Here is a 111,986-nt window from a genome sequence, read left to right on the forward strand (position 1 = left end):
GGCGCGCATGCGGGCGATCCGTTCGCGGTCGCCATCGTCAGCGGCCGGTCCCGGCAGCAGGCAGGTATTTTCGGGTTTCAGTTCTTCGCCGCTGGCTGCATCCACCAGCACGGGCCGGCGTTCCTCGCCGGAGGCGGCATTGCCGAGCAGGAAGGCGAGATCCTCTTGCGGAGCGTGCCGGCGTCCCCAGGAAAACAGGGCCATCAGAACCGGAAAGAAATCGCGTCCCTTCTCGGTCAGCACATATTCGTAGCGGGCAGGGCGCTCACTATAGAGGCGCTTCTCGAACAGCCCTTCATCGATCAGATGCGCGAGCCGTCGCGTCAGGATATTCGGCGCAACGCCGAGGCTCTTCTGGAATTCGTCGAAGCGCGTCAGCCCGTGAAAGGCATCGCGGAGGATCATCATGCTCCACCAGTCGCCGACGCTATCGAGCGCGCGCGCCGCCGGGCATTTGAAATTGGCGAAACTTGTTCGTTGCATAATGCAAGTCACTACAGAAGTCACTTGCATCATGCAAGTCGCAAGTTCGAGCGTTGCCCCGCTCGAAGATCCGCGCCAGAAGAACGCCCGTCACGAGAATACCTGCCGCAACAAAAATCGTGTCGCCTGGCGTGCCGATATAGAGCGGCCCATTGGCGAAGAGCAGAAAGGCGATGAGGAAATTGTACCAGCCCAGATGACATTGGTCAGAGGTGAACTAAGCTTCGCTCCCTGCAGGCAGACGAAAGGTGTGCGAAACGGTCGGCCGCTGCGCCGCTGACGAAATGCGGCACGCCGTTGGTGAGGAATGCGCCCGCGATGAAGTGAACGGTATAGACGATCGAGGGCAATAGTCTCTCACCTTAGTTGGTTGAAGCGCACCGACAATCTGGCGCAGATCACCCCTGCGGCAAGCAGAAAAGGGTTCCGGAAAGGAGCCCCAGGCAGGTCCGTCGCTCGAAGACTTTCACTCGTCAGATGAATTGGAAGTCGTCGTGATGAAGCGTCGCCAGATTGGTAAGCGTTGCTATCTGCACGGCCGCGCCGCGTCCATTCCCATCGGCATCATAGAGAAGCGCGCCGCTGGACTGGTTGTAGATAAGTCTGTCATTCGCATCCATTGCCTTGATCCCGACAACGAAATTAGCTGACGAGAAACTGGATGGGTCTATTTCCGTGAAGATGTCATGGTCGAGCACGATTTTGTCCCCGGAAGCCGAGGAGAAGTCTTGTATCTTGTCGACATTGCTTGTCTTGCTCGGTTTCACGTTGAATACAAAATAATCGCCCCCGGCCCCGCCGTTCAGGGTGTCGATACCACCGCCACCAATCAGGCGGTCATTTCCAAGGCCACCGGAAATGATGTTGCCGGCAGTATTGCCGGTCAGGACATTGTCTGCATCATTGCCAGTTGCGTTGAGCGCCGCCGAGGTCGTCAGCGTGAGATTCTCGACGGTTCCGAGTGTATTTGCGAGATTGTAGGATATGGACGTGGAGACCGTATCGGTGCCGTTGCCGCCGGTTTCGTCGACGACGTCGCTTGTCGAACCCACTTTGTATGTGTCATTGCCAAGGCCGCCCATCATCCGGTCGTTACCCTTGCCACCATCGATAGTGTTGTCCCCGGAATTGCCGATCAGGACATTATCCGACGCGTTGCCCGTCGCATTAATATCCGAGGTGCCGAGCAGTGTGAGGTTCTCCACAGTCCCGGTGACATGATACGTATCGGCCAGACTGATTGAAACATAGGATTTGATGGCGTCTTTGCCTGAGCCGCCAGCCTCGACCACGACGTCATCAGCATTGTCGACGATATAGGTATCGTCTCCGGCGCCGCCCTGCATACGATCCGCGCCTGCACTGCCATCGAGCACGTTCGCCCCGGAATTGCCGATGAGGATATTGGCGAGACTATTGCCAGTGGCGTTGATGTTGGCGTTGCCGGTCAGAGTCAGATTCTCGATGGCGCCGATCGCATGCGCCGTATCCGCCAGGCTGAAGCTGATCGACGACATGACGGTATCGGTTCCGCCGCCGCCGCTTTCGTCGACGATTTCGGTCGGGGAGGTGACGGTGAAGACATCGTCTCCGGTGCCGCCGTAGATGTGGCCGGGTTCCGGCAACGCACCAGCTCCCGCTGCTATGTTGATGATGATTGGATGGTCGACCACATCCACATTGAGTGAGGATATGTTGCTGAAGCTCTTGATCGGTGTGTTGCCCGTCAGCGGATCGTAGACCTGCACCGTCCCGAAAGCCCCGCCCAGATTGACGCTGACACTGGTCTTCGCCGCCTGGATCGCCGTGTCCGATGTCTGGTTCCAGATATCGGGCTCGTTCCAGATGATGATCTGGTAGCTGCCATCAGATTTTTCCGTCAGGTAGCTGCGCGCCGTCGATGGCAGCCCGCTGATCGAATAATTGAGTGACCCCGGATTGAAGGTTGCCTGTGTTGCGCCGTCATCATCGAGAATTTCTGTCAGATTATGGATCGCCGTTGCGGCTGGTTTGGGGGAATAATCCAGGCGGAAGAGCCCGAAGTGTTTTTCCTGATCGGAACCCTGCGAATCCGCATAGGCATCGAGAAGCTGGTAGATGAAGGTCCCCTTCGATCCGAGAAAGGCGCCGTCCATCAGCGTGTTGAGAAGCAGTTTGGCCTGCGTCGTCTCGTCTACGCCTTCCCATCCGCCGTTGGTATCAGCCGTCAGCGATGTGTGGTACCCGATCTCGGTGATGGTAAGCGGTTTGCCGGGATCGGCGTTCATCTGGTCGCCCGATTCACGCTGGAGCCAGGAGAAAGGCTGGTCGCCCTCCTTCGCATAGGTGTGGATCGTCGTGTAATCGTTGGACGAGGCGACCGTGTAGCCGGTAAAGCCGAGAACGGGAATGTCCTTCAACAGCGGATCGGCATTCACCGCGTTGAACAGATCCTTTTGATAGGCAAGGGCCGCGGCCTCTCCTGACAGTCCCTTATAGGCAACCGGCCAATTATTGACCTCGTTCGGACCTTCGATGCCGACGATCGAACCGGGATGCGCCTCCACGAAGGCATGCAGCCGCTGGACGACGGTAGCAGGGGTGTCATCGCGCCCCGAGACGAAAACGAATTTCACGCCGGCGTCAGCCGCGTCCCCAAGATGGCCTTGACCGTAAGGGTCGGAGACGGGGGTGGGGGCATGATCGCGAACCGTGTCGAGGCCGAGGTATCCCAAGGCTTTAACAACTTCTGCGATATTTGAGTATTTTCCGTCCGTATAATCGATGTGTGTATCAATTCCGAAGGAGTCGATAACATCATTAATTCTAATAGCTTGGGCCATTATTGTGCTCCTCGCCTGGAAGTAGAATTTATTGCTTTGATGGTATAGTGATTCCCTCCAAAAGCAATTTGTCTTTATACAGTTGAATCCGCCAAAGTTATGATGCATTTACCATATTGTATTGCTGGCAACATGTTTGCGAAGCCTTGACTGATTTGCCTGTACAATCAGTCCACACGTTCCACGGAGATTCGATATTGAACGGACTTGCCATCTCGCCATTTCAGAAGGGCGGGAAAGACCTCGCGGCAGAAGCGATGCGACGCAGCAGCGGAGGCTTGATCGCCGTTGGCGTCGCAAGCGCGCTGGTCAATGTGCTCTATCTTACCAGCTCCTTCTTCATGCTGCAGGTCTATGACCGCATCATCCCGAGCCGAAGCATCCCGTCGCTGATTGCGCTCGCCCTTCTGGCACTGTTGCTCTATGCCTTTCATGGGGGCTTCGATCTCGTGCGCGGGCGCATTCTCGTCCGGATATCGGGTGTTTTCGACGAGGTGATGAGCCGTCGTGTGTTCAAGGCGACGCTAAAAGCGCCGCTCAAGGGCAGGGTGGCCGGTGACGGCCTTTCCCTGCTACGGGACTTCGATCAGGTTCGCAGCTTCCTTTCTAGCCCCGGCCCGTCAGCCTTTTTCGATTTGCCCTGGGTACCGCTCTATGTTGGCATCTGTTTTCTGTTCCATCCGATCATCGGCATCATTGCTATCTGCGGCGCGCTGATCCTGATGGCGCTGACCTATCTGACGAATAGAAGCTCGCAGGCTTCGGCCAAAAAAGCCTATGAACTTGCGACCGAGAGAAATGCACTTGCAAGTGCGGCGCAGCGCAATGCAGAAGTGGTCCAGGCCATGGGCATGGCCGACGAACTAGCCGACAGCTGGTCCGCACGCAACGATGCCTACCGCGATGTTCAATCCGGCAACGCCGATACGGTCAATGGCTACTCGATTGTATCCAAGATCTTCCGCATGGCGCTGCAGTCGGGCGTACTTGCCGCCGGTGCCGTGTTGGTCATCGAAAACCTGGCCTCGGGTGGCGTCATCATTGCTGCTTCGATCCTGACATCTCGGGCACTCGCACCTGTCGAGCAGGTGATCGCCAGCTGGAAGGGCTTTGTCTCAGCCCAGCAATCCTGGAAGCGGCTGCGCCAGACACTGGCCCTGCTGCCCGAGACAGTTTCCCCGCTCGAGCTGCCTGCGCCATCCCGCGAGCTTGCCATCGAGGAGATGTCGAGTGGCGCCCCTGGCAAGCAAGAGCTCATCGTGCAGGGCGTCAGTTTCACGCTGCGGGCAGGGAACGCACTCGGCGTCATCGGCCCGAGCGCCTCGGGCAAATCCTCGCTGGTGCGTGCTATCGTCGGCCTTTGGCCAGCATATCGCGGGTCGGTGCGCCTCGATGGCGCAGCACTCGATCAATGGGATGATATCTCGATCGGACGTCATATCGGCTATCTGCCGCAGGATGTGGAACTCTTTGCCGGCACCGTCGCCCAGAATATTGCCCGCTTTCGGAGCGATGCGCAGGCAGCAGAGATCATCGCGGCAGCCCGCAAGGCCGGGGTCCATGAGCTGATCCTGCGGCTACCGAAGGGTTACGAGACGGAAATAGGGGCGGGCGGCTCCATGCTTTCGGCCGGCCAGCGTCAACGCATCGCCCTTGCTCGGGCGCTCTATCGCGATCCCTTCCTCGTCGTGCTCGACGAGCCGAATTCCAATCTAGACATTGACGGAGAGTCGGCGCTCGCCGGCGCGATCTTGAGCGTTCGCCAGCGCGGCGGCATCGTCATTGTCGTTGCTCACCGGCCAAGCACACTCTCCAGCGTCGATCTCGTGCTGGCAATGCGCGAGGGGCAGGCGCTCGCGTTCGGGCCGAAGGATCAGGTGCTCGCCAAGGTGCTCCGCGCCGAAAATCTGACGGAGCAACCGAGACATGGATCGCTGAAGGTCGTCGGCGATAGTCAGGAGCAGGGCCGATGATGAAGAAATCGCAGCACTCGCTGAACCGTCACATCTTGTCCGTCTGGGTCCTGTCTGTCGCCCTTGTCGGCGGCATGGGAGGCTGGGCCGCCTCGACGTCGCTTTCCAACGCCGTGGTCGGGCACGGCACCGTAATTATCGACCAGAACGTGAAGAAGATTCAGCACCTTACGGGCGGTATCGTGTCGGAACTAATGGCAATGGAAGGGGGGCACGTCCAGGCCGGCGACGTCCTTCTGCGGCTCGACAGCACCTCTGTGAAAGCCAATCTCGCCATCATCGACAGCAATCTTGCCCAGCTCTATGTCCGTCGCGCTCGCCTGCAGGCTGAACGCATCGGCGCAACGGAATTCTCCGCCGACGATATTCCCGCAAATGAGCTGGATATCGACGTCAGCAAGAACCTGATCGACGGTGAGGTCCAGCTTTTCAATGCCCGCCGGTCGTCACTGGTCGGGATGCGCAAGCAGCTGGAAGAGCGCAAGGCGCAGCTCGCCGAGGAGATACAGGGCGATACGCTGCAACTCGCATCGATCGATGAGGCGACCAAGCTCGTCGATCAGGAATATGATGCCGCCGCCAAGCTTTACAACCAGAAGATCGTTACGATGCAGAAGGTCAACGGCCTCAAGCGCCAGCGCGTCGAACTCGACGGCAATCGCGGCGAGCGGCTGTCTTCACGGGCGCAGGCGGAGGGCAAGATCGCCGAGATCAACCTGCAGATATTGCAGCTCGACGAAGATCGCAGGACCGAGAATTCGAAGGATCTGACGGATGTCGAGGCCAAGACTGCCGAAATGCAGGAGCGTCGCATCGCGGCCGTCGACCAGATGAATCGGCTGGAGCTGCGCGCACCGATGAGCGGTCGCATCTATCAACTGACAGTCCATACCGTTGGCGGCGTCGTCAATCCCGGCGAGGTGTTGATGCTGCTGGCGCCGGATCAGCGTGACTTGACCCTCGAAGCGAAGATTGCCACACGCGATATTGACCAACTCACGCTCGGTCAGAAAGTCGATATCCGTTTCAGCGCCTTCGATCAAAAAACGACACCGGAGGTGCAGGGCGACGTCGTATCGATTTCGCCCGATGTCGTGACCGAGCAGCGCAGCGGCACCGACTACTACCCCGTGCGCATCAAGCCGGAACCGGCGAGCTTGCAAAAACTCAGCAACATGAAGCTCTACCCCGGCATGCCGGCAGAGGTCTTCATCAAGGTCGCCGATCGTTCCGTCCTTTCATACATGACCAAGCCGCTGATGGATCAGATCAGCCACACGTTCCGCGAGGAGTGAATTTCCCTGCGAGAGCAGGGCGCGGATCATCTTTGCAATGGCTGCACCGGGGCGTTACCGCCCCGGCACATGATGCCGATCAGGCCGCCTTGGCGACCTCGCCATGCGGGTCGAGAACGAATTTCGTTGCGGCACCCTGGTCGAAGCTCTCATAGCCCTGGGCAGCATCTTCAAGCGAAATCACCTTCGCATTGACGATGTCGGCGATCGGCAGCCGGTCATGCAGGATCGCCTGCATCAACTGGCGGTTATATTTGATAACAGGCGTCTGACCGGTATGGAACGACTGCGCCTTCGCCCAGCCAAGGCCGAAACGCAGAGAGAGGCTGCCATGTTTTGCCGCATTGTCCACCGCGCCCGGATCTTCTGTAACGTAGAGGCCGGGAATGCCAATGGAGCCGGCGGCACGGGTGATCTCCATCATCTGGTTCAGCACGATCGCCGGCTGTTCGCCGCCCGAATGTCCACGCGCTTCGAAGCCGACGGCATCGATCGCGCTGTCCACTTCATTGGTGCCGACCACCTGCGCGATCATGTCTCCGAGCCGGTCGCTCTTCGAGAGGTCGATGGCTTCGAAGCCGACACGGCTGGCATGGGCGAGACGGTCCTTGTTGAAATCGCCGATCATCACCACGGCCGCGCCGAGGATACGGGCGGACGCTGCCGCCGCAAGGCCGACCGGGCCGGCGCCTGCAACGTAAACGGTCGATCCGACGCCGACCCCGGCTCTGACGGCACCGTGAAAGCCCGTTGGAAGGATATCGGAGAGCATGGTGAGATCGCGGATCTTAGCCATCGCCTTGTCGCGGTCGGGTAATTTCAAGAGGTTGAAATCGGCATAGGGGATCGTGACATAGCGGGCCTGACCGCCGATCCAGCCACCCATGTCGACATAGCCGTAGGCGCCGCCGGCACGCGACGGATTGACCGTCAGACAGACGCCGGTGTCCTGCGATTTGCAGCAGCGGCAGCGCCCACATGCCACATTGAAGGGCACGGACACGATGTCGCCGACATCGAGCATTTCCACATCGATGCCCTTTTCGATGATCTCGCCGGTGATTTCGTGCCCAAGCACGAGGCCGGGCATTGCTGTGGTACGGCCACGGACCATGTGCTGGTCCGAACCGCAGATATTGGTGGAGATGACTTTCAGGATGACGCCATGTTCGATACGGCGGCCATCCGGCGCCTCGAGTTTCGGATCGTCGATGTCGCGGACTTCCACCTTGCCGGGCCGCAAATAGACGACGCCACGGTTCTTGCTCATTTCCGTCTCCTCCGTTGAAATCAAGGCAATGCGCCAGCAGCTCCTCCCGCGGCGTTTGCCTGCTACAGAGTAGACCAGAAAGATTGGAACGCCGTCCCGAAAGCGACGCCTTGCAGGCGGAAACCAGCAAAACAGGACCAAAGTGCATTCGCGCCGATGCGGTCCGGCCCTCACCTTGGCGGACCCGGGGCAGGTGGCCTTTCCCCGCCAGGTGGGGTGTCTCCTGCCCACGCGGCCGCCTTCGGGATCCCGCCTGAAGCGCGCTGGGCCTATCGTACCGCTGCGGGCAGCACCTCGAATTTCCAGAACTTGTCCGGCTGGAAGTAGGTCGTAGCAAACTGGCGGATATCATCGGCGGTGACCTTGTCGTAGCCACTGAGATTGTCGCGTATCCGCTCTAGGCGGCGAGGGTCCGTTTGAGCGCCGTTCAGATATTGCACCCAATATTCGTTACTTTGCTGCTGGTGCTTCAATGTTTCGATAATCGGCGCTCGGGCACGAACAAGTTCGTCCGGCCAGACATCGTTCGATCTGAGATCGGCAGCGATTCTGTCCACGAGCGCATAAAAATTCTCGACCTTGGCTGGCGTCGTTTCGACATAGAAATAAGCGTAGCCATACCCGGGAATGTCCCATGACAGGTCCATGGCGCCCCGCGGACTGTAGGTTGCGCCTTCGGCAATGCGGAACTGATCTATCAGCCTGTTTTCGTAGATCTGGGCAGCGACGTTTGCGACAAAGCCCCGCTGCATATCTGAAAGCATGTCGCCGATCGGAGCGGCCACGATGGCCGCCGCATTATCGGCTCTGCCGCTATGTGTCCGCATGACCGGTTTTTCAGTACGCGCGGGGAAATGCACTTCGTCTGCCACATTGGCCGGTGTCGTATCCGCGCGGGCCGGCAACGTGCCGAAGGTTTCCGCCGTCCGGCGGACTGCCTCGTCCGCCGTTATATCGCCGACAATGGTGATATCGATCGGCGCCGTGGAGATATGGGGCCGGAACAGTGCTTCGAAATCTTCCAGCGTCGTGGCGGACAATTGCGCTCGGTCCGGGAAGGTCCAGCGCGGATCGCCGGAATGCACGAGGCCGGCAAAATCGCGACTGATGACGGCGCCCGGCGTCGCCTCATACTGATCGAGGTTGTTCAAATAGGCTTGCTGGACGCGCTTGAAAACTTCAGGCCGGTAAGCCGGATCGGATGTGTAGGCTGTCATGATCTGCAATTGCGTTGCAAGATCCGCCGTTTGCGTCTGACCGGTGAACTGGAAGGAGCTGTCGCCCACGGAGAAATCGATACCCGCGATATTGGCCGCCAGCGCTTTCTGCAAATCCGGATAATCCATCGCCTTGGTGCCAGAAAGGACGACGGCTGGCGATGTCCAGATCGGCAGAGGGCGGTCGTTCGGCAGATCCAGCCGGCCGCGACCGAGATCCTCGCGCACCAGCACTTCGTTGGCGCGCAGCTTGGTCGGTTTGACGGTGAGCCGCACGCCGTTGGCAAAGCGCACCATGGTCAGGCCGAGATCTTCGACAACGCGTCGTTCGACGACCGTGCCGGGCTCGCCAAAATGCGTGTAGGGCCAGACAACGGCCGCCGCGCTTGCCGGGGCCGTAACCGGAACGGCGAGGGAGGCGTCATAGGCCTGCCTGATATTCCCGGCACCGCCCTGCGGCGCTTGCTCTGTCTGCAGCACGAGCTGCGGACCGTTGCCGGAGAAGACATGCGCGAGGGTCTGGTTGACCTCGGCTGCTGTGAGGCCCTTCGTCATGGCCTCGAACATTGACAGATCTTCCTCAGGTGAGGTGAAGACCTGATTGTCATCGACGCTGCTCGCCAGCATGGAAGCGATATCGGGGCTCGTGCGTGTCGCAGCCCCGGCCGCAGCGGCCTGCAGAAGCGAGCGATATTCGATGATTTCGCGATCGATCTCAGCCTGCTCGGCGCCGAATTGCTGGAAGCGGCGTTGCTCCTGGTCAATGGCCGCCAGGGCCGCCTGCCATTTACCCGGCTCGGAATTCGCCATGACGGCAACGAGACGGGCGGAGTCGAAAAGATCCTGAGAGCCAGCGGTGGCGCTGATGAAGGGTGCATCAGCTCTGTTTGCCATGGCGCTCAGCCGGCGCTTGAGCGCGAGGAGACCGAGATCCTCGATCAGTTCGGCCCGGCGTTTGGCAAAAGTGTCAGGTGAAGCGTCGTAGGGGCGCGTCCAGGCGATCTGTACGCTCGTTGTGCCGCCCGGAACCGCGATGACCTCGGCGCTTTCGCCTTTCGCCTTCAGTGTGCCGAGATCGGGTTTTTGCGGCTCAGGACGGGCGGCCTTCCAATCGCTGAAGCGTTGCCTGATCTCGGTCTCGATTGCGGCCGGATCGATGTCGCCCACTACGATCAGCGTGGCGCGATCGGGCCGGTAGTTGGTGTGGTAATAGTCACGAAGCAGATCGACTGGCGCATGGCTGATGATATCGACCTTGCCGATCGGCGGGCGCAGGGTCGCACGCCGGCCGGCGAGCAGGGAGTTCGTGACGCCGATTGCGGCGCGATATTGCGGCGTGTCACGCAGCCGCTCTTCCGACAGGATGACGCCGCGCTCACGATCGAAGGCGCCGGCATCGAGTGTCAACTCGCTTGCCGTCTCGCGCATCAGCATCAGGCCGGTAGAAAGCGTATCGGCATCGACCTCGGGAAGATCGAGCGAATAAACGGTCTCGTCATATGAAGTGTTGGCGTTGGTGTCCGGCCCGAAAGCCAGGCCCTTGCGCTGCAAGATGCGGATCATCTCTCCTTCAGCGACATGGGTCGAGCCCTTGAAGGCCATATGTTCGAGGAAATGCGCCAGCCCTTGCTGATTGTCGTTCTCGTCCAGCGAGCCTGCGCCGATGCGGAAGCGGATTGCAGCCTGTCCCGGCGGCGTAGCGTTGCGCATGATCGCAAACCGCATGCCGTTTTCGAGCGTACCGAAGTGGATGCCGGGCTCCGCCGGCAGATCGCTCCGCGTCTGTGGCCAGGGCGCGGACGGGCTTTCAGCATGGGCCGGCAGCCCCGACGTAAAGATCGCGGCAAGCGCCACCGCTGCCAGGAATCGCGGAAAAATAAGGAATATCATATGTTTAAAGCATTCTGTTCAGATGGTGGGCATGAAGAGGGTGTGTGACGTTGATCGAACTATCAGGCAGGTTGCATCTCACATCAACGTCTATTTTCCGGGACGGATGCATCGCCATAAACATCGTCGTGGACGTGCCGTCCATCTTCGACAATATCGATCCACTGCAGGTCGCGCTCGCTCATCACTATCAATCCCATCCGCAATCTCCCAGGTCATCAAAACCCGGGGAGAGTGACATTCCAACTTTGCAGAAACAGGACACTTCAACTTTGCGGCTACAAACAAAGATCGCATAAGATAGATTATGGAACTAAAATCTGTGCCAACCTGCTATTCGGCCGCCTGCATCTCCGGCTGCGGCCATCGCAGCAGCGCTTCCCGTCCGGCGTCCGTCAAGCCATAGATGCCTCTGTCGAGCCGCTCGAACCAGCCGTAGACATTGGACTGCAGGATCTTGCCTGCCTCCGGCACGCCGGCCCTTATATCGCGCATGCGCAGCGGTCCCGACATCAGCGCTGCCGCGCAGCCGAGCGCCTGCTGGCGATACGCGGTCATGACCGGCGCACGCGTGCTGCCGCCCAGCGCCGGATCGCCGCGCCGTTTCTGGTGCTCGCGCATAAGCCTCGAACGTCGCTTCGGATTGGTCCGCGGCATTGGCGATACGCAGCCGACGATGATGCTGACGTCGCCGGCGTCGGAAATGCCGAGCATGCCGATGCCGAGCCTGCGGCAGAGATCGCGATAGCGCTTGTCGGCTTCGCGGCCTTTGCCCTTGGCCGAGATCCGTGCCGCGATCCAGACCTCATCTGAAACGGCCGCACGGTCAACGGCCTGCAGGATCAATTCGAGATTGAAGCTCATCTTCAGTTCGCAGACCACGACCACAGGCGGATCATCATCGCTCAAGCCGACCAGATCGCAGCCGCCGACTTCGCCCTTGACGACGTAACCTGCCTTTTCGAGGAAGCCTTTGACGGGCAGATAAAGCGAAGTTTCCATGGGCCTGCGGATCGAAGAACGAATCGTTCCATAATCTACATCGATCCGTCGATGCGTGACACTGCATCGAGTGCAACTGGCCGGATTACGCGGCCGAGATTACACATGCCATGGCCGTGGATGCGGCCGCCAGCGCACCTTCGCCGGTTGACGGAAAAGCCTCAAGACGCTAGCACGCTCGAAGCATTTTTTGGGGGTAATTGAATATGGATATTTTCACAGCGGCCGGTCTGACGGCTCTGCTGCAGGTCATTGCTATTGACCTGGTTCTCGCCGGTGACAATGCCGTCGTCATCGGTCTTGCGGCCGCAGGCCTTGAAGCGACGCAGCGTCGCAAGGCGATCATTGTCGGCATTCTGGCGGCAACCATCCTCCGCATCCTGTTTGCCAGTGTCGCCGTCTATCTTCTGGCGATCGTCGGCCTGCTGCTGGCCGGCGGCCTGTTGCTTCTCTGGGTCTGCTGGAAAATGTGGCGCGAGCTGCGCGCCGGCCATGGCGGGGAACATGCCGCCGAAGCCAACGTATCGGCGCCGAGGAAGACCTTCTTCCAGGCTGCGACGCAGATCGTCATCGCCGATGTTTCCATGTCGCTCGACAACGTGCTGGCTGTTGCGGGGGCGGCGCGCGAACATCCGAGCGTGCTGGTCCTCGGCCTTGGCCTCTCCATCGCGCTGATGGGCATCGCTGCGAACCTCATCGCCCGGCTGCTCAATAAACATCGCTGGATCGCCTATGTCGGTCTGCTGATCATCCTCTATGTCTCGCTGGACATGATCCATCGTGGATACGTCGAGATTGCGCCTTATATCGGCAGCTAAACCTCGACTTCGAAGCTCATCTGATCGAACGCCGGCACCACGTGATCCGGCGTTTCCGCCATGACGACATCATAATCGAGCGGCGTATGCATATGTGTCAGGACCGCCCGCCTGGGCTTCAGCCGCTCGATCCAGTCCAGCGACTGTTCCAGCGAAAGATGGCTCGGATGGTAGACATATTGCAGAGCATCGATGATCAGCATGTCGAGGTTCTGCAGCTTCTCCACCGTCTGTGGCGGGAAATCGCTGACGTCGCTGCAATAGGCCACATCCCCGATACGGAAGCCGAGCGAATGGATGTCGCCGTGCTGTTGCAGAAGCGGCATGCAAGCGATCGTTCCGCCCCGCCCATGGATTTCGACGGGTTTTTCCAGATCCTCGATCACGATTGGCAGTGCAATTGGCGGATAGTTGCTGCCCGGCGGCGTCTCCAGGCAATAGCCGAAGGCCTCTCGCAGCCTGCCCATGGTGAACGGTTCGGCAAAGATCGGCACGCGCCGGCGGGTGTTGTGGAAATAGCCGCGCAGATCGTCGATGCCGTGAATATGGTCGGCATGCGGATGGGTATAGAGGACCGCATCGACATGGCCGACGCCTGCCCTGATCATCTGTTCGCGGAAATCCGGGCCGGTATCGACCACGACGGTCGTTGCAGCACCATCAGCGGCGAACTGCTGGATCATGAACGATGCGCGCGTCCGGCGGTTCTTCGGATTGGCTGGATTGCAGGCGCCCCAGTCACCGGTGATGCGCGGCACGCCTGGCGACGACGAACAGCCGAGAATGGTGAACCGCTGCCGTCGTGACACGCCGCTAGATCCTCGGCATCTTCGAAAACAGCCGGAAAGCGTTATCTGTGGTGATCCGAGCCATATCTTCGTAAGGAAGGCCGATCGTATCGGCCAGTACCTCGGCCGTATTCACCACATAGGACGGCTCGTTGCGCTTGCCGCGCCAGCGCTTCGGCGCCAGATATGGCGCATCGGTTTCGACGAGCAGCCGCTCATGCGGAATGGTCTTGGCGATTTCGCGCAACTCTTCCGATTTCGGGAAGGTCAGGATGCCCGAAAAGGAAATATAACCACCGAGTTCCACACCGGTCTTTGCAAGCTCGGGACCGGCCGAGAAGCAATGCAGAATGAAGGGAAAGGCCCCCTTCCCCGTCTCCTCGGTCAGGATCGCAGCCATGTCGGCATCGGCGCTGCGGCTGTGGATGACGAGCGGAAGCTGCGTCTCCCGAGCGGCTGCAATATGGCGCCGAAAACCGGTCTGCTGGTCCTCAGGCTTCTGCGTGTCGTAGAAATAGTCGAGACCAACCTCACCGATCGCCACGACCTTCTGATGGGTATTGGCAAGGCGAACCAAATCTTCCGTCTGGATATCCAGTTCGTCACCCGCATTGTTGGGATGCGTGCCGACCGAGCAGAAGACGGAAGGGTATGTTTCGGTGATAGCAAGCAGCCCGTCGAGCTTGCGCACGCGGGTGCAGATCGTCACCATCTGCGCAACGCCGGCTGCATGGGCGCGTGCCACGATCTCGTCGCGCTCCGCTTCGAAATCGGCAAAGTCCAGATGGCAATGCGTATCGACCAGCACAGCTTTAAGCCTCCGGAGCCACGTAACGCGGGAAGACCGGCTTGGGTGCTTCCAGCGGCGTTCCCGGCACCAGACGGCCGGCTTCGCCGAGCGCTGCGAAGTCTCTGCCGCCAGCAGGCGCGGCGACGAGATCGAGCAGCTTGCCAGCCGATTCCGGCACGAAAGGCTGCAGCAGAATGGCGATCTGGCGCACGACTTCGGCCGTTACATAGAGCACGGTGCCCATGCGCGCCGGATCGGTCTTCTTCAGCGCCCAGGGCTCCTGGCCGGCGAAATAGCGGTCGGTTTCGGAGACGACGGCAATGATCGATGCCAGCGCGCGGTGGATGAGCTGCTTGCCCATGTCCTCGCGCGTCGAGGCATGCAACGCGTCGGCCTGCGCCAACATCGCCTTGTCCTCATCCGTCAGCGGTCCGCATTCCGGGATCTTGCCGTCGCAGTTCTTGACGATCATCGACAGCGAGCGGCTGGCAAGGTTGCCGATGCCGTTGGCGAGGTCGGAATTGATACGCGTGCCGATCGCCTCTTCGCTGTAGCTGCCATCCTGGCCGAAGGAGACTTCGCGCAAGAAGAAGTAGCGTACCTGATCCAGGCCGAAATGGTTCACCAGATTGACGGGATCGACGACATTGCCGAGCGACTTCGACATCTTCTCGCCCTTGTTGAGCAGGAAGCCATGGGCAAAGACGCGCTTCGGCAGCGGCAGCTTCGCCGACATCAGGAAGGCCGGCCAGTAGACGGCGTGGAAGCGGATGATGTCCTTGCCGATGATATGCACATCGGCCGGCCAGTATTTCGCCCGCGGTCCGTTGCGGTCCTCGATATAGCCGGTCGCGGTGATATAATTGGTCAGCGCGTCGACCCATACATACATAACATGCGAGGGATCGTTCGGCACCTTGATGCCCCAGTCGAAGGTGGTGCGCGAAATCGACAGGTCCTTGAGGCCGGACTTGACGAAGGAGATCACCTCGTTGCGGCGCTCGGCCGGGCCGATGAAATCGGGGTTTTCCTCGTAGTGCTTCAGCAGCCGGTCCTGGTATTCGGAGAGCTTGAAGAAGTAGCTTGCCTCTTCCACCCATTCGACCGGCGTACCCTGCGGCCCGTAGCGCACGCCATCGGAGCGCAGCTCGGTTTCGTTTTCCTGGTAATAGGCCTCGTCGCGCACGGAGTACCAGCCGGCATAGGAATCCTTGTAGACATCGCCGTTCTCGGCCATCAGGTTCCAGATGTTCCGCGAGGTCTCGTGGTGACGCTCCTGCGTGGTGCGGATGAAGTCGTCGTTCGAAGCGTTGAGCAGCTTCGCCATCGCCTGGAATTCGCCGGAATTGCGGTCGGCAAGCGCCTGAGCCGTGATACCTTCTGCGCGTGCCGTTTGCTGCATCTTTTGGCCGTGTTCGTCCGTCCCCGTCAGGAAAAAGACATCCTTGCCATCGAGGCGCTGGTAGCGCGCCATGGCGTCGGTCGCGATCAACTCATAGGCATGGCCGATATGCGGCTTGCCGTTGGGATAGGAAATCGCGGTCGTGATGTAGAAGGGGGTCTTGTCTGTCATGGCGGCCAATTCCGGCTTACTCTATAAAAATCGTCAGCCGCTATTAGCGCATGTCTCGCACAAGCGAAACATCAAGTTTCGCAGCCGCCGACGATTTCAAAGACGCGTGGCGGTGAACTTGACTCGCGTTCTGGCGCAATCTACCCCTTCTCCCACAAGAGGGCGGGACGGAAGCAAAGTGCGATTTTTCATCGATCGAAATAGTCATGGCCGTGCGCCCTCGGAGGCGCGCATTTGACGTTCGAGCCTCTCTATTCCCTGTCCGGTCTCGTGGTGGGAGCGCTGGTCGGCATCACCGGCGTCGGCGGCGGATCGCTGATGACGCCCCTGCTCGTGCTCCTCTTCGGCGTCCATCCGGCGACGGCCGTCGGAACCGATCTTCTCTATGCTGCCATTACCAAGACCGCCGGCACGGCCGTCCACGGCATGCATGGGCGCGTCAACTGGAAGATCGTCGGCAGTCTTGCAGCCGGCAGCGTTCCTGCTGCACTTCTGATGCTCTGGCTGATGGCCGGCGTCGACCGCAAGAGCATCGGCGTGACCAGCACCATCACAACGGCGCTCGGCTGGCTTCTGGTCATGACCGCGATCATGCTTGTTTTCCGCAGCCAGATTCTCGGATTCGCCCGCCGCGCCATCGGCGATCGCATGCCGCCCAAGCCGGCAACAATCGCAGTCTTTACCATTGTTCTGGGCTTTGTGCTCGGCGTGCTCGTCACCCTGACCTCCGTCGGCGCCGGCGCCCTCGGCGTCACGATCCTGCTCATCCTCTATCCGCGGCTCGATGTGCGTGAGATCGTCGGTTCCGACATCGTCCATGCGGTGCCACTGACGCTGATCGGCGGCACGGGTTACTGGATCATCGGAGAGATCGACTGGGCGATGCTGCTTGCCCTGCTTGCGGGCTCCATTCCCGGCATCATCGCCGGCAGCCTTCTTGCGCCGAAACTGCACGAGCGCACCATCCGTATCGTGCTGGCCGTCACGCTTGCGATCGTCGCCTGGAAGTTGCTGGCCGGCTGACCAGAGCAATTCCAACAAGAGTGTGCAGCGGCTTTGGGTTCAGAATTGCATAAAAATAAAGAGGCAGAACGTCCTTGGTGCGTCCGAATGGACACACGACGCTCTACGCGCGGGGCTGCTTGATGTCGGAAAGAACTTCCATGATCGTCTGCTTGCGATCGAGATTATAGGCGTCGGAGACGGTCAGCTTCTCGGTGATTTCGGAATAGAGCCGCGCCAGGCGTTCGGCCGCCGCGATCCGTCCCTCGCCCGCTGCAATGCGCGCGCGGTTCATCACATCATCACCCACATGGCTCACGAAGAAATCGAAGATCGTGTCGCTTTCCTTGCCCGAAAGCGCATCCGCAAGTCGGTGCATGGCCTTGCGCGCCGCAGGCCCTTCGGAGGACAGAACCGCGTTATAGGCTTCGATAATATCCCCGCCGCCATAGTTCAGCAATTTCAGCGCCTCGCCGACGCTGCCCTTGGCGGCGGAAAGCAGGGCCTGTCCCTCCCCCTGCCCCACACTCTGAATCCCGAGATGGGCAAGTGCTGATACCAGCGCTTGGTCGTCCAGCGGCGCAAGCTTCAGCGGCAGGCAGCGCGAGCGGATCGTCGGCAGCAGCTTTCCCGGCGCATGCGACAGAACGAGAAACATCGCCCGCTTCGGCGGCTCTTCGAGGATCTTCAGGATGGCGTTTGCAGCGTTCCGGTTCATGTCGTCGGCGGGGTCGATGATGACGATACGCCAGTTGCCGGTGCCCGAGGTCTGCGAGAAGAACTTGCCGGCCCGGCGCACCTCGTCGACGGTAATCGCCGACTTCACTTTCCCGCTCTTCTCGTCGACCGGCCGCGACAGATGCAGGAGATTGTGCGACGCGCCCGCGGTAATCTGCCGGCTGACAGGTGAGTTGAGATCCGGATCGCCAATCCGCAGCGGGGCGCTCGCCGGATCGGGATGCGACAGCACGTGGTTGGCGAAGCGGAAGGCGAGCGTCGCCTTGCCGATGCCCTCGGGTCCTTCGATCAGGATCGCATGATGTCCCTTGCCGGAGCGATAGAACTGCGCCAGGAAATCCTCGGCCTCTTCATGGCCGAAGAGCTTCGTGTTTTCGGCCGGCCATATGGCGCCGTCGAGCAGTCCGGGCCTGTCTTCACTCATGATGCGCAGCTTCCGGCATCCGTTGCCCTTCGGCGGCAGGTCTCAGCAGCTGTCTGACGATTGTGAGGATCTCTGCAGCGATTGCTTCCTCGGGTTGCGTCGCGTTGACGACATGGCAGCGCTCCGGTTCGCGCGCGGCGATATCGAGATAGGCTTCGCGTCGCTTCTCGTGTGTTTCGAGTGTTTCCTTCTCGAAACGGTCAGGACCGCCAGCGTTTCGCTTGCTAACGCGCTCGAGCCCCAGCTTGGCGGGAATATCGAGGATCAGTGTACAGTCGGGCGTGACACCGTTGATGGCGATGCGCTGCAGCGTCTCGATGAATTCAGGCTCCAGATTGCCGGTGACGCCCTGATAGACGCGTGAGGAATCCATGAAGCGGTCGCAAAGCACGATCTTGCCCTTGTAAAGCGCCGGCCGGATGACTTCTTCCACGTGATCATTGCGGGCGGCGGCAAAGAGGATCGCCTCCATGCGGGTGCCGAAGGCTTCCGCAGCGCCCGAAAGCAGCACATGGCGCACCGCTTCGGCTCCCGGTGAGCCGCCGGGTTCACGGGTCAGCAACACGTCATGGCCTTCTGCCTTCAGGGCTTCGGCAAGGCGGCGGATCTGCGTGGACTTCCCAGCGCCCTCTCCGCCTTCAAACGTAACGAACAATCCCGTACCGGACGACAATGATAATTTCCCGCATTCTGAGCGCCGCGCTCTTGCTCTATCTATCCGAAGATAGTGCGGAACGAAACCTTTTGCCGCGGCGACATATTCACCTTCCCCGGCAAATTGCGGGAGAATTCGCCCGCAACACGGGTTTCAGCTCTGCTCGGAGGTGTCCCAGAGCCAGGAGAAGAACAGCGATTCGCCAAGCTCGAGGAGCGCGTCTATCGCCCGACTGCTGAGTGATCCCACCTCGACGGACTGCACCGTATAGAGCGGCACTTCGCGCAGCATCCTGTTGCCGGAAACGATGCGAAGCGTACCGACCTCCGTGTCGGCCTTCACAGGCGCCATCAACGGCCAGCGATAGACGATGCGGGCCGCAAGTCGATCCGGATTGTTGATAGGAACATAGACGCTGACCGGGGCCTTGGCGACGAGATCGACCGTGCGTGCCGTGCCGCCATAGACGCTTGCAGCGCCAATCACTTCCTTGTCGGCAAAGACCTGGTGGCTCTCGAAGGCCGTCAGCCCCCACTCCAGGACCCGCTTGGCTTCTTCCGTGCGCTCCTTATCGGAGGCGATGCCGGCAAGCGCCACGAAGAGCCGCCGTCCGTCGCGCTGCACCGAGGCGACGATCGAATAGCCCTCGCCTTCCGTAAAGCCCGTCGCCAGCCCGTCAGCGCCGAGATCCATGCCGAGCAGCGGATTGCGGTTACGCTGGAAGATCTTGTTCCACTCGAAATCCGGCTGGGCAAAATAGGGATAGAGATTGGGATAGGAAGCCTGCAGGTCGACGGCGAGCGTCACCAATTCCCTAGCCGTCACCTTGCTCTTGCCGTCGGGAATCCCGGTGGAATTGCCGAAGATGGCCTTTTCCATGCCGAGTTCGCGGGCGCGCCGGGTCATCGATGCCGCAAACTGGTCCTCGCTGCCGGCCATGCCTTCGGCAAGGATGATGCAGCCGTCATTGGCGCCTTGGATCGCAACGCCCTTGATCAGATCTTCGACTCGGACCTTCGATTTCAGCGCCGCAAACATCGTGGCCGCCCGCGAAGGCGCGCCGCCCGTGCGCCAGGCATATTCGGAGACGGGGTATTCGGTATCGAGTGAAATCTGACCCTTGCTGACGGCACTGAAAACGAGGTCCATCGTCATCAGCTTGGCAAGCGAAGCGGGCGCGAAGACCTGGTTCTCGTTCTTGGCCAGAAGCACCGTTCCGGTCGAAGCTTCGATCATATAGGCCTGAGCGGCCTTGGTGATGAAACCGGCCTCGGTGCCTTCTGCGGCAACGGCTGCGGACGCAGGCAAAAGCAGGCATGCAAGGAGGCGAAGCAGCGGCTTCAACATCGCTAATCCCATTGATCGTGCGGGTTGATTCAGGAAGGTAAAGCGAGCTGGAAGCCGATGCAATTACACTTTATTGTGCGTTTTATCGCGCCTTTGCAGCGCCGCCATTCTGTCTCTTGAAGGACGCGAGGATCGATTCCTGCGTCAGCCCGTCGTTGCGCACCATCACGGCGTCGAAGGCAAGCGGAACGTTCACGACGACGGCCTCCTGATAGTTCATGGCAAGCGACGTGCCCTTCGACCAGCCATTCGGGCGCTCATAGGGAATGGGGCCGATATCCGGCAAAACCACCATCTGGTCCATCGCCTGTCCGCCATTGGAGAAGGCTGGCGGCGTCAGGAAATGACCGCCTGCCGGGGCCTGCATCGGCACGGGGGCCATTTGCGGAGCCGGAGCTGCATTATACTTCGCGCTCTGCGTAGAGCCCGGATATTTGGCGCTCGGCGTGGAGCCTGCATAGGCTGTCGAGGAGAATGGAACCGGTACGCTGGCAGGCGAAGGACTGGAATAGTCGCCAAGGCTCTGCAACTGGTCGCCGGTGATCTTCTTGCTGTTGGAGGCAACCATCACGCCCGTCGCGATCTGGCCCCCGCCCGGATAGACGCCCGGAATACGGCTGCCCTTAGGAATATAGGATGCCATAAGATATGGCATATCGTGGCCGTCGAGCGGCGCTCTCCCGACATATTGCACGCGAACATTGCCTGTGCCGCTGTGCTGCAGGTCGAGCATGGACGCCGTCTTGTTGGAAAGGTCGATGATGCGACCTTCATGGTACGGGCCGCGGTCGTTGACGCGCACGATCACCGACGAACCGTTTTCTATATTGGTCACACGTGCGTAGCTCGGCAGCGGAAAGGTCGGATGCGCGGCGGAAAGATGCATCTGGTCGTAGACTTCGCCATTCGCCGTCAGGCGTCCGTGGAAAGCTGACCCATACCAGGAAGCGATACCCACCTTGTTATAGGAGTAATCCTCCTTGGGGTAGTACATCTTGCCCTTCACCACATAGGGATTGCCCACCATGTAGCGGCCGCCGCCCTTCGGGATATTGTTGCCGTTTGCAACGCGCGGGCTGGCCTTGACGCCATATTCGCTTTCGGAGAAATATTCCTTGCCGTGGGATTTTTTCTTGGGAACCGCCTGTGTCGTGCCGCAGGCCGTCACTGTTGCGCACATGGCCGATATTGCCAGCCACCGTGCCGTCGTTGCGAAAGACGCCGCCCCGTAATTCAGTTTCATATGCCCCACGCCACTCAAGACCGTTTTATGGTTAAGGAACTCACTCGTGAATGAGTTGGAGCTGCCTTATTCCCCGCCTGCCTAACGAGACTTTAATCTTGTGGATATCGTGGCGAATTTGCGAACGATTTCGCGGCGATAGGCCAAATTCTAATGGTTATGGTTAATGTTTGGTTGATTTTAACCTGTGCGGGAATGGAATAGTGGTATTTATCCCCCGCACCGGATGGTTTCGCTTCATGACAGGACCGTTCCGGGTGGAGCTGTCACCCGCCCCGCAAGGGGGCATTTCTTCCTGATTGCTGCTCGATATGCCAGAGTAAGTTGACGCTGAAGTTCGAACCGCTATAAAGCCTGCCAAACCGCGATTTGGTTGTCGACGGAAGCAGTCTTCATCAAGAACGATTTCTTTCCGGCAAAGACCAGCCAGATCAATTGGATGGAAGAGTGTCCGAGTGGTTTAAGGAACCGGTCTTGAAAACCGGCGTGCGGGAAACCGTACCGTGGGTTCGAATCCCACCTCTTCCGCCACCCCGCCGATTCCCCTCCACAGCGCGATATTCCCGCATGTTGCCGCATGAAGCCATGTGGACTGGCGAACCGGCGATTCTACTCTATAGCCCGATGTATCTCGGTCGGGGCCGCAACTGATTTAGCGTGATAAAGGAAGTTTGCGGCCTCGTTCTATCATTATACCGCAATGAAGTGCCGGCTAAGTCGTGATTCAGTGTAGTAAGGCGTATTCGTCACAGGCTGAGGAATGACCTCACCAGTCATCGACTGGATTGATGCTCAACAATGAACTTTATCAGCCAGATTTCACAAGGAGAGCGACAATGGAAATTCATCAATTGCATCGAGGTCGGCTTATCGACCACATCCAGCTCGTGGTGCAGGATCTCAAGGCCAGCCGGGATTTTTACACTGCCATTCTGGCTGTGCTGGAGATTCCTGTTGTCGACACCGCCGATGGATATTTCTGGGCTGACGAACTTGTCGTATCTTCGGCAGAAAGTCCGGCGGCGCTGGGTGTTCTGACAGGACGACACCACCTTGCCTTCCAGGCGAGGGACCGCGCGACAGTGGATGCCTTCCACAACGCGGCGCTGACCCACGGCGGGCGCGACAACGGTGCGCCCGGCGAGAGAGCTTATCATCCCGGATATTATGCGGCTTTCGTGCTCGACCCTGATGGTAACAACATCGAGGCCGTTTTCCACGGCGAGGCGAAGCGCAGTGCGCCGTCGGTGGTGGTGGATTTTTAGGTTCAGCCCGACGGTCGATCGCGCATTTGCGATTCTGGCCCTCTATCAAGGAAAGAAGCGGCATGAATCAGTCGCCCCAGATCGGAGATCGTCTCACGAACAAGTCCGCTCCGCCGAGTGACGAGACCGTTCGCGATTGGACCGGGCTGGACGCTTTTGCGCACTGGAAGGCTCTTCAAGACTGGATCGAGAACTCATACCCCGGGACCTTCATTCCTGAGTGGATTTATGGCGGAAAGAAGCATGGGTGGTCTCTGCGATACAAGAAATCGCGGGCCTTCTGCACTTTCCTGCCCGAATATAGGCTGTTCTCTGTCGTGGTCGTTCTGGGGCGCGCTGAAAGAGATAAACTCGAGGCGCGGCGCGAAAGCCTGAGCTCGCAGCTAGCCGATCTTTATGATTCGACCCCGACATACCGCGATGGGAAATGGTTGAAGATCGGCGTATCGACCGCTGATGATCTGCGGGATCTGACGGAGTTGCTGACTATCAAGCGGCCGCCCCGGTCACGCCATTGAAGGGCATATTCCTGCGCGGGGATCGTCATCTGTGTACGGCCGATGAGGACCTCGATGGCAGCGTACCCCGCGCGTCGGTCTTTTGACCGAGGTCAACCGCTTGTCGCGCCATCTCGCGCAGAGTAGCAATGAAGGGAGTGGGCGTGAGAAGGCGAGACATACTCATCGGCGCAGGCGGTGCACTCGTGCTGGCTGGCGGCGCCGCCGCCGGTTGGCGGTCGGCCGTGGGGTCGATGGGCGACTTCGATTCCTACACAGGCGGCCTTCGCGCCCCGATGCCCGCCGACCCGAACATCGCCGACATCATCCGATACGCGACGCTTGCCGCCAACGGCCATAACACCCAGCCTTGGCGGTTTCGCGTGGGAGAAAGCGCGATCGACATTCTGCCCGACCTCTCCCGCGCAACGCCGGTCGTCGATCCCGACAATCATCACCTCTTCGTCAGTCTCGGATGCGCAGCCGAGAATCTGCTGATCGCCGCCACCGCGACTGGACGGCCCGGGCAGTTGGAGACGGACGCTGGAGGCGAGCGCATCCGCTATTCCTTCTCCAGGGCTGAAGCCCGTTCGCATCCGCTGCTTGCCGCCATCCCCAGACGGCAATCCACCCGAGCCGAATATGACGAGCGCCCGGTACCTGCAGCTGATATCGAAGCGCTTCGGCAGTACACGGAAGCGCCGGGTGTGCGTCTCGTCCTGCTTGCCGACCGCGCGCGGATCGACCAGGTGCGGGACCTGATCGTTGCCGGCAACGATGCGCAGATGGCTGACGTGGCCTTCATGGCCGAGTTGAAGCGTTGGCTGCGGTTCAATCCGCGCAGCGCCATGGCGTCGGGTGACGGACTGTTCTCGGCCGCAAGCGGCAATCCCGTGCTTCCCGAATTTCTTGGTGGTCTCGCCTTTGACACGTTCTTCACAAAAGGCGCCGAAAACGACAAATATGCGCGCGAGATGGACGCCTCGGCGGGTGTCGCGATCTTTCTGGCGGAGCGCGAGGACAAGGCGCACTGGATCGCGGTCGGTCGCACCTGCCAGCGTTTCGCGCTTGCCGCGACCGCTTCCGGCCTCAAACACGCCTTCGTCAACCAGCCTGTCGAGGTCGCACGGCTGCGGCCTGAATTGGCGGCGCTGATCGGGGAACGCGGAATGCGGCCTGATATCATCATGCGCTTCGGCTACGGCCCCACGTTGCCTTTCTCGCCCCGCCGCCCCGTGAACGCTGTTCTGGTCTAGCGACGGCAAGCGACGCTCCCCCAGATGAGCATAAGCAAGCGGTCTGCGACCCTTGTCGGGCAAGCAACTTAGAGGGCTATGGCGTAGACGTAGTTCTCCGCTTAATCGTTCTAGGCCCGCCATAAGGCGCCGATTGCCCTCCATGGCGCGATATTGCCGCCGATTGCCGCTTCGGGGAGAATACTTACATCACCATCATAGACTTATCACCATCTCCTAGTTCTCATCTTCATCGGGCGCTGCTCGCCATTGCCATTACAAGCTGCTGTTTTCACTTGAAGTTATGTTGGCATCGGGCCTTCGTACGAGGTGATGCACAAGGACGAAATGGCTGCCACCCAGGCGAGCTTCCCATTGCCTTTTATGTCTGCAAATTGCTTTGATCCCAAATCTGATCTCGGTAGTCCAATCGCTTTGCCTCTGTGTAGGGTCCACTTCGCGCCTAGCCCTTTTGGATGAATTGCGAATCGGCGGCTGCGCTACGAAAGTGGATATGCGGCGGTAGTAGGATTACTATGACCGAACCCGATGCGGGGGGCTCGCCGAGTATTGAGTGGGAGCCCCTCATTTGATTCAGTAGCATGGACTGCTCTTCCGCTTGGTGTCGAACCGCCTCTTCGCTTCCGGCACGAGCACTACATCAACCAACCATCGCCAATCGGATAGCCTTACATCCAAAGAGCATTGGCCCTCATGACAACGCATGAAGTGCTGGTCCTTGAATCCTTATTTCATCATACTTCCGTTTTTGGGATAGCAAAATTCGATCGGAGAGGCGCCTCACCGCAGTCGGACGATGAGAGGGAATTTCATGGTAGAGATACTGGACCTCGACTGCGTCGTCGTGGGTGGAGGCGTCGTGGGGCTCGCGGTGGCGCGTCAACTTGCCATGTCTGGCCGCGAGGTGGTTCTTCTCGAAGCGGAGCCAATGACCGGCAGCATCACGTCGGCCCGTAACAGCGAGGTCATCCATGCCGGGCTCTACTACGCCACCGGCAGTTTGAAAGCAGAGCTGTGCGTCGCCGGAAAGCACAAGCTCTACGACTATTGCCGGGAGCGAAGCGTCCCGCACAAGGCTTGTGGCAAACTCGTCGTCGCCTCGAGCGAGGAGGAACTCGGCTACCTCGAAAAGCTATCCAGGCAGGCTCATGCAAATGGAGTGGAGGACTGCTATCTGATCGATGCAGCGGAACTCTTCCGCAGGGAACCCCGGATCAGAGGTTTTGCGGCGCTTGTCTCGCCATCGACCGGCATCATCGATAGTCACAGCCTGATGCAGGCATACATCACGGACATAGAGTCCAATGGCGGAGCCATCGTCTGCAATTCGCCCGTCATCGAAGGCGAATTGGCTGTGAATAAAATTTGCTTGTCGGTCGGCGGTCGCGATCCGGTCAGAATTGAAGCGCGCCTCGTGGTGAATGCGGCAGGTCTGAATGCCTGGACGCTTTCTGAAAGGTTGCTGGGCCTGGACGCAAGCACCATCCCGCCACGTCATTACGCCAAGGGATGCTATTTCGCGCTGACAGGCCGCGCGCCTGCAAAGCAGCTGATTTATCCGGTTCCCGAACCCGGCGGTCTCGGTGTGCACCTGACGCTCGACCTTGCGGGCCAGGCCCGCTTCGGTCCCGACGTCGAGTGGGTCGAGGTAATCGACTATGATGTCGATCCGCGCCGCGCGGATAAATTCTATTCCGCAATCCGCCGCTATTGGCCCGATCTGGTGGACGGTGCGTTGCAGCCCGCCTATTCGGGCATCCGCCCGAAAATCGCCGGCCCGGCTGCGGGTGGCGGTGGTGACTTCGTAATCCAGGGTCCGGAAAAAACCGGTCACCCCGCTTATATAGCGCTCTATGGAATTGAAAGCCCCGGCCTGACCGCCTCGCTGGCCATCGGGCAGAAGGTGGCGCGATTTGCCGGGTGAGACAAAGCGCTTTGCAGAACCCGCCGGATCGGCAGCCACTCAGCCATCCGGTATAGTTGTCTAAGCAGGCCGCACGCTTCTTTCGGTCGAACTCTCCATGGCGCTCCCAGGCGAGCGAGCGCTATGCCTGCCAGCGGCCTTGCTTCTACTGTTTCGGAATTCATGCAAACCTTATCGCACCCGACTTTGCGATAGGAGTCTCCATCGCGAGGCCCACGGTGGAATGTCTCTTATCCGCTGGCCGGCAGCAAACTACGGTCACCGATGCGAGGTCGTGACGCATCCCCGACGAGCCATTCCGGCAGCTTCCGGAGATTCACCCGGCCGCGGCAATGTTGGTGCTGAACGTCGCGCTACTGGAAGAGCTCGAGCACGTTCTGCGGCGCGCTGTTGGCGATCCAGAGAGATTGAAGGGCGAGCTGCTGTTGGCTCTGCAGGGCCGTCAGTCGTGAGGATTCCTCTTCCATATCGGCATCGATGAGCCGCCCGATGCCACTTGCGACTGCGTCCTGCAGCGAATTGACGAAATTGTCCTGCATGTTGAGGCGCTTGCCGATGTCACCCATATAGGCCGCGGCCTTGGTGACCTTCTGCTCCATCATGTTGATGCCGCCGATATAGTTCTGCAGGTCGTTGGCGGGGTTCGTGATGTCGATGTTGGTAATATCGAAATTCGGGGCGAAGCCGATATTGTCGCTGACGCCGAAAAGACGGACACTCGATCGCGTTGCGCCCTTTTCGGGATACATGGCGGCATCTGCCTGAAGAATGACACTGGCGCCTGCGGAGGAAACCTGCATCCCGGTTCCTGCGAGCGCAGCGTTCAACATGCGCGCATAGTCGCCGGCGGTATTGATTTTTCCATCGCTCGTGCCGAGGACGCTGTCGACCAGATTGCGGTCGATGGTGACGGCTTTCGCCGCGCTATTATTGACCTGTACGCTGAAGGAAAACTTGACGTCACGATGGACGAAGAAAGGGCCAGAAAACGCGAACTGAGCGGCCGCGACAGTGCCGTCCTGTCGATTCAACGCTACAGCATCAAGCCAGAAAGCATAACCGGCTGAGAGCGTCGACGTCACGTTCGAAACGACCATGCTCGATTCACTGGCGCCGGGGATCTCGCCGCTGAAGAAGACAAGATTTCCCGCCAACGAAGTGACCGTGCCTGGTGACCAGCCCATATTGGATATGGCCGTGCCGATGACCCTGGCGAAATCATCGGCGCTGTTGATCATGCCATTGCTCGTTCCCAATGCGGAATCGATGGTATTCTTGTCGATCGTCACCATGCGTGTTTCGGTGCCGTCGACGGTGAGATCGAACGTTAGCCTGTCCGTTGCCGTGAAGGCGGCAAGGCTTGGGTCCGGCAGCGTGCTGGGGCCGGAGAAGCGATAAGCGCTGTAACCTGCTTGTCCGCTCCCGGTGAAGTCGGCATTCCGCAATCCGCCGATCATGCCGAGCGATTTCGCATCGGCCTGCAGCAACCCTCCCCCCGTCGAGTTGAAAAGCACCAGCTGTGTCAGATCGACATCTGTCGTGCCGACACTGACGCTATTGTCGGCTCCGCGAATGAAGGCAGAAACGATGCTTTTGTCATACTTGGTAAGCGTGTCGAGACCAGGAACATCAGTGTTCAGCCAGTTCTCACCGGAAAAGGAGGTCGAGGCGGCGGTGGCCAGAAGCCTGCCGCCCAGTGCACTGATTTCATCCTGGATCTTCGCCTTGTCAATGCTCTTCTCTGTCGCGGCGATCAGCTTGGCTTTCATGTCGCCTATGATGTCGATGATCGAGGCGAGAGCTGTAGAGCTGGTGTCGACCAGCGCTTCTCCCAGACCCAATGCGTCGGACACGGCCGAAAGCGCCCTGTTATCCGTGCGCATCGCCGTTGCGACAGACCAATAGGCCGCATTGTCGGACGCCTTCTCGATGCGCAGGCCGCTTGAAACCTTATTCTGTGTCGCATGGAGACCTGCAGTCGCAGACCGGAGGGTTTGTAACGCCGCGATGCTGGAGTAGTTTGTGTTAATAGAAGACATATGCGGCCCGAAATACGAGAAACGGCAGGGTCGATGAATCGTGCTTCTTGAGATTCTGTTAGCTATGAATTGACGTCAGGTTGGGTTAATCCTGCGTAAAAAGAAGCATGAAAACTCGAATTGTTTTTAAGGTTGCTGTACTCTATTGGGTATGTCTTAGATCGACGCTCTTCAATTGAGATGCAACCTTGCCGTGCCGCAGTCAGAGACGGTATTCCGCGCAAATTTGGCCGTCGGGCGCCAGTCGGGCTGCTTCCACATGCTCGACGCGGCGGGAGGGGGCATATCAGTCTCCTCCAGTTGGCGTTGAATGAATGTTGCTAATGCAAATTGAGAAAGCCCGATTCCAAATGAGTTTATATTAGACATAGCGCATATTGCGACGCGACAATTTTACTTAAACTCATACCTAACTACTTATTAATAAGCGGCTTGCGCAGTTGAGGCGATGAACTAAGCTTGCTTCTGATAGAGGGAGGATTTGATGTTCACGAAGAGTTTGCTGATGCCGGTAGGTTTTGCTGCGCCGGCCTTTTCGGGACGGATGTTTCAGATCGCGGCTCACACATTTTCCACGCCGGTGACATTGCTTCACCCCTGATAGCGCTAAGCCGTTGCCACGGCGGAACTTTTTTCGATTGTGCGCGTTTTATCTCACGTTTTACCCAGGAGGGGAGATTGCCATGGAAAACGAAAGTGTAGGTTGGATTGCAGCTATCATCATCGGCGGCTTCGCCGGATGGCTGGCGGAGAAGTTCATGAACAGCAATATGGGCGTGTTCATGAACATATTGCTCGGTATCATAGGCGCGATTGTCGCCAACTGGATTCTCGGTATCCTTCACATCCCGCTACTCAGCGGCTGGCTCGGATACCTGATTACGGGCTTTGTCGGCGCATGCATTCTGATTGCGATCGGACGCGTCATCCGCCGCTGACCTGACACGGAAAAGATTGCCAGAAAAAGTTTGAAAGCCGGACGTCGTGCGCGTCCGGCTTTTTTCGTCTATCGGCGGCTGAGGAGACCGAAGAGGTAGGCGACGCCTGCCGTAATGGCGATTGCGGTCAGCGGCTCTTCACGCACCTTGTCGCGGACGCGCTCGGTCATGACCGAGGCTTCGTCGGTCACTGCGGTCTTTGCGCCCTGCCCCAGCGCGATCACGCTCTCCGAAAGGCGGGCCAGATCCTCGCGTAACGCAGCAACCTGCGCGGACAGATCGTCGGCGGCAACTTCGGCCTTGACGCGCGCAGCGGTGGATTCGGCGGAAGCGGTTTTCAATTCGGCCATGGTCTGCTCCTGTTTGATGGAATGCCGCTTCAACGAAATGAATGCTGTAAAGGTTCCGCAATCAAGCATCTTTTGTCGCTCGCCGCGGGTTAGCGAGAGCGTGTGCAAGCCCCGCAAGCTTTTCGTGCGACAAGCCTTCATTTCCTCGCAGCTTTGTTTTATGGAACGACGAATGTCTGCCCTTCTGGGCCAATGATAATGCGAGGTTTGCGTTTCCATGTTCCATCTTCTGAGAAGAGCTGCTCAGACCTGGGTTGCCAAACTGCTCCTGCTCCTGCTCGTCGCGTCCTTCGGCATCTGGGGCGTGTCGCGTGAGCTGATAAGCGGCGGCAACAGCACGACGGTGGTCACCGTCGGCGACCAGCATGTGGATGTCAATGAATTCCGCCTCGCCTACCAGCGCCAGGTTGCCCAACTCGGCCAGCAATACGGTGTGCGCCTGACGCCGGAGCAGGCCCGTGCTTTCGGCGTTGAAGAGCAGGTGCTTGCCCAACTCGTGGCCGGCGCCTCGCTGGACCAGCTTGCCGATGACATGGGCCTCGGCCTTTCCGAAGACCGCCTCGCCCAGCTGATCGGCGACGATCCGGCCTTCAAGGCAATCAACGGCCAGTTCGACCGCTCGCTTTTCACCTCTCGTCTGCGCAATGCCGGCATTCGGGAAGACGACTATATCAAGGATCGCAGCAAGCAGGCTATCCGCAGCCAGATCATCGAAGCCGTCTCCAACGGCTTCCAGGCGCCTGCGACTCTCGTCAACGCGCTGAAACTCTACGGCAACGAGAGCCGCAGCGTCGATTACCTGCTGCTCACCAACGCCAATATCGAACCGATCAAGGCGCCGGCCGATGACGTGCTCGCCAAGTGGTTCGAAGACGTCAAGCAGCGCTATCGCGCGCCGGAATATCGCAAGATCGCCTATCTGAAGCTTCAGCCTGATGACATCGCCGATCCCACGACCGTCACCGACGATCAGATTAAGGAAGCCTTCGACAAGGCGAAGGCCGCCTACACGACGCCGGAAAGCCGCACGCTCGAGCAGCTCACCTTCGCCAGCAAGGATCTCGCCAATGCGGCTGAAACCGCGCTGAAGAGCGGCACGAGCTTCGATCAGCTTGTCACCGACCAGGGCAAGACTGCAAGCGATGTGCTGCTCGGCGAATTCGCCAAGGACAAGGTTCCGGACCAGGCCGTGGCCGAAGCCGCTTTCGCGGTGAAGACGGATGGCGGCACCACACCTGTCGTCGACGGCACCTTCGGTCCTGTCATCCTGCGTGTGACCAATATCAAGCCGGAGACCACCAAGAGCTTCGATGAGGTCAAGGAAGAGCTCCGCAAACAGCTTTCGGTTGCCAATGCCTCGCAGGAGGTCATCAACGTTCACGACCGCATCGAGGATATGCGCGCCGGCGGCACGTCCCTCGAAGAGATCGCCAGCCAGCTCAAGCTGAAGGCTGTCGTCATTGATGCCATCGACATGACGGGTGCAGACAAGGACGGCAATCCGGTCAAGGATATTCCGGCCCAGCAGCAGCTTCTGCCGGAAGCCTTCAAGACCGATGTCGGTGCCGATGCGGCCGCCATTTCCGTCGGCAATGACGGCTATGTCTGGTTCGACGTGCGCGACGTCATGCCGGAACGTGACCGCCCGCTTGCCGAAGTGCGTGACAAGGCCGTTCAGGACTGGACCGCCGAGCAGCAGAAGGCCGAACTTGCCAAAAAGGCCGGCGAGCTGAAGGCCGAGGCGCAGAAGGGCACCGCGCTTGCCGATATCGCCGCCCCGCTTGGTATCGCCGTCGAAAGCAAGAGCGGCTTTACCCGCTCGACCGATGATCCGGTTCTCGGCCGCGCCGGCATCAACGCCGCCTTCTCCGGTCCTGTAGATACCGTCGCAACGGCCGTCGGCGCGGATCCGAGCACGCAGATCCTGCTGAAGGTGACCGACGTCAACGAAGAGCCGACGACCGATGCCTTGAACAACCGCGACCAGCAGATCGCCGCCATCGCAAATCAGGCCGGTGACGACATTCTCGATCAGATGGTCAACCTGTTGCAGAGCCAGTATGGTACAGAGGTCAACCGGACCCTCGCCGAACAGGCAACCGTCCGCTAGGGAGAAGCGACGCATGACCGATCTGAAGCCGCTTCTGGCCAAGGCAGCTAGCCGTGAGCCACTGACCCGTGACGAGGCTCGCCAGGCCTTCGATATCCTGATGTCCGGTCAGGCAACGCCTTCGCAGATCGGCGGTTTCCTGATGGCGCTCCGCGTCCGCGGCGAGACGGTTGACGAGATCGTCGGCGCCGTCACCACGATGCGCTCCAAGATGCTGCGGGTGAAAGCACCCGCCGACGCGATCGATATCGTCGGCACCGGCGGCGACGCCAGCGGCACCTACAACATCTCGACGCTGGCGGCGCTCATCGTCGCCGGCGCCGGCGTTCCGGTCGCCAAGCATGGTAATAGGGCGTTGAGCTCGAAATCCGGTGCCGCTGACAGTCTTGCGGCGCTTGGCGTCAATCTCGAGGTCACCCCGGAGATGATCTCCCGCTGCATCGCCGAAGCCGGAGTCGGCTTCATGTTCGCGCAGCAGCATCATTCCGCCATGCGTCACGTCGGCCCGACGCGCGTCGAGCTCGGCACGCGCACCATCTTCAACCTGCTTGGTCCCCTCTCCAATCCGGCTGGCGTCAAGCGTCAGCTTCTCGGCGTCTTCGCGCCGCAATGGGTCGTGCCGCTTGCCGAGGTCATGCGCGACCTCGGCGCCGAAAGTGTGTGGGTCGTCCACGGCGACGGCCTCGATGAAATCACGACGACCGGCACGACCAGCGTCGCGGCCCTCGAAAACGGCAAGATCCGCACTTTCGAGCTGTCGCCCGCCGATTTCGGTGTGGCGCCTCGCATGCTCGCCGAGATCAAGGGCGGCGACGGCACCGTCAATGCAGCAGCCCTGCGCGAGGTGCTGGGCGGCGCCAAGAACGCTTACCGCGATATCGCGCTCGCCAATGCCGCCGCGTCGCTCGTCATCGCGGGCAAGGCAGAGACGATCCGTGACGGCATGAAGCTTGCAACGGAATCGCTCAACAGCGGCGCAACCGCATCTGCGCTCGACAAACTGATCGCCGTTTCCAACGATATCGACTAGGATTGTCTCATGACTGATATCCTGAAGAAAATCGAAGCCTATAAGCGTGAGGAAATCTCTGCGGCCAAGGCGAAGACCTCGCTTGCCGATCTCAAGGCTATGCAGGCCGGGCAGTCCGCGCCGCGTGGTTTCCACAAGGCGCTCGTCGCCAAGCGCGATGCCGGCCAGATCGGCCTGATTGCCGAGATCAAGAAGGCAAGCCCCTCCAAGGGCCTCATCCGTCCGGATTTCGATCCGCCGGCACTCGCTAGGGCATACGAAGCCGGTGGCGCTGCCTGCCTGTCGGTGCTGACGGATACGCCGAGCTTCCGGGGAGCGCCGGAATTCCTGACAGCAGCGCGCGCCGCTTGCGCCCTGCCCGCGCTGCGCAAGGATTTCATGTTCGAGACCTATCAGGTCCATGAGGCCCGCGCCTGGGGTGCCGACTGCATTCTGCTCATCATGGCCTCGCTGACGGATGACGATGCAGAGCGCCTGCAGGACGAGGCCTTCTCGCTCGGCATGGACGTGCTGGTCGAGGTTCATGATGCCCCGGAAATGGAACGCGCTTTGAAGCTGTCTTCGCCGCTCGTCGGTATCAACAACCGCAATCTCCGCACCTTCGAAGTCAGTCTCACGGTCAGCGAGACGCTGGCATCAATGGTTCCTGATGACCGGCTTCTGGTCGGCGAAAGCGGCATCTTCACCAATGAGGATTGCAAGCGCCTGCAGGCCGTTGACATCAATAGCTTCCTCGTCGGCGAAAGCCTGATGCGCAAGGAGGACGTGACGGCAGCCACCCGCGCTCTGCTGTTTGGTGAAGCCGCCATCGCGGCTGAATGACATGAGCGGCGAAAAGCTCGGCCTGACCCATATCGGCGCCTCCGGCGAGGCGCATATGGTCGATGTCTCCGACAAGGCCGAGACCGTGCGCATCGCCACGGCCGAAGGCCATGTGAAGATGGCGCCGGAAACGCTTGCGCTCATTCGAGAAGGCAATGCCAAGAAGGGTGACGTCATCGGCACCGCCCGCCTTGCCGGCATCATGGCTGCCAAACGCACCGCCGATCTCATCCCGCTCTGCCATCCGCTGATGCTGACAAAGGTCACGGTCGAGATAGAGGAAGACGCCGCCCTGCCTGGTCTGCGCGTCACAGCAACCGCCAAGCTCACCGGCAGGACCGGTGTGGAGATGGAGGCGCTGACCGCCGTCTCGGTCGCTTGTCTCACGATCTACGACATGGCCAAGGCGGCCGACAAGGCAATGGAAATCGGCGGCATCAGGCTGCTCGAAAAATCCGGCGGCAAATCCGGCGATTTTCGCCATCCGGAGGCAAGATGAACCTTCTACCCGTCGCCGAGGCCCAGAACCGCCTACTCTCCCGCGCAAAGCTCGTCACGGCCTCCGAAACTCTGTCGCTCGCTGAGGCTGAAGGGCGCGTGCTTGCCGTCGATCTGACGGCAGGTCTGACCCAGCCGCCCTTCAATGCATCTGCCATGGATGGTTACGCGTTGCGCCGCGAAGATGCGCCGGAGCCAGGCGCCGTGCTGAAAGTCATCGGCACGTCTTCCGCCGGCCACGGCTTCGAGGGAAGCATCGGCCGCGGCGAGGCCGTCCGCATCTTCACCGGCGCGCCCATCCCCGCGGGCGCCGATAGCGTGCTGCTGCAGGAGGACGCCGAAAAGATCGAAGGCGGCATCCGAACCAAATTCGCAGTCCGTCAGGGCCAGCATGTGCGCCCCCGCGGCCAGGATTTTGCCGAAGGCGAAGCCGTGCTTACCGCCGGCACCGCTCTCGATTTCTCGCGGTTGACGGTCGCTGCCGGCATGAACCGGCCTGACGTCGAGGTGCTGCGCCGTCCGCTGGTCGCAATCCTCGCAACCGGCGATGAATTATTGCCGCCTGGAAGCACGCCCGGCCCTTCGCAGATCATCGCGTCAAATACGTTTGGTGTTGCCGCCCTCGCCCGCAGAGCCGGCGCCGATGTGCTTGATCTCGGCATCGTGTCTGACGACAAGGCCAGGATCACCGCGGCGATCGACAGGGCGCGGGGCGCCAAAGTCGACGTCATCGTCACGCTTGGCGGCGCTTCGGTCGGCGACCACGATCTGGTGCAGGCCACCTTGATCGAGGCCGGCATGCAGCTCGATTTCTGGCGCATCGCCATGCGCCCCGGTAAGCCGCTGATGGTCGGCAGTTTCGGCGGGACCCACGTGCTCGGCCTGCCCGGCAATCCGGTCTCGAGCCTCGTCTGCTCGTTGCTGTTCCTCGAGCCGCTGATCCGCAAGCTCGCCTCCCTGCCCCCGGTGCAGCGCGAGGCAACGGTGGAAGCCGCGGTTACCCTGCGTGCCAATGACCAGCGGCAGGACTATGTCCGCGCTAGGCTTTCGAAATCCGCTGCCGGCAATTGGCTGGCCGAACCCTTCGACAAGCAGGATTCATCGATGATGAAGACCTTTGCCCGTTCGGACTGCCTCATCATCCGCCCGCCGCATGCGCCGGAACTGCCGGCAGGGGCCACCTGCCCGGTCATGCTTCTGCGGCCAGATCTCCTCGCCTGACATTTCCGGAAGCGACGACAATCCAGAAGCAGAGCTGCGCCAGCACGCTCGCGCCGAGAATGACGGTTGCCGTCGCAAGGCCTGGATCGCCGCCGCTGCCCGATCGCGCGCCACGCGATCGCGCTTATCTCAAGCGGAAGACCGTGCTATCAGCGGCCGTACCTTGTGCACTCCCGCCGAAATCCGGCACCGGATATTCTGCAATTTTTTCCAGCGAACCTGCGGGCAGAGGCGCCCTCCCCGGATCGCCGATGAGCACGTCGATGCCGGCTGCGCGGCAACGTTCAAGGAAAGGCAGCATACGCTCCGCCAGGACATCGTCATAGAAGACATCACCGGCCAGAATCATGTCGGCGTGAGGTGGTGCGTCGCTGATAATGTCGCCGAGCCGCGTCTCGATCACGACATCGTTCGCCTCGGCATTCAGCCGCGCCGCAACGATCGCCTTTGCATCGATATCGATAGCCAGCACATGGGCCGCACCACATTTCATGGCCGCGATGGCAACAAGGCCAGAGCCGGTGCCGAGATCGACGACATGCTTGCCCGCCATCTCTTCGGGATGGTCGAAAAGATAGCGAGCGAGCACCGCCCCACCCGCCCAAGGGTAGGCCCAATAAGGCGGTGCCATATCGGAATCGTCAGCCATTGCAAGGCGATAGAGGCCGCTCCTCGGTGTCGCAATATGCAGCCTTACGTCAGGTATCGACGGCACGCCCGCAAGCGGCAGATTTGTCTTGATGAAGGTCGTCAGCTCAGGACGATCATCTGCGGAAGCCGGTCTCATCTGGTGTCGATTGCCCTCGTTGCGACAGGCCACCTGGCCTTGAGCCGGGGCATAATACCTCGCTGGACCTTTGTATAGTTATGGAGCTTCACGTCTCGGCGTAACTTTGCTCCAGCGATCCCTTGGGGACATCGCCCCCCTTTTCCTAGAAGCCGGAGGACTCCATTATGCAACCGATCACCAGACGCTCATTCTCGGCCGCGCTTGTTGCAGGGGCCGCACTCAGCATGTTTCCGGCTGCCGGCCGGGCCGCCACCGTCGTCAAGGCGAAGAATGTCGTTCTCGTCCATGGCGCCTATGCCGATGCATCCTGCTGGCTGGATGTCATCCCTCATCTCCAGGCCGCTGGCCTCAATGTCATGGCCGTGCAGAACCCCCTCACTTCCTTTGCTGACGATGTCGAAGCCACCAAGCGTATCCTGGCGCTGATGGACGGCCCGACTGTGCTCGCCGGCCACTCCTATTCCGGCATGCTCGTCACCGAAGCCGGTGTCGATCCGAAGGTGACGGCACTCGTCTATATCGCTGCCCGCGCGCCTGACGCCGGCGAGGATTATACCGCGCTCGCCAAGCAGTATCCAACGCCGCCTGCCAGCGCCGGCCTCGTTCACGCCGCCGGTTATGCCCAGTTGAGTGAGGAGGCTTTCGTAAGGGATTTCGCCGGCGATCTGCCGGTTGCCCGCGCCAAGGCGCTCTATGCCGTGCAGGGCCGCATTTCAGATACGCTGTTCACTGCCAAGACAACAGTCGCTGCCTGGCGCTCCAAGCCATCCTGGTACGCGGTTTCGAAGAATGACCGCACCATCAATCCCGATCTCGAACGCTTCATGGCGAAGCGCATGAACGCGACGACGATCGAACTCGACGCCAGCCACGTTTCGCTGATTTCCCAGCCGCGCGCCGTCGCCGATCTCATCCTCGCAGCAGCCGGTTCCAGCGAACATAGCTGAGACTTTCGCTGCCTACCGGCCGCATCGCCTTACCGGTGCGGTCGGCGACCGCCTCAGCGGTCTTTCTTCTTGGCGAATTTGCCCCTGCCGCCATCGAATTTGGCGCCGTCGGACCTGTTGCCGCCTTCGAACTTGTTCTTGCCGCCTTCGAATTTCGGTTTGGCCGGTTTCTTCGTCCAGGGCTTGTCGTCCTGACGTTCCGCACCTGCGGGCCTGTCCTTGCCGAACTTGCCCTTCGGCTTGTCGCCACGGAACCGATCATCGCCCTGCTCTTCGAAGGACTTCTTCGCATAGGCAGGCTTGGCCGGCTTGCTGAAGTCGGGCGTACCGTTCAGCCTGACGACGCGGATGCCGCGCTCCATCGTCTTGTTCGGGCCGAGAGTGCCGAGGAAACTGTCGGCGCTGTCGGCGGCGATTTCCACGAAGGTCTCGTCCGGCTGCATCTTGATCGCACCGATCTCGCGCTTGGTGAGATTGCCGTTGCGGCAGAGCATCGGGATCAGCCAGCGCGGTTCGGCATTCTGCTTGCGGCCGACGGAGACGGAGAACCAGACACTCGGGCCGAAATCGTCACGCGGTCCCTTCTGCGCCGGCGCGAATTCGCGCGGTTCGCCATTGTCGCGGCGCTTGCGGGCGCGGTCGTCCTGTACTGAAACCTCGATCAGGTCTTCCGGTGCCGACTGGTTGGCGCGATAAAGGCGCACGAAAGCGGCAGCAAGTGCCTCGGCGCCGTGGCTTTCGATGAGCTTCTGCACCAGCCCCTGCTCTTCGTCCTGCGGCTTGTCGGCAAAGATCGGATCGGCGAGCAACCGCTCGTCGTCACGCTCCGTTACTTCCTCGACGGAGGGCGGCCGTGCCCAGGTGGCGGCGATACCGGCATTGTCGAGCAGCCGTTCGGCCTTGCGGCGCACGTTGAGCGGCACGATGAGCGCGCTGACGCCCTTGCGTCCTGCGCGACCCGTTCGGCCGCTGCGATGCAGCAGCGTTTCCGGATTGGTCGGCAGATCGGCATGCACGACGAGGTCGAGGCCCGGCAGGTCGATGCCGCGGGCTGCAACGTCGGTCGCGATGCAGACGCGCGCACGTCCGTCGCGCATCGCCTGCAGCGCATGGCTGCGCTCGTTCTGCGTCAGTTCGCCGGAGAGAGCGACGACATTGAAATTGCGGTTGTGGAACCGGGCCGTCAGGTGATTGACGGCCGCGCGCGTCGAACAAAAGACGATCGCATTGCGCGCCTCGTAGTAGCGCAGCACGTTTATAATAGCGTTTTCGCGGTCAGCAGGTGAAACGACGAGCGCGCGATATTCGATATCGATATGTTGCTTTTCTTCCGCCTGCGTGCTGATGCGCACCGCATTGCGCTGATAGCTCTTCGCGAGCTTGGCGATGGCAGCAGGCACGGTCGCGGAGAACATCAGCGTGCGGCGCTCGTCCGGTGCCGATTCAAGGATGAATTCCAGATCTTCGCGGAAGCCGAGATCGAGCATCTCGTCCGCCTCATCCAGCACCGCCGCCTTGAGTTCGCTCATATCCAGAGCGTTGCGGCGGATGTGGTCGCAGAGACGTCCCGGCGTGCCGACGACGATATGTGCGCCACGCTCCAGCGCTCGACGCTCGCTACGGATATCCATGCCGCCGACACAGCTCGCGATGACGGCGCCTGTCATTTCGTAAAGCCATTCCAGCTCGCGCTTCACTTGCAGCGCCAGTTCGCGCGTCGGCGCGATGACGAGGGCAACCGGAGCAGCGGCGGGGCCAAACCGCTCCGCGCTTCCAAGAAGTGTAGGGGCGAGTGCAAGCCCGAATGCGACGGTCTTGCCCGAGCCGGTCTGTGCGGAAACGAGGGCGTCCGATGTAACGAGCGCCGGATCGAGCATCGCCTTCTGGACGGGGGTGAGCTCGGTATAGCCGCGCTTCTGCAACGCCTTGGCGATCGCCGGAGAGACGCCGTTATAGTCAGTCATTTTATTCGATCTTTCGGAGCTGTCAGGCGCGTAACGCACCGTAGCCGGAATCGTCCGGCCGAAGAGTTGGGCCGTTCCTACTCGCTCCGGCTGCGAATGTCAAAGTGTCTCGCCGCGCCATGTGTAGATGGCGATGCTGCCGGAGCGCCCGCGAAGCTTCGTCTCGAACGGTCCGGTCAACCGCCCCGCCTGCGACGGAACGGCATCCGGACCGGCGGCGTCGAGCAGGCTGGCACTGAGTGCAAGCTCTGCCCCGCGGCTCGCCGCCACCTCCATGAGCCGTTGGGCGACATTAACGGTATCGCCCGTTGCGGTGATCTGCTGGCGGTCGCCGCTGCCGAGACGAGATGCGACGATCGGGCCGCAATGGGCACCGAGCTTGAAGCCTATCTTCCTGCGGCGAAGCTCCGGATGGCCTGCAAGGAAGAGGCGCGTGCGGTCGGCAAGCCTAACGGCGCTGGCTGCTGCCCGCGCCGCATCGTCGGCCGCCGGTTCCGGCAGCCCGAAGAGGATCATGGCGCCGTCGCCCATGAAGCTGGTGATCGCCCCGCCAAGCAGCCGCACTTCCTCGTCGATGAGTTCGAAGAAGCTGCTGAGGATTTCCCGCACTGCGGCCGGTCCGACGGCTTCGCTGAGACCGGTGAAACCCGAAAGGTCGATGAAGACGACGGAAGCATTCTGACGCACCGGCTCGGCCAGAAACGCCGGGTCGCGCGCCAGCCACTCGCCCAGGCCCGGCGCTTCGATGCGTTGCAGCCGCTCGGACTGATCGGCGAAGTGCCGCGCACGGCCGCGGTCGCGCCAGAGTTCTGCGGCACCGAAAATAACTGCGGGTGGGAGGGCGGCCGCAATCGGCAATGCAGCACTCAGCCAGTAGCCGTTCGCGAAGGCTGCAAGGTTGAGCATCGCCCACACAATGACCGCTAGGCTGATGATGACGAAGCCGAGGGCACTGCGGCTCCATGCGACCAGTGCGACGAGAAGAACAGGCAAGGCTATCGCAATGCCGGCATCCGCCTGCCGTGTCCTGCTGTCGCGCACCATGCCATCGCCTGCTATCAGATGCGTGATTGCCGTCGACATGACTTCGACACCCGGCAGGATGGGATCGAACGGCGTGGGGAAGACATCGCCGCCGCCGGTCACGGTCGCGCCGATCACCACTACCTTGCCGGTGATGGCATCCGCCGGCAGCTTGCCATCAAGCGCATCGGCAGCGCTGAAGGTGCTGATGCTGCCTGCGGGACCATAGAAAGTCAGCGGCAGGCGCTGGCCCGTATCCGTTGGAATGCGGCGGGCGCCGAGCCGGATGCCATCCTTTTCGATCAATGGTTCCGCACCGAGCGCAATCGAGGCGACCCGGAGTGGAAAGGCCGCATCCAGACGATCGGCGGCGCGAGAAAACAGCGGAACGAATCGCGGCACGCCGCTCTGGTCCGTCGCCACATTGACGATGCCAAGCGTTGCAGCCTCTGCGAAGCGTGGCTGCGGCAGCAGAAGCTGCTGCGCTTCGGGGACCGCGGCAAGCGGATCTTCCGCGTTTCTCGTCACCGCCTGGAGACTTTGCGGAAAGGTCGCAGCACCGGCGATGATGCTCGGCGTTGCCTTGAGGGCCGTTTCAAGCGCGGCATCGCCCTCCTGCGTACCGGGATCGACAAGCAGGATATCGAGCGCCAGTGCCCTCGGCTTCAATGCTCCGATGGACGTCACGAGCTGCGCAAGCATCTCCCGCTTGAGCGGATAGCCATGCGCTGCGGCTGTACGGTCATCGATTGCGATAATGGAAACGAGACCGGGCGGAGGCCGGACGCCAACGATCGTGCTGCGCAGATCGGCAAGCGTGGCCTCCATCCGCTCCATGAGGCCGGAGTCCGACTGCAGATGAAAATAGCCGAGTACCGCGCCCCACAGACCGGCGAGCAGCAGCGCGAACACGGTCTGGAGGCGATGGTTCATGAGACGACTTATTGACCGAGGCGTGAAAGAAGGGCCGCGACGCGCGGCGCCGGCCACGTGCGGACGGTGAGCGTGGCGGTTCCGCGCGTGACATCCACACCTTCACCCGGTCCAAGTGTGACCGCCGGCCCGGCCGGACGGCGCACGCCGACACGGCCGCGTGTAACCAGCACGGAGGTGGTGCCGTCTTTGACATCAACGGCCCATTGCGTACCGCGGACGGCCGCGATCGCCTGAGGCGTCACGACCTGGAAGCCGCCACGGTGCTGGCTGCTGTCCACGTCGATAAGGGCAGCCTTGCTGCGCAGCGACAAGGAATCCGGGCTGCCGTCGCGATTGCGATCGGTGAGTCTGAAGGATGCCCCGCGTTCGGCGGTGATATTGACGCCGCCCGGACAACGGAAGATCTGGTTGCCGTTTGAAGCGCGCGAAATCGCACAGCCGGCAGACTGGGCATAAGCTGCGCCATCAGGCAGGAGGCAGATGATCAGCACAGCGGAAAACAGGCTGCGGGAGATTGCTGACATGGCTTTCATGATCCGCCCCTCGTGAGCCGCCCGTGCGTCTTCGATTGCGCCGGTCCGCCCATACTAGCTGAATTCGTCGGTTTCCCTATGCAAAAACGTGAGCCTGCGCAAGCCATTCGGAAACACTCAGCGTTCGCCCGGCGAAGGCCCTACATAGCGGGCACGCGGGCGGATCAGATGGCCGCTTTCGATCTGCTCCGTCGCATGCGCCAGCCAGCCGGCCGTGCGCGCCAGCGCAAAGATGATGATTGGTGCTTCCTCAGGCAGGTCGAAGGCTGCTGTCATGGCGGTAAGCGCGAAATCGACATTGACCTTCTCGCCCACCATTTCTTCGCCGGCCATCTGCACATCGCGAAAGACCGGCGGCACGTCGAAAGAGGAGAGCAGCACGCCCGCCCGCACATCGCCATCGGGGTAAAGCGGGTGCCCGAAGGCGACAGGCTTACCTCCCCGTAGCAGCAGGTGGCGGATCGCATGCTCCGCCCCAGCGCCGGATGCTGCCTTGGCAAGGGCATCGACGCTTCGCCATGCCGAACCATGCAATGGTCCTGTTAGCGTTGCGAGACCCGAGAGCACTGCGGCAGAAAGTGCTGCCCCCGTCGAAACCGTGACGCGGACGGCGAAAGCAGAGGCATTGAGCTCATGATCGGCGAGCATGACAAGCGCTCGCTTGAGGCAATCGGCAGCCTCCGGCCTGCCCCAGCATGCAGCAAGACGGTGATGCAGCGGATGATCCGCCGATCCCGGCGCTAGCGCATCGGCGACGGTTGAAAGCACGCTGCACGCTTCCATCTGCAAGGCCGGGCGTGCACGTCCGAGAGACGGTAGATCGGCGCTTACCCGCCCCGCCAGCGCCAGCAGCGCGGCTTGAATGGAAGGCGATGCCGGCCCAGGGGCAGAGGCCGGTACGCAGGCGAAACTCTCCGCATTCCACAGTAGCAGCGCCGTCTCCTCCAACGTCGCATGGGCTGAAAGCTCTGCCGCATCCTGCCCCCGATAGAGCAATCGTCCTGCGGCGATGGTCGAGATTGACGATGTCAGTACCGGATCGCCCCAGCGGATCGCTTCGGCGGCGACCGTCTCGCTCTTGCGCCTGCCGGCGTGGCGCTCGGCAAGCCGTTTGACATCGCTTTCCCGATAGAGGCTGCGGCGTGGATCGGTGGGGTCGGCCTTGGCGCGGATTCGCCCACGGCTGACATTGGCATAAAGCGTCTGCGGCTTGGTGCCGAGTTCGGCCAGCGCTTCCTCCGCTGTCAGCCAGCTCATGTCAGCCTCACATTGATCAATTGCATCAAGATTGACGTCAACTAAAGTAGATCCGATCTTTCATCCGGTAAAGGAGAAAGACTTATGAAAAATGGTTTGGAAGATGTCATCGCCGCTGAAACACAGCTCTCGGATGTCGACGGCGAAGCCGGTCGGCTGATCATCCGCGGCGTATCGCTGGATCATCTGGCAGGAAGCCGCACCTATGAGGATGTCGCCGCCCTGCTGCTGGACGGCCTGATCGAGCCGCATCTCGACGCAAGCGAACTGCGCTGCCGGCTCGGCCAGGCGCGAAGGGAGGTTTTCGCGGAAGTCGAGACTGTCGATACTCGCCTACTGGCGCTGCCGCCGGTCGATGCCATGCGTGCTCTCGTTGCCCGCCTGCCCGACGGCGAGGATATCGATACCGCGCTTCGTCTGCTTGCCGCACCCGCCGTGTTCCTGCCGGCGGTTCTGCGCCTGCAGCGAGGCGAAAAGCCGCTAAAGCCCAATGCGGGCCTCCCACAGTCGGCCGACATCCTGCGCATGCTCTCGGGCGCGGTGCCGAGCGCCGAGCAGACCGCGGCCCTCGACACCTATCTCGTGACGATCTCGGATCATGGCCTGAATGCCTCGACTTTCGCATCGCGCGTCATCGCTTCCACCCGCGCCGGCCTTACCTCCTCGGTGCTGGCGGCGATCAGCGCGCTGAAGGGACCACTGCATGGCGGCGCGCCAGGACCGGTGCTCGATATGCTCGATGGGATCGGCAGCGAGGCCAATGCCGGCCCCTGGCTGCGCTCCGCGCTCGATCGCGGCGAGCGGCTGATGGGCTTCGGCCACCGCGTTTATCGCGTACGCGACCCGCGTGCCGATGCTCTAAAAAATGGGCTGAAGCCGCTCGTTGCCGCAGGCCAGGTCAATGCCGTCAGAATTGCGCTTGCCGAAGCCGTGGAGCAGGCAGCCCTCGCGATCCTGAAGGAACGCAAGCCGGACAGGCCGCTGGATGTGAATGTGGAATTCTATACCGCGCTGCTCTTGGAAAGCCTCGGCTTCCCCCGCGAAGCCTTCACGGGCGTCTTCGCCATCGGCCGCACCGTCGGCTGGATCGCCCATGCCCGCGAACAGGCGCTGGAAGGCCGTCTCATCCGCCCGCGCTCGGTCTATGTCGGACCTCTGCCGGAAGCGGCGTGACATCAAGAAAAGGCCGCTCCCTCGCCTTGGAGGGAGCGGCGGAATTTTAGACCAATCGGCTCTGCTCGGTCGCCGCTTCGATGAAGCTTGCAAAAAGCGGATGCGGGTCAAGCGGGCGGGACTTCAGTTCCGGGTGGTACTGAACGCCAATGAACCAGGGATGATCAGGATATTCGATCGTCTCCGGCAACACGCCATCCGGCGACATGCCCGAGAAGACTAGGCCGCAATTCTCCAGTCGATCCTTGTAGTCGATATTGACTTCGTAGCGGTGGCGATGACGCTCGGAAATGTCGGTCGAGCCGTAGATATCCGAAATCTTCGTACCCTTTTTCAGCGCCGCCTTGTAGGCGCCGAGACGCATCGTGCCGCCGAGATCGCCGGCCGCGGTGCGCTTCTGCAACTCGTTGCCCTTCACCCATTCGGTCATCAGGCCGACGACCGGTTCCGGCGTCGGGCCGAATTCGGTCGATGAGGCGTTTGGAACATCGGCGAGATTGCGGGCAGCTTCGATAACGGCCATCTGCATGCCGAAGCAGATGCCGAAATACGGCACCTTGCGCTCGCGGGCAAAACGCGCCGCATGGATCTTGCCTTCCGAACCGCGCTCGCCGAAGCCGCCCGGTACCAGAATACCGTGGACTTTCTCGAGATACGGCGCCGGATCTTCCTTTTCGAAGACTTCCGACTCGATCCACTCGAGCTTGACCTTGACGCGGTTGGCGATCCCTCCGTGATGCAGCGCTTCGATCAGAGACTTATAGGCATCCTTGAGACCGGTATACTTGCCGACGATCGCAATCGTGACCTCGCCTTCCGGCGTGCGGATACGGTTGCAGACTTCTTCCCACTGGTCGAGACGCGGCTTCGGAGCCGGCTCGATGCCGAAGGCGGCGAGCACTTCGTCGTCGAGGCCTTCCTTGTGATAGGCCATCGGCACGTCGTAGATATTGGCGACGTCGAGCGCCTGGATGACGGCGGACGGACGCACGTTGCAGAACAGCGACAGCTTGCGGCGTTCGGCTTCCGGGATTTCCCGGTCGGCGCGCACCAGAAGGATGTCGGGATGGATGCCGAGCGCCTGCAGTTCCTTGACCGAATGCTGCGTCGGTTTGGTCTTCAGTTCGCCCGCTGCAGGAATGTACGGCATCAGCGTCAGGTGGACGTAAACAGCGGTGCCGCGCGGCAGATCGTTGCCGAGCTGGCGGATCGCTTCCATGAAGGGCATCGCCTCGATATCGCCGACCGTGCCGCCGATTTCGCAGATGACGAAATCATAGTCGTCATTGCCCTCGATGACGAAATCCTTGATCTCGTTGGTGACGTGGGGAATGACCTGAACGGTCGCGCCGAGATAGTCGCCGCGGCGTTCCTTGTCGATGATGTTCTTGTAGATGCGGCCGGTGGTGATGTTGTCGGTCTTGGTCGCCGAACGTCCCGTGAAACGTTCATAGTGGCCGAGATCGAGGTCGGTTTCCGCGCCGTCGTCAGTGACGAAGACTTCGCCGTGCTGGGTCGGGCTCATAGTGCCCGGATCCACGTTCAGGTAGGGGTCGAGTTTGCGAAGCCGCACCCGATAACCACGGGCCTGCAACAACGCTCCGAGAGCCGCGGCCGCAATTCCTTTTCCGAGAGAAGAAACCACGCCGCCAGTGATGAATACGTATCGCGCCATGGGAGTCACCGGATACCTTTTCAAAAACGATTCCACCAGCCCAAAAATTCTTTTCCGGAACTTTTGGTGCGTGGCGCAGGAATCTGAACAAAAGAAAACCGGCAGACCCGAGGGCCTGCCGGCGGTTTATTTTCAGGACCGGCTTATTGTCCCGTGGGGACGCCGGAAGGCTGTGCCGGCGCGGTAGCGGCCGGAGTCTCAGGCTGGGCCGGAGCCGTCGTCGTCGGAGCTGCCGGAGCGGTCGTCGCAGGGGCGCTTGCATCCGGAGCCGGATTTGCGGGTGCTTGCGCTGCAGGAACTGCCGGTGCCGGTGCCGGAGCGGCAGCGCCGCTGTTCGGAATGCCGCTGTTATCGGCAGGCTGAGCCGGAGCCGGGGCATTGCCGCCGAGCGAATCGAGAATGCCGTTGCCCTGGCCGCTCGTTGCCGGAATGCGGTTGAGAATGTCGGTCGGTCGGCCTTCGTAACGGGTCAGGATTCCGAGGCCGAGCGAGGTGAGGAAAAACAGCGTCGCCAGGATCGCCGTCGTGCGTGTCAGCGCATTGGCCGTGCCGCGGGCCGACATGAAGCCCGATCCGCCGCCAATGCCGAGACCGCCGCCTTCGGAGCGCTGGATGAGCACGACGCCGACGAGCGCGAGCACGATCATGAGATGGATGACAATCAATACTGTCTGCATGGGTCCAGTCCTGCCCGTCTGAGGACGGACATAAAGTAAAAATCTGGCGGCTCTTTACATGAGGTCATCAGCTATTCCAAGCCCTTCGGCCAGGAATATGCAATCGCCTCAGGCAAGCAGCGTTTCATATGCGCCGTAGATGGCGAGGAAATCAGTGGCTTTCAAGCTCGCGCCGCCGATAAGCGCGCCGTCCACATTGTCGACGGCGAGCAGTTCGCTGGCATTCGAGGGCTTGACCGAACCGCCATAGAGGATGCGCATGCCCCTGCCCTCTTTGCCGAACCGCAAGACGAGTTCGTCACGGATGAAGGCATGGACGATTTCCACATCCTGTGCGGTCGGCGTCAGCCCGGTACCGATCGCCCAGACCGGCTCATAGGCGATGACGGTATTTTCGGCCGTCGCCTCGTCCGGCAGCGATCCCGAAAGCTGGCGCTTGAGGATATCGAGCGTCTGGTAGGCGTCGCGCTCATCGGCGGTTTCACCGACACAGATGATCGCGGTGATATCGGCCTGATAGGCAGCCTGGGCCTTGGCCCGCACCAGATGATCGGTTTCGGCATGGTTGATGCGTCGTTCCGAATGGCCGACGATCACATAAGTGCCGTAGCAATCCGCAATCATTTCCGCAGATACATCGCCAGTATGGGCGCCGCTCTGCGTCTGGTGGCAATCCTGTGCGCCGATCGCAAGCGGGCTGTCGGTGGCGAGCGCCGTCGCCACGTAGAGCAGCGTTGCCGGCGGGCAGATCAGGGCTTCGACTTTCTCCGAAAGGGGAGTACTGACGCCTTGAGCAATCGCCTTGATCTGGTCCAATGAGGCACGCGTGCCGTTCATCTTCCAGTTCCCCGCCACGAGCGGGCGTACGTCAGGTGTCATGTTGCTCCTCCCAAAATCCGCCTATTCGGCGGCCTTAGCAAAAGCCCGCAGCAAAGGAAAGCGCTGCGGGTGACGTTGGGGCGATATCAGTCTTCCGTAGGGTGAAATCCGCCTTTTCAGGACGCCAGTATCCAGTTCAGCACCCTGCGCCAGTCGATCATGCGGATCGGCGTGCCGTGATTGCCGCTCTCAAACAATGTGAAATGCGTCGGGTATTTTGCCTTGTCGAGCTTTTCGAACAGCGCCTGCTGGTCGGCCGCAGCATAGACGGGATCAAGGCTGCCATGGGCAAACCAGAGCGGCAGCTTCGCCTTGTAGAAAGGGCTCTTTGCAAAATCCGGGTCCGAGACGCCGCTCATGATCAGCATTCCCTTCAGCCGTTTGACACTTTCGGCATCGCGCGCGATCCCCCAGCAGATCTGGCTGCCCATCGAGGCGCAGCTCAGGATGATTGGTCGGCCTGGAGACTGTGCGTTCGCATAGCGGATCAGGCCGGCGATCGCCGTCACCCCATTGGCGTCGAACGTCCGTACGGTCGGCGAATAATAGACGCCGCCATTGCCGGCAGCGAGGTTCTTCAGCCGGTTGAAATTGCCGCCGAAGGAATAGTCGTTGGCACCGAGCCGCCGGTCGCCATCGCGGCCGTGGATGAAGATGACCGTGAAAGCGGCATTCTGTGCTTGTCCCACTCTGGTGACATCCAGCCTGATGCCGTCGAGCGACAGCGTTTCATCCGCCTGCAGCTTCTTCACCCCGAGCGAGACATATTTCTGCTGCACGCGCTTTTCAGGGATCTGGTCACGCCCGTTGATATCGCGCATCTCATCGTATTCGATCACCTCGAACGCGCCATCATCGCCTGTCTGAAGCACGGTCTGCTTCGAAAACAGGTCGTCCTTGTAGGGTGGCAGGGCATCGGCTGCGGCGGTCCCGACGGCGGCGGACAGGAAAAAGGCCGCAATTGCGGTGATTGTAGTGTAATGACTTGTGGACATCGGCATGCAGATGGTTCCCAAAGAGCTGCCGCGACTTGCCATTCGACGCCCGGCAACGCAAATCACATCTTGAAAAGCTCCGCAAATCCGGGGCGCGTCGCGTATCGGGGCGCTTTCTGTCAGAATTCCCCTGATTCGCAAACGCGATGCCGAACGCGACTATTGTGGGCCAGCGGCGGCCCGTCACGAGAATTAAGATCTGAACGGTTCCATGGAAGACAGCAACGACCTTTTTTCCGGAATGCCCCTGTCGTCAAAGCAGGACTCGCAGAAGCAGGAGGAGGCTGCAAAGTCTGCCGCGCCGGCTGCAAAGCCCGCTGCGGCTGCGGCACCCGCCGCCACCCGCCCTGCCCCGGCAACGTCGAACGGCGACGATTACGGCGCATCCTCGATCCGCGTTCTGGAAGGCCTGGAACCAGTGCGCATGCGCCCGGGCATGTATATCGGCGGCACCGACGAGAAGGCGCTGCACCATCTCTTTGCCGAAGTCATCGACAACTCGATGGACGAAGCGGTGGCCGGCCATGCCGATTTCATCGACGTCCACCTCGATGTTGAGGGCTATCTCACCGTTACCGACAACGGTCGCGGTATTCCCGTCGAGAACCATCCGCAGGTTCCCGGCAAGTCGACACTTGAGGTCATCATGACCAAGCTGCATGCCGGCGGTAAATTCGACGGCAAGGCCTATGAAACCTCCGGCGGTCTGCACGGCGTCGGCGTGTCCGTCGTCAACGCTCTGTCAGACGTTCTCGAAGTCGAGGTTGCTCGTAACCGCAAGCTCTATCGTCAGCGCTTCTCGCGCGGCCTGCCGCAGGGCGGGCTCGAGGAGCTCGGCGATGTGCATAACCGCCGCGGCACCAAGGTTCGCTTCCACCCCGACCCGCAGATTTTCGGGGATCACGCGAAGTTCGATGCAGCGCGTGTTTTCCGTATGGCCCGCTCCAAGGCGTATCTCTTCGGCGGCGTCGAAATCCGCTGGAGCTGCGATCCGGGCGTTTTGCCTGAAGGTTCCGACGTGCCCGACAAGGCCGTCTTCCACTTCCCCGGCGGCCTGAAGGATTATCTGCAGGCGACGATGGGCAAGGAGTTCACCGTCACCCGCGAAATCTTCGCCGGCAAGACTGAGAAGGCAAGCGGCCATGGTTCGCTGGAATGGGCGATCACCTGGTATGGCGGCGATCCGCAGGTCCACTCCTATTGCAACACCATCCCGACGCCTGAGGGTGGCACGCATGAGGCCGGTCTGCGCATTGCGCTGACCAAGGGCCTGAAAAGTTATGCCGAGCTGACGCAGAACAAGCGCGCCGCACAGATCACCACCGATGACGTGATGATCTCGGCCGTCGGCATGCTGTCGATTTTCGTCCGCGAGCCGGAATTCGTCGGCCAGACCAAGGATCGCCTGGCGACCGTCGAAGCCCAGCGACTCGTCGAAAACGCGCTGCGCGATCCTTTCGACCACTATCTCGCCGACAATCCGAACGAGGCCGAGAAGCTTCTCGACTGGGTGATCGAGCGCGCCGAAGAGCGCCTGCGTCGCCGCAAAGAGAAGGAAGTCAACCGGAAGACCGCGGTTCGCAAGCTGCGCCTGCCGGGCAAGCTCGCCGACTGCTCGCAGAACACCGCCGAAGGAGCCGAACTCTTCCTGGTCGAGGGTGACTCGGCAGGTGGCTCCGCCAAGCAGGCGCGCAATCGCGCCAATCAGGCGATCCTGCCGCTGCGCGGCAAGATCCTCAACGTCGCCAGCGCCGGCCGCGAAAAGCTCGGCGCCAACCAGCAGATCTCCGATCTCGTCCAGGCGCTCGGCTGCGGCACACGCTCGAAATACCGCGAAGAGGATCTGCGCTACGAACGCGTCATCGTCATGACCGATGCCGACGTGGACGGTGCACACATTGCCTCGCTGCTCATCACCTTCTTCTATCAGGAAATGCCGGAGCTGGTCCGGGGCGGCCACCTCTTCCTCGCCGTGCCGCCGCTCTACAAGATCACCCAAGGGGCAAAATCCGCCTATGCCCGCGACGACGATCACCGCGCCGAGCTGATGGAGACGGAGTTCAAAGGCAAGGCCAAGATCGAGATCAGCCGCTTCAAGGGGCTTGGCGAAATGCTGCCCGCCCAGCTCAAGGAAACCACCATGGATCCGTCCAAGCGCACGCTGCTGCGGGTGCTGATCGACGAGGTGGATTTCGAGGGAACGCGCAATGCCGTCGACGACCTGATGGGAACCAAGGCCGAAGCCCGCTTCCGCTTCATTCAGGAGCGTGCGGCTTTCGCCGAAGACCTGGATATTTAAGCCGCAGCGAATTCATCGAACTGACGAAGAACCGTTACGCTTCCGTCAAATTACCGGCGCAATAGAACGGCCGGCGCTCTGTCCTCCCGCGAGGGCACTGCAGCGCCGGCCGTTTTGTCTCAACCCTTTGCCGGATATTTGCCATGACCAAGCGTTTTCTTGCGACTGCCGCTTTCGTTCTCCTGTCCAGCACCGCCTCCGTTTATGCCACTGATATCGGCGCGACCGTCGAGACCGCGTGCCCCTTCGGCGACTGCGCGGCAGCCATTTCGCTGTCCTATCTCGGCGAATTCGTCATCCCGACCGGTCAGATGGAAAACGGCGTTGAATTCGGCGGCATTTCCGGCCTCGATTTCGATGCCGCCACCGGCCGTTATATCGCCATCAGCGACGATCGTTCCGAAAAGGCCCCGGCTCGCTTCTATGATCTCGATATCGATGTCAGCGCGAGCGGCCTGAAGAGCGTCACCATCGTTAAGCACACCACTTTCCAGGACAAGAACGGCCAGCCCTTCGCGATCCGCACCGTCGATCCGGAATCCATCCGCTTCGGCAAGGACGGGATTTACTGGGGCAGCGAGGGCGATGCCAAGGTGCTGATCGCACCCTTCGTCCGCGTCACCTCGCCGGACGGCGCCTTCGTTCGCGAGTTCAAGCTACCGGACGGTTTTGCCCCGACCGCCGACAAATCGACCGGTATTCGCGACAATCTCGCTTTCGAGGATCTGGCTGTGTCTCCGTCCGGTGATGTATTCGTCGGCGTCGAAGCAGCCCTCAATCAGGACGGTCCGAACCCCAGTCTGACAACCGGCAGCCTGTCGCGCATCATCCGCTACGATGGCGCAACCGGCGAACCAAAGGCTCAGTACGTCTACAGCGTTTCACCGATCCCGCAGGCTGCCACCAAACCTGATGGCGGCAATGATAACGGCATGTCGGAAATGGTCGCCCTTGATGATCACCGCCTGCTCGCTGTCGAGCGCAGCTACGCGCAGGGCTTCGGCAACAACGTCAAGCTCTTCATGATGGATCTCGATGGCGCAACCGATGTTTCCGGCATCGCTTCGCTCGCCAAGAATGACCAGCGCGTCGTACCAGTGCGCAAGAACCAGGTGCTCGACTTGCGTGCCACCGGCCTGACGCCCGACAATATCGAGGCCATGGCAATCGGCAAGGCGAAGGATGGCACCGATGTCCTGATCCTCGGTTCGGACAATAACTTCTCGACCGGCCAGAAGACGCAGTTCTACGCCTTTAAGATCAACCGCCGCCCGCAATAATAGCTGAGGGACTCAGCGACCAAATAACCACGCTTTGTATACGCTTTATCCGGGCGGACCTTGAAACCGCCCGGTTCATGGCCCATAAACTAGGACAACAATAAAAAGAGGCGCGCGTGGGTGTGTTTGATCGTCAGAAAACCAATACGGAGCCGCGATGGCTGGGGCCGTCGGCGACGATACGTACGCCGCTGATACCCTCCATTTCGGCTGCGCGCTGGCTGCTCGTACTCGTTGCCGCAGCCGGCGTTTATTTCTTCTACGGCTTCGTGGTGCCGGTGCTCGCAGCCCTCGTCATCGGCTTTGCGAGCTGGCCGCTTTACCGCAAACTGGTTGCCCGCGTCGGCGGCAATACGACGATCGCCGCGACGATCGCGATCGTCCTCATCGTCACGTTCCTCGTCATTCCGATCGGCCTTGCGGTCACCTATACGACCGGTGAAGTGCGTACATGGGTCGCATGGGCAATCCACGCCAACCGCTTTGGCGCGGAAACGCCGCAATGGATCGTCGCCCTGCCGCTCGCCGGCCCCTATCTCGACGAACTCTGGACGAAATATATCGGCAGCCCCGGTGCCATGGGTGAGCTCATCCAGGCCGTCAGCGGCGCCAATATCGGCAATATCTATCGCGCGGTCCTGGCGGCCGGCGGCGGCGCCTTCCATTTGTTGCTGACGCTGCTCTTCATGCTGATCGCGCTGTTTTTCGTCTATCGCGACGGCTTCTCCTTCTCCAAGCAGATCGACATGCTCGGCGAGCGTATCCTGCCGAACCGCTGGGAGCGCATTTCCCGCGTCGTGCCCGCCACCATCAGCTCGACCGTCATGGGCATGACGCTGATCGCGATCGGCGAAGGCATCGTACTCGGCGTGGCCTATTGGATCGCCGGCGTCCCATCGCCTGTCACTCTCGGTGTGCTGACTGGTGTCATGGCGCTGGTCCCCGGCGGAGCGCCGCTCTCCTTCACGCTGGTATCCGTCTATCTGCTGGCCAGCGGCTCGCATGTCGCCGGCATCGGCCTCTTCGTCTGGGGCACGGTCGAACTCTTCATCGTCGACAAGACGCTGCGTCCGAAACTCGTCGGCGGACCGATCAAGCTGCCCTTCCTGCCGACCTTTTTCGGCCTTGTCGGTGGCGTGAAGACGATGGGCTTCCTCGGCCTGTTCATCGGCCCGGTGCTGATGGCGCTGCTGGTCGCGATCTGGCGGGAGTGGATACACGAAGTCCGTAGCGCCGATACGAGTCCACAGATCATCCTCGATGAACAGGCACCGCCGGTGCAGCGTGTTGCCGAGGGCTAAGTCCCGCGAGACGCTTTGCCTAAATCAGGCCAGTCGTTTTTCCATGAAAAGGCTGAGTGGGTCCGGCAGGTAGGAGCCGAATGGCTCGATTTCGAGGAATCCATATTTCCTGTAAAGGCCGATCGCCTCCGGCTGGTAGATGCCTGTCTCCAGACGGATCGCCGCGAGCCCCTTGTCCCTGCCGAGTTCTTCAAGCCTGTCCATCAGTTGGCTCGCGACCTTCAGGCCCCTCGCCTCGGGATCGACGAACATGCGCTTGATCTCGGCCGTGCCGTCGCCCGCCTCGACCAGTGCGCAGCAGCCCACGATCTCGCCGCCATTGCGCGCCACGAGGAAGCTCACCGACGGCTTTTCCAGTGTTGAAATATCGACGAGGTGGTTGCTCTCGGGCGGATAAAGCGACTGGGCATAGGCGTCGGAGAGTTCCAGAAGACGGATCACGTCATCCTGACGCGGCGGTTCCAGAGCGATGGTGACGGGCATTTTCTTTCCTATTGCGACCAACGGCGCGAATTTTCCCGGATGACGGGGAGTTAATATCGCTGCCTTCATTCCGTTGGAATTGTGTTGTCGAAGATTGTGACACGCTCAATAGCCATGGAGGCAAAATATGCAAGCCGTCCTCATCGCCATGACGATCCTCGGTTGCGACGATTCGGTCAGCCAATGCAATTACGTGGCTACGGTCGACAAGCACTGGGAAACCGTCGTCGCCTGCGATGCCGAGGCTGAACAGCGGCTGAAAAATTATGCCAATGCGAGCTATCCGACGGTCATTGCCGTCTGCGAGGCGCCGAAATCGCTTGCTGCTGCCGAACCGGCCAAGCCGGCGCCTGCTCCACCAGTGACACCTGAGGTGGTCGAACAGCGAGATGGTCTTGGCGGTTTTGTGGATAATGTTGCCGGGCGCGTTCGCGCCAGCCTGCCCTCGGGCCAGGATGTGAAACACACCCTGGCAAAGCCGTTGCATTTCGTCTCCGCGAGTTATTCCTGGGCGGCGGCGCGGTTTGCCGATTAAGCCGCCGCGAGCGACGCATAGACACGAGCCGAGCGGCGCTGTTCGGCCACATGCAGCTTCTCCACCATGTCGAGCAACTCGCCGACGGCGTCATGCTGCCCGATCCGATTGTGGAACTTTTGAAGCAGGCGTCCGCAGATGCTGCTGAGCAACGATGCCGACGTCTTGCGCGAAGCCTCACGCCACAAGAAAGTCGCTTCGACGAAGATGATGCTGATATCGCGCGGCAGGCCCGCGGATTCATAAAGTGCACGCACGGCATGCATGCGGCCGGTGGCGAGGATTGCCCGCACACGCCGGTCGCTGCAATCAGACAGGTTGACGATGGCACAGCAGAAGAATTCCACCTTGCCGCAGCAGAGCGCATACATGAGGAAAGACGGCGTCAGCCGCTCGTTCAGGCGAAGATGCTCGACGAGGTCAGGAACTTCGGTCGGCGCGATATCGCCGGCGATGGAAACGATTGCCGCTTCCGTCGCCTCGCGGCTGATGCGCTGCAGCCTCTGCAGGCCGATTGCTGCCTGCGCAAGCGGCAGGCCGACCAGCGCATTGCTGACATGCTGGGTCAGAAGCTGGCGGGCATCGGCCGGCAGGTCGCTGCGATCGAGTAGCAGGTTCCTGATGTCGCTGATATCACCGAGCCGTTCGGCAATCCGCTTCAGGGATTGGGCGGAAATCGAGGCGCCGTCATTTTCCAGGAGGCAGAGAACTTCGTCCTCGTCGCCGACCTCGGCGAGCGCTGCGGAAACCGGGCGGGTCACATGGGCACGTGCGGCAATCAGCATCCGCGTTGTGCCGCTGCCGCGTGCTGCGAGATCGACGAGATCTGCATCCGTCAACAGCGGCGAGCAGGTCACCGCGTGGCAGGCGATTTCCGGCTGGTCCTCAGCGAGCGAAAGAATGATGTTGCGCGGCGCATGGGGCGCCCAGGCGATCGCTTCGGCGAGCGCAAGCCGCACACGCGGCGACGGATCGTCGAGCAGATAGGTCATCGCCTTTTCAGCAGCGTCGCGCCGTTCGACCGACATTTCGGATCTCAGATAGACACGTCCGAGGGCACTTGCAGCAGCTGCCCTGTCAGCCGTCTTGGCCGTTTCGACCCAACGAAGAAATGCCTCAATGATCACGAGCACGCCCCAGCACTGAACGCGATTCCTTCGCGCCTCATTCAATACAGGGACGGTAGCCGGAAAAAGTTTATGATTGGTTCACCATATTCGTTAGGATTTGTCCGGCCTTACGCGGCAGCCGTTAGACCTTCGGCCTGAACATTTCGAAGACTTCACTGCCCTCGCAATAATCCATATAGCCCATCCGCGCGACCGGCCGCGCCAGCGCCATATCGAGCCGCCCGTCGCTGACGATGGCCTCATCGATATGGATGCCGACGACCTCTCCGAAGACGAAGACATTCTCGGTCGGCTCGCCGGACAGTGTCTTCGGTTCGATGATCTCGGTCACCTTGCATTCCAGCACGGCGAAAGCCCCGGCCACATAGGGTGCATCGATCAACTCGGCCTGCTTCGGCGTCAATCCTGCATATTCGAATTCGCTCGTTCCGTAAGGCACCGCTGCCGAAGTGAGGTTCATCTTCTCCGCAAGATTGCGGCTGACGAAATTGCAGGTGAAGACACCGGTCTCCCTGGCATTTCGCTGGCTGTGTTTGTGCCCGCTCGACGAAAACATCACCAGCTTCGGCTTGTCGGCAACCGCGTTGAAGAAGGAATAGGGCGCGAGATTGATCGACCCATCCCTGCCCTTGCTGCCGATCCAGCCGATCGGGCGCGGCGCGACGATAGCCTTGAAGGGATCGTGCGCCATCCCGTGCCGGTTGGTATCCGTCGTATAGAACATCAGCCTTCCCCGCCGACCCAGGTGACGGTCTCGGTGAGTTCAGGGCGCGGGCGCTCGACGGCCGGGAACGTGGTCGAGCCGATATGGATGAAGCCGGCAATTTTCTCGCCCGGCTGGACGCCAAGCAGCGGATAGGCACGCTCGTCGAAGGCGAACCATTCCGTCAGCCAGTTGGCGACATAGCCATGCGCATTGGCAGCCAGAATGACATTGAGGCATAGCGCGCCCACCGACATGATCTGCTCCCATTCCGGGATCTTAAAATGCGGAGCGGCCTTGCTGACCACGCCGATGACGACGGGTGCGCGGGTAAAGCGGGTGCGCTCGACCTGGATCATCTCGTCCGAAAGGTCGGGCTTGGCTTCCAGCGCGAGCTTCAGCAGCTCTTCGCCAAGCCGCACGCGCTCCTCGCCGCGATAGACGATGAAGCGCCAGGGCGCGATCTTGCCGTGGTCGGGAACGCGCGACGCGAGACGCAGGATCTCCTCGATCTCGGCCTTTTCCGGTCCCGGTTCGCACATCTGGAACGCAGGGATGGAGCGGCGCACGGCGAGATAATCGATCAGCTTGATATCGGATTTCATGCGGGAGAAACTCTCATTTGTATGCAGAGGGTGGCCGGAGGTCTTGAATTTGCCATGGCATTGGTCTTGAAGTGGACTCTGCGATTTCAGAAGTCAATCGGTTCACGAACAGGATGTTTGGCATTTTGCCTTTTGCACGGATCGGCCTTGCTCTTGCCCTTGTCTTGCTGACGCCGTTTGGCGCTGCCGCCCAGGATGCCTTCAAGGAATTCAAGCAGCTCGAATCGACGCCGAAAATGCCGAAGCTCAACGCGTTCATTGCGCCGGGAACGGCACAGGAAGGTGCGCACCTGCGTGACGTTTCGCTGGAAGCGAAGCTTACGGCCGATGGGGCGCCTGTGGAAAATGGTCTTTCCTGGTATGTATTCAGCCCGGTTGCCGGAACCGACGGCAAGCTGCCGCTGATCGCAAGCTCACGGGGCGGCAGCGCGGCATTCCAGCTCGCTGCCGGCGATTATTTCGTCAACGTCTCCTTCGGCCGCGCCGGCGTCACCAAGAAGCTGACGGTGCCGGATGAGGGCGAAGTCGACAAGCAGGTCATGGTGCTCGATGCCGGCGGCCTGTTGCTCAATGCCGTCTCCGGCTCCGATGTCCGCATCCGTCCCGACCAGCTGAGCTTTTCGATCTACTCCGCGGAGGTTCGCGACGACGGCGAGCGCGGCCTTGTCATGGCCGACGTGCCACCGAATACGGTCGTGCGCCTCAATGCCGGCACCTATCACATCGTTTCAGAATACGGCAACGTCAACGCCAGCATCCGCGCCGATATCCAGGTCGAGGCCGGCAAGCTCACCGAAGCAACGATCCAGCACAGAGCGGCCCAGATCAATTTCAAGCTCGTGTCGGAAACCGGCGGCGAAGCGATCGCCGATACTGCTTGGTCGATCCTGACGGCGGCTGGCGACAGTGTCGGTGAAAGCGTCAGCGCTTTCCCGACCATGGTTCTGTCGGAAGGTGAATACACCGCGGTCGCCCGCAACAAGGACAGGATCTTCCAGCGCGACTTCACTGTCGTCGCGGGCGTCAACACCGATGTCGAAGTCCTGATGAAGGACCAGCAGGCCCAGCAGCCGATCGCACCGGCCGCCACGGCCGTAGCGCCGGGCGGCCAGGCCGCGGCCGCGCCAAAGGGCGTGCCTCAGCCGGGCGGTGAGATCCCGCCGCAGCCGCCCTTGCCGTCCTATGAAGATCTTCAAAGCGGCGACGGCGCCAGCCTCGACTGAGGCCGCATCCCGAGGTGTCAGGAAATTTTCAGCTTGCGCGCTTGAGGAAGGCCTTCTTCTTCGGCGCCATCGAGAAGACGGCCTCAAAGAGACGAGCAAGCAGATCCTTCCGGTCGCTGCCGCTGCTCAATTCTTCGAAGGACAGGACCCTGCCCACATGCGCTGTTATCGTGCTGCCTGAAAGGCGGCGGAACTCGCGGATCAGCAGCGACAGCCGCAGCGTCATCGAAACCCTGCTGGCAAGATGGAAGAGCCGGCCGTTCTGGCCCTCGAAATAGATCGGCAGCACGCTGGCGCGCGCCGCCTGGATGAGCTTGGCCGGGAACATCTTCCACGGCAGGTCCTCGGCGCGACCGAAGCCCTTCTTGGCGGTGGCCACGCCGCCAGCCGGGAAAACCACGATCGTCGTGCCTTCCTTCAGCAGGCGAACTGCCTCGTGACGGCTCTTCATGTTCATCGCCATCGCTTCCTTGGTCTCCTCGAAAGAGATCGGCAACGAATAGGGCGCCATCTCCGGCACCTTGAGAAGGTCGTTATGGATCAGCACCCGGAACGGACGGCCGAGCTGTTCGGCAAGCGCCAGCACCGCAATGCCGTCGCCGATGCCGAAGGGATGGTTGGCAACGATGACGATCGGCTCTTCCGGCACCGGTTCGAGCGGCCAGTTGCCCTTCACATCGACCTCCACATCGATGACATCGAGCATCTTGCCGAAAACGCGGTCGCTCTTGCCGACGATATCGCTGCGCCAGATGTCATAGAGCCGGACATAACGGTCGCGGCCCGAAAGCCCCTCGATGGAGCGGATGAGCCAGCGCTTGAAGCGCGGGTCTCTTTCGTTCGCGTAGGAAAGCTCTTTGAAGCGCACTGAAATGCTTGCCGGGATGAGACCCGTCCCCTGTTTGTGGCGGCTATATTACTATTGCATGTCAGATTTCTGACAGCGCCGAGCAGATCAATGCCGGGCGCTGCCATTATCCAAAAGGCAATTTATCAGGCCGCTTTGGCCTTCTTTGCCTCGAGCTTGCGACGGATATCGGGCGCAGTCGCCTCCAGGGCAAGGCTTTCGATCGCCGAATCCAGTGACATCGACGTCTGCTCCTGGCTGCCGAGCCGGCGGATATTGACCGTGCGCTCTTCCGCTTCCTTCTTGCCGCAGACGATGATGACGGGAACTTTCGTAACGGAATGTTCGCGGATCTTGTAATTGATCTTCTCGTTACGGAAGTCAGTCTCGACATGCAGCCCGGCTTCGCGCAGCGCTTCGGCCACTTCCTGGCCATAGCCGTCGGCTTCCGAGGTGATCGTCGCGACGACGACCTGCAGCGGCGAAACCCACAGCGGCAGATGGCCGGCGAAGTTTTCGATCAGGATGCCGAGGAAGCGTTCCATCGAGCCGCAGATGGCGCGGTGGATCATCACCGGCTGCGTCTTCTCCGAATTGCTGTCGATATAGAAGGCGCCGAAGCGCTCCGGCAGGTTGAAGTCGACCTGCGTCGTGCCGCACTGCCATTCGCGGCCGATTGCATCCTTCAGCGTATATTCGAACTTCGGCCCGTAGAAAGCGCCCTCGCCCGGCAGGATGCCGGTCTTGATGCGACCCTCGGACTGCGCCTCGATCGTCTTCAAGACATCGGTCATGACGGCTTCCGCCCGATCCCAGAGCGCATCGGTGCCGACACGCTTATCCGGACGGGTGGAAAGCTTGACGACGATTTCCTTGAAGCCGAAATCTTCATAGACCGACAGGATCAAGTCGTTGATCTTCAGGCATTCGGCAGCCATCTGTTCGTCGGTGCAGAAGATGTGCGCGTCGTCCTGCGTGAAGCCGCGCACGCGCATCAGCCCGTGCAGCGCGCCGGAAGGCTCGTAGCGATGCACCAAGCCAAATTCGGCAAGACGGATCGGCAATTCGCGATAGGACTTGAGCCCATGCTTGAAGATCTGCACATGGCCGGGGCAGTTCATCGGCTTCAGCGCGAAGACCCGGTTATCCGCTTCCTTGTCTTCCGGATGCGTCATGGCATGCGCCGATTTCACGGCGAACATGTTTTCCTGGTACCAGCCCCAGTGCCCCGAGGTTTCCCAGAGTGCAGTGTCGAGCACCTGCGGCGCATTGACTTCCTGATAGTCGATTTCAAGCCGCCGGCGCATATAGGCGACCAGCGACTGGAAGATGCGCCAGCCCTTGCCATGCCAGAACACGACGCCCGGACCCTCCTCCTGGAAATGGAACAGGTCCATTTCGCGGCCGAGCTTGCGGTGGTCGCGCTTTTCGGCTTCCGCCAGCATGTGCAGGTAATTGTCGAGATCGGCCTGCTCAGCCCACGCCGTGCCGTAGATGCGTGACAGCATCGCGTTGTTGCTGTCGCCCCGCCAATAGGCGCCGGCGACCTTCATCAGCTTGAAGGCTGAGCCGATCTGGCCGGTAGAAGCCATGTGGGGGCCGCGGCAAAGGTCGAACCATTCGCCCTGATTATAGATCTTCAGATCCTGCCCTTCGGGAATCGCATCGACGAGCTCGACCTTGTACTGTTCGCCCTTGGCAGCAAAAACTTCCTTCGCCTTCTCGCGCGACCAGATCTGCTTGGTGAAGGGCGCATTGCGGGCAATGATCTCCTTCATCTTCTTTTCGATCTTGGGCAGATCGTCGGGCGTGAAAGGCTCGTTCTTGGCGAAGTCGTAATAAAAGCCGTTCTCGATCACGGGACCGATCGTCACCTGCGTTCCGGGCCACAATTCCTGCACGGCTTCGGCCATCACGTGTGCGGCGTCATGCCGGATAAGCTCCAGCGCGCGGCCGTCCTTGCGCGTAATGATCTCGATCTTGCCGTCGGTCACGACATCGGAAAGGTCTTGTACGGTACCGTCGATCGCAATGGCGACGGCGCTCTTGGCAAGCGACTTGGAAATGGATTCGGCGACATCCTTGCCGGTCGCGCCAGCCGGGAAGCTGCGCACCGAACCATCGGGAAATGTCAGGGAAACGGATTGGGACATCGAAATTCTCCTTGTCCAGTCCCGCCAACGAATGCGGGTGGTTGAAACGGAAGCGTCATCTACTCGCGATGCGCTGCCGCCTGATACTGATATTTGCCGTCTGAGTAAAGGAAAAGCGAGGCGATCCAGTGGCGAAACGGGATACTGCGCCTATCCGCCATAGGTCCTTATGTAGTTCGCGAGCGCCGATTTCAGGGGCTGATCGATCTCATCGTCCAGCGGCCCATCGTAAAGACCGCGTCGCGAAAGACTTCTTTTCAGGGCCGTGCGCGTGAAGGGCGAAAATACCTTCAGTTCGTCGGCAATCTGTCGATCGCCCTGCCTGATTGCCAGGAGGATGTTCTCAGCCGCATTATCCGAGATGAAGGTCGCGTCATAGGCATAGGCCAGCCGATAGGCGGCCCTTGCGAAGCCCGCGTCCGTCGCCCGCAAATACCATTTGATGGCTTCTGGGCGGTTGACGGCAGTTCCCCGACCGTCATCGTAGAGACGCCCGAGCGCGAACATGCCTGCAGCCGAATTGAGCTCGGCGGATTTCTTGTAATATTTGAAAGCGATCGCCTGATCCTGATCCTTGCCGTTTTCGTAATACCACGCAAGATTGAGGGCGCCGGCAGCAGAGCCGGCGTCGGCCGCCTTCTGATACCAGTTGCGGGCGATGGTCTGGTCTTCGTGCGTGCCGATGCCATTCTGGTAGTAATAGCCGACGGCATTCATCGCCTCGGGATATTGCTTGAAGGCCGCCATCATGAACCAGCTGAGCGCCTTGGAACGGTCGATCGGCACGCCCTGTCCATACTCGTACATATCGCCTAGAGAATATTGTGCTTTCACATTGCCGTTGGCTCCGGCTTTCGTCAGCCATTCCAAGGCCTTGTCATAGTCTTTCTGGTTTCCATCCGCCAGGCGATATAACATCCCGAGCCTGTACATCGCCTCGGCAGATTTCTTATTGGCCGCAGCTTGGTACCATTCGATCGCCTTGGTATAGTCGCGGGTGACCCCGTCGCCATCTTCATATTTGATCCCGAGCAGGATCATCGCCGAGGTGTCGCCGGCCGCCGCACCCTTCTCGAGATAGTCGGTCGACTTCCCATCATCGCGCGGCAAATTGGCGTCATTGGCATACATTGCACCAAGCTCGGCGAAGGCCTCGGTATATCCATTCTCCGCAGCAGCTTTGAACCAGTGCACCGCTTCTCTCGAATCCCGGGCTGTCCCCTCGCCTCTTTCGTATAGCAGCGCGACGGAGTACTGAGCCCTGGCCGAACCGCCTTCGGCAGCCTTGAGATACCACGCAAAAGATTTTTGGGCATCGGCACTGGTGCCGGAACCATCATAAATGCGGTCGGCAACTTCGAGGAAAGCCTTGGAATCCCCAGCATCGGCCGCCTTTCGGAACCATTCGAAAGCTTTCACCGCGTCCTTCGGAAGGCCGTCGCCCTTTTCATAACCATAGGCAAGCACCCGCATGGCGTACGTATTGCTAGCTGCCGACGCCTTCTGGAGCCATTTTAGGCCGTTTTCGATGTCTCGAGGGCCGCCCACCCCGAAATAAAGGGACTCGCCGAAATGACTGGCGCCGGTAGGACTTCCGAGTTTGGCAGATCTTTCATACCAGATACGCGCTTCGCCTTCGTCTACCGGCACACCTTTGCCTTGCTCATAAAAGGCGCCGACGTCTGACATGGCATAAGCATCCCCACGGGAGGCGGCCTCTTTCATCCAGTACATGGCTTGGCCGTAACGCGGATCAGGCATCTTAAAGAAAAGCAAAGCCCTCCCTCGGTAGCCAAGCACACTTCCTTGCGCAATTGCTCGATCCAGCAGGCCCTCAGCCTTTGCGAAGTCGCGTGTCCTTTCCTTGCCCGCGATATAGACATCTGCCAGCGTCTTCATGGCATCGCCGTCGCCAAGTTCCACTGCTTTCTCAAGTAGGTCGAGAGCCGTCTTTTTCTGAGCTTTGTCACCCTCCCTCAAATAGTGTCGCCCAAGAGCCCGCATCGCATCGGTGGAACCTCTACGCGCCATGTCGTCCAGCAGGGCAACGGCACGGACTGGGTCTTTATCCGTTCCGATGCCTTCCATGTGAAGATACGCGACGTCTATAGCCGCGGTTTCGTCGCCCTGCTCCGCTGCAACTGAAAGCAGCCCAAAACCTCTGCTGGCATCGACAGGAACGCCAATCCCATCCAGATACATCCACGCAAGGGATCTCTTGGCGGGAATGTAGCCCAGCCGGTCTGCAAGCTCGAAATAGGTTCGCGCGGCATCAAAATCCTGTGCGACACCCCACCCAAACTTATACATCTCTCCGAGATATTCGGCGGAGCGTGGATCCCCTGCTTCTCTCGCCTTTTTCAGCCACGACAAGGCTGTCTTGAAGTCACGTCCGCGCCCGAAACCGTAGGCATACGTCGTCGCCAAGTAGTCCATGGAAGCAGCATGCCCGTGAGCGGCCAATGCCTCAAAGCCGCTAAGCGCTGATTCATATTGCTGGAGGTTGAACTGGCTTGCGAGCACAAAATAGCGGGCGTCGATAGAGCCTGGATCCCCCTTCAGATAGGTTTCGCAGGCGGAAAGCGCATCTCGCCAATAAGCGAGATTGTCAATGTCTACGCCATCACGCGCCAGATGGCGGCACTTGGTTTCCGACGCGGTTGGGGCTGCGCTTGCTGCAGTTGCCAGGAAATTAACGGTGGAAAGGGCGAGAAAAAACGACCCGGTGGCAAAATACCGAAAGATATTCATGAGTACAGCATCTGAAAAATCGTGTGGGAGCTACAGTGATATCTCCAACTTATTCAACTGCAAGTGTAATTTCCTGCCGCCGATGAAAAGCAACGAAACCGTGTTCTTCGTGCATCTAGAGGACCATCTCGAAAAGGCCGCGTACGGTGTTCCAGTTGCGCATCGTTCCCACACCCATGCGCTTTGTCGTCAGCGCCGAGAGCAGCTTGGATTGACTCGGCTTGCCGTGGAAATCGATCCAGAGATCGCAGCCGACCAGTTTCATTCGTTGCCCTTCGGCAAGAAGCGGTTTCAGCGCCTCCACCTTTTCCGGGTCGATCGGCAGGCGGTTGACGCGCACGATCACCTGATCGCCGACGCCGTCCTTGAAGGGATTGGCGCTGCAGAGTGCCATCCAGGTGCAGTCGCTGCGCACGATGATATCGACATGCTTGCCGAACTTTTCTTCAAAAGCCTCCTCCAGCTGCTCTTCGACTTCATGAGGCCGCATGTCGTCCGCCTCGAAAACGAGGTTGCCGGTGGAAACCAATGTGCGGGGATCGCGATAGCCGAGCTCTTTAGCAAGCGTGCGCAGATCCTCCATGATGACGCGTCGCTCGGAGGTCAGGACGATGCTGTGCAGAAGTGCGATGAAGGTACACACCTTATGCCTCCCTCCGCCCAAGCATCAAATAGCGCCAGGGTGTGAACCAGCGGAAACGGGATTCGAGTTTATCAGGCACCGGGTCGAGCCCGCTGGTGCCGCCGGGTCCGCACCGGCCGACGCGGAAGAGCGTCATCCAGCCACCGGCCCAGAGCCCGTGGCGGGCGATCGCCTCATAGCCATATTCGGAACAGGTCGGGATATGCCGGCACGAATTGCCGACGAAGCCTGAGAGCGTCAGCTGATAGAGGCGGATCAGTCCCATGCCGAAAAGGCGGTCCGGCGTCTTGCGGAATGGCCCCTGGTAATTGCGGGAGAATTTCTGTTGTTGCTGGGCGCGCGGCTTCGGGGCAGCGGCGCGGCCCTCATCTTCCTCCTCACGCAGCAAGCAGAATTCGCACATAGCTCATGCCCCGACGGGTTCCGCGCGTTTCGCCTCGATCTGGCCGATGGCGTCAACGACGGCATCGAAGGTCAGCATGGTGGAAGCGTGGCGCGCCTTGTAATCACGCACGGGAAGAAGATAGCGCATGTCGGCAAACCGTCCATCCGGCCCTTCTCCATCCGCTTTCAGCATCACAAGCATATCCTCGCGCGCCTTGCGCACTTCGCCGGCCGTGGCGCCGACGACATGGCGCGCCATGATCGAGGAGGAAGCCTGGCCGAGCGCGCAGGCCTTCACGTCATGCGAAAACGCGCTTATCGTGTCGCCGTCCATTTTCAGCCAGATGCGCACTTTCGAACCGCAGAGCCGGGAGTGTGCCTGGGCGCTCGCATCTGCGTCTTCAAGCGTTCCAGTCAGCGGAATATTGCCGGCAAATTCGAGGATTTTGCTGTTGTAGATATCATCCATGACGGATTTGGCTCCCTAAACGCCTGAAACCGACGCTAATTCCTATGTGATTGTCGTGTAAACAAAAAACACACAGTCTCACGACAGCATACTTACATAGCCGGGTCGTCTTCCTATATGTATGTCGTTCGAGGGCCATCGAAATGCAATGGCCTCGAAGAAGTTTGATTGGGAAACCGTGCCGGAAGGGTTCGAGAAAGCGAGCCCGGAAAGCCTCGGAGCCTGCCAAAGGTGCAAGAATTCCCGCTTGGGGTACCAGTGGCTAGTCCGAATACGGTCCGCATTGCGGGCCAGGAGACCATTGAATATGGACGCCATCGTCAAGAATTTTCCGCAGACCGCCCGTGAATCCGACCGCCCCTCCCAGCAGGAGGCAGAAGACGCCGTTCGCGTCCTGCTGCGCTGGGCTGGCGACGATCCGTCGCGCGAGGGTCTGCTGGATACGCCTGCCCGTGTCGCCAAGGCCTATCGCGAGCTCTTCGCTGGCTATGAGATGAGCCCGGAGGATGTGCTCGGCCGGACCTTCGAAGAGGTTGCCGGCTATGACGACATGGTGTTGGTGAAGGACATACCCTTCTTCTCCCATTGCGAACATCACATGGTGCCGATCATCGGCAAGGCGCATGTCGCCTATATGCCGGACGGGCGGGTTCTCGGCCTCTCAAAGATCGCCCGCGTCGTCGAAATCTACGGTCGCCGCCTGCAGACGCAGGAGACGATGACCTCGCAGATCGCCAAGGCCATTGACGAAACGCTGCGTCCGCGCGGCGTCGCCGTCATGATCGAGGCCGAACACATGTGCATGGCCATGCGCGGCGTTCAGAAGCAGGGCTCGACCACATTGACGACAACCTTTACAGGAACGTTCAAGACTGAACCGGCCGATCAGGTCCGATTCATGACGATGGTAAGGGGCCGCTGATACCGGCTCCCTCAGGAGGGCCGCGATGCGTGAGATGATTTTCAATCAGCCGTCGGACGATAAATCCGAGCTGGAGGATGCTGGCGATTTCACGCCGCGCTTCGACGATCGCGGCTTGATCACGGCCATCGTCACGGATGCCGGTGACGGCGACCTCCTGATGGTTGCCCATATGAATGCGCAGGCCCTGGCGCTGACCATCCAGACCGGCATCGCCCACTATTTCAGCCGCTCGCGCGGCAAGATCTGGAAGAAGGGCGAAACCTCCGGCAATCTCCAGACCGTCAAGGAAATCCGCACAGATTGCGATCAGGACGCCATCTGGCTGAAGGTCCAGGTTGCCGGCCATGACGCTACCTGTCACACGGGCCGCCGCTCCTGCTTCTACCGTACCGTCACTCTCGAAGATGGAAAGCCTGTTCTGACCATCGTCGATGACGATCTGCACTTCGATCCGAAGGACATTTACGGGAAATAGCCCAAATCCCGGTCGCCTGCCCCTTATTGCGACGCAAATCGCCTCCATATACACTTTGGAAAGGGTTCGGGGCGGCTAATGGAAATCCAAGTGTTCTGCCGGGAGAGAGGAACGCCATGCTGGGCTGGAATATGCATCGTCAAAGCGCCGAGGGCGGCAGTTCAGGCACGACAGCGCTTCAGGATATGGCAGTTCCCCCCGTACAACCCGCATCCGAAGAAAAAGCAAAGCTTGCTCTCGCGCTCGGCGGCGGAGCCGCTCGCGGCTGGGCGCATATCGGCGTGCTGCGCGCGCTCGATGAGGCCGGCATCGAGATCGGCATGATCGCCGGCACCTCGATCGGCGCGCTCGTCGGCGGCTGCTATCTGGCCGGCAAGCTGGACGAGTTGGAAAACTTCGCTCGCTCGCTCACCATGCGCCGCATCGCAAGCCTTCTCGATCTGACGATCGGAGGTTCCGGCCTCTTCGGCGGCATGCGGCTGACCAAGCGGATGCAGGAACATCTGGAAGGTCTGACGATCGAAGATCTGGACCGGCCCTTCGTCGCAGTCGCGGCCGAGGTCAATACGGGGCACGAGGTCTGGATCGCCAACGGCTCGCTGATCACGGCCATCCGTGCATCCTATGCCCTGCCCGGCATTTTCGAGCCGGTGCGCAGCAATAATCGCACATTGGTCGATGGCGCGCTCGTCAATCCCGTGCCGGTCTCCGTCTGCCGCAGCTATGAGCAGCCGCTCGTCGTCGCCGTCAACCTCAACTACGATCTCTACGGCCGTTCCGCCGTTGTCCGCCACAACGCCAGCCTCTCGCCAGCTGAAGTTCAGCAGCAGAAGAATGCGCCCTATGCCGCGCGGCTCGGCATGACCGGCGTCATGGTGCAGGCCTTCAACATCATTCAGGATCGTATCGCCCGCGCCCGCCTTGCCGGCGATCCGCCCGACATTTCATTGCAGCCGCGCCTGTCGGACGTCGGCCTGTCGGAATTCCATCGCGCAGGCGAAGCCATCGAACGTGGCTATGAGGAAGCCCGGGCAAGGCTGCCCGAGCTGCAGCGTATGCAGGAACTCTACGCCAGGCACCCCTGACTCACCGATCTCCAATCAGCTCGCAATATAGGCCTTGATCTCTTCGGCCTCGCGCTCGACCTCGGCGATACGCGACTTCACGACGTCGCCGATCGAGATGATGCCGGCGAGCTTGCCGTTGGCCTCGACCGGAATGTGGCGGAAACGCTTGCTGGTCATCAACTCCATGAGCTCGTTGACCGAGGTCTGCTCGTTGCAGCGGAAGACCTTCGAGGTCATGACGGAAGAAAGCGTCTGGTCGAGCCCGTCCTTGCCGGACTTGGCGACGACATGCACGAGATCGCGCTCGGTGAACATGCCGGAAATCTTGTTCTCCATGCCGACGACGACGATCGCACCGATCTTCTTCTTGCTGAGTATCGCAGCCGCCTCCGAAACCGTGGTGTCTGGCCCGGTTGTGACGACGTCACGACCCTTCAGATCGAGTATTGCTTTGACGGAACTGGCCATTCGGACCTCCTATGGCGAAAGTGAAACCCTTGTCGGGAACACAGGCTCCGCGGTGGTCTCTCCTCCCATCGCGGATCGGTCAATGGTGCACTGCTTGGGTCAGGATTGCAACTCGTCGTCAGGTTCCGGCACGGGTTCCGGCGGCAGTTTTCGGTCGAACAGCGCAAAGAGGAAAAAGCCGAAGACGAAACCGCCGATATGCGCATCCCAGGCTATCTCCTGGCTGCCGTCGCCGACAAGCGGGATGCCGACCGCGATCAGCGCGTTGCCGACCAACCAGAAAAGCATGAACATGATCACGGTGCGGCTCTGAACCGCCTGCGTGACGGACAGGCGCGGATTGAGATGCGCCGGGCCGAACATTTGCCGCCCGGAGGGGAAGGCAAAGCGGCAGGCCGCGCCCATCAGTCCCGAGACAACGCCGGACGCGCCGATAAGCAGCGCTTCGCTGCCCCAGTTCAGCGCCGTGTGCAGCGCAGCCGAGGCGACAGAAGAAAGAACCCAAAAGGTGATATATCGGGCCGTACCGATGCGGCGCACGACCGGCGCGCCGAAGGCCATCAGCCATAGCCCGTTGAAGACGATATGCTCGACGCTACCATGCAGCAGCGAATAGGTGACGGGCGTCCAATAGAGCTGCGGCCCCTGCTCGGCGAGCGAAACGGCATAACGCAGTGGAATGAAGCCGAAGTTGAACAGGAACCAGTTGAACCCATCGACTGGCAGAAGCGATTGCACGGCATAGATCAGGATCAGCAGCAGCAGCGTGGCGAGCAATGCCGGCGGAAGATTGAAAACCGGCTGGCGCGGCGGCCGGGCGGGCGGCTCGGGCTGTGAAGGCTGGAATGCCTGGTTAGGCCCGGACGTCTGTTCATTCATGCTTTTGTCGCCTCGTCTTGAGGCCTCAGCCATACAGGAGCCGGCTTCAAAAAAAAAGCCGTCCGGTATGGCCGGACGGCTTGCCTGAGCATTCCCAAGCATCGGCCCGAACATCGAAATCGATTTTCGGAAAGCCTGATGCGTACTCAAAGAGTAGAGCGTCCCTTGTTCGCCCGAATCGGCGAACGGCGCTCTATGGATGACCTCTGCCCTGGCAGTATTGTGCAGAACTTCACTGTTCGAAGTGATGAAGAAACGGTCTCACGACAGTCCCCAGTACTCAAGCAAAACTCTTTTTTAACCTTAACTCCCCGGATTTGGCATGAAATCCGCAAGGTAGAAGGTGAAGGGGCGAAAACCGCCCGCCAATGAACCGAAATGAGACAGCGTCATGCGCCTTCAGATCACAACCGACATCTTCGACTACTGGAATGCTCTGCGCGGTGAGCAGGATGCTCCGCTGAAATCGCAGATCGAGCCTGGCGCGATCCCTCACCTCCTGTCGAGCCTCTTCATTCTTGAGACGGAGGCAGACCGGCAGATCCGCTTCCGCCTTGCCGGCACGAAGATCTGCGACCTCTTCGGCCACGACCTGCGCGGCGAACGCTTTTCCGCTCTATGGGCCAATGGTCATAACGAAGATATCGAAAGAACCGCCAAAGGCGTCATGGATCACACCATCCCGACGCTTTTCAATGCAACGGGCTACAGCACCGCCGGCCATCACGCAGCCTTCGAGATCATCGTGATGCCGCTGCGTTCGCCCGAAGGTGGCTGTGACCGCCTGCTTGGCGCCATTGCGCCTGCCGTTGCCGCAAGCTGGCTGGAGATCGTGCCGTTGGAGCTTCTTGCCCTCGACCGCAGCCGCCTGCTGCACGATAAGTTCGGTCGCGCAGCCCAGGTCGAGCCCCGTCGTCCCGTCGAAGTGGCGGCCGAAAAGCACCCCACGTTCGGCCAGGCCGTGCTGCGCGTCATGTCGCATTTCCTGCATGGGGCAACTGCTCGCTGACTGTCCGATTTTGGGTCGCCGCCCATAGTACTTTAGGGTTATAGGTCGCCTGCTCCCACAACCTTCTGTTAATGGATTGGGGGTAAGGATTGGGCCTAGCAATTTCATGAAGAAGCCCTTTGATGCACTCGTTCCAGTCCGCTCAGACGCACAGACCTGCGCCGCGCCCTGAACAGGGAGTATTCCAGCGCGTGCCCATCAATATGCAGGGCCGCCTGATGCTTGCGAATTACGAGGAATTCGAGTGCGTGGTGATCGATATGTCGCCCGGCGACATGTATGTCACCTGCGCCGGCCGCCCGCGCGCCAATGAACGTGTCGTCGCCTACATCGACCATCTCGGCCGCGTCGAAGGCCATGTGCAGACGGTCGATATGCGCGGTTTCACCATGTCGATCAACGCCACCGATCGCAAGCGCGAGAAGCTCGCGGCCCAGCTCACCTGGCTTGCCAACAAACACGAGCTCGGCCTGCCGGAAGATCGCCGTCATGATCGTCTGACCCCGCGCGAGACCAAGACCGAACTCACCCTCGATGACGGCACGCGCTATATCTGCCGCATCATGGACCTTTCGCTCTCGGGCGCCGCCGTCGATTGCGAAGTGCGTCCGCCGCTCGGCACGCCTGTTCGTCTCGGCAACATGCGCGGCCGCGTCGTTCGCCACTTCTCAGAAGGTGTTGCGATCGAGTTCCTGTCGGTCCAGTCGCGCGAGACGCTGCGCGAATTCCTCTAATTCTGGCAAAGTGCGCCGCCGTTCTGCGTTCGGTTTTCGAGCTGTCAGCCTATGCGGCCGATGCCGTGGAATTCCACATCCGTCATCTATCCGTTACAGACTTGAAGGATACAGCGCGCCTCAACGAAGGGCACCGTCATGTCAGTCCTGTTTCCCGAAATCGAACCTTACGAACATGGCTTGCTCGACACGGGCGACGGCAACCTCGTCTACTGGGAAGCTTGCGGTAATCCGTCTGGCAAGCCTGCGCTCGCCCTGCATGGCGGACCGGGTTCCGGTTGCTCGACAACTGCACGGCGCTATTTCGATCCTTCGGTCTACCGCATCATCCTCTTCGATCAGCGCAATTGCGGACGCAGCCTGCCGAATGCCGCCGACGCCGCAGCCGACCTCTCCCGAAACACGACCGCGCATCTCATCGAGGACATAGAGAGACTGCGCACCCTCTTCGGCGTGGAAAAGTGGACGATCTTCGGCAATTCCTGGGGCTCGACGCTGGCACTTGCCTATGCGCAAACCCATCCGGATCATGTCAGCGGCATCGTGATTGCTGGCGTTACCACGACGCGACGCTCCGAGATCGACTGGCTCTATCGCGGCATGGCGCCGCTCTTTCCGGAGGAATGGCACCGTTTCGGCGAGGCGCTGCCGCCGGCTCTTCGCAGCATCGACCGGGTAAGCGCCTACCATGGCCTGCTCAATGATCCCGAAGAGCAGGTGCGGCTGAAGGCGGCGCGCGACTGGCATGAATGGGAAGCGGCCACGATTCTGCTTGCCGATCCCGCCGGCCTGTCTCCGCGCTGGTCCGATGCATACTATCTCCTGACGCGCGCCCGTATCATCACCCATTATTTCCGCGAGGGTGCATGGCTGGAAGACGGCATACTCTTGAAGAATGCCGGTCGCCTTGCGGGCATTCCCGGAATCCTCATCCACGGACGTTTCGATATCGAAGCGCCGCTTGTCACCGCCTGGGAACTTGCCCGCGCATGGCCCGGCGCGGAACTCATCGTGTTGCCGAAGGCCGCCCATTCCACTGCAAATGCAGATATTGCCGCCGCGATTGTCGGTGCGATGAACAGATTTCGCGATCTCTGACGAAATTATTTTTTTGCTGAAATTTGGGACGTGAGGCGAAATCGGCTCTTGGAGCGGCGATTCCGGCGGTTTGTGGGCTTCGATCAGGCGTCCGCCGGCTGCCGTCCCGCCGCGGCCCATTGCAGAAATTTACCCGGCATATCGAAAATCGTTAACGGCCTGTCCGGTTTCCTGCCATTTCCGGCTCGGAAACCTTTTTCCCAATCCTTCAATTTTAGTCGAATTCGACACGAATACGCTCTTAATTTTAGGCGTATTCGATATGGATTTGAATCAAGTTCGTTGCGTGTTTGAGTAAAGTAAGCTATTAATTTTATTGCGTAATTTTGCGTGAGATAAAAACGTCCGTGTCATTGTCATCCTCATAACGGGGAGACGATAATGGCAATTGGAAATCTTCTGAAAGGCGGCCTTCTGGCCGTTGTTATGGCAGTGGCAATGGCGGGCGCAGGACAGGCATCGCCCGTCAGCATGACGCTTGCAGGCAATGCGAGCCCGCCGATCGGGCACTATGAATTCTGTCAGGCCAATCCGAGCGAATGTGCCTATGCCGGCGGCGATGCCGGCCCGGCGATCCTAACCGAGGATCGCTGGAAGGAAATTCTCAAGGTCAACTACACGGTCAACTCCACCATCCAGCCGATGACGGACAAGGAAATCTACGGTGTCGAGGAGCGCTGGGCCTATCCGCGCACCGTCGGCGACTGCGAGGATTTCGCGTTGCTGAAGCGCAAGATGCTGATCGATGCCGGCTTTTCTCCGTCAGACACGCTGATGACCGTCGTGCTGCAGCCGAATGGCGAAGGCCATGCCGTGCTGACGGTCCGCACCGACCATGGTGATTTCGTTCTCGACAACATGCGCAACAAGGTGCTGCTGTGGTCGGATACCGAATACACCTACCTCAAGCGCCAGTCCGCTGACGATCCGGCCCGCTGGACGAAGCTGCAGGACGGTCGCGCCGTGGCTGTTGGTAGCGTGAAGTAACAGGCATACCGGCCCCGGTCAGTCCCCGCATCCCCCGTCCCGACCGGCGCCCAGAGCCGTTCCCGCTGTCCCGGGAACGGCTCGCTTCTTTTGTAGCGCTCCCACAAAACAGAGTTAACGGCCCATTAACTCCGCCATCTCATCATCCCCAACAGAGATTCTACACCGGCACCGACGACTCGCGTTTTTCCTGCGGCGGCCCGATATCCGAGGACGACGATGAGCCATTCCGCCACGGGCCATCTTGCCGAGCAGCCCCTTCTTTCGACCCGCTTTCTGGTTCGTGTCACTGCAACGATTGCGGTCCTGGCGCTTCTGACGGTTGCGATCAGCGTTGCCGGTCGATGGTTCGGCCGTCACATTTCACTTGCCGGCAATACGGAAAGCACCACCACGATCACGCTCGCCATCGGCCGCGATACGGTCGGCCTGCCCGCCAACACGATTCGCTTCCCGAGTGAACGTCATGACGGTGTGGCTGAACGGGTCGATCTCTACCTCACTTGGCCGGAAATGCAGGGTTACAGCAAGGACACACGCCAGCGTTTCGACGATACCGCCCAATCGTCGGGCCTGATTTTCCTGCAAATCACCCAGAGCACGATGTCGCGGGACATGTCGGGCCGGCTGGAGCCGATCTATTCGCATCTCATGGACGGTGCGCCGGAGGCCTTTGCGCATGGCCTGACGTTGCATCGCTTGCGTGCCGATGCCGGCTACAGCGGCGAGGTTCTGCTGGCAGCGCCGCGCGCAGGTGCCGACGATTATGTTGTACGCTGCGTTCTGCCCCCATCTGTGGAAACGGCGACCAGCGGAGATTGCCAGCGCGATATCAAGGTCGGCAAGGACTTGAGTGTGCTCTACCGGTTCTCAAGCCGTCATTTGGCCGACTGGGGCCATATTGATGCCGCGATCAGGACCTTTGTGCAAACTCGGCTGGTGAGCCAGTCTGCAACAGTTCGCTAAAATCCCCACCAATGTCTGAAGAAACGATTCATCATAAACGGATTGGTAACGCTGAGCCGGTAGTTTTCAAAGACAGCCGGTTACGCAACAGGGGGTGTGTGGCCCGCCGAACATCAGAAATGCAAGCGAAGAGTCGAATAGTGTCAAGGTCAATTTCCTCCGTATCATCGCCGCGGTCTGCCGGTTTCCTCGCAAAGGTGCTGACGATCCTTTCGATGGCGATCGCGATCGTCGCGGTCGACTCGGTCAATGCCGAAGCGGAAGCTGCAAATCCGAAATATGCCGGCATCGTTGTCGATGCCCGGACCGGGAATGTTCTTTACAGTGAAAATGCCGACCGTCTGCAATATCCGGCGTCGCTCACGAAGATGATGACGCTCTACATGACTTTCGAGGCCCTCGAGCAGGGCCGCATTCGCCTTGATACGCCTGTCCCCTTCTCCGCTCACGCCGCAGCCCAGGCGCCAACCAAGCTCGGCGTTCGCGCCGGCGGCACGATAACAGTCGAACAGGGCATCCTCGGCCTCGTGACGCTTTCGGCGAATGATGCGGCGACGGCGCTTGGCGAAATGCTCGGCGGTTCGGAAGATCGCTTCGCCCAGATGATGACCGCCAAAGCGCATGCGCTCGGCATGACGCGCACCACCTATCGCAACGCCAACGGCCTGCCGAACACCGCGCAGATGACGACGGCCCGCGACCAAGCCCGCCTCGGTATCGCCCTTCGCCAGCATTTCCCGCAATATTACGGTTATTTCAGTACGCGCGCCTTCAAGTTCGGCAATCGCGTGATCCGCAGCCATAACCGCCTCGTCGGTTCCGTCCGCGGTGTCGATGGCATCAAGACCGGTTACACCCGCGCTGCCGGCTTCAATCTGGTCAGTTCGCTGCAGGTCGATGGCAGGTCGATTGTCGGTGTGGTTCTTGGCGGGGCGTCCACCCCTGCCCGCGACGCGCAGATGCGCAAGCTGCTCGCAACCTATATGCCGAAGGCTTCCACCAGCGGCGGCACGCTCGTCGCCCAGTCGAAGCCGATGCCCGAGATGATCGAAACGCCTGCTCCGGTTTCTCCTGCCAAGGTTGCTCAGGTCGCGGAAAAGAAAACGATCGCGGCCAATCAGCTGCCAGTCGCAGCCGATCTTGGTCTGCCGCACAAGGGTCCGCTTCCGGACGCACGTTATCAGGCGGCAAGCACAGAGGTCGCCTACGCAGAGACATCGACACGCAAGACCGACAATCCGCTGGTAACGCAGCAGATGCCGTCTCCGACCAAGGTAAAGACCGTCGCGATCAAGCAGCAGGAACAGGCTTCCGTCGCCGTGCCGACACCTGCGCCCGCCTATATGCCGCCGGAACAGGGTGATACGTCAGTCGATGAACTGACGACAGCCTCTACAAAGCCTGCTCCTGCCAAAGAGATTGCCACCAGGGAAGTGCCGCAGCCATCGGGCTGGGTTGTCCAGATCGGCGTTTCCGCGAGCCGTGAATCGGCGATGGATCTTCTGCGGAGCGCAAAGGCCAAGGGCGGCAAGGCGCTGAGTTCCGCAAAGCCGTTCGCTATCGCCTATGCCAATGATGGCGATCAGGTCTTTCGCGCCCGCTTCGGCGGATTCGACGGCCAGCGTGATGCGGTCAACGCCTGCAAGGCTCTCAAGAAGGCCGGCGTCAAGTGCTGGGCGGCGGCTCAATGAGATATCGAGAGCAATTCCAGCAAAAGTGCTTGAACGTTTTGCGTCCGGAATTGCGTGAAAGCAAAGAGATAGAGCATTTTAGGGATTCGAGGAAAAACGGAAATGCTCTGGCGCTGCTTATGACTGATTTGGCGGCGCCCCTGCCTGCCGGCTGCGGTGTTCGCGCTGCCGGCAGTCGGTCCTAGTTCGGTTTGTATTGCGTACGAGGAAGATGATGTCGATCAACGAGAATGTTCCAAATGCGCCTGCAGGGCGCCGGGCGGTCAATAAGGGGCGCTCCGGCCTGCATCCGCTGCACGAAGCAGCACTCCGCCTCGCCGAAATCGGCCTGCAGCGCCCGAAGGCGAAATCGCCGAAGACGCGTGATCTTATCAACCTGCTGCTTTGTCACGGCGCGCGGGCCTGGCGCTATTCGCAGCCGGAAGCGCATATCCATTTGCACATCACTTCGCCCGATGGCACCTCGCCCGTCGTGCTGCGCCTGCGCTGAAGTGCTTTAGAGTAGGCCGAGTTCCGAAAGCTCGCGGCGAAGATCCGCGGGCAGTTCCGCAATGCCGGCGCCGAAACTGTCGAGATCGCGCGGCACATCCTCATCAGGATAATAACGCCAGCCCTGGAAGGCGCGCTTCGGCTGAACCGCAGTTTCGATTACCTCGGGGCCGAGCATCAGGTGGCAGCGCCCGATCCCCTCTCCGTCTGTAAACGTCTGGACGTCGAGAATCTTCTGCCGGGCCTGCACCTGCCCCTTGATCACCCAATAGAGAGAACCGCCGTCGAGCAGCTCTTCCACGCGTTTGGGCACCATGCGAGTCGTATGGACAGAATGTGGCTCTTGACCGGCGGCAATGGCGCGCAGCGAGCGCTCGGCCACCCATTCACGCAGATCTTCTATCGAGTCGCAGCCGACGCAGAGTTTGATGAGATTCAGTGCCATGCTGCCGTTGAAATCCTTTTGACCGGCAGCGTCAAGTAACAAGCGGGAAACGTCCACAAACTCAGCATTCGACGACGTTGACGGCAAGGCCGCCGGTCGAGGTTTCCTTGTATTTCTCGCTCATGTCGTAGCCGGTCTGGCGCATCGTCTCAATACAGGCATCGAGCGGCACGAAATGCTGGCCATCGCCCTTCACTGCGAGGGATGCGGCCGTGACCGCCTTCACGGCGCCGAGCGCATTGCGCTCGATGCAGGGAACCTGCACCAGGCCGGCGATCGGATCGCAGGTCATGCCGAGATGATGTTCGAGGGCGATTTCCGCGGCATTCTCGATCTGGGCCGGCGTGGCGCCCATGACCGCTGCGAGGCCGGCGGCTGCCATGGCGGCAGCCGAGCCGACCTCGCCCTGACAGCCGACTTCGGCGCCAGAGATCGACGCATTGTGCTTGATGATGCCACCGATCGCTGCTGCGGTCAGCAGATAGTCGTGAATGCCCTTCTGGTCCCAGTCTTCATGGAAATGCTCGTAATAACGGATTGTCGCGGGAATGACGCCGGCCGCGCCATTGGTCGGCGCGGTTACGACGCGCCCGCCCGCGGCATTCTCCTCGTTGACCGCCATCGCGTAGACGCTCAGCCAGTCATTGGCGAGCAGCGGGTTGACGCGGTTGCTGCGCCATTCCTCCTGCAGCTTGTCGTGAATATGCTTGGCGCGGCGCCTGACATTGAGGCCGCCGGGCATTATGCCCTCGACCTTCAGCCCGCGTTCGATGCAGGAGCGCATCGCTTCCCAGATGCGATCGAGACCGGAATCAAGCTCCTCGCGGCTGCGCTGGCTTTCCTCGTTGGCGCGCTTCATCTGCGCGATCGACAGGCCGGAACGTTCGGCCATTTCCAGCATCTGCTTGGCGCTGGCGAAGGGGTAAGGCACCTTGTAAGTGCCTTGCGACGCCTTCTTGCGCGCCCGCATCTGCTCCAGCTCCGTATCGGTGACGACGAAGCCACCGCCGACGGAATAATAGATGCGCTTGACGAGCAGCCGGCCGTCCTTGTCATAGGCGGAGAAGGTCATGCCATTGGCATGGCCCGGCAGTGGCTGCTTCTTGTCGAAGATCAGGTCTGTTTTCGGCTGGAACTGATAGGTCTGATGTCCCTCAGGTTTGATCCGTCCGCTCTTCTCCACCTCGTCGATGATGACATCCATGCGATCAGGGTCGACCTTGTCGGGCGCTTCGCCCATCAGGCCGAGGATGACCGCCCTGCCCGTGCCGTGTCCGATACCCGTATGGGCGAGCGACCCGTGCAGGCTCACCTTGATGGCGGCCACCTGCGCGCCGGTGGAAGGGCGCGGCCATTCGTTGGACAGGATAAGCTCAAGGAACCGGTTGGCAGCCGTCATCGGCCCCATCGTATGCGAGCTCGACGGCCCGACACCGATCTTGAACACATCGAATACCGAAAGAAACATGGAGGCGCCTTCTAAACTTGACGATGCAGACTATGCGAACCCGGTTCGGCATCCGCGTGGCGGACCGACATCGCCTAGAACCGGTGCGACATCCGGCTGGACACTAATTCGAAGCTGCCCGTCTTGCCAGTGATTCTCATCTTGCCGGTCATTGCAGCATTCGAATGCATCTGTAGAGTGGCCGCATTTCTACGGGAACTGACTCGCTGATGATGACGACGGCGGACTACATCGCGCTTGCCTTCTTTATCTTTATCTGGATGGGCTACTCCTGGCTGCTGCGCGGCCAGACCTTCTTCGGGCGCACGAGCCTGACCCATGCCATGGTGGAGCGGCGCCGTGAATGGATATATAATTCCCTGCGCCGCGACTTGAAGATGATCGACACCCAGATCATGGCCGGGCTGCAGAATGGCACGGCCTTTTTCGCCTCGACGTCCATCTTCGCGGTCGGCAGCTGTTTTGCGCTGCTCGGGGCGACAGAAAAGGTGGATGCGGTTTTCGCCGACCTTCCCTTTGTCTTCCATAGCGGGCATGCGGTCTTTGAGATGAAGGTCGGCGGCCTTGCCGCTTTGTTCGGCTACGCCTTCTTCAAGTTCGGCTGGGCTTATCGCCTCTTCAACTATTGCACCATCCTCTTCGGCGGCATTCCGATGGTGCATGACTCGGAGAAGGACATGATCGCTGCCGAGCGAGCGGCAGAGCGGGTCATCCGCATGAACGTCATCGCCGGCGGCCATTTCAACGAGGGGCTCAGGGCGATCTTCCTGTCGATCGGCTATCTCGGCTGGTTCATCAATCCCTATGTTTTTATGGGTACGACGGCGATCGTCGTCTTCGTTCTGACCCGTCGGCAGTTCTTCTCGGAAGCGCGCCTCGCCATCATGGACGCGAACCCGCCACCAAATCTCCACCTTTCTGCTGTTCAGCGCGACAGGCCGTCAGCGAGTGACGGTGATGAGCTGTCCGGGGGACTGTGAATGATAGTGTCGGCAACGGAAGCGGCGGCTCACGCAAAACCACCGCGTATCGGCCTCGTGGATACGGCGCGTGGTGCAGCACTGGTTGCTATGGCCTCCTACCACTTTAGTTGGGATCTGGAGTTCATGGGCTATCTTACGCCCGGAACGGCTGAAACTGGCTGGTTGAAGATCTATGCGCGGGCGATCGCCACAACGTTCCTCTTCATCGTCGGCGTCAGCCTTGTACTATCAAGCCGGCCGGAGATCCGCTGGCCGTCCTTCTGGAAGCGTTTCGGGATGATTGCCGCTGCCGCCGGGGTGATCTCAGCGGCCACGCTGTATCTGGTGCCCGGCGGATGGATCTATTTCGGCATCTTGCATTCCATCGCAGTCCTGAGCCTCATAGGCGTGGTCTTCCTGCGCCTGCCGTTGCCGGTGACGCTGCTCGTCACGCTGGCACTGTTCGTCGCTTGGATCACCGACACTTTCGTCATGCCCGGTATACTGGGTTCGCACCTGTTCGATCCGAGATACCTTGCTTGGCTCGGCTTTGCGGCCACGCCCGACCGGTCGAACGACTATGTGCCGCTCTTCCCCTGGGCGACGCCCTTCTTCCTGGGAATGAGCCTTGCGCGCCTCGCCTTCCGGACGAACCTGCCGCAGCGACTTGCCGCTCTTGGCACTGGCGGAACGTGGCTTGCGCGCCTCGGCCGCCACAGCCTTGCCTTCTATCTGATCCACCAGCCCGTGCTGATCGCCATCGCCTATGGCCTGACCTTCATCGTCGCGCCGCCGAAGCCTGATCCCGTCGTGACCTATCTGCGCCAGTGCAATACGTCCTGCTCGGTCGAACAGGGCGAAGCGCTTTGCCGCAGTTTCTGCCAGTGCACGCTCGATCAACTGCAGGCACAGCAGCTCTTCACGCCATTCCAGGCAGGCGAGGTCAAAGCGGATGATGAGCGGATTATGGCGCTCGCCAGCCAGTGCAGCGCCCAGATCGAACCGGCGCCGCAGCAATGATCAGCCAGTGATCAGACAATAATCAGGTGGTGACGCCGATCTCGGCGAGGCGGCCGAGGCAGGCCTCCTCGATATTGTCGAGCTCTGTGATCGTTTCGTCGATGTCCTTGCGCTTCTGGCGCAGCTCTTCCCGCTTTTCGTCCACACGCTTCATCAAAAGCTTGAGCTGGCCGAGTTCGCCCGGCGGCTCCTTGTAGACCTGAATGATTTCCCGGATTTCGGCGATGGTGAAGCCGATGCGCCGGCCACGCAGGATTTCCTGAATGAGGCGCCGGTCGGCAGGACGGAACAGCCGGGTGCGGCCGCGGCGCTCCGGATGAATCAAGCCCTCATCTTCATAGAAGCGAAGCGTACGTGTCGACACCCCGAATTCGCGCGTCAACTCCGTTATAGTATAGTATTTGTTCACTAGCATCTCATCCCCGTCATCGATCTGACATGATATTGACTTTTACGTAATAGTCAATTTCTGCGCTTCAGATGCCGAACCACCATGTCGCTAGGCCGAGGAAGGCGAAAAAGCCGGTACAGTCGGTGACGGTCGTGACGAACACGGACGAAGCGATCGCCGGGTCCGCCCCCATCTTGTCGAGCAGCAGCGGCAGCAGGATACCGGCAAGAGCCGCCGCGATCAGATTGATGATCATGGCCGCGCCGATGACGGCGCCAAGCTGGTAATTGTGGAACCAGGTGCCGGCGATCATGCCCAGCAGCAAGGCGAAGAGCATTCCGTTCAGGATGCCGACACCGGCCTCCCTTCGGATGATCCGGCCGGCATTGTAGATATCGAGGTCGCGGGTCGCGAGCGCACGCACCGTCACCGTCATGGTCTGCGTGCCGGCATTGCCGCCCATGGAGGCAACGATCGGCATCAGCACCGCAAGCGCGATCATCTTTTCGATCGAACCGTCGAACAGCCCGATCACGCTGGCTGACAGCATCGCCGTGCCGAGATTGATCAAGAGCCAGAGGAAGCGCGAGCGCACGGTCGAAATGATGTTGTCGGACAGCTCTTCGTCGCCGACACCGCCGAGGCGCTTGATGTCCTCGTCCGCTTCTTCATGAATCACGTCGACCACGTCATCGATGGTGAGCACGCCGACGAGGCGTTCGTTCTCATCGACGACGGCCGCGGAGAGAAGGTCGTATTGTTCGAAGAGCTGGGCGGCCTCTTCCTGGTCCATCTCTGCGGGGATCGGATGATTGGTTTCCCGCATGATGGCTTCGATCTTCGTCTGCCGCTTGGTGCGCAGGATCTGGTCGAGATCGACGGCCCCGAGCAGTTTGAAGGTCGGATCGATGACGAAGATCTGCGAGAAGGAGTAAGGCAGGTCCTCTTCGTCGCGCATGTAGTCGATGGTCTGTCCGACTGTCCAGAATGGCGGCACGGCGACGAATTCCGTCTGCATGCGCCGGCCGGCGGAGCTTTCGGGATAATCGAGCGCGCGCCGAAGACGGACCCGCTCCGTAAACGGCAGCTGCGCGAGAATTTCTTCCCGGTCCTCCTGGTCGAGATCTTCGAGAATGTAGACGGCATCGTCCGAATCCAGTTCGCCGATGGCCGCGGCAATCTGCTCGTTCGGCAGCTGATCGACGATCTCGCGGCGGATCGTCTCGTCCACCTCGGTCAGCGCCGTCATGTCGAAATCGTCGCCGAGCAGGCGCACCATCGCCAGGCGCTGATCCGGCTGGATCGATTCCAGGAGGTCGCCTATTTCCGATTCGTGCAGGCGCGCGACGTTCTGGCGAAGAAACAGCGTGTCACGGTCGGCGATGGCTGCACCCAGCCGCGCCAGGAAATCGCTGCGCACATTGCCGTCTTCGTTATAAATATCGACGTCTTCGTCGGTCGGACGCTTGCGAATGCGGTCTTCGGTATCGGTCGTCGTCATATGCCGCCCTCGCATTTCTATCTGATTTCAAAGACTATCGAGCCGCATTCGAAAATGTCGGCTGAAAATGCATTGTCAACAAGCGGATAAGCGAATTCCGCCTTGGCCTTGCCGCTGCCGGAATCCTTGATCGACCAGCTAGCCGAAAGCATTTCTGCCGTAAAGCGCAAACCCGTGCTTTCTGATGACAATGCCTGTGGTCGGCTTTAAGCAATGCCAGCAAAAGTGTGTAGCGGTTTTGCGTCCGGCACTGCGTGACGAAAAACGGAGCATTTTCGCGCTTCGAAGAAAAGCGGAGATGCACCTGTTTCCGCCGCCATTTATCGAAAGGAAGCTTAGCCGTGCCGATCCGCCCGATTCTCCGCTATCCGCATCCCGGCCTGAAGACGGTCTGCACACCGGTAACCTCGTTCGATTCGGCCCTGTCAGAGCTCGCCGACGATTTGCTGCAGACGATGCGCGCAGCACCCGGTGTCGGCATTACCGCTGCCCATATCGGCGTCTTCCAGCGCCTGACCGTGCTGGAACTCGACAAGGCTTATGGCGTGCGCATTTGCGTCAATCCCGACATTATCTGGTTCTCGAACGAGACGATGGTTCATATGGAGGGCAGCGTGTCCATGCCCGGCGCCACGGATGAGGTCGTGCGCTCAAAGGCGATTCGCTTCCGCTATCAGGATCTCGAAGGCCAGCAGCACGAAGAAGAGGCATCGGACTTCCTCGCTGTCTGCATCCAGCATGAGGTCGATCAGCTCGACGGCATTTTCTGGCTGCAGCGCCTGTCGCGGCTGAAGCGTGACCGGCTGATCAAGAAATGGGAAAAGATGAAAGGCTGAGGCCTCGCCGCTGTCGGCCGAACCAATAGCAGCCTTCCGGCGTTTGCCCTGCAGACGGAAACCCGGAAGGAGACGGCAATGCCTGGAAAGAATGACAAGACCTCGCTTTCCCGCGAAGAGGATTACCGCGATTTCGAGGCACGCAACTTGGATGATGGCTGGCCCTACGCCGATGGCAACGGCGCCAAGGCCGCCGGCAGTCAAAACCGCCCCTATGGGGAAACCTCGGCCAATTTCGACAGCGACCGCAATAGCGGCTTCCGCATCGATGGCACGGACGAGGAAGGCAACGAAAACCGGCTCAAGGATTCGCTTGAGCCTGATACGATCGACCGAGATGAGAGCGACGAGCTCGAAGCCCGCGTCACCGAGAATCTGGAGAATATCCCCGACGTGGATGTCGACAGTGTCGAAGTTCACGCCGATGGCCATACCGTGACGCTGGAAGGTTCAGTTGAAACCATCGGCATCGCCCGCAAGGTCGAGCTGGGTGCCCTCTCCGTGGATGGTGTCCGTCGGGTGAGAAACCACCTGCGGATGACCGGCGTCGATGCCCACATCCCGAACGAGGATTAAGGCCAAAAGACACGAAATCGCCACATTTGAAAGCCGGAAAGCACTCCGCTTTCCGGCTTTCATGTTTCTAAGATTACAAATAGGTAATCAATTAAAGATTGCAGGATTATCATCCGGGTGAAAGCACTGGAATCTCAGGCGATTAAGTGCGCCGGCTAAGGTAGCGCGCTCCTCAAGAGCGTTGACAAACATGTGATTTCATTTGGACAAAACGTCGCAAGAGGGCTGTCATCTTTCTCACAAAATTGCCCGAATTGAGGAGCGGACTTGATCTCGCCGAGGGTTGGTTTTGCGTTGTTAAATTCAACAACAGATTGAGGAGATAGACCCATGCGCATGAAGTTCGCCGTCGCCGCCACCCTGTTTGCCGTAAGCATGGCAAGTGCCGCTTTTGCACAGCCGAAATATATGGACGACTATTCCAATGATGGTGACGGTCTCTATCCAACGCCGGTCGCGCCGGCAAAGCCCGTCCACTACCCAACGCATGCGACCCCCCCGGCCTATTCCAGCGACTATACGAATGACAGCGACGGTTTCGCACCCGTCGCGATGGCCAAGCCCGCGAAAGTCGACAACACGGCAACGGCGAGCATCAAGCCGCTTCCGGATTGCCACAGCATGATCGGCCCGAAGGGGTCGCACCAGAAGGGTGCCGATAGCGGCGCAAGCCGGACCGAAGCATGCCGCGCGATGCACTGACATGATCCGAGAAAGGGCCGGTTTCCGGCCCTTTTCTTTTGTAAATTCAATGTCCCACGCGGCGTAATCCACATCTCCCGCAAGCTTTTAAAAAAAACTGTCACATCGCGCTTGTGTCCGTCAGAGGCTTTTGCTACATGCTGCCTCGCCGACGCAAATCGGCCTACCACGATGCGGTCGTGGCGGAATTGGTAGACGCGCAGCGTTGAGGTCGCTGTGGGGCAACCCGTGGAAGTTCGAGTCTTCTCGACCGCACCAAAGAAACCCGCTTCGGCGGGTTTTTTCTTTTTGGCCAAGGGTTTAGTTCTCTGGTCTTAATCCGCCTGCCATAAGTCGCAATACCTTCGGCACACCTTCCTGCAGATCCCGCCCGTGCAGAGAGTGTAGCAGCCTGACTGTTCGGACTGCAATTCTGATGCGCAATCTCCTGCTTGACTTCCATCTTGAATTGAGAACATAAATGGAACGGTTAAGGGTCCAGGGTGTTCATTCATGAAGATCATTTCGATCAGCAATTTTTGACGAGTCGCAAGACGGGTGACCGGTCGCCAGGTCGGTCACCGTAGGGGATAGAGCCGGCTCGAGGCAATCCAGCTTTTACACACCTTTGAACTCAAGCCGGATATTTCGGCTTAGCGCTTTCTGCTGTGATTGCGCGAGCGCACAGCAATCTGACGATTGGGGAATCGCATGACACCGGAAGATCGCGAGCGATACGTCAAAAGAGGCGTGAAGCTTGCCATTCTTGGAACGTTCATTTTCGCGATCTATCTCGTTGAGCGTTCCATCGGCGAGACTGAGACGGCGGCCTATAAGACGCTTGACGATTGTCTCAAGGATAGCAAGTTTGGTCCGGACGACTGCAAGAGCAGCTTCGAGACTGCCCGTGCCGAGCATCTGAAAAATGCGCCTTCCTATCAGAACCGCGAGGATTGCGAGGAGGAATTCGGCAACGGCCGCTGTGAACAGACAAGTTCAGCGCATGGTGCCGGTGCAGGACATTACAGCCCCTATCAATGGGGCTATCTCATCGGTCGAGCCGAAAAGAGCGTCAATGGCGTCTATTATCCGGCCGTACCGGCATCGGCGCTTTATGAAAGCAGCCATATCCCGGGCTTCGTGAATGCTGACGGCTGGTTGGTCACCAACAAAGTGGGGGGCTTCAAAATGACTTATGGCAATGGAGCGCTCATCAGTCCCGATGTCCGTACGACCACGCTTGCCCGCTCCGGTTTCGGTACGCGCCACGTTTCCGCTTCTTGAGGGGCTGAATATGAAGCGCATTGCAACAGGCGAAAGGCCGGACTGGACCCGCAAGGTGGAAGCGCTCGATTTCACCATTCACCATATGTATGGCGAGCCCTATTGGGATGAGCGTAACGCCTACCAGTTCACACTCGCTCAGATCGAAGACGATCTCGAAGACCCGACCAACGAGATCCTGCAGCTCTGCTATAAGGCGGTCGATTGCATCTGCGCCGATCCCGCATTGATGACGCGCATGGCGATCCCGGCCGAATTCCATGAGGCAATCCAGCGGTCGTGGAAATGGTCCGATCGCGATATCTACGGCCGCTTCGACCTGCGTTACGATGGCAAGGGTCCGGCAAAGCTGTTCGAATTCAATGCCGATACGCCGACTTCGCTTTTCGAAAGCGCCGTCATCCAGTGGGAATGGCTTGAGGACATGAAGCGACTTGGCCGGCTGAATGCCGATGCCGATCAGTTCAATTCGATCCACGAGCAGTTGATCGGCGCTTTCCAGTATTTCAAGAACTCCAGCGACAGCGGCGTCTTCCATTTCGGCTGCATCACCGACAATGAAGAAGATTATATCACCACGAAATATTTGGCGGATGTCGCGTTTCAGGCGGGCTTCGAAGTCGTGCTGCTCGACATGAAGGAGATCGGTATCGATCCCGAAAACTGGTTCACCGATCTGGAGGACCGTCGAATGGAAAACCTCTTCAAGCTCTATCCGCTGGAATTTATGGTCCACGAGGATTTTGGCGCGCACCTCAGCTCCACGCTCACGAAGATCCACGAGCCCCTGTGGAAGATGACCCTGTCGAACAAGAGCCTCCTGCCCGTCCTCTGGGAAATGGCGCCCAACCATCCGAATCTTCTGCCGGCCTATTTTGCCGATGATCCGCGCGCCCAGCGGCTTGAAGATTCGGTTCGTAAGCCGTTGCTGTCGCGCGAAGGTGCAAATGTCACGCTGACATCGGAGGGAAAGACGATCGCGGTGGACGGCGAATATGGCGAAGAAGGCTATGTCGTGCAGGAGGCCTGCCTGCTTCCGCAATTCGGCGACGACTATGCCGTTATCGGTTCCTGGGTCGTAGCGGGCGAAGCCTGCGGCATCTGCATCCGCGAAGACAAATCGCCGATCACCCAGAACCTCTCCCGCTTCGTCCCGCATTTCATCATGGATTGATTGCGCGCGGTCTGCGTCTCCGAGACGGCTGCTCGCCGCAAAGAGCGATTGAATCCCTCTTCGCCCAAGTCCATATAGAAGCCCGCGCCCGCCCTTTCCCTTTGCGGATAGCGCCAAGGACTGCCATGCTACGCACCGATCTCGATTTCTCCATGCTCCCGCAACTTGGTTCGCGCCCCGTTCGCTGGCGCATTTCCGATGGGCTCGTTCCCTATGCGGAGGCGGTGGAGACGATGGAGCGGGAAGTGGCAGCGATTTCCGAAGGCGGCGACGAGCTCGTCTGGCTGCTGGAGCATCCGCCGCTTTATACGGCGGGTACCAGCGCCGATGCGAAAGATCTCGTCCAGCCGGATCGTTTCCCGGTCTTCGCGACGGGCCGCGGCGGCGAATATACCTATCACGGCCCCGGCCAACGCGTCGCCTATGTCATGCTCGATCTCAAGCGCCGCAGGCAGGATGTGCGCGCCTTCGTCGCGGCACTCGAAGAAGTCATCATTCGTACGCTCGATTCGATGAATATCCGCGGCGAACGCCGCGAGGATCGCGTCGGCGTATGGGTCCGCCGGCCGGAAAGGCCGCTGCTACCTGACGGCACCATGGCGGAAGACAAGATTGCCGCGCTCGGCATCCGCCTGCGCAAATGGGTGACCTTCCACGGCCTGTCGCTGAACGTCGATCCCGATCTTGACCATTTCAACGGCATCGTGCCCTGTGGCATCTCGGCCTATGGTGTCACCAGCCTCATTGATCTCGGCCTGCTCGTGACGATGATCGATGCCGATATCCGCCTGCGCGCCGCGTTCGAAGAGATCTTCGGCGAAACCATCAACGATAGCGCACTCTGTCCCTGATTGCCGTTCTTGATTGCTCGGACTTCCTGTGGTTGATGACATCATCCGCAAGAAGCAGCCATCATGTCCGAATCTCCCTCCACCCAGAATCCGCTCCAGGGCATGGCCATCATGGCCGGCGCCATGGCCATCCTGCCGACGATGGATGCGATCGCCAAATATATGGCGACCTTCGAGGGGATGTCGCCCGGACAGGTAACTTTCTACCGCTTCTTCTTCCAGCTCGTCTGCACCCTGCCGATCCTGTTTGCCATGTTCGGCATACAGGCGCTGTCGGCCAAGCGCCCATGGATGAACCTGCTGCGCGGCGCGCTGCATGGCGCGGCCAGCCTGCTCTTCTTCGTCGCGGTCAAATACATGCCGCTCGCCGACGTCTTCGCCATTTATTTCGTTGAGCCTTTCATGCTGACTGCACTTTCGGCGCTGTTCCTGGGAGACAAGGTCGGCTGGCGTCGTTGGATGGCGATCGTCGTTGGTTTTGGCGGTGCCATGATCGTCATTCAGCCGAGCTACGAAATCTTCGGACTGAAGGCGCTGCTGCCGGTCTTCTGCGCCTTCCTCTTCTCGCTTTATCTTTTTCTTAATCGCGCCATCGGCGAGGCGGATTCGCCGCTGACGATGCAAACCATGTCCGGCATCGGCGGCACGATCTTCATGGCGGGCGCAATGTTTGTCGGAAGTGGCCTCGGCAGTGCCGACTTCACGCCCTCCCTGCCCGCCTCCTGGCTTGGCCTCGTCCTGCTGCTGATCCTCGGCACGATCTCAGGCTATGCACATATGCTGGTTGTTAAGGCTTTTCGCCTGGCGCCGCTGTCGCTGCTGGCGCCGTTCCAATATTTCGAGATCATTTCGGCGACCGTGCTCGGCTATGCCCTCTTCGGCGATTTTCCGAATGTTTCCAAATGGATCGGGATCGCCATCATCGTCGCATCGGGGCTTTTCATCATCTGGCGCGAGCGTTTGCAGGCGCGATCATTAAAATCCGCATGAAATGCTGCACCGAGGGTTAACCGTCCTTCTTGAGGGATCTTCAATTCGGCATCGATAAAACCACTTCCGACTTCATGATGAAGTCTGGAGATAAAACATGAGTGAGTTCCGTCTCGCTTTTCCGGCGTGCGTCGTCGCCGGGAAGCATCGGCTGACGGCCGAAGACATTGTCCTGCTGCGCAAACATACCTTTCCGGAGGGAATCCGGACATCCGATCATGTCGTGGTGATGTTGGCGCTCAATAGTTCCTGCCCCGAAAAATGCTCCGAATGGAATACGTTCTTCGTCGAGCAACTGGCAGGCTTCATCGTCGATTACACTTATCCGCAGGGCTCACTGGACGAGATCAATGTCGCATGGATCATGCGCATGTTCACGACCGACGGCGTCGTCAATTCCGCGCTCGAGCTTGAGCTCATCCTGCATGTCATGGAACTCAGCGCCTATGTTCCCGATGAGCTGCGGGCGCTGGCGCTCGACCAGCTTCGCCTGGCGCTGTCGGAGGATATCGGTGGTTACAGGCTGACCCGCGCCACCGACCGTAGAAGCATCACGCGCCAGGACGTCGATTATGTCATGCGGATTCTGAGAAGCGTCAGCGAAGGCGGCATCATCGGCGTTTCTCCGGTGGAATACGGTGTCCTGCAGCGTATCGAGGCAGCAACCCAGCCCGGCGCCAATCACCAGCGCTGGGGCGAGATCATGGCTGCCGTCGAGCTCAGGGACTTTGCCGAACCCAGACGGAGCCGTTGGCTGCGCATCATCGATGAAGAGCCGGTCGTCGAAGTTGCCGTTGCCTGATCTGCCGTGATCCGTCAGCCCGATTGTGCGTTCCGGCTTTTTATGCGTAAAACTCCGGAACGCATTTCCTGGGTGGAGTCTCGATGTTCAAGAAAATCCTGATCGCGAATCGCGGCGAGATTGCCTGCCGCGTGATCAAAACTGCGCGCCGTATGGGCATTGCCACCGTTGCGGTCTATTCGGATGCCGATCGGGATGCCCTGCATGTCGAAATGGCCGATGAGGCCGTCCATATCGGCCCTGCCCCGGCTGCCGAAAGCTATCTCGTCGCCGAGAAGATCATTGCTGCCTGCAAGGAGACCGGTGCTGAAGCCGTGCACCCCGGCTATGGCTTCCTGTCGGAACGCGCCTCCTTCTGCGAGGCGCTGGAAGAGCAAGGCATCATCTTCATCGGCCCGAAGCCCAAAGCCATCATGGCGATGGGCGACAAGATCGAATCGAAGAAATTCGCCAATGCCGCCAAGGTCTCGACGGTGCCGGGATACCTCGGTGTGATCGAAGACGCCGCACATGCCGAAAAGATTGCAGCCGAAATCGGCTATCCCGTGATGATCAAGGCATCGGCCGGCGGTGGCGGCAAGGGCATGCGTATTGCCTGGACGCAAGCGGAAGTGCGCGACGGTTTCGATCGCGCGCGCTCGGAAGCCAAAAGCTCCTTCGGTGACGACCGCGTGTTTATCGAAAAATATGTGGTCGATCCGCGTCATATCGAAATCCAGGTGCTGGCGGACGCACACGGCAATGTCGTCTATCTCGGCGAGCGCGAATGCTCGATCCAGCGCCGGAACCAGAAGGTTGTCGAAGAGGCACCCTCGCCTTTCCTCGACGAGAAGACTCGGGCCGCCATGGGCGAACAGTCGGTGGCGTTGGCAAAGGCTGTCGACTATCAGAGCGCCGGCACGGTGGAGTTCATCGTCGATCGTGATCGCAATTTCTATTTCCTCGAAATGAACACCCGCCTGCAGGTCGAGCATCCTGTGACGGAACTCGTGACCGGCATCGACCTCGTCGAGCAGATGATCCGTGTCGCCGCCGGTGAAAAGCTGCCCTTCGCCCAGAAGGACATCAAGCTGAACGGCTGGGCGGTCGAAAGCCGCCTCTATGCCGAAGATCCCTACCGCAACTTCCTGCCCTCGATCGGCCGCCTGACGCGCTACCGACCGCCGGCGGAAGGCCGCACTGGCGACGTGATCATCCGCAACGATACCGGCGTCTTCGAAGGTGCCGAAATCTCCATGTACTACGACCCGATGATCGCCAAGCTTTGCACCTGGGCGCCGAGCCGTCTGCAGGCGGTGGAGGCCATGGGACAGGCGCTCGACGCTTTCGTCGTCGATGGCATCGAGCACAACGTTCCCTTTCTCTCGGCGCTCATGAAACATCCGCGCTGGCGCGAAGGCCGTCTCTCCACCGGCTTCATATCGGAGGAATATCCAGAGGGTTTCGCGCCGATGGCGCCCGACGCCTCGGAAGAGGCAGCCCTCGCCGCTATCGCCCTATCTGCTTCCCTGATCGATACCATCAGGCGCGAAGGCTTCGCCGATCGCCTGCGCCATCCGACCGGCCCGCCGCGCGAAGAATGGGTCGTCAAGCTCGGCGTCAATTATGTGCCGGTCAAACTGGTCGATGGCCTCGTCACCATTCCCTTTGAAATGGAAATGGAAGTCGGCGGTCGCACGGAGACCGTTGTCACCGATTGGAGACCAGGCGATCCGGTCTGGCGCGGCAGGATCGCCAGCCGGCAGGTGACGGCGCAGATCCGCCCTGTTCTCAACGGCCTGCGCATCGACTGGCAGGGTCTATCGGTCAGGGCGCGCGTCTTTACGCCCCGCCATGCCGAGCTCGATCGCCTGATGCCCGTCAAGCTGCCGCCCGATACCTCCAAGCTGCTGCTCTGCCCCATGCCGGGCCTTGTCGTCTCGATTGCCGTATCTGAGGGCCAGGAGGTCAAGGCGGGCGAAACGCTTGCCGTCGTTGAAGCGATGAAGATGGAAAACGTGCTGCGCGCCGAGCGTGATCTCGTCGTCGGCAGGATCAAGGCCGCTCCCGGCGAGAGCCTGGCGGTCGATGCCGTCATCATGGAATTCGCCTGAGGCGAAGCCGATTTTCAGGAGGCGCTCAAGGTCTTTTTCCGCTTGAGCCATCCTCGCTGAGCGTGCAAGAGTCCGCCACGCAAATCACGAGGAGATCGAAGATGGATGTTCGCGCCGCCGTTGCCGTTCAGGCAGGAAAACCGCTTGAGGTCATGACCGTTCAGCTGGAAGGCCCCAAGGCCGGCGAAGTGCTGGTCGAGATCAAGGCGACGGGCATCTGCCACACCGATGATTTCACCCTTTCCGGCGCCGACCCGGAAGGCCTCTTCCCGGCGATCCTCGGCCATGAGGGTGCCGGCATCGTCATCGATGTAGGTCCCGGCGTCACCTCGTTGAAAAAGGGCGACCACGTCATTCCGCTCTACACGCCGGAATGCCGCGAGTGCTATTCCTGTACCTCGCGCAAGACCAATCTCTGCACCTCGATCCGCGCGACCCAGGGCCAGGGCGTGATGCCCGATGGCACCTCGCGCTTCTCGATCGGCAAGGACAAGATCCACCATTACATGGGCTGCTCGACCTTCGCCAACTTCACCGTTCTGCCGGAAATCGCGCTGGCCAAGATCAATCCCGACGCCCCCTTCGACAAGGTCTGCTATATCGGCTGCGGCGTGACGACCGGCATCGGCGCCGTCATCAATACCGCCAAGGTCGAGATCGGCTCGACTGCCATCGTCTTCGGTCTCGGCGGCATTGGCCTGAACGTTCTACAGGGCTTGCGTCTTGCCGGTGCCGACATGATCATCGGTGTCGATATCAACCCCGACCGCAAGGCATGGGGCGAAAAATTCGGCATGACGCATTTCGTCAACCCGAAGGAGGTTGGCGACGACATTGTGCCCTATCTCGTCAATATGACGAAGCGCCATGGCGACCTGATCGGCGGCGCCGATTACACCTTCGACTGCACCGGCAATACCAAGGTCATGCGCCAGGCGCTGGAATCCAGCCACCGCGGCTGGGGCAAGTCCATCATCATCGGCGTTGCCGGCGCCGGCCAGGAGATTTCGACGCGTCCCTTCCAGCTGGTCACCGGCCGTAACTGGATGGGCACGGCCTTCGGCGGCGCTCGTGGCCGCACCGACGTGCCGAAGATCGTCGACTGGTACATGGAGGGCAAGATCCAGATCGACCCGATGATCACCCACACGATGCCGCTCGAAGACATCAACAAGGGCTTCGATCTCATGCATAAGGGTGAAAGCATCCGCGGCGTCGTGGTCTACTGATGGCCGCAATTGCCTACAAGGTTGACCTCAAGGGTCTCGATGAGCTCTCCGCGCGGGAGCTCTACGACCTCTTGAGGATGCGTGTCGACGTCTTCGTCGTCGAGCAGAACTGCCCTTACCCCGAACTGGACGGCAAGGACATCGACGCCCTGCATCTGCGACTGCTGGATGACGGCGAACTGCTCGGCTCTACGCGGCTCCTGAAGCCATACAGGGCGCAGGATCCGGTAAAGATCGGCCGCGTCGTCGTCTCGCCCACCCACCGGGGCAAGCGGCTCGGCGATGCGCTGATGACTGAATCGATCGCCGTCTGCGAGCGGCTTTGTCCGGGAAATCCTATTGCCCTGTCGGCGCAGGCGCATCTGCGCCGCTTCTACGAATCCTTCGGTTTCGTGAAAACCTCGGAGGAATATCTGGAAGACGGTATTCCCCATATCGACATGGTCCGCCAGCCAGCCACCCAGCCGGCGTGAGGATATCGCCATGATCTATGTCGATGCGGATGCCTGCCCCGTCAAACCCGAAATCCTGAAAGTCGCTGAACGCCTCGGCATGGAAGTGACCTTCGTCGCCAATTCGGGCCTTCGCCCATCGCGCGATCCGATGGTGCGCAACGTCATCGTCTCCAACGCCTTCGACGCCGCCGACAACTGGATTGCAGACAATACCGGCCCGACAGATGTGGTCGTCACCGCCGATGTGCCGCTTGCGGTCCGCTGCGTCGCCAAGGGCTCCTTCGTCACCGGCCCGACAGGTCGTGTCTTTGACGAGACCAATATCGGCATGGCGAGCGCCATGCGCGATCTCGGCGCCCATCTGCGAGAGACCGGCGAGAGCAAGGGCTACAATGCGGCTTTCAGCCCCAAGGATCGTTCGCGTTTCCTCGAAACCTTCGATCGTCTCTGCCGCCGCGCGAAGAACGCCTGATTGCCGCTCCGGAATCGGGTGGCATGGCAGCTATGCCAATTCCTAACTTGAATTCATCCGTTCCCTCGTCCATATCGAATGTGACGCAGACGACTGCGGCGCTCGGGTCTGCCCGGGTCGCAAAAGTCGCGGGGACGGCCTCGCTCTTGATATGGAGAGTATGATGGCCTGGTTTCTGCTTTTTCTCGCTGGCCTTTTTGAATGCGGTTGGGCAATCGGTCTGAAATATACCGATGGCTTCACCCGTCCGATGCCGACGATCCTCACGGTCATTTCCATGGTGGTGAGCGTCATCCTGCTCGGTCTCGCCGTCAAGACTTTGCCGATCGGCACGGCTTACGCGATCTGGACCGGCATCGGCACGGTCGGCACGGTGCTGCTCGGCGTCTGGCTTCTGGGTGATGCGGCAAGCGCCTCGCGCCTGATCTGCATAACGCTGATCGTCGCCGGCATTGCCGGCCTCAAGCTGACGGTCTGAAATAGAAATATCTCAAATGAAGAAGAGGCTGCGGGCGATAAACCCTCAGCCTTTTTGCTAGAGCGCCGTGCGTCCATTTGGACGCACAAAGGACGCTCTACCTCTTTGAATCTACGTGGTCGCGTTTCTGTTGTCCACGGACAACGCGCCGGCGCCGGCAAAGAACAGGTACAGGAAGATGAAGCAGAACAGGATTGCGGCATCGCCCTGGTTGAGAGCCGGGAAGAAGCTGTGAGGCATATGCGCCATGAAATAGGCGATCGCCATTTCACCCGCCAGCAGGAAGGCCACCGGCCGTGTCGCAAAGCCGATGAGGATGAGGATGCCGCCGAAGGTTTCCAGCAGTGCCGCAATCAGGAACAGAGTGGAAAGCGGGCCATCGCCCTGCGCAGCCGGGAAGCCGAAAAGCTTCATCGTGCCGTGTTCGATGAACAGAAGCGCAGTCATGATTCTGAGAGCGGCCAGACCATAGGGGCGGTAGGCAGACAGACGCTCAAAAATTGACATAAAGACTCTCCTTAAGGGTGTGCCGCCGAGCGTTACCGCGTCTCTAACAGGGATTGAAGACACGGATTGCTGACGGGCGTTCACAACTTCGACAGTGGATAAACACCTGAAGAGCCTCTTTTATTCGATCATAGCGGGATGTTGTCGTGCTTCTTCCAGGGATTGCTGAGATCCTTGTTCTTCAGCATCCTGAGCCCTCGCGCCAGCCGCCGCCGCGTCGAATGCGGCATGATCACCTCATCAATATAGCCGCGCTCGGCCGCGACGAAGGGCGACAGGAAGCGATCCTCATACATCTTCGTATGCGCCGCAATCTTCTCGGGATCGGCGATGTCCTTGCGGAAGATGATCTCCACCGCCCCCTTGGCGCCCATGACGGCGATCTGCGCCGTCGGCCAGGCATAGTTGAGATCGCCGCGCAGATGTTTCGACGCCATCACGTCATAGGCGCCGCCGAAGGCTTTGCGGGTGATGACCGTCAGCTTCGGCACCGTCGCCTCGGCATAGGCAAAGAGCAGCTTCGCCCCGTGCTTGATCAGCCCGCCATATTCCTGCGCAGTACCAGGCAGGAAGCCCGGCACATCGACGAAGGTGACGATCGGAATATTGAAGCAGTCGCAGAAGCGCACGAAACGCGCAGCCTTGCGCGAAGCGTCGCTGTCGAGCACGCCGGCGAGCACCATCGGCTGATTGGCGACGAAACCCACCGTCGAGCCCTCGATACGCCCGAAACCGCAGACGATATTCTTGGCAAAGCTCGCCTGGATCTCGAAGAAATCCCCCTCGTCCGCCACCTTCTGGATCAGTTCCTTGATGTCGTAGGGCTTGTTCGCATTGGCGGGGATCAGCGTGTCCAGCGAATTGTCCGCGTCGGTCACCGACTGGTAACATTCGATTTCCGGTACCGGCGACGTGTTCGACTGCGGCAGAAAATCGATGAGCCGGCGCACTTGCAACAGCGTATCGACATCGTTGTCATAGGCGCCGTCGGCGATCGAGGAGCGCGTGGTATGCACGCTCGCGCCACCAAGCTCCTCGGCAGTAACCGTCTCGTTGGTGACGGTCTTCACTACATCGGGACCGGTCACGAACATGTAGGACGTATCGCGCACCATGAAGATGAAATCGGTCATGGCGGGCGAATAGACGTCGCCGCCGGCGCACGGCCCCATGATGACCGAGATCTGCGGAATGACGCCGGAGGCCAGCACATTGCGCTGGAAGACCTCGGCATAACCGCCGAGTGCCGCAACACCCTCCTGAATACGCGCGCCGCCCGCATCATAGATGCCAATGATCGGCGCGCGGTTCTTCAGCGCCATGTCCTGCACCTTGATGATCTTCTCGGCATGGGCTTCCGAGAGCGAACCGCCGAAGACGGTAAAATCCTTGGCGAAGACGAAGACCGTGCGGCCGTTGACCGTGCCCCAGCCCGTCACCACGCCGTCGCCGGCAATGCGGCTCTTGTCCATGCCGAAATCGGTGGAGCGGTGCTCGACGAACATGTCGAACTCCTCGAAGGAGCCTTCGTCGAGGAAGAGATCAATGCGTTCGCGCGCCGTCAGCTTACCGCGCTGGTGCTGCGCGTCGATGCGCATCTGTCCACCGCCCAGGCGAGCAATACCGCGGCGGCGTTCGAGCTCTTCCAGAATATCCTTCATGATCTCCCCTCGCCGCTTTCTGCGGTCTTTCGTAAAAGCTACCGTCCGCTGAGTGCGAAGGCGGAGCGTACGCGCGCCGCGATATCTTCCGCCAGAATGTCGTCGGCCAAGCCCGGGTCAGCGGTCATGCTGGTGACTTCGAAGGAGGTGACGGCGATGACCGATCCATCCTCCACGGATGCGGCATCGACGCTGACCTTTGCGACATTGCGGTCTTTCTGAAAGCCGAGACCCTTCGTGACGGAAACAATGCGAATCGTCAGCACCACGCGTGGCAATTCCGTTGTGCGAACCGTCGCGCGAATGGCGGCGTTGACGCGATCGCTGATGCCGGAGAGCAGTTCCCCCGACATGGTCGTGCTTGACAGCACGACGGCACTGCGCACGTCATAGACAGGCTTTTCCTGCTTCTTCGGCATGAGGCTGGCGCAGGCCGTCAGCGCCGCGCAAACAAGCGCTATCAGGCAAAATCTCGACCTCAGCCAGTTCATTCCAAATTCCCGCAAAAACCCCGTCCAGAGTCGCAGATTTCGTCATAAAGCCCATGAAGGCAATATGATTCAGGCCCTTAGCGCGAAAAAAACATCGGTCGCCGCCTTGAAATCTTCAAAACGCTTGGCGCGGCGCTGTTCGGCTTCCTCGTCGCTCCCCCAGTGTTCGATGGTCCAGTCTTCATCGAGATGGGCGAGCGACCAGGCTTCTTCAGGCGTGGTCTGTCCTTCAGCGATCGCGAGCGCCAGGAGCGCCGAACCGGTCAGCGTTGTCACCGTATGGAGAGCTGCAAGTTCGAGTGGGCTATCGTGCCGGCGCAGCGCCGAACCGAAGGCGGCGATCGCCTCGCGTGGCTGCTCGTGATGCATGACGCCTTCGACGAGGATGAAGCGCGCACCGAAATCGGCTGCCGCCCAGTCGAGTACCGGATCCCAGCGCTCGGTCTGCCGCTCTACCAGTTCTTGCGGACTATCGGCGCGATAGCAGAGCAGGTCGCTCGAGGAGAAGCGCAGGATGTCTTCGAAGACGGCCTGCGTGTCAGTCGCCACGCCATCGATTGCCGTATTAACGAGGCGCGTGACCGGCATCAGCGACGGGTCGATCACCTCGGCCTGTGCATCCCATTCGGTCGCGACAAGCTTTGCCAGCGCCTCATTCGGCACGGCCAGCACTTGCCTTGCCGGTGTGCGTACGGCCTTGCCATCGAGCGCAATGGCGAAGCCTTCCTCATGCGGAGCGACGGAAACCGTCTGATAGAAACGCTTCGGCAGCGGTTTCTTCATCTGGATCTGCGCGCGGCGGACTGGATCGGGATGGCTCGGATCTTCGGAAAGGTCGTTCAGCAGGTCGCGCATGGGCTCACCTCAGGAAAAATGGCGCAATATCTCGTTCGGATGATAGGCGATCGCATCGGCGCCGTTGGCGATCAGCTCATCCACGCTGGCATAGCCCCAAGCAACGCCGATCGCCTTGGCACCGGCAGCCTTTGCCATCTGCATATCGTAGATCGCGTCACCAATGACAATGGCGTCAGCGGCATTCATGCCGGTTTCGTCGCAGCACTCGCTCACCATGGCGGGGTGCGGCTTGGAGGGGCAATCGTCGGCGGTACGTGCGACGACGAAATGTTTGTCGAAGCCGTGCGTCTCCATTACGAGCTTCAGCCCGCGCCGGGACTTGCCGGTGACGGCGCCAATCAGCAGATCCTGGCGCCCACTGATCGCATCGATCATCTCACGAATGCCGGCAAACAGCGGCTCCCGGTAATCGAGATCCTGCCGCACGATCGAAAACAGCGATTTGTAATGCGCCGTCATGTCGATGTCTTCCTGTTCGACATGCGGCTTGCCCTGCATGCGGGCGATGGCGATATCGAGGGTCAGGCCGATGATGGCCTTTGTGTCTTCAAATCGAGGTTCCGGCTTGCCGAATGTCTCGAAGGTGCGGCGCATGGTTTCGTGGATCAGCCCGGCGCTGTCGACCAGCGTGCCGTCGCAATCAAAAAGCGCGAGTTTCATTCACTGTCCCTTTCAGCGCCGGCAAGGTCGAGACCGAGAAGGTTCCAGGTCTGCACCATATGCGGTGGCAGTGGCGCGCTGATGCGCAGGCGCCCGCCCGAGGGGTGCGGGATATCGATATGGCGCGCGTGCAGATGCAGCCGCTTCTGGATGCCGCCGGGAAAATCCCAATTCGGATCCTCGTCGAAATATTTGGGATCGCCGATGATCGGATGACCGATATGCAGCGCATGAACGCGCAGCTGGTGGGTACGGCCGGTATAGGGTTCCATCTCCAGCCATGCGAGATTCTGCGCCGCAGTTTCCAGCACGCGATAGTAGGAAATCGCATGATCGGCGCCATCCTCGCCGTGTTTGGCGATGCGCATGCGGTCGCCATCGGCCGTCGGCTCCTTGACGAGCCAGGTCGAGATCTTGTCTTCATGTTTGCGCGGCACGCCCTTGACCAGCGCCCAATAGGTTTTCTTGGTGTCGCGCTCGCGGAAGGCCGCCGTCAGCTTCTGGGCGGCACCACGCGTGCGGGCGATGACGAGCACGCCCGACGTATCGCGGTCCAGGCGATGCACGAGGCGCGGCTTCTCGCCCTTCGGGCTGGTCCAGGCTTCGAGCATCTGGTCGATGTGCCTGGCGACGCCAGAGCCGCCCTGGACCGCAAGTCCGGGCGGCTTGTTGAGGACGATGACCTTCTCGTCCTCATGCAGCACCATGCGCGAGAGAAGCTCGAAATCGGTCGAATGCTTGAGGTCCTTGCCGGCGATCGGCCCGGACTTCACCTTGGCATCCACGTCGAGCGGCGGTATGCGCACCATCTGGCCGGGCTGCACACGGGCATCCGACTTGACGCGGCCGCCATCGACACGCACCTGGCCGGAACGCAGCAGCTTTTGCAGTGGACCGAAGCCGAGCCCCGGATAGTGGATCTTGAACCAGCGGTCGAGCCGCATGCCCGCTTCATCGGGCTCCACCTTGATGTGTTCTATGCCTGCCATGGAATTCTTTCGGAAAATGTGGGCGCGATCAAAGGCGGCGCCTCTCTTGCCGCTGCCTTTAGAGCATTTTTCAGAAAACGGAAATCGGAATCGAAATCAGAGCAGCACGCGCATCTGGCCGAGGTCGACATAATATCTCAGAAGCGAACCGAGAGCGGCCTGGACCATGCGCTCCCCTCTGTTGCGATTCCAGCCGGCTCTGTACATTTCTTACCATCCGGTAAAATGCGAATGATTTTTTTAATCCGAACGCGAAGGTCGGACCGGTATGACGGGCGCATGACTCAGCTTGTTTCCATATCCGCGAACACCGCTGCCCTTGCCTTCGACACCCTGCGCATTCCGCAGCGCGTGGCGACCGGCACGGCCATACGCGAGGCCCGCAAGATTGCGGAACGCCAGCTCAATCAGAGCGGTGAAGATCCGGAAGAAACCACCAACATCATCCAGAATACGGAAGTCGCGCTTGATCTCATGACCAAGGGCTTTCGCCAGCCGCAGGCCGGCTTGAAGCAGGCCCTGCAGTCTTACGAGGATGTCTGAGATCTAGGTTTTTGCTGGGAGGAGCAAAGCCAGCGCATGAGACTCACCCCGGAAAGTTGGACAACAACTTTCGGGGGTCAGTTCGATGTCGCGGGCTTCTGTTTTTCAGCACTTATTTGCCCTGCGCCGACAGAACATTCAGCACCAGATCGACCTTGCCGGCCTTTTCGAAGGTCAGCGTGACCGGCACCTTGTCCCCCTGCTTGAACGGCGTCTTCACCTTCTGGAACATCAGATGCAGATTGCCGGGCGCAAGCTCGACGGTCTGGCCGGCGGGAATGGCGATCCCGTCCTTGAGTTGGCGCATCTTCATGACGTTGCCCTGCATGGCCATTTCGTGGATCTGCACTTCGCCCGATGTCGGCGAGGTGGCCGAAACCAGGCGGTCGTCGGCTGAACCCGTGTTCTTGACGATAAAGAAGCCGCCGCCCACGGGCTGGCCGGGCAGCATCGCCTTGGCGAATCCGCCGGAAATTTCGAGATCGCCGGCCTTCACCACCTCGCCGCCGGCGGCCATGTTCATGGAGCCTATGCCGCTCATGTCCACGCCCTGCATGTTATGATGGTTCTGGGCGAGTGCTGATCCGGCAAAGCCGCAAGCACAAAGAAGGGCTGTAAAACCAAACGTCCTGACGATGTTCATCGATTATCTCCTCGCTTTGCGTCGCGTTAGCCAATTTCGTCCGCAAATGCAAAAGGCCATTTGCCACGCATCGCAACCGGCTTCTTTGAGCCGCGACAAAAATTTGTGCGTCACCGACATTTCGCTTGCCAAGCCCTGCCGCCCCCGGATAATTGCCGCAACCTTGTTGGGAGAAGCCGGTACGCGATACCGGTGCCGAAGGAGCAACCGCCCCGGAAACTCTCAGGCAAAAGGACCACAAGGGGCAGACGGAACTCTGGAGAGAGGCGTTCTCGAAACGTCCGCCGAAGGGATAACAATCTCAGGCACAGGGACAGAGGGGGCTCAAGGAGACAAGGCGTAGCTGCGCCTTCAGTTTTGAGCCCGCGCCCGGACTATCCGGCGCAAACCCCGGAGGCGTCGTTTGGACGATACTGCTGCCCTCAAGAAAACCCCGCTTCACGCGCTGCATCTGTCGCTCGGCGCCCGCATGGTGCCCTTCGCAGGTTATGACATGCCGGTGCAATATCCTGCCGGCGTCATGAAGGAGCATCTTCAGACCCGTGCCGCCGCCGGCCTCTTCGATGTCTCCCATATGGGCCAGGTCATCATCAAGGCTAAGTCCGGCAAGTATGAGGATGTGGCGTTGGCGCTGGAAAGCCTCGTGCCCGTCGATATCCTCGGCCTTGCCGAAGGCCGCCAGCGCTACGGCTTCTTCACGGATGAGAATGGCGGCATCCTCGACGACCTGATGATCACCCATCTCGACGACCACCTCTTCGTTGTCGTCAACGCTGCCTGCAAGGAGCAAGATCTCGCGCACTTGCAAAAGCATCTCTCCGATACCTGCGACATCACCCTCCTCGACCGCGCCCTGATCGCGCTCCAAGGCCCGCGCGCCGTGGAAGCGCTTGCCGAACTCTGGGCCGATGTCGCCGCCATGAAATTCATGGACGTGCGCCACTGCCGCCTGCACGATGTTTCCTGTCTCGTCTCGCGTTCGGGTTATTCCGGCGAAGACGGTTTCGAAATCTCCGTTCCCGCCGATAAGGCCGTTGACGTCGCCAACCGGTTGCTCGAGCATCCCGATGTCGAGCCGATCGGCCTTGGCGCCCGTGACTCGCTGCGCCTCGAAGCCGGTCTCTGCCTCTATGGCAACGATATCGACACGACGACCTCGCCGGTCGAAGCCGCCATCGAATGGGGCATGCAGAAGGCCCGCCGCACGGGCGGCGCCCGCGCTGGCGGTTTCCCGGGTGCCGCGCGCATTCTCGGCGAACTGGACAAAGGTGTGACCCGCAAGCGCGTCGGCCTGAAGCCCGAAGGCAAGGCGCCGGTGCGCGGCCATGCCAAGCTCTATGCCGATGCGGAAGGCAAGACCGAGATCGGGGAAGTCACCTCGGGTGGTTTCGGCCCTTCCGTCGAGGGCCCCGTCGCCATGGGCTACGTGCCGGTCTCCCATGCAGGAGTAGGCACACAGGTCTATGCCGAAGTGCGCGGCAAGTACCTGCCCGTCACTGTCTCTGCTCTTCCCTTCATTAAGCCGACCTACAAACGCTGACCCCTATTGCGAGAGGATTTTTCCATGCTGAAGTTTACCCAGGAACATGAATGGCTGAAGCTCGAAGGCGATGTCGCGACCGTCGGCATCACCACCTATGCTGTCGAGCAGCTCGGTGACCTCGTTTTCGTGGAACTGCCTGAAGTCGGCGCCACCTTCTCCAAGAATGACGATGCGGCCACAGTCGAATCCGTCAAGGCCGCCTCTGAAGTCTACTGCCCGCTCGATGGCGAGATCGTCGAAGTCAATCCGGCGATTGTTGCCGATCCCTCCCTCGTCAATTCGGATCCTCAAGGGTCTGGCTGGTTCTTCAAGCTCAAGCTTAAGACCCTCTCCGATGTCGACGGCCTGCTTGATGAGGCGGCCTACAAGGAGCTGACCGCGTAATGACGACGCCTACCGAATTCCAGTTCACCGACTATCAGCCCTATGACTTCGCCAATCGTCGTCATATCGGCCCCTCGCCGTCTGAAATGTCGGATATGCTCGGCGTCATCGGCTACAAGAGCCTGGATGCGCTGATCGACGCGACCGTGCCGCCTGCAATCCGCCAGAAGGCGCCGCTCCTCTGGGGCGCACCGATGACGGAGCGCGAAGCGCTCGACAAGCTGCGCGAAACCGCCAACAAGAACAAGGTTCTGACCTCGCTGATCGGCCAGGGCTATTACGGCACGATCACCCCGCCTGTCATCCAGCGCAACATCCTGGAAAACCCGGCCTGGTATACGGCCTATACGCCCTACCAGCCGGAAATTTCGCAGGGCCGCCTCGAAGCGCTGCTGAATTATCAGACGATGATCTGCGACCTGACGGGTCTCGACGTCGCCAACGCCTCGCTGCTCGATGAGGCGACGGCTGCTGCCGAAGCCATGGCCATGGCAGAACGCGTCGCCAAGTCGAAGGCCAAGTCCTTCTTCGTCGATGCCGACTGCCATCCGCAGACCATCGCGCTGATCCGCACCCGCGCCGAACCGCTCGGCTGGAGCATCATCGTCGGCAATCCCTTCACCGATCTCGATCCGGTCGATGTCTTCGGCGCGATCTTCCAGTATCCGGGCACGCACGGCCATGTGCATGACTATACCGGACTGATTTCCCGCCTGCACCAGACGGGCGCCATCGCCGTCGTCGCCGCCGATATCCTGTCGCTCACGCTTCTGAAGTCGCCGGGTGAAATGGGTGCCGATATCGCCATCGGTTCCTCGCAGCGTTTCGGCGTTCCGGTTGGTTATGGCGGTCCGCACGCGGCCTACATGTCGGTCAAGGACGTCATCAAGCGCTCCATGCCCGGCCGTCTCGTCGGTGTTTCCGTCGATTCCCGCGGCAACCGCGCCTACCGCCTGTCGCTGCAGACGCGCGAACAGCACATTCGTCGCGAAAAGGCGACGTCGAACATCTGCACCGCGCAGGTCCTGCTCGCCGTCATGGCCTCCATGTACGCCGTCTTCCACGGCCCGAAGGGCATCAAGGCGATTGCCCAGCAGGTCCACCAGAAGGCCGTGCTCATGGCCAAGGGCCTGGAAAAGCTCGGCTACAAGGTCGAGCCGGACACCTTTTTCGACACGATCACCGTCGATGTCGGCCATATGCAGGGCCTCATCCTGCGCGCAGCCGTTGCCGAAGGTGTGAACCTGCGCAAGGTCGGCGAGACGAAGATCGGCATGTCGCTCGACGAGCGCACCCGTCCGGCAACGCTGGAAGCCGTATGGCGCGCCTTCGGCGGCAATTTCCAGATCGCCGATTTCGAGCCCTCCTATCGCCTGCCGAAAGATCTGCTGCGCACCAGCGAATACCTGACGCATCCGATCTTCCACATGAACCGCGCCGAAAGCGAAATGACCCGCTACATCCGCCGGCTCTCCGACCGCGATCTGGCTCTCGACCGCTCGATGATCCCGCTCGGCTCCTGCACGATGAAGCTGAACGCGACGGCAGAAATGCTGCCGATCACCTGGCCGGAATTTTCCGATATCCATCCTTTCGTGCCGGACGACCAGGCGCTCGGCTATCGCGAAATGATCGATGACCTGACGGAAAAGCTCTGCGCCGTCACCGGCTACGACGCCTTCTCCATGCAGCCGAATTCCGGTGCGCAGGGCGAATATGCCGGCCTCTTGACCATCCGCAACTACCACATGGCCGACGGCCAGGGTCACCGCGACGTCTGCCTCATCCCGACCTCCGCGCACGGCACCAATCCGGCCTCGGCCCAGATGGCCGGCATGAAGGTCGTCGTCGTCAAGGTCCGTGAAAATGGCGATATCGACCTCGACGATTTCCGCGCCAAGGCGGAAGAACATGCGGCAAACCTGTCCTGCTGCATGATCACCTATCCGTCGACGCATGGCGTCTTCGAGGAAACCGTCAAGGAAATCTGCGACCTCGTGCATCAGCACGGCGGCCAGGTCTATCTCGACGGCGCCAACATGAACGCCATGGTCGGCCTGTCCCGCCCCGGTGACATCGGCTCTGATGTCTCGCACCTCAACCTGCACAAGACCTTCTGCATCCCGCATGGCGGCGGCGGTCCGGGCATGGGTCCGATCGGCGTCAAGTCGCATCTGGCACCCCACCTGCCCGGCCATCCGGAAACCGATGGCCGTTCGGGCGCGGTTTCGGCAGCAGCTTTCGGTTCGGCCTCCATCCTGCCGATCTCCTGGAGCTACTGCCTGATGATGGGCGGCGAAGGCCTGACGCAGGCAACGAAGGTGGCGATCCTCAACGCCAACTACATCGCTGCCCGCCTCAAGGGCGCTTACGACGTGCTCTACAAGTCGGCTGCCGGTCGTGTGGCGCATGAATGCATCATCGACACGCGGCCGCTGGTCGACAGCGCCGGCGTCACCGTCGATGACGTCGCCAAGCGCCTGATCGACTGCGGCTTCCATGCGCCGACCATGAGCTGGCCGGTTGCCGGCACGCTGATGATCGAGCCGACCGAGTCCGAAACCAAAGCCGAACTCGATCGCTTCTGCGAAGCCATGCTGGCGATCCGTCAGGAAGCCCGCGACATAGAGGAAGGCCGTTCGGACAAGCTGAACAACCCGCTGAAGAATGCCCCGCACACGGTGGAAGACCTCGTCGGCGAATGGGATCGCCCCTATTCGCGCGAACAGGCCTGCTTCCCGCCCGGCGCTTTCCGCGTGGACAAGTACTGGTCGCCGGTCAACCGCGTCGACAACGTCTATGGCGACCGCAACCTGATCTGCACCTGCCCGCCTGTCGAGGCGTACGCGGAGGCAGCCGAATAGCAGTCGGCCAGACGTCCAACCCAGAGCAATCCAAGCCCCTTCCATCATGGGAGGGGCTTTCCTAATTCTGATAGAGAATACGCGAAGAAAGGTCACACCAAATGCCCCAGGATCAAAGCGAAGCAAGAATGCAGGCGCCCTGGTCGAAGCCTGTGCTCATCGCCCTCGAAGAGCCCGGCAAATATATGAGCATCGATACCACTCAGTCCGCGTCCTGGGCGATGATCGAGGACTGGCCGACGGAGGATGGCGCCGCACTCGACCAGGCGCTGCTGATCTGCGCCGACGTCATCAAGGGCAAGCGCAACGGTGAGGACGCGCGCAAGGCGTTCATCGCCGCCGCAGTCGAAGCGGGTCTCGATATCAAGAGCTGAATGGAGCCAGTCGGTAAAGAGCCGCATGGATGGATGATGCGCGGCTATGCATTCCAGACGATGAAAGAACGCCGGCAGACTTTTTCGGGGTCGTCATTGGGATCGGTGAACCATTTTCGGTTTGCTGCGTAATTATCGTTGCTGGCTATTGCAAAACCAGCAGGGAGAAGGGTTGCCTGCCCCTGTACCGGGCGCTCTTCTCCTCTCACCACGGTAGCCGGCGAGATCCGCCTGACGATGGACACGCTCGACCTTTTGCGTGCGCTTGCCGGCGACGCGAGCATCAGCACCGGCCCCGCTTGGCGGGTAGCGGCACGGCAGCTCATCGATATCCTGTTGCAGGTATGGGAGCCGGTCGCTGAAGCCTGCGTGCCATCTCGATACAGTCGTCTCAGATTCCCTCGCCTTTCGCTAACCGAAGCCGTTCAGTATTCCCTAAACCCTTGCCGGTAAAACGCTTGTTGTCCGGAAACAGGGAAACGGTCGATGAGCATTTTTGCAATCACGCATACGGCTCTTTCGGGAATGCTGGCGCAGACGACGCGCGCTGGCGCAATCGCCAACAACGTCGCCAATGCGAGCACACTGGGCTACGGCCGGCTGAACACCAGTTTCCAGTCCGTCGAACCTTCGGGCGTTACGGCAAGCGTTGCCGAGACGGATCAGGGTGTGGATTTTGCGACTGAGCTCACCGATCTCATCGAGACTGAACAGAGCTACAAGGCGAATGCTGCGGTCTTCGAGACTGGTGCCGATCTATGGGAGGTGCTGATGAGCATCAAGCGTGACTAAAGCGCACTTGCCCCTTTTCAGGCAGACAATTCTTTAAACGATCGAATAGGCTACCGAACCCAGCGCTACGGCACCGAAGGCGAGCAGCATATAGCTCGTCGCGCGGCCGACCTTGGCCGTGAAATCGGCCGAGAGCCGGTCCCTTGCAAGGCTGACGGCACCGCTGAGGCAGAACCACCACAATAGCGATCCGAGGAAGACGCCCGAGACGATGGCAGCCGAACTGAAGCGGCGTGTTTCCTCGGTCAGGCCCAGGCCGGCAAACAGCGCGCCGAAGGACAGGATCGTCGCCGGATTGGAAATGGTCAGCAGGAAGGTCGAAATGGTCGTGTGCAGGAAGTCGGCCGCGTCGATCTTGGCCGCCTTTACCTTCCCTCTGTTCTCCAGTCCCCGAAAGCCGAGCCAGAGCAGCATCAGCCCGCCGCCGAGCGCCAAGGGAATGGTGGCCATCGACATGGTCTCGGAGAAGACCGCAAGCCCGGCGACAGCGACCAGCGCGTAGCTCGCGTCACCGAGGGCAGTCCCGAGCCCGCCGGAAAAGCCGTACCAGAAACCTTTCTCGATGCTTCTGTTGATGCAGAGCGTTCCGATCGGCCCGAGCGGCGCGGTAATGATGACACCCAGGAGGGCGCCTTTCAGGAACAGAAAGAGCATTGTCCGCTTTTCTTCTTGGTCGCTTGTCGGTCTCGGACAGGCTCGTCAAAATCAAAAGGCCGCCAATTATGGCGGCCATCAGGCAAATTCAACGAAAAAATTCTTAATGCTGTGCCGGAACCACGGCATCGCCGCGCGCGGCAAGGGCCGCGAGATCGGCGGGCTTCAGCTCGACGGATTCGCCGCAGCCGCAGGCCGATGTCTGGTTTGGATTGGTGAAAGTGAAGCCGGAGCGCAGTGTGGTGGTTTCAAAGCCGAGTTCGGTGCCGAGCAGATAGAGAACGGCCGACGGCTCGATCCAGACTTTAGCACCATCGCGCTCGATCAGATCGTCCTTGGCATTGGGCTCGGTCACCATGTCGATGGTATATTCCATCCCGGCGCAGCCGCCCTTCTTGATGCCGATGCGAATGCCCTTGGCATCCGGTCCGCCATTTTCGACGATCGCCTTCACGCGGTCCGCGGCAGCTGTCGTCATGCTCATCACTGCAAAGCCCATGGGCTCTTTCTCCTTCCACAACCGGGGTCAAGATCCGGTGCTTCGTGATTCAAATGTAAGGCGATCCCCTTAATGGATCAATACCAGCCGGTCAGTACCAACCAACCGCGACCTGCGCCTCTTCCGACATGCGGTCCGGCGTCCACGGCGGATCGAAGGTCATGGAAACCTCGACGCCCGAAACGCCTTCGACGGCGCCGACGGCGTTTTCCACCCAGCCCGGCATCTCGCCGGCAACTGGGCAGCCAGGCGCGGTCAGCGTCATGACGATCTTGACCATGCGGTCGTCTTCGATATCGATCTTGTAAACGAGGCCGAGCTCGAAGATATCAGCCGGAATTTCCGGGTCGTAGACGGTCTTGAGAGCGCCGATCACGTCGTCGCTGAGCCGCGCCAGTTCCGCCTCGGGAATGCTGGAATGCACGATGCCTTCGCGCACGTCGATCTTCTCTTCATCCAGACTCATGGCTTCTTCCTCAAGCAAAGAACTTGCGCGCATAGTCGAGCGCATCGGCCAGCGCATCCACTTCGGCGCGGGTATTATACATGCCGAAGGATGCCCGGCATGTGGAGGTCACGCCGAAGCGTTTCAAGAGCGGCATGGCGCAATGCGTGCCGGCGCGAACGGCAACACCCTGGCGGTCGATCACCATCGAGACGTCATGGGCATGGATGCCCGCAAGCTCGAAGGAGAAGATCGCGCCCTTGCCTGGCGCATTGCCGAAGATGCGTAGCGAATTAATCGCCTTGAGCCGCTCTTCGGCATAAACAGTCAGATCTGCCTCATGGGCTGCGATATTCTCGCGGCCGATCTTCTCCATATAGTCGAGCGCATAGCCGAGCCCGATCGCCTGCACGATCGGCGGCGTACCGGCCTCGAAACGGTGCGGCGGATCGTTGTAGGTGACGATGTCCTCGCTCACCTCGAAGATCATCTCGCCGCCCCCCTGGAACGGCCGCATCTCCTTCAGCCGGTCCTTCTTGCCGTAGAGCACGCCGATGCCAGAGGGGCCATAGAGCTTGTGGCCCGTCATGACATACCAGTCGCAATCGATATCCCGCACGTCGACCGGCAGATGCACGGCGCCCTGCGAACCGTCGATCAGCACGGGAATGCCGCGCTCATGAGCGATGCGGCAGACTTCCTTGACCGGAACGATCGTGCCGAGCGCATTCGACATATGGGTGATCGCGACGAGCTTGGTCCTGTCGGTCAGGCTCTTTTCGAAATCCTCGATATGGAAAGCGCCCTCGTCATCGACAGGCACCCAGACGAGCTTGGCGCCCTGCCTCTCCCGAATGAAATGCCATGGCACGATGTTGGAGTGGTGTTCCATGATCGTCAGCACGATCTCGTCGCCCTCGCCAATGTTTGGCATGCCCCAGCCGTAGGCGACGGTGTTGATCGCCTCGGTCGAGTTCTTGGTGAAGACGATCTCGTTTACCGAAGGCGCGTTCAGGAAGCGGCGCACCTTTTCGCGCGACGCTTCATAGGCTTCCGTCGCCGCATTGGAGAGGTAGTGAAGGCCGCGATGCACATTGGCATATTCATGGCTGTAGGCATGCGAGATAGAGTCGATCACCGCCTGCGGCTTCTGGGCGGAAGCACCGTTGTCCAGATAGACCAGCGGCTTGCCATGCACCTTCTCCGCAAGGATCGGGAAATCCCTGCGGATGGCTTCGACATCATAGGCGGTTGCCGGTACGATCTTGTCCATGGCGCTTTCCGATCAGGCGTGCTTTTCCAGCCAGGCCGAGATGACGCCTTCCAGCGCCTCGACCAAGGCTTCGTCTTCCAGTTCCTCGACGATCTCGGCAACGAAGGCATTGACGAGCATGGCGCGTGCCTTGTTCTCCGGAATACCGCGAGCCATCAGGTAGTAGAGATGGTTGTGGTCGATATCGGCAACCGTGGCACCATGGCCGCACTGCACGTCGTCGGCGAAGATCTCGAGCTCGGGCTTGACCGAAAACTCGGCATCGTCGGACATCAGCAGCGTGTTGCAGGCCATCTTGGCATCGGTCTTCTGGGCATCGGGCGCAACCCGGATCATGCCCTGGAAGACGCCCTTGGCGCGGTCGAAGACCACGTTGCGGATCACCTCCGTCGAGCCGGTGTGCGGCACGTCGTGGCCAAGCACCATCGTCACGTCGGTATGCGTGTCCGCGCCGAGCAGATTGATGCCGCGCAGCGTCAGATCGGCGCCCTCGCCCGTCACCTTGATATTCAGCTCCTGGCGCACCAGCTTGCCGCCGGCATTGATGACGAAGAGCTTCAGTTTGGCGTCAGCGCCGAGATCGATGCGGATCTGGCCGAGATGCGTGTCCTCTGTGCCCTGCTGCTGCACGATGATCCAGGTCAGCTCCGTGCCCTGTCCGACCGTGATGTCGCTGACATGCGACACGAGTGCGGCATCGTCAGTCACCGAGCGGTGACGCTCGATCACGACGCCCTTCACGTTTGCGCCGAAGCTGACCGGCAGGCGGGTATGAATATCGCCGCCGGCATGCACGAACTGGATTTCCAGCGGCTCTTCGAGCTCGGTACCATCAGGCACATCGATCACATAGCCGTCCTTGACGAAGCTGCCATTGATGCGGCCGATTGCATCGTCACGGCCAAGCGCGTCGAGTCCTTCGACAGCCGAACCATCGGTCAGCTTTTCGGAATAAACGGAAACCGCGAGATCGCCGACTGAGGCCTTGTTGGCGGCCTTGCCCTGGATAACGGCAAGAACCGGAGAGCCGTCGACCAGCGGCTCCAGCGCTTCAGAGCCGGCATCGCCTGCCTGAGCCGGAACGCTGCGCAGCAGGTTCTTCAGGTCCGTATAGTGCCAGGCCTCGATGCGGCGCGTCGGCAGACCTTCCTTCTTGAGGTCGTCGAGCAGCCGGTCGCGCAGCGCAGTCACTGCACCATTGCCTGGCAGTTCGCCGATCTGCTGATTGAACGCTTCGATCAGCGCCGATTCGGCCGCAGTCAGGCGGCTCGTCGTTTGCATGTTCATGGACGTCGTCCTTTCCGCCACGCTCAGGCTGCGGCGCCGATGATGTCGGCGTAACCGTTGGCTTCCAGCTCATGGGCCAGCGTCTTGTCGCCGGACTTGATCACCTGGCCCTTATAGAGAACGTGGACAGTGTCCGGCACGATGTAATCGAGCAGGCGCTGGTAGTGGGTGATGACGATGACGGCGCGGTCAGGCGAACGCAGCGCGTTGACGCCGTCGGCAACGATCTTCAGCGCGTCGATGTCGAGGCCGGAGTCGGTTTCGTCGAGCACGCAAAGCTTCGGCTCAAGCAGCGCCATCTGCAGGATCTCGGCGCGCTTCTTCTCACCACCGGAGAAGCCGACGTTCAGCGGGCGCTTCAGCATCTCGGTATTGATCTGCAGCTTGCCGGCAGCGTCCTTGACCCGGCGCATGAAATCCGGCGTCGTCAGCTCATCTTCGCCGCGCGCCTTGCGCTGCTCGTTCATCGCTACCTTCAGGAACTGCATGGTGGCAACTCCCGGAATTTCGACCGGGTACTGGAAGGCGAGGAAGACGCCCTTGGCGGCGCGCTCAGCCGGATCGAGCTCGAGAATGCTCTCGCCATTATAGAGGATGTCGCCCTCGGTCACTTCATAGTCTTCACGACCGGACAGCACATAGGAGAGCGTCGACTTGCCAGAGCCGTTCGGCCCCATGATGGCGGCAACTTCCCCGGCTTTCACCGTCAGGTTCAAACCACGGATAATCTCGGTGCCATCTTCGGCGATGCGGGCATGAAGGTTCTTGATTTCAAGCATCTTTGGTTCCTGCGTTTCTCTGCGCAGCTCACTCAGAGCCTCGCGTAATTCGTAAGGGCGTTACCTGTGGCGCTCGGCGCTATCGCCAGAAGCAAATTGCGGCGAAAACCGCGCTCGCTACGAGCCGAAGCCATTCGACATAACCGGGATAGCCAGAATGGCCTCTCCCGGTTTTTCCACGCGCTGCCGGAGAAACACATAGGGCTGCTCCGGCGGCTTTTCTGTCTTGTATTCCTGTTCGCGGGGGCGAATTTTCGCCAATACCTCCCCGCGCATGTCAGCCAGACGTTCAAGAATTCGCTTCTTGTCCGCCTCGCTCATATCAGCCGACCGAGCCTTCGAGCGAGATGCTGATCAGCTTCTGCGCCTCGACGGCGAATTCCATCGGCAGCTCCTGCAGGACCTCCTTGACGAAGCCGTTGACGATCAGCGCGATCGCCGCCTCGGTCGGGATGCCGCGTTGCAGGCAGTAGAACAACTGGTCTTCCGAGATCTTCGAGGTGGTTGCCTCGTGTTCGAACTGCGCCGTCGAATTCTTTGCCTCGATGTAGGGCACCGTATGGGCGCCGCACTTGTCGCCGATCAGCAGCGAGTCGCACTGCGTGAAGTTGCGCGCGTTCGACGCCTTGCGGTGGGCCGAAACCTGGCCGCGATAGGTGTTGTTGGAAACACCGGCGGCAATACCCTTGGAGACGATGCGGCTCGACGTGTTCTTGCCAAGATGGATCATCTTGGTGCCGCTGTCGATCTGCTGATGGCCGTTGGAAACGGCGATCGAGTAGAACTCGCCTCTGGAGTCATCGCCGCGCAGGATGCAGGACGGATACTTCCAGGTAATCGCCGAACCGGTCTCGACCTGCGTCCAGGAGATCTTCGAACGGTCGCCGCGGCAATCGCCACGCTTGGTGACGAAGTTGTAGATGCCGCCCTTGCCGTCCTTGTCGCCCGGATACCAGTTCTGGACCGTCGAATACTTGATCTCGGCATCGTCGAGCGCGACGAGCTCGACCACGGCCGCGTGCAACTGGTTTTCATCGCGCTGCGGTGCGGTGCAGCCCTCGAGATAGGAGACATAAGCGCCTTCCTCGGCGATGATCAGCGTGCGCTCGAACTGGCCGGTATTCTTCTCGTTGATGCGGAAATAGGTGGAAAGCTCCATCGGGCACCGCACACCCTTCGGCACGAAGACGAAGGAGCCGTCGGTGAAGACAGCCGAGTTCAGCGTCGCATAATAGTTGTCGGTCGTCGGAACGACGGAGCCGAGATACTTGCGCACGAGATCGGGATGCTCGCGGATGGCTTCCGAGAT

At 60.4% G+C, this 111,986-nt stretch carries 106 protein-coding genes, 2 tRNA genes, 4 pseudogenes and 2 riboswitches (2 of these 114 running past the window's edge); of the genes and pseudogenes, 57 read left to right on the top strand and 55 right to left on the bottom strand.

The genetic code is table 11. The features are described 5' to 3' along the window. From ACK9YZ_RS08290 to ACK9YZ_RS08300, 3 genes and pseudogenes are all read right to left on the bottom strand, one after another. Positions 1 to 483: the 5' portion of a winged helix-turn-helix transcriptional regulator gene (locus ACK9YZ_RS08290; protein WP_183729266.1), read on the bottom strand. Its footprint begins 24 nt before the window's first position; the window shows 483 of its 507 coding nt (coding positions 1-483); it begins with the start codon at positions 481 to 483; its stop codon lies beyond the left edge, outside the window. 52 nt (positions 484 to 535) lie between these two features. Further along, positions 536 to 833, bottom strand: a pseudogene (locus ACK9YZ_RS08295) (hypothetical protein); the annotation flags it as partial. 123 nt (positions 834 to 956) lie between these two features. Next, positions 957 to 3,305: a calcium-binding protein gene (locus ACK9YZ_RS08300; protein ID WP_416066242.1), complete on the bottom strand. Its 2,349-nt coding sequence runs from the start codon at positions 3,303 to 3,305 to the stop codon at positions 957 to 959. A gap of 257 nt (positions 3,306 to 3,562) precedes the next feature. Between ACK9YZ_RS08300 and ACK9YZ_RS08305 the strand changes: the two genes are divergently transcribed. Both ACK9YZ_RS08305 and ACK9YZ_RS08310 read left to right on the top strand, forming a co-directional pair. Beyond that, entirely contained in the window at positions 3,563 to 5,278 is a 1,716-nt protein-coding gene (locus tag ACK9YZ_RS08305) for a type I secretion system permease/ATPase (RefSeq protein WP_416066832.1), read from the top strand. Beyond that, entirely contained in the window at positions 5,275 to 6,573 is a 1,299-nt protein-coding gene (locus ACK9YZ_RS08310) for an HlyD family type I secretion periplasmic adaptor subunit (protein WP_216758013.1), read from the top strand. The genes ACK9YZ_RS08305 and ACK9YZ_RS08310 overlap by 4 nt, the downstream gene beginning before the upstream one ends. Positions 6,574 to 6,652: 79 nt before the next feature. Here the strand turns inward: ACK9YZ_RS08310 and fdhA are convergent, their stop codons facing one another. The 3 genes from fdhA to ACK9YZ_RS08325 all read right to left on the bottom strand — a co-directional run bounded on the left by fdhA (position 6,653) and on the right by ACK9YZ_RS08325 (position 11,952). Then, positions 6,653 to 7,843 (bottom strand): formaldehyde dehydrogenase, glutathione-independent, encoded by a 1,191-nt coding sequence (gene fdhA, locus ACK9YZ_RS08315; protein WP_183804768.1) that lies wholly within the window; start codon positions 7,841 to 7,843, stop codon positions 6,653 to 6,655. 269 nt (positions 7,844 to 8,112) lie between these two features. Next, positions 8,113 to 10,950: a M16 family metallopeptidase gene (locus ACK9YZ_RS08320; RefSeq protein WP_416066243.1), complete on the bottom strand. Its 2,838-nt coding sequence runs from the start codon at positions 10,948 to 10,950 to the stop codon at positions 8,113 to 8,115. 333 nt (positions 10,951 to 11,283) lie between these two features. Further along, entirely contained in the window at positions 11,284 to 11,952 is a 669-nt protein-coding gene (locus ACK9YZ_RS08325; RefSeq protein ID WP_416066244.1) for a DUF2161 domain-containing phosphodiesterase, read from the bottom strand. A 206-nt stretch (positions 11,953 to 12,158) separates the two neighbouring features. Here ACK9YZ_RS08325 and ACK9YZ_RS08330 point away from each other — a divergent pair, with 206 nt between their 5' ends. Continuing rightward, positions 12,159 to 12,770 carry a TerC family protein gene (locus ACK9YZ_RS08330; protein ID WP_216758016.1) on the top strand — a complete coding sequence of 204 codons (612 nt, stop codon included), beginning with the start codon at positions 12,159 to 12,161 and terminating at the stop codon, positions 12,768 to 12,770. Here ACK9YZ_RS08330 and ACK9YZ_RS08335 read toward each other — a convergent pair. The 3 genes from ACK9YZ_RS08335 to metG are packed head-to-tail and all read right to left on the bottom strand — an operon-like array spanning position 12,767 to position 15,921. Next, a complete protein-coding gene (locus ACK9YZ_RS08335; RefSeq protein ID WP_416066245.1) occupies positions 12,767 to 13,579 on the bottom strand; it encodes an MBL fold metallo-hydrolase in 813 nt (270 codons plus the stop codon). The two genes, ACK9YZ_RS08330 and ACK9YZ_RS08335, sit on opposite strands and share 4 nt — an antisense overlap. Before the next feature lie 4 nt (positions 13,580 to 13,583). Then, positions 13,584 to 14,366: a TatD family hydrolase gene (locus ACK9YZ_RS08340; protein WP_216758018.1), complete on the bottom strand. Its 783-nt coding sequence runs from the start codon at positions 14,364 to 14,366 to the stop codon at positions 13,584 to 13,586. 4 nt (positions 14,367 to 14,370) lie between these two features. Next, on the bottom strand, positions 14,371 to 15,921 hold the full coding sequence (gene metG, locus ACK9YZ_RS08345) for a methionine--tRNA ligase (protein WP_216758019.1): 1,551 nt from the start codon (positions 15,919 to 15,921) through the stop codon (positions 14,371 to 14,373). A 234-nt stretch (positions 15,922 to 16,155) separates the two neighbouring features. Between metG and ACK9YZ_RS08350 the strand changes: the two genes are divergently transcribed. Then, on the top strand, positions 16,156 to 16,944 hold the full coding sequence (locus ACK9YZ_RS08350) for a sulfite exporter TauE/SafE family protein (RefSeq protein ID WP_216758020.1): 789 nt from the start codon (positions 16,156 to 16,158) through the stop codon (positions 16,942 to 16,944). Positions 16,945 to 17,047: 103 nt separating this feature from the next. On the opposite strand, the gene ACK9YZ_RS08355 is transcribed toward ACK9YZ_RS08350, so the two are convergent. The 4 genes from ACK9YZ_RS08355 to ACK9YZ_RS08370 all read right to left on the bottom strand — a co-directional run bounded on the left by ACK9YZ_RS08355 (position 17,048) and on the right by ACK9YZ_RS08370 (position 21,330). Further along, the gene (locus ACK9YZ_RS08355) at positions 17,048 to 18,085 is read right to left on the bottom strand and encodes a DNA polymerase III subunit delta' (RefSeq protein WP_416066246.1); all 1,038 of its coding nucleotides are present in this window, start codon (positions 18,083 to 18,085) and stop codon (positions 17,048 to 17,050) included. After that, entirely contained in the window at positions 18,078 to 18,758 is a 681-nt protein-coding gene (gene tmk, locus ACK9YZ_RS08360; protein ID WP_216758022.1) for a dTMP kinase, read from the bottom strand. Before tmk ends, ACK9YZ_RS08355 begins: the two co-directional genes overlap by 8 nt. 135 nt (positions 18,759 to 18,893) lie before the next feature. Next, entirely contained in the window at positions 18,894 to 20,087 is a 1,194-nt protein-coding gene (locus tag ACK9YZ_RS08365) for a D-alanyl-D-alanine carboxypeptidase family protein (RefSeq protein ID WP_416066247.1), read from the bottom strand. Between the two features lie 82 nt (positions 20,088 to 20,169). Then, on the bottom strand, positions 20,170 to 21,330 hold the full coding sequence (locus ACK9YZ_RS08370) for a septal ring lytic transglycosylase RlpA family protein (RefSeq protein ID WP_416066248.1): 1,161 nt from the start codon (positions 21,328 to 21,330) through the stop codon (positions 20,170 to 20,172). Between the two features lie 441 nt (positions 21,331 to 21,771). Here ACK9YZ_RS08370 and ACK9YZ_RS08375 point away from each other — a divergent pair. From ACK9YZ_RS08375 to ACK9YZ_RS08395, 5 genes are all read left to right on the top strand, one after another. Next, positions 21,772 to 21,861, top strand: a tRNA-Ser gene (locus ACK9YZ_RS08375). Between the two features lie 305 nt (positions 21,862 to 22,166). Next, positions 22,167 to 22,595, top strand: a complete 429-nt coding sequence (locus ACK9YZ_RS08380; protein ID WP_247805030.1) for a VOC family protein — start codon at positions 22,167 to 22,169, stop codon at positions 22,593 to 22,595. Between the two features lie 62 nt (positions 22,596 to 22,657). Beyond that, complete coding sequence (locus ACK9YZ_RS08385) at positions 22,658 to 23,113, top strand: DUF3788 domain-containing protein (RefSeq protein ID WP_416066249.1); 456 nt, start codon at positions 22,658 to 22,660, stop codon at positions 23,111 to 23,113. Between the two features lie 143 nt (positions 23,114 to 23,256). Then, positions 23,257 to 24,348: an Acg family FMN-binding oxidoreductase gene (locus ACK9YZ_RS08390; protein WP_416066250.1), complete on the top strand. Its 1,092-nt coding sequence runs from the start codon at positions 23,257 to 23,259 to the stop codon at positions 24,346 to 24,348. A gap of 811 nt (positions 24,349 to 25,159) precedes the next feature. Beyond that, positions 25,160 to 26,272, top strand: coding sequence for an NAD(P)/FAD-dependent oxidoreductase (locus ACK9YZ_RS08395; RefSeq protein ID WP_416066251.1), 1,113 nt, complete (start codon positions 25,160 to 25,162; stop codon positions 26,270 to 26,272). Between the two features lie 353 nt (positions 26,273 to 26,625). On the opposite strand, the gene ACK9YZ_RS08400 is transcribed toward ACK9YZ_RS08395, so the two are convergent. Further along, complete coding sequence (locus tag ACK9YZ_RS08400; RefSeq protein ID WP_416066252.1) at positions 26,626 to 28,311, bottom strand: flagellin; 1,686 nt, start codon at positions 28,309 to 28,311, stop codon at positions 26,626 to 26,628. A 683-nt stretch (positions 28,312 to 28,994) separates the two neighbouring features. On the opposite strand from ACK9YZ_RS08400, the gene ACK9YZ_RS08405 reads away from it, so the two are divergent. Beyond that, the gene (locus tag ACK9YZ_RS08405) at positions 28,995 to 29,249 is read left to right on the top strand and encodes a GlsB/YeaQ/YmgE family stress response membrane protein (protein WP_216758030.1); all 255 of its coding nucleotides are present in this window, start codon (positions 28,995 to 28,997) and stop codon (positions 29,247 to 29,249) included. A 68-nt stretch (positions 29,250 to 29,317) separates the two neighbouring features. Here ACK9YZ_RS08405 and ACK9YZ_RS08410 read toward each other — a convergent pair whose 3' ends face one another. Beyond that, on the bottom strand, positions 29,318 to 29,599 hold the full coding sequence (locus tag ACK9YZ_RS08410) for a hypothetical protein (RefSeq protein WP_216758031.1): 282 nt from the start codon (positions 29,597 to 29,599) through the stop codon (positions 29,318 to 29,320). Positions 29,600 to 29,816: 217 nt separating this feature from the next. Between ACK9YZ_RS08410 and ACK9YZ_RS08415 the strand changes: the two genes are divergently transcribed. The 5 genes from ACK9YZ_RS08415 to glp are packed head-to-tail and all read left to right on the top strand — an operon-like array spanning position 29,817 to position 35,280. Then, on the top strand, positions 29,817 to 31,709 hold the full coding sequence (locus ACK9YZ_RS08415) for a SurA N-terminal domain-containing protein (protein ID WP_416066253.1): 1,893 nt from the start codon (positions 29,817 to 29,819) through the stop codon (positions 31,707 to 31,709). 13 nt (positions 31,710 to 31,722) lie between these two features. Further along, entirely contained in the window at positions 31,723 to 32,739 is a 1,017-nt protein-coding gene (trpD, locus tag ACK9YZ_RS08420; protein ID WP_216758033.1) for an anthranilate phosphoribosyltransferase, read from the top strand. A gap of 9 nt (positions 32,740 to 32,748) precedes the next feature. Continuing rightward, the gene (gene trpC / locus ACK9YZ_RS08425) at positions 32,749 to 33,561 is read left to right on the top strand and encodes an indole-3-glycerol phosphate synthase TrpC (RefSeq protein ID WP_416066254.1); all 813 of its coding nucleotides are present in this window, start codon (positions 32,749 to 32,751) and stop codon (positions 33,559 to 33,561) included. Position 33,562: 1 nt separating this feature from the next. Further along, positions 33,563 to 34,060, top strand: a complete 498-nt coding sequence (moaC, locus tag ACK9YZ_RS08430) for a cyclic pyranopterin monophosphate synthase MoaC (RefSeq protein WP_216758035.1) — start codon at positions 33,563 to 33,565, stop codon at positions 34,058 to 34,060. Next, the gene (glp, locus tag ACK9YZ_RS08435; RefSeq protein WP_416066255.1) at positions 34,057 to 35,280 is read left to right on the top strand and encodes a gephyrin-like molybdotransferase Glp; all 1,224 of its coding nucleotides are present in this window, start codon (positions 34,057 to 34,059) and stop codon (positions 35,278 to 35,280) included. The genes moaC and glp overlap by 4 nt, the downstream gene beginning before the upstream one ends. Positions 35,281 to 35,404: 124 nt before the next feature. On the opposite strand, the gene ACK9YZ_RS08440 is transcribed toward glp, so the two are convergent. Then, on the bottom strand, positions 35,405 to 36,067 hold the full coding sequence (locus ACK9YZ_RS08440; RefSeq protein WP_416066256.1) for a class I SAM-dependent methyltransferase: 663 nt from the start codon (positions 36,065 to 36,067) through the stop codon (positions 35,405 to 35,407). Between the two features lie 167 nt (positions 36,068 to 36,234). On the opposite strand from ACK9YZ_RS08440, the gene ACK9YZ_RS08445 reads away from it, so the two are divergent. After that, positions 36,235 to 37,017: an alpha/beta fold hydrolase gene (locus tag ACK9YZ_RS08445; RefSeq protein ID WP_216758038.1), complete on the top strand. Its 783-nt coding sequence runs from the start codon at positions 36,235 to 36,237 to the stop codon at positions 37,015 to 37,017. A 53-nt stretch (positions 37,018 to 37,070) separates the two neighbouring features. On the opposite strand, the gene ACK9YZ_RS08450 is transcribed toward ACK9YZ_RS08445, so the two are convergent. Both ACK9YZ_RS08450 and ACK9YZ_RS08455 read right to left on the bottom strand, forming a co-directional pair. Then, positions 37,071 to 38,981, bottom strand: a complete 1,911-nt coding sequence (locus ACK9YZ_RS08450; RefSeq protein ID WP_216758039.1) for a DEAD/DEAH box helicase — start codon at positions 38,979 to 38,981, stop codon at positions 37,071 to 37,073. Positions 38,982 to 39,080: 99 nt separating this feature from the next. Further along, positions 39,081 to 40,142, bottom strand: a complete 1,062-nt coding sequence (locus ACK9YZ_RS08455; RefSeq protein ID WP_416066257.1) for an adenylate/guanylate cyclase domain-containing protein — start codon at positions 40,140 to 40,142, stop codon at positions 39,081 to 39,083. 3 nt (positions 40,143 to 40,145) lie between these two features. Then, positions 40,146 to 40,229, top strand: a riboswitch (Fluoride riboswitch). 315 nt (positions 40,230 to 40,544) lie between these two features. On the opposite strand from ACK9YZ_RS08455, the gene ACK9YZ_RS08460 reads away from it, so the two are divergent. After that, positions 40,545 to 40,952, top strand: coding sequence for a hypothetical protein (locus ACK9YZ_RS08460; protein WP_253958282.1), 408 nt, complete (start codon positions 40,545 to 40,547; stop codon positions 40,950 to 40,952). Here the strand turns inward: ACK9YZ_RS08460 and ACK9YZ_RS08465 are convergent. Next, on the bottom strand, positions 40,946 to 41,464 hold the full coding sequence (locus tag ACK9YZ_RS08465) for a FecR domain-containing protein (RefSeq protein ID WP_416066833.1): 519 nt from the start codon (positions 41,462 to 41,464) through the stop codon (positions 40,946 to 40,948). The genes ACK9YZ_RS08460 and ACK9YZ_RS08465 overlap by 7 nt on opposite strands. 126 nt (positions 41,465 to 41,590) lie before the next feature. Beyond that, positions 41,591 to 42,730 carry a citrate synthase family protein gene (locus ACK9YZ_RS08470; protein ID WP_416066258.1) on the bottom strand — a complete coding sequence of 380 codons (1,140 nt, stop codon included), beginning with the start codon at positions 42,728 to 42,730 and terminating at the stop codon, positions 41,591 to 41,593. 84 nt (positions 42,731 to 42,814) lie between these two features. On the opposite strand from ACK9YZ_RS08470, the gene ACK9YZ_RS08475 reads away from it, so the two are divergent. Next, positions 42,815 to 43,903, top strand: coding sequence for a citrate synthase/methylcitrate synthase (locus ACK9YZ_RS08475; RefSeq protein WP_416066259.1), 1,089 nt, complete (start codon positions 42,815 to 42,817; stop codon positions 43,901 to 43,903). A 46-nt stretch (positions 43,904 to 43,949) separates the two neighbouring features. Here the strand turns inward: ACK9YZ_RS08475 and ACK9YZ_RS08480 are convergent, their stop codons facing one another. The 4 genes from ACK9YZ_RS08480 to ACK9YZ_RS08495 all read right to left on the bottom strand — a co-directional run bounded on the left by ACK9YZ_RS08480 (position 43,950) and on the right by ACK9YZ_RS08495 (position 48,135). Then, the gene (locus tag ACK9YZ_RS08480) at positions 43,950 to 45,578 is read right to left on the bottom strand and encodes a CTP synthase (RefSeq protein ID WP_007816571.1); all 1,629 of its coding nucleotides are present in this window, start codon (positions 45,576 to 45,578) and stop codon (positions 43,950 to 43,952) included. A 143-nt stretch (positions 45,579 to 45,721) separates the two neighbouring features. Next, entirely contained in the window at positions 45,722 to 46,255 is a 534-nt protein-coding gene (gene secG / locus ACK9YZ_RS08485) for a preprotein translocase subunit SecG (RefSeq protein WP_416066260.1), read from the bottom strand. A gap of 108 nt (positions 46,256 to 46,363) precedes the next feature. Continuing rightward, positions 46,364 to 47,134 (bottom strand): triose-phosphate isomerase, encoded by a 771-nt coding sequence (gene tpiA / locus ACK9YZ_RS08490; protein ID WP_416066261.1) that lies wholly within the window; start codon positions 47,132 to 47,134, stop codon positions 46,364 to 46,366. A 116-nt stretch (positions 47,135 to 47,250) separates the two neighbouring features. Continuing rightward, on the bottom strand, positions 47,251 to 48,135 hold the full coding sequence (locus ACK9YZ_RS08495; RefSeq protein WP_416066262.1) for an alpha/beta hydrolase: 885 nt from the start codon (positions 48,133 to 48,135) through the stop codon (positions 47,251 to 47,253). 205 nt (positions 48,136 to 48,340) lie between these two features. Here ACK9YZ_RS08495 and parE point away from each other — a divergent pair, with 205 nt between their 5' ends. The 3 genes from parE (at position 48,341) to ACK9YZ_RS08510 (ending at position 53,009) form a co-directional block, all read left to right on the top strand. Next, complete coding sequence (parE, locus tag ACK9YZ_RS08500) at positions 48,341 to 50,428, top strand: DNA topoisomerase IV subunit B (RefSeq protein WP_416066263.1); 2,088 nt, start codon at positions 48,341 to 48,343, stop codon at positions 50,426 to 50,428. A gap of 143 nt (positions 50,429 to 50,571) precedes the next feature. Beyond that, positions 50,572 to 51,708, top strand: a complete 1,137-nt coding sequence (locus tag ACK9YZ_RS08505; protein WP_416066264.1) for an esterase-like activity of phytase family protein — start codon at positions 50,572 to 50,574, stop codon at positions 51,706 to 51,708. Between the two features lie 116 nt (positions 51,709 to 51,824). Then, positions 51,825 to 53,009 carry an AI-2E family transporter gene (locus tag ACK9YZ_RS08510; RefSeq protein WP_216758051.1) on the top strand — a complete coding sequence of 395 codons (1,185 nt, stop codon included), beginning with the start codon at positions 51,825 to 51,827 and terminating at the stop codon, positions 53,007 to 53,009. A gap of 24 nt (positions 53,010 to 53,033) precedes the next feature. Here ACK9YZ_RS08510 and ACK9YZ_RS08515 read toward each other — a convergent pair whose 3' ends face one another. Then, the gene (locus tag ACK9YZ_RS08515; protein ID WP_216758053.1) at positions 53,034 to 53,492 is read right to left on the bottom strand and encodes a GNAT family N-acetyltransferase; all 459 of its coding nucleotides are present in this window, start codon (positions 53,490 to 53,492) and stop codon (positions 53,034 to 53,036) included. Positions 53,493 to 53,619: 127 nt separating this feature from the next. Between ACK9YZ_RS08515 and ACK9YZ_RS08520 the strand changes: the two genes are divergently transcribed. Then, on the top strand, positions 53,620 to 54,027 hold the full coding sequence (locus ACK9YZ_RS08520; RefSeq protein WP_416066265.1) for a hypothetical protein: 408 nt from the start codon (positions 53,620 to 53,622) through the stop codon (positions 54,025 to 54,027). Here ACK9YZ_RS08520 and ACK9YZ_RS08525 read toward each other — a convergent pair. From ACK9YZ_RS08525 to ACK9YZ_RS08535, 3 genes are all read right to left on the bottom strand, one after another. Beyond that, entirely contained in the window at positions 54,024 to 55,154 is a 1,131-nt protein-coding gene (locus ACK9YZ_RS08525) for a DUF2336 domain-containing protein (RefSeq protein ID WP_416066266.1), read from the bottom strand. The genes ACK9YZ_RS08520 and ACK9YZ_RS08525 overlap by 4 nt on opposite strands. Before the next feature lie 124 nt (positions 55,155 to 55,278). Then, positions 55,279 to 55,881, bottom strand: a complete 603-nt coding sequence (locus tag ACK9YZ_RS08530) for a flavin reductase family protein (protein ID WP_416066267.1) — start codon at positions 55,879 to 55,881, stop codon at positions 55,279 to 55,281. After that, the gene (locus tag ACK9YZ_RS08535) at positions 55,881 to 56,465 is read right to left on the bottom strand and encodes a nitroreductase (RefSeq protein WP_416066268.1); all 585 of its coding nucleotides are present in this window, start codon (positions 56,463 to 56,465) and stop codon (positions 55,881 to 55,883) included. The genes ACK9YZ_RS08530 and ACK9YZ_RS08535 overlap by 1 nt, the downstream gene beginning before the upstream one ends. Before the next feature lie 113 nt (positions 56,466 to 56,578). Here ACK9YZ_RS08535 and ACK9YZ_RS08540 point away from each other — a divergent pair, with 113 nt between their 5' ends. Next, a complete protein-coding gene (locus ACK9YZ_RS08540; RefSeq protein ID WP_416066269.1) occupies positions 56,579 to 57,688 on the top strand; it encodes a hypothetical protein in 1,110 nt (369 codons plus the stop codon). 28 nt (positions 57,689 to 57,716) lie between these two features. Here the strand turns inward: ACK9YZ_RS08540 and ACK9YZ_RS08545 are convergent, their stop codons facing one another. From ACK9YZ_RS08545 to ACK9YZ_RS08570, 6 genes are all read right to left on the bottom strand, one after another. Continuing rightward, positions 57,717 to 58,556: a lysophospholipid acyltransferase family protein gene (locus tag ACK9YZ_RS08545; protein WP_416066270.1), complete on the bottom strand. Its 840-nt coding sequence runs from the start codon at positions 58,554 to 58,556 to the stop codon at positions 57,717 to 57,719. A 125-nt stretch (positions 58,557 to 58,681) separates the two neighbouring features. After that, positions 58,682 to 60,688 carry a threonine--tRNA ligase gene (gene thrS / locus ACK9YZ_RS08550; RefSeq protein WP_416066271.1) on the bottom strand — a complete coding sequence of 669 codons (2,007 nt, stop codon included), beginning with the start codon at positions 60,686 to 60,688 and terminating at the stop codon, positions 58,682 to 58,684. 150 nt (positions 60,689 to 60,838) lie between these two features. Then, positions 60,839 to 63,439, bottom strand: a complete 2,601-nt coding sequence (locus ACK9YZ_RS08555; protein WP_416066272.1) for a tetratricopeptide repeat protein — start codon at positions 63,437 to 63,439, stop codon at positions 60,839 to 60,841. A gap of 115 nt (positions 63,440 to 63,554) precedes the next feature. Beyond that, complete coding sequence (locus ACK9YZ_RS08560) at positions 63,555 to 64,082, bottom strand: DUF1697 domain-containing protein (protein ID WP_416066273.1); 528 nt, start codon at positions 64,080 to 64,082, stop codon at positions 63,555 to 63,557. Between the two features lies 1 nt (position 64,083). After that, positions 64,084 to 64,485 (bottom strand): membrane protein insertion efficiency factor YidD, encoded by a 402-nt coding sequence (gene yidD, locus ACK9YZ_RS08565; RefSeq protein ID WP_416066274.1) that lies wholly within the window; start codon positions 64,483 to 64,485, stop codon positions 64,084 to 64,086. A 3-nt stretch (positions 64,486 to 64,488) separates the two neighbouring features. Continuing rightward, positions 64,489 to 64,935 carry an iron-sulfur cluster assembly scaffold protein gene (locus ACK9YZ_RS08570; RefSeq protein WP_416066275.1) on the bottom strand — a complete coding sequence of 149 codons (447 nt, stop codon included), beginning with the start codon at positions 64,933 to 64,935 and terminating at the stop codon, positions 64,489 to 64,491. Positions 64,936 to 65,242: 307 nt separating this feature from the next. On the opposite strand from ACK9YZ_RS08570, the gene folE reads away from it, so the two are divergent. From folE to ACK9YZ_RS08585, 3 genes are all read left to right on the top strand, one after another. Then, the gene (gene folE / locus ACK9YZ_RS08575) at positions 65,243 to 65,857 is read left to right on the top strand and encodes a GTP cyclohydrolase I FolE (protein WP_216758078.1); all 615 of its coding nucleotides are present in this window, start codon (positions 65,243 to 65,245) and stop codon (positions 65,855 to 65,857) included. 25 nt (positions 65,858 to 65,882) lie between these two features. Next, positions 65,883 to 66,335, top strand: coding sequence for a phosphoribosyl-AMP cyclohydrolase (hisI, locus tag ACK9YZ_RS08580; RefSeq protein WP_416066276.1), 453 nt, complete (start codon positions 65,883 to 65,885; stop codon positions 66,333 to 66,335). 116 nt (positions 66,336 to 66,451) lie between these two features. Then, positions 66,452 to 67,420, top strand: a complete 969-nt coding sequence (locus ACK9YZ_RS08585; protein WP_416066277.1) for a patatin-like phospholipase family protein — start codon at positions 66,452 to 66,454, stop codon at positions 67,418 to 67,420. Positions 67,421 to 67,435: 15 nt separating this feature from the next. On the opposite strand, the gene ACK9YZ_RS08590 is transcribed toward ACK9YZ_RS08585, so the two are convergent. Continuing rightward, the gene (locus ACK9YZ_RS08590; protein WP_216758082.1) at positions 67,436 to 67,870 is read right to left on the bottom strand and encodes a CBS domain-containing protein; all 435 of its coding nucleotides are present in this window, start codon (positions 67,868 to 67,870) and stop codon (positions 67,436 to 67,438) included. 99 nt (positions 67,871 to 67,969) lie between these two features. Continuing rightward, positions 67,970 to 68,749: a rhomboid family intramembrane serine protease gene (locus tag ACK9YZ_RS08595; protein WP_416066278.1), complete on the bottom strand. Its 780-nt coding sequence runs from the start codon at positions 68,747 to 68,749 to the stop codon at positions 67,970 to 67,972. Positions 68,750 to 68,887: 138 nt separating this feature from the next. Here ACK9YZ_RS08595 and ACK9YZ_RS08600 point away from each other — a divergent pair, with 138 nt between their 5' ends. The 8 genes and pseudogenes from ACK9YZ_RS08600 (at position 68,888) to ACK9YZ_RS08635 (ending at position 75,724) form a co-directional block, all read left to right on the top strand. Beyond that, on the top strand, positions 68,888 to 69,121 hold the full coding sequence (locus ACK9YZ_RS08600; RefSeq protein ID WP_416066279.1) for a hypothetical protein: 234 nt from the start codon (positions 68,888 to 68,890) through the stop codon (positions 69,119 to 69,121). A 19-nt stretch (positions 69,122 to 69,140) separates the two neighbouring features. Beyond that, positions 69,141 to 69,758: a PAS domain-containing protein gene (locus ACK9YZ_RS08605; protein WP_416066280.1), complete on the top strand. Its 618-nt coding sequence runs from the start codon at positions 69,141 to 69,143 to the stop codon at positions 69,756 to 69,758. A 122-nt stretch (positions 69,759 to 69,880) separates the two neighbouring features. Continuing rightward, positions 69,881 to 70,492, top strand: a complete 612-nt coding sequence (locus ACK9YZ_RS08610; protein WP_416066281.1) for a PilZ domain-containing protein — start codon at positions 69,881 to 69,883, stop codon at positions 70,490 to 70,492. Positions 70,493 to 70,630: 138 nt separating this feature from the next. Beyond that, positions 70,631 to 71,590 (top strand): prolyl aminopeptidase, encoded by a 960-nt coding sequence (gene pip / locus ACK9YZ_RS08615; protein ID WP_416066282.1) that lies wholly within the window; start codon positions 70,631 to 70,633, stop codon positions 71,588 to 71,590. A gap of 381 nt (positions 71,591 to 71,971) precedes the next feature. After that, entirely contained in the window at positions 71,972 to 72,577 is a 606-nt protein-coding gene (locus ACK9YZ_RS08620; RefSeq protein ID WP_416066283.1) for a transglutaminase-like cysteine peptidase, read from the top strand. A gap of 157 nt (positions 72,578 to 72,734) precedes the next feature. After that, positions 72,735 to 73,543: pseudogene (locus ACK9YZ_RS08625) on the top strand (hypothetical protein). A gap of 119 nt (positions 73,544 to 73,662) precedes the next feature. Beyond that, the gene (locus tag ACK9YZ_RS08630) at positions 73,663 to 75,234 is read left to right on the top strand and encodes a serine hydrolase (protein WP_216758091.1); all 1,572 of its coding nucleotides are present in this window, start codon (positions 73,663 to 73,665) and stop codon (positions 75,232 to 75,234) included. A gap of 214 nt (positions 75,235 to 75,448) precedes the next feature. Next, positions 75,449 to 75,724, top strand: a complete 276-nt coding sequence (locus ACK9YZ_RS08635; protein ID WP_216758093.1) for a hypothetical protein — start codon at positions 75,449 to 75,451, stop codon at positions 75,722 to 75,724. 6 nt (positions 75,725 to 75,730) lie between these two features. Here ACK9YZ_RS08635 and ACK9YZ_RS08640 read toward each other — a convergent pair whose 3' ends face one another. Further along, positions 75,731 to 76,168 carry a DUF1489 family protein gene (locus ACK9YZ_RS08640; RefSeq protein WP_416066284.1) on the bottom strand — a complete coding sequence of 146 codons (438 nt, stop codon included), beginning with the start codon at positions 76,166 to 76,168 and terminating at the stop codon, positions 75,731 to 75,733. Between the two features lie 61 nt (positions 76,169 to 76,229). Further along, on the bottom strand, positions 76,230 to 77,636 hold the full coding sequence (locus ACK9YZ_RS08645; RefSeq protein WP_416066285.1) for an L-serine ammonia-lyase: 1,407 nt from the start codon (positions 77,634 to 77,636) through the stop codon (positions 76,230 to 76,232). Between the two features lie 212 nt (positions 77,637 to 77,848). On the opposite strand from ACK9YZ_RS08645, the gene ACK9YZ_RS08650 reads away from it, so the two are divergent. Together ACK9YZ_RS08650 and ACK9YZ_RS08655 are read left to right on the top strand one after the other, a co-directional pair. Beyond that, positions 77,849 to 78,616 (top strand): DUF599 domain-containing protein, encoded by a 768-nt coding sequence (locus ACK9YZ_RS08650; RefSeq protein WP_183735108.1) that lies wholly within the window; start codon positions 77,849 to 77,851, stop codon positions 78,614 to 78,616. Then, positions 78,617 to 79,618 (top strand): heparan-alpha-glucosaminide N-acetyltransferase, encoded by a 1,002-nt coding sequence (locus tag ACK9YZ_RS08655; protein ID WP_416066286.1) that lies wholly within the window; start codon positions 78,617 to 78,619, stop codon positions 79,616 to 79,618. It abuts the gene before it with no gap. Between the two features lie 22 nt (positions 79,619 to 79,640). Here ACK9YZ_RS08655 and ACK9YZ_RS08660 read toward each other — a convergent pair whose 3' ends face one another. Together ACK9YZ_RS08660 and mgtE are read right to left on the bottom strand one after the other, a co-directional pair. Next, positions 79,641 to 80,033: a MerR family transcriptional regulator gene (locus tag ACK9YZ_RS08660; protein ID WP_183735014.1), complete on the bottom strand. Its 393-nt coding sequence runs from the start codon at positions 80,031 to 80,033 to the stop codon at positions 79,641 to 79,643. Positions 80,034 to 80,094: 61 nt separating this feature from the next. Then, on the bottom strand, positions 80,095 to 81,510 hold the full coding sequence (mgtE, locus tag ACK9YZ_RS08665) for a magnesium transporter (RefSeq protein WP_416066287.1): 1,416 nt from the start codon (positions 81,508 to 81,510) through the stop codon (positions 80,095 to 80,097). A gap of 341 nt (positions 81,511 to 81,851) precedes the next feature. Here mgtE and ACK9YZ_RS08670 point away from each other — a divergent pair, with 341 nt between their 5' ends. The 14 genes from ACK9YZ_RS08670 (at position 81,852) to sugE (ending at position 93,431) form a co-directional block, all read left to right on the top strand. Beyond that, the gene (locus ACK9YZ_RS08670; RefSeq protein ID WP_416066288.1) at positions 81,852 to 82,346 is read left to right on the top strand and encodes a peptide deformylase; all 495 of its coding nucleotides are present in this window, start codon (positions 81,852 to 81,854) and stop codon (positions 82,344 to 82,346) included. Positions 82,347 to 82,424: 78 nt separating this feature from the next. Continuing rightward, the gene (locus ACK9YZ_RS08675) at positions 82,425 to 82,922 is read left to right on the top strand and encodes a BON domain-containing protein (RefSeq protein WP_216758103.1); all 498 of its coding nucleotides are present in this window, start codon (positions 82,425 to 82,427) and stop codon (positions 82,920 to 82,922) included. 330 nt (positions 82,923 to 83,252) lie between these two features. Then, positions 83,253 to 83,624 carry a hypothetical protein gene (locus ACK9YZ_RS08680; RefSeq protein ID WP_216758105.1) on the top strand — a complete coding sequence of 124 codons (372 nt, stop codon included), beginning with the start codon at positions 83,253 to 83,255 and terminating at the stop codon, positions 83,622 to 83,624. Positions 83,625 to 83,797: 173 nt separating this feature from the next. Then, positions 83,798 to 83,882 (top strand) — tRNA-Leu (locus ACK9YZ_RS08685). Between the two features lie 432 nt (positions 83,883 to 84,314). Continuing rightward, positions 84,315 to 84,887, top strand: coding sequence for a DUF1190 domain-containing protein (locus ACK9YZ_RS08690; RefSeq protein WP_416066289.1), 573 nt, complete (start codon positions 84,315 to 84,317; stop codon positions 84,885 to 84,887). 10 nt (positions 84,888 to 84,897) lie between these two features. After that, a complete protein-coding gene (locus ACK9YZ_RS08695) occupies positions 84,898 to 86,061 on the top strand; it encodes a glutathionylspermidine synthase family protein (RefSeq protein ID WP_416066290.1) in 1,164 nt (387 codons plus the stop codon). Positions 86,062 to 86,186: 125 nt separating this feature from the next. Further along, positions 86,187 to 86,912, top strand: coding sequence for a lipoyl(octanoyl) transferase LipB (gene lipB / locus ACK9YZ_RS08700; RefSeq protein WP_416066291.1), 726 nt, complete (start codon positions 86,187 to 86,189; stop codon positions 86,910 to 86,912). Between the two features lie 63 nt (positions 86,913 to 86,975). Continuing rightward, positions 86,976 to 87,902, top strand: coding sequence for a DMT family transporter (locus ACK9YZ_RS08705; protein ID WP_416066292.1), 927 nt, complete (start codon positions 86,976 to 86,978; stop codon positions 87,900 to 87,902). 97 nt (positions 87,903 to 87,999) lie between these two features. Continuing rightward, entirely contained in the window at positions 88,000 to 88,704 is a 705-nt protein-coding gene (locus tag ACK9YZ_RS08710) for a hypothetical protein (protein WP_416066293.1), read from the top strand. Positions 88,705 to 88,787: 83 nt separating this feature from the next. Continuing rightward, positions 88,788 to 90,797, top strand: a complete 2,010-nt coding sequence (locus ACK9YZ_RS08715) for an acetyl-CoA carboxylase biotin carboxylase subunit (protein WP_416066294.1) — start codon at positions 88,788 to 88,790, stop codon at positions 90,795 to 90,797. Between the two features lie 101 nt (positions 90,798 to 90,898). After that, positions 90,899 to 92,026 (top strand): S-(hydroxymethyl)glutathione dehydrogenase/class III alcohol dehydrogenase, encoded by a 1,128-nt coding sequence (locus tag ACK9YZ_RS08720; protein WP_416066295.1) that lies wholly within the window; start codon positions 90,899 to 90,901, stop codon positions 92,024 to 92,026. After that, positions 92,026 to 92,499, top strand: a complete 474-nt coding sequence (locus ACK9YZ_RS08725; RefSeq protein WP_216758120.1) for a GNAT family N-acetyltransferase — start codon at positions 92,026 to 92,028, stop codon at positions 92,497 to 92,499. The genes ACK9YZ_RS08720 and ACK9YZ_RS08725 overlap by 1 nt, the downstream gene beginning before the upstream one ends. Positions 92,500 to 92,509: 10 nt before the next feature. Next, on the top strand, positions 92,510 to 92,953 hold the full coding sequence (locus tag ACK9YZ_RS08730) for a YaiI/YqxD family protein (RefSeq protein WP_183804710.1): 444 nt from the start codon (positions 92,510 to 92,512) through the stop codon (positions 92,951 to 92,953). A 163-nt stretch (positions 92,954 to 93,116) separates the two neighbouring features. After that, positions 93,117 to 93,431 (top strand): quaternary ammonium compound efflux SMR transporter SugE, encoded by a 315-nt coding sequence (gene sugE, locus ACK9YZ_RS08735; protein ID WP_216758121.1) that lies wholly within the window; start codon positions 93,117 to 93,119, stop codon positions 93,429 to 93,431. A gap of 111 nt (positions 93,432 to 93,542) precedes the next feature. On the opposite strand, the gene ACK9YZ_RS08740 is transcribed toward sugE, so the two are convergent. The 6 genes from ACK9YZ_RS08740 to ACK9YZ_RS08765 all read right to left on the bottom strand — a co-directional run bounded on the left by ACK9YZ_RS08740 (position 93,543) and on the right by ACK9YZ_RS08765 (position 98,597). Next, positions 93,543 to 93,938, bottom strand: a complete 396-nt coding sequence (locus ACK9YZ_RS08740; RefSeq protein ID WP_416066296.1) for a DoxX family protein — start codon at positions 93,936 to 93,938, stop codon at positions 93,543 to 93,545. Positions 93,939 to 94,066: 128 nt separating this feature from the next. Then, positions 94,067 to 95,599 (bottom strand): acyl-CoA carboxylase subunit beta, encoded by a 1,533-nt coding sequence (locus tag ACK9YZ_RS08745; protein ID WP_216758124.1) that lies wholly within the window; start codon positions 95,597 to 95,599, stop codon positions 94,067 to 94,069. A 38-nt stretch (positions 95,600 to 95,637) separates the two neighbouring features. Continuing rightward, entirely contained in the window at positions 95,638 to 96,090 is a 453-nt protein-coding gene (locus ACK9YZ_RS08750) for a hypothetical protein (protein ID WP_416066297.1), read from the bottom strand. Between the two features lie 69 nt (positions 96,091 to 96,159). After that, positions 96,160 to 96,945: an ATP12 family chaperone protein gene (locus ACK9YZ_RS08755; protein WP_416066298.1), complete on the bottom strand. Its 786-nt coding sequence runs from the start codon at positions 96,943 to 96,945 to the stop codon at positions 96,160 to 96,162. 9 nt (positions 96,946 to 96,954) lie between these two features. Next, the gene (locus tag ACK9YZ_RS08760; RefSeq protein WP_216758128.1) at positions 96,955 to 97,608 is read right to left on the bottom strand and encodes an HAD-IA family hydrolase; all 654 of its coding nucleotides are present in this window, start codon (positions 97,606 to 97,608) and stop codon (positions 96,955 to 96,957) included. Next, complete coding sequence (locus tag ACK9YZ_RS08765; RefSeq protein WP_416066299.1) at positions 97,605 to 98,597, bottom strand: RluA family pseudouridine synthase; 993 nt, start codon at positions 98,595 to 98,597, stop codon at positions 97,605 to 97,607. Before ACK9YZ_RS08765 ends, ACK9YZ_RS08760 begins: the two co-directional genes overlap by 4 nt. A gap of 279 nt (positions 98,598 to 98,876) precedes the next feature. Between ACK9YZ_RS08765 and ACK9YZ_RS08770 the strand changes: the two genes are divergently transcribed. After that, positions 98,877 to 99,140 carry a hypothetical protein gene (locus ACK9YZ_RS08770; RefSeq protein ID WP_216758130.1) on the top strand — a complete coding sequence of 88 codons (264 nt, stop codon included), beginning with the start codon at positions 98,877 to 98,879 and terminating at the stop codon, positions 99,138 to 99,140. Between the two features lie 112 nt (positions 99,141 to 99,252). Here ACK9YZ_RS08770 and ACK9YZ_RS08775 read toward each other — a convergent pair. Next, positions 99,253 to 99,699 (bottom strand): annotated as a pseudogene (locus ACK9YZ_RS08775) (copper chaperone PCu(A)C); the annotation flags it as partial. Between the two features lie 240 nt (positions 99,700 to 99,939). Then, positions 99,940 to 100,031, top strand: a riboswitch (glycine riboswitch). A gap of 155 nt (positions 100,032 to 100,186) precedes the next feature. Between ACK9YZ_RS08775 and gcvT the strand changes: the two are divergent. From gcvT to ACK9YZ_RS08805, 6 genes and pseudogenes are all read left to right on the top strand, one after another. Beyond that, positions 100,187 to 101,323, top strand: a complete 1,137-nt coding sequence (gcvT, locus tag ACK9YZ_RS08780) for a glycine cleavage system aminomethyltransferase GcvT (RefSeq protein ID WP_416066300.1) — start codon at positions 100,187 to 100,189, stop codon at positions 101,321 to 101,323. Positions 101,324 to 101,347: 24 nt separating this feature from the next. Beyond that, a complete protein-coding gene (gcvH, locus tag ACK9YZ_RS08785) occupies positions 101,348 to 101,710 on the top strand; it encodes a glycine cleavage system protein GcvH (protein ID WP_216758135.1) in 363 nt (120 codons plus the stop codon). After that, a complete protein-coding gene (gene gcvP / locus ACK9YZ_RS08790) occupies positions 101,710 to 104,574 on the top strand; it encodes an aminomethyl-transferring glycine dehydrogenase (protein WP_416066301.1) in 2,865 nt (954 codons plus the stop codon). The genes gcvH and gcvP overlap by 1 nt, the downstream gene beginning before the upstream one ends. Before the next feature lie 128 nt (positions 104,575 to 104,702). Continuing rightward, positions 104,703 to 104,948, top strand: a complete 246-nt coding sequence (locus ACK9YZ_RS08795; RefSeq protein WP_216758837.1) for a DUF982 domain-containing protein — start codon at positions 104,703 to 104,705, stop codon at positions 104,946 to 104,948. Between the two features lie 219 nt (positions 104,949 to 105,167). Continuing rightward, positions 105,168 to 105,310, top strand: a pseudogene (locus ACK9YZ_RS08800) (TetR family transcriptional regulator); the annotation flags it as partial. A 124-nt stretch (positions 105,311 to 105,434) separates the two neighbouring features. Then, the gene (locus ACK9YZ_RS08805) at positions 105,435 to 105,740 is read left to right on the top strand and encodes a flagellar basal body rod protein FlgC (RefSeq protein ID WP_416066302.1); all 306 of its coding nucleotides are present in this window, start codon (positions 105,435 to 105,437) and stop codon (positions 105,738 to 105,740) included. Positions 105,741 to 105,773: 33 nt separating this feature from the next. Here the strand turns inward: ACK9YZ_RS08805 and ACK9YZ_RS08810 are convergent, their stop codons facing one another. The 8 genes from ACK9YZ_RS08810 to sufB form a co-directional block, all read right to left on the bottom strand. After that, positions 105,774 to 106,394 (bottom strand): LysE family translocator, encoded by a 621-nt coding sequence (locus ACK9YZ_RS08810; RefSeq protein ID WP_183804703.1) that lies wholly within the window; start codon positions 106,392 to 106,394, stop codon positions 105,774 to 105,776. A gap of 103 nt (positions 106,395 to 106,497) precedes the next feature. Continuing rightward, complete coding sequence (gene sufA / locus ACK9YZ_RS08815) at positions 106,498 to 106,893, bottom strand: Fe-S cluster assembly scaffold SufA (RefSeq protein ID WP_416066303.1); 396 nt, start codon at positions 106,891 to 106,893, stop codon at positions 106,498 to 106,500. Between the two features lie 91 nt (positions 106,894 to 106,984). Beyond that, the gene (locus tag ACK9YZ_RS08820; protein WP_216758140.1) at positions 106,985 to 107,359 is read right to left on the bottom strand and encodes an SUF system Fe-S cluster assembly protein; all 375 of its coding nucleotides are present in this window, start codon (positions 107,357 to 107,359) and stop codon (positions 106,985 to 106,987) included. 10 nt (positions 107,360 to 107,369) lie between these two features. Then, positions 107,370 to 108,611: a cysteine desulfurase gene (locus ACK9YZ_RS08825; protein WP_416066304.1), complete on the bottom strand. Its 1,242-nt coding sequence runs from the start codon at positions 108,609 to 108,611 to the stop codon at positions 107,370 to 107,372. A gap of 12 nt (positions 108,612 to 108,623) precedes the next feature. Next, the gene (gene sufD, locus ACK9YZ_RS08830; protein WP_416066305.1) at positions 108,624 to 109,898 is read right to left on the bottom strand and encodes a Fe-S cluster assembly protein SufD; all 1,275 of its coding nucleotides are present in this window, start codon (positions 109,896 to 109,898) and stop codon (positions 108,624 to 108,626) included. 23 nt (positions 109,899 to 109,921) lie between these two features. Then, positions 109,922 to 110,677 carry a Fe-S cluster assembly ATPase SufC gene (gene sufC, locus ACK9YZ_RS08835; RefSeq protein ID WP_216758146.1) on the bottom strand — a complete coding sequence of 252 codons (756 nt, stop codon included), beginning with the start codon at positions 110,675 to 110,677 and terminating at the stop codon, positions 109,922 to 109,924. A gap of 117 nt (positions 110,678 to 110,794) precedes the next feature. Continuing rightward, entirely contained in the window at positions 110,795 to 110,998 is a 204-nt protein-coding gene (locus ACK9YZ_RS08840; RefSeq protein ID WP_216758147.1) for a hypothetical protein, read from the bottom strand. 1 nt (position 110,999) lies between these two features. Beyond that, on the bottom strand, positions 111,000 to 111,986 hold the 3' portion of the coding sequence (gene sufB / locus ACK9YZ_RS08845) for a Fe-S cluster assembly protein SufB (protein ID WP_216758148.1). Its footprint extends 483 nt past the window's final position; 987 of the gene's 1,470 nt are visible here — the last part of the coding sequence; its start codon lies off the right edge, out of view — the gene reads right to left on this strand; the stop codon is at positions 111,000 to 111,002.

The organism is Rhizobium sp. ZK1 (genome assembly GCF_047782645.1).
Taxonomy (GTDB): Bacteria; Pseudomonadota; Alphaproteobacteria; order Rhizobiales; family Rhizobiaceae; genus Rhizobium.

Excerpts from the sequence above, each read along its gene's own strand:
- ACK9YZ_RS08470 (WP_416066258.1), bottom strand. The coding sequence starts at position 42,730 with ATGAGCTGGCTGACAGCGGAGGAAGCGCTGGCCGAACTCGGCACCAAG.
- ACK9YZ_RS08650 (WP_183735108.1), top strand. The coding sequence starts at position 77,849 with ATGACGACGGCGGACTACATCGCGCTTGCCTTCTTTATCTTTATCTGG.
- trpC (WP_416066254.1), top strand. The coding sequence starts at position 32,749 with ATGACTGATATCCTGAAGAAAATCGAAGCCTATAAGCGTGAGGAAATC.
- moaC (WP_216758035.1), top strand. The coding sequence starts at position 33,563 with ATGAGCGGCGAAAAGCTCGGCCTGACCCATATCGGCGCCTCCGGCGAG.
- ACK9YZ_RS08715 (WP_416066294.1), top strand. The coding sequence starts at position 88,788 with ATGTTCAAGAAAATCCTGATCGCGAATCGCGGCGAGATTGCCTGCCGC.
- ACK9YZ_RS08385 (WP_416066249.1), top strand. The coding sequence starts at position 22,658 with ATGAATCAGTCGCCCCAGATCGGAGATCGTCTCACGAACAAGTCCGCT.
- sufA (WP_416066303.1), bottom strand. The coding sequence starts at position 106,893 with ATGGGCTTTGCAGTGATGAGCATGACGACAGCTGCCGCGGACCGCGTG.
- ACK9YZ_RS08330 (WP_216758016.1), top strand. The coding sequence starts at position 12,159 with ATGGATATTTTCACAGCGGCCGGTCTGACGGCTCTGCTGCAGGTCATT.
- ACK9YZ_RS08805 (WP_416066302.1), top strand. The coding sequence starts at position 105,435 with ATGAGCATTTTTGCAATCACGCATACGGCTCTTTCGGGAATGCTGGCG.
- ACK9YZ_RS08640 (WP_416066284.1), bottom strand. The coding sequence starts at position 76,168 with ATGGCACTGAATCTCATCAAACTCTGCGTCGGCTGCGACTCGATAGAA.
- ACK9YZ_RS08820 (WP_216758140.1), bottom strand. The coding sequence starts at position 107,359 with ATGAGTCTGGATGAAGAGAAGATCGACGTGCGCGAAGGCATCGTGCAT.
- lipB (WP_416066291.1), top strand. The coding sequence starts at position 86,187 with ATGCTACGCACCGATCTCGATTTCTCCATGCTCCCGCAACTTGGTTCG.
- ACK9YZ_RS08630 (WP_216758091.1), top strand. The coding sequence starts at position 73,663 with ATGCAAGCGAAGAGTCGAATAGTGTCAAGGTCAATTTCCTCCGTATCA.
- folE (WP_216758078.1), top strand. The coding sequence starts at position 65,243 with ATGGACGCCATCGTCAAGAATTTTCCGCAGACCGCCCGTGAATCCGAC.
- ACK9YZ_RS08535 (WP_416066268.1), bottom strand. The coding sequence starts at position 56,465 with ATGAAATCCGATATCAAGCTGATCGATTATCTCGCCGTGCGCCGCTCC.
- ACK9YZ_RS08760 (WP_216758128.1), bottom strand. The coding sequence starts at position 97,608 with ATGAAACTCGCGCTTTTTGATTGCGACGGCACGCTGGTCGACAGCGCC.
- ACK9YZ_RS08825 (WP_416066304.1), bottom strand. The coding sequence starts at position 108,611 with ATGGACAAGATCGTACCGGCAACCGCCTATGATGTCGAAGCCATCCGC.
- ACK9YZ_RS08540 (WP_416066269.1), top strand. The coding sequence starts at position 56,579 with ATGTTTGGCATTTTGCCTTTTGCACGGATCGGCCTTGCTCTTGCCCTT.
- ACK9YZ_RS08840 (WP_216758147.1), bottom strand. The coding sequence starts at position 110,998 with ATGAGCGAGGCGGACAAGAAGCGAATTCTTGAACGTCTGGCTGACATG.
- ACK9YZ_RS08570 (WP_416066275.1), bottom strand. The coding sequence starts at position 64,935 with ATGGATGATATCTACAACAGCAAAATCCTCGAATTTGCCGGCAATATT.
- parE (WP_416066263.1), top strand. The coding sequence starts at position 48,341 with ATGGAAGACAGCAACGACCTTTTTTCCGGAATGCCCCTGTCGTCAAAG.
- mgtE (WP_416066287.1), bottom strand. The coding sequence starts at position 81,510 with ATGACGACGACCGATACCGAAGACCGCATTCGCAAGCGTCCGACCGAC.
- ACK9YZ_RS08555 (WP_416066272.1), bottom strand. The coding sequence starts at position 63,439 with ATGAATATCTTTCGGTATTTTGCCACCGGGTCGTTTTTTCTCGCCCTT.
- gcvP (WP_416066301.1), top strand. The coding sequence starts at position 101,710 with ATGACGACGCCTACCGAATTCCAGTTCACCGACTATCAGCCCTATGAC.
- glp (WP_416066255.1), top strand. The coding sequence starts at position 34,057 with ATGAACCTTCTACCCGTCGCCGAGGCCCAGAACCGCCTACTCTCCCGC.
- ACK9YZ_RS08590 (WP_216758082.1), bottom strand. The coding sequence starts at position 67,870 with ATGGCCAGTTCCGTCAAAGCAATACTCGATCTGAAGGGTCGTGACGTC.
- ACK9YZ_RS08710 (WP_416066293.1), top strand. The coding sequence starts at position 88,000 with ATGAGTGAGTTCCGTCTCGCTTTTCCGGCGTGCGTCGTCGCCGGGAAG.
- ACK9YZ_RS08405 (WP_216758030.1), top strand. The coding sequence starts at position 28,995 with ATGGAAAACGAAAGTGTAGGTTGGATTGCAGCTATCATCATCGGCGGC.
- ACK9YZ_RS08765 (WP_416066299.1), bottom strand. The coding sequence starts at position 98,597 with ATGGCAGGCATAGAACACATCAAGGTGGAGCCCGATGAAGCGGGCATG.
- ACK9YZ_RS08515 (WP_216758053.1), bottom strand. The coding sequence starts at position 53,492 with ATGCCCGTCACCATCGCTCTGGAACCGCCGCGTCAGGATGACGTGATC.
- ACK9YZ_RS08585 (WP_416066277.1), top strand. The coding sequence starts at position 66,452 with ATGCTGGGCTGGAATATGCATCGTCAAAGCGCCGAGGGCGGCAGTTCA.
- sufD (WP_416066305.1), bottom strand. The coding sequence starts at position 109,898 with ATGAACATGCAAACGACGAGCCGCCTGACTGCGGCCGAATCGGCGCTG.
- ACK9YZ_RS08770 (WP_216758130.1), top strand. The coding sequence starts at position 98,877 with ATGACTCAGCTTGTTTCCATATCCGCGAACACCGCTGCCCTTGCCTTC.
- ACK9YZ_RS08530 (WP_416066267.1), bottom strand. The coding sequence starts at position 55,881 with ATGTTCTATACGACGGATACCAACCGGCACGGGATGGCGCACGATCCC.
- ACK9YZ_RS08495 (WP_416066262.1), bottom strand. The coding sequence starts at position 48,135 with ATGCCGATGTCCACAAGTCATTACACTACAATCACCGCAATTGCGGCC.
- metG (WP_216758019.1), bottom strand. The coding sequence starts at position 15,921 with ATGACAGACAAGACCCCCTTCTACATCACGACCGCGATTTCCTATCCC.
- yidD (WP_416066274.1), bottom strand. The coding sequence starts at position 64,485 with ATGTGCGAATTCTGCTTGCTGCGTGAGGAGGAAGATGAGGGCCGCGCC.
- ACK9YZ_RS08395 (WP_416066251.1), top strand. The coding sequence starts at position 25,160 with ATGGTAGAGATACTGGACCTCGACTGCGTCGTCGTGGGTGGAGGCGTC.
- hisI (WP_416066276.1), top strand. The coding sequence starts at position 65,883 with ATGCGTGAGATGATTTTCAATCAGCCGTCGGACGATAAATCCGAGCTG.
- ACK9YZ_RS08755 (WP_416066298.1), bottom strand. The coding sequence starts at position 96,945 with ATGCGCGACCTGCTGAACGACCTTTCCGAAGATCCGAGCCATCCCGAT.
- ACK9YZ_RS08475 (WP_416066259.1), top strand. The coding sequence starts at position 42,815 with ATGAAAAATGGTTTGGAAGATGTCATCGCCGCTGAAACACAGCTCTCG.
- ACK9YZ_RS08400 (WP_416066252.1), bottom strand. The coding sequence starts at position 28,311 with ATGTCTTCTATTAACACAAACTACTCCAGCATCGCGGCGTTACAAACC.
- ACK9YZ_RS08450 (WP_216758039.1), bottom strand. The coding sequence starts at position 38,981 with ATGACTGACTATAACGGCGTCTCTCCGGCGATCGCCAAGGCGTTGCAG.
- ACK9YZ_RS08695 (WP_416066290.1), top strand. The coding sequence starts at position 84,898 with ATGAAGCGCATTGCAACAGGCGAAAGGCCGGACTGGACCCGCAAGGTG.
- gcvH (WP_216758135.1), top strand. The coding sequence starts at position 101,348 with ATGCTGAAGTTTACCCAGGAACATGAATGGCTGAAGCTCGAAGGCGAT.
- ACK9YZ_RS08675 (WP_216758103.1), top strand. The coding sequence starts at position 82,425 with ATGCCTGGAAAGAATGACAAGACCTCGCTTTCCCGCGAAGAGGATTAC.
- ACK9YZ_RS08415 (WP_416066253.1), top strand. The coding sequence starts at position 29,817 with ATGTTCCATCTTCTGAGAAGAGCTGCTCAGACCTGGGTTGCCAAACTG.
- ACK9YZ_RS08505 (WP_416066264.1), top strand. The coding sequence starts at position 50,572 with ATGACCAAGCGTTTTCTTGCGACTGCCGCTTTCGTTCTCCTGTCCAGC.
- ACK9YZ_RS08730 (WP_183804710.1), top strand. The coding sequence starts at position 92,510 with ATGATCTATGTCGATGCGGATGCCTGCCCCGTCAAACCCGAAATCCTG.
- ACK9YZ_RS08465 (WP_416066833.1), bottom strand. The coding sequence starts at position 41,464 with ATGTCAGCAATCTCCCGCAGCCTGTTTTCCGCTGTGCTGATCATCTGC.
- pip (WP_416066282.1), top strand. The coding sequence starts at position 70,631 with ATGTCAGTCCTGTTTCCCGAAATCGAACCTTACGAACATGGCTTGCTC.
- ACK9YZ_RS08595 (WP_416066278.1), bottom strand. The coding sequence starts at position 68,749 with ATGAATGAACAGACGTCCGGGCCTAACCAGGCATTCCAGCCTTCACAG.
- ACK9YZ_RS08610 (WP_416066281.1), top strand. The coding sequence starts at position 69,881 with ATGCACTCGTTCCAGTCCGCTCAGACGCACAGACCTGCGCCGCGCCCT.
- tpiA (WP_416066261.1), bottom strand. The coding sequence starts at position 47,134 with ATGACACCTGACGTACGCCCGCTCGTGGCGGGGAACTGGAAGATGAAC.
- ACK9YZ_RS08810 (WP_183804703.1), bottom strand. The coding sequence starts at position 106,394 with ATGCTCTTTCTGTTCCTGAAAGGCGCCCTCCTGGGTGTCATCATTACC.
- ACK9YZ_RS08690 (WP_416066289.1), top strand. The coding sequence starts at position 84,315 with ATGACACCGGAAGATCGCGAGCGATACGTCAAAAGAGGCGTGAAGCTT.
- ACK9YZ_RS08605 (WP_416066280.1), top strand. The coding sequence starts at position 69,141 with ATGCGCCTTCAGATCACAACCGACATCTTCGACTACTGGAATGCTCTG.
- ACK9YZ_RS08365 (WP_416066247.1), bottom strand. The coding sequence starts at position 20,087 with ATGTTGAAGCCGCTGCTTCGCCTCCTTGCATGCCTGCTTTTGCCTGCG.
- ACK9YZ_RS08310 (WP_216758013.1), top strand. The coding sequence starts at position 5,275 with ATGATGAAGAAATCGCAGCACTCGCTGAACCGTCACATCTTGTCCGTC.
- ACK9YZ_RS08740 (WP_416066296.1), bottom strand. The coding sequence starts at position 93,938 with ATGTCAATTTTTGAGCGTCTGTCTGCCTACCGCCCCTATGGTCTGGCC.
- ACK9YZ_RS08355 (WP_416066246.1), bottom strand. The coding sequence starts at position 18,085 with ATGAGTGAAGACAGGCCCGGACTGCTCGACGGCGCCATATGGCCGGCC.
- trpD (WP_216758033.1), top strand. The coding sequence starts at position 31,723 with ATGACCGATCTGAAGCCGCTTCTGGCCAAGGCAGCTAGCCGTGAGCCA.
- ACK9YZ_RS08305 (WP_416066832.1), top strand. The coding sequence starts at position 3,563 with ATGCGACGCAGCAGCGGAGGCTTGATCGCCGTTGGCGTCGCAAGCGCG.
- ACK9YZ_RS08680 (WP_216758105.1), top strand. The coding sequence starts at position 83,253 with ATGCGCATGAAGTTCGCCGTCGCCGCCACCCTGTTTGCCGTAAGCATG.
- ACK9YZ_RS08620 (WP_416066283.1), top strand. The coding sequence starts at position 71,972 with ATGGCAATTGGAAATCTTCTGAAAGGCGGCCTTCTGGCCGTTGTTATG.
- ACK9YZ_RS08440 (WP_416066256.1), bottom strand. The coding sequence starts at position 36,067 with ATGAGACCGGCTTCCGCAGATGATCGTCCTGAGCTGACGACCTTCATC.
- fdhA (WP_183804768.1), bottom strand. The coding sequence starts at position 7,843 with ATGAGCAAGAACCGTGGCGTCGTCTATTTGCGGCCCGGCAAGGTGGAA.
- ACK9YZ_RS08655 (WP_416066286.1), top strand. The coding sequence starts at position 78,617 with ATGATAGTGTCGGCAACGGAAGCGGCGGCTCACGCAAAACCACCGCGT.
- ACK9YZ_RS08750 (WP_416066297.1), bottom strand. The coding sequence starts at position 96,090 with ATGAACTGGCTGAGGTCGAGATTTTGCCTGATAGCGCTTGTTTGCGCG.
- ACK9YZ_RS08600 (WP_416066279.1), top strand. The coding sequence starts at position 68,888 with ATGCGTACTCAAAGAGTAGAGCGTCCCTTGTTCGCCCGAATCGGCGAA.
- ACK9YZ_RS08410 (WP_216758031.1), bottom strand. The coding sequence starts at position 29,599 with ATGGCCGAATTGAAAACCGCTTCCGCCGAATCCACCGCTGCGCGCGTC.
- ACK9YZ_RS08635 (WP_216758093.1), top strand. The coding sequence starts at position 75,449 with ATGTCGATCAACGAGAATGTTCCAAATGCGCCTGCAGGGCGCCGGGCG.
- ACK9YZ_RS08480 (WP_007816571.1), bottom strand. The coding sequence starts at position 45,578 with ATGGCGCGATACGTATTCATCACTGGCGGCGTGGTTTCTTCTCTCGGA.
- ACK9YZ_RS08300 (WP_416066242.1), bottom strand. The coding sequence starts at position 3,305 with ATGGCCCAAGCTATTAGAATTAATGATGTTATCGACTCCTTCGGAATT.
- ACK9YZ_RS08520 (WP_416066265.1), top strand. The coding sequence starts at position 53,620 with ATGCAAGCCGTCCTCATCGCCATGACGATCCTCGGTTGCGACGATTCG.
- ACK9YZ_RS08370 (WP_416066248.1), bottom strand. The coding sequence starts at position 21,330 with ATGAAACTGAATTACGGGGCGGCGTCTTTCGCAACGACGGCACGGTGG.
- thrS (WP_416066271.1), bottom strand. The coding sequence starts at position 60,688 with ATGTCCCAATCCGTTTCCCTGACATTTCCCGATGGTTCGGTGCGCAGC.
- ACK9YZ_RS08660 (WP_183735014.1), bottom strand. The coding sequence starts at position 80,033 with ATGCTAGTGAACAAATACTATACTATAACGGAGTTGACGCGCGAATTC.
- sufC (WP_216758146.1), bottom strand. The coding sequence starts at position 110,677 with ATGCTTGAAATCAAGAACCTTCATGCCCGCATCGCCGAAGATGGCACC.
- ACK9YZ_RS08320 (WP_416066243.1), bottom strand. The coding sequence starts at position 10,950 with ATGATATTCCTTATTTTTCCGCGATTCCTGGCAGCGGTGGCGCTTGCC.
- ACK9YZ_RS08725 (WP_216758120.1), top strand. The coding sequence starts at position 92,026 with ATGGCCGCAATTGCCTACAAGGTTGACCTCAAGGGTCTCGATGAGCTC.
- ACK9YZ_RS08795 (WP_216758837.1), top strand. The coding sequence starts at position 104,703 with ATGCAGGCGCCCTGGTCGAAGCCTGTGCTCATCGCCCTCGAAGAGCCC.
- sugE (WP_216758121.1), top strand. The coding sequence starts at position 93,117 with ATGGCCTGGTTTCTGCTTTTTCTCGCTGGCCTTTTTGAATGCGGTTGG.
- ACK9YZ_RS08720 (WP_416066295.1), top strand. The coding sequence starts at position 90,899 with ATGGATGTTCGCGCCGCCGTTGCCGTTCAGGCAGGAAAACCGCTTGAG.
- ACK9YZ_RS08645 (WP_416066285.1), bottom strand. The coding sequence starts at position 77,636 with ATGTTTCTTTCGGTATTCGATGTGTTCAAGATCGGTGTCGGGCCGTCG.
- ACK9YZ_RS08325 (WP_416066244.1), bottom strand. The coding sequence starts at position 11,952 with ATGGAAACTTCGCTTTATCTGCCCGTCAAAGGCTTCCTCGAAAAGGCA.
- ACK9YZ_RS08445 (WP_216758038.1), top strand. The coding sequence starts at position 36,235 with ATGCAACCGATCACCAGACGCTCATTCTCGGCCGCGCTTGTTGCAGGG.
- ACK9YZ_RS08705 (WP_416066292.1), top strand. The coding sequence starts at position 86,976 with ATGTCCGAATCTCCCTCCACCCAGAATCCGCTCCAGGGCATGGCCATC.
- ACK9YZ_RS08380 (WP_247805030.1), top strand. The coding sequence starts at position 22,167 with ATGGAAATTCATCAATTGCATCGAGGTCGGCTTATCGACCACATCCAG.
- ACK9YZ_RS08745 (WP_216758124.1), bottom strand. The coding sequence starts at position 95,599 with ATGAAGGATATTCTGGAAGAGCTCGAACGCCGCCGCGGTATTGCTCGC.
- secG (WP_416066260.1), bottom strand. The coding sequence starts at position 46,255 with ATGCAGACAGTATTGATTGTCATCCATCTCATGATCGTGCTCGCGCTC.